105 protein-coding genes, 1 pseudogene and 1 riboswitch (1 of these 107 cut by a window edge) are annotated in these 114472 nt (G+C 72.3%); of the genes and pseudogenes, 69 read left to right on the forward strand and 37 right to left on the reverse strand.

What is annotated here, in order from left to right:
- Window positions 1-102 (reverse strand): annotated as a pseudogene (locus tag ABZ930_RS18160) (globin); the annotation flags it as partial.
- 153 nt (window positions 103-255) lie between these two features.
- On the opposite strand from ABZ930_RS18160, the gene hemC reads away from it, so the two are divergent.
- Complete coding sequence (hemC, locus tag ABZ930_RS18165; protein ID WP_361548810.1) at window positions 256-1188, forward strand: hydroxymethylbilane synthase; 933 nt, start codon at window positions 256-258, stop codon at window positions 1186-1188.
- A 5-nt stretch (window positions 1189-1193) separates the two neighbouring features.
- Here the strand turns inward: hemC and ABZ930_RS18170 are convergent, their stop codons facing one another.
- Both ABZ930_RS18170 and ABZ930_RS18175 read right to left on the reverse strand, forming a co-directional pair.
- A complete protein-coding gene (locus ABZ930_RS18170; protein WP_361548812.1) occupies window positions 1194-2555 on the reverse strand; it encodes an MFS transporter in 1362 nt (453 codons plus the stop codon).
- Complete coding sequence (locus ABZ930_RS18175; RefSeq protein WP_361548814.1) at window positions 2552-3166, reverse strand: TetR/AcrR family transcriptional regulator; 615 nt, start codon at window positions 3164-3166, stop codon at window positions 2552-2554. The genes ABZ930_RS18170 and ABZ930_RS18175 overlap by 4 nt, the downstream gene beginning before the upstream one ends.
- A gap of 126 nt (window positions 3167-3292) precedes the next feature.
- Between ABZ930_RS18175 and ABZ930_RS18180 the strand changes: the two genes are divergently transcribed.
- Window positions 3293-4132 carry an enoyl-CoA hydratase/isomerase family protein gene (locus ABZ930_RS18180; RefSeq protein ID WP_361548816.1) on the forward strand — a complete coding sequence of 280 codons (840 nt, stop codon included), beginning with the start codon at window positions 3293-3295 and terminating at the stop codon, window positions 4130-4132.
- 19 nt (window positions 4133-4151) lie between these two features.
- On the opposite strand, the gene ABZ930_RS18185 is transcribed toward ABZ930_RS18180, so the two are convergent.
- The 3 genes from ABZ930_RS18185 to ABZ930_RS18195 all read right to left on the reverse strand — a co-directional run bounded on the left by ABZ930_RS18185 (window position 4152) and on the right by ABZ930_RS18195 (window position 7045).
- Window positions 4152-5009, reverse strand: a complete 858-nt coding sequence (locus ABZ930_RS18185) for a hypothetical protein (protein WP_361548818.1) — start codon at window positions 5007-5009, stop codon at window positions 4152-4154.
- A 76-nt stretch (window positions 5010-5085) separates the two neighbouring features.
- Entirely contained in the window at window positions 5086-5982 is an 897-nt protein-coding gene (locus ABZ930_RS18190) for an SDR family oxidoreductase (RefSeq protein ID WP_361548820.1), read from the reverse strand.
- 25 nt (window positions 5983-6007) lie between these two features.
- Entirely contained in the window at window positions 6008-7045 is a 1038-nt protein-coding gene (locus tag ABZ930_RS18195; protein ID WP_361548822.1) for an NAD(P)/FAD-dependent oxidoreductase, read from the reverse strand.
- 101 nt (window positions 7046-7146) lie between these two features.
- Between ABZ930_RS18195 and ABZ930_RS18200 the strand changes: the two genes are divergently transcribed.
- From ABZ930_RS18200 to ABZ930_RS18235, 8 genes are all read left to right on the forward strand, one after another.
- Window positions 7147-7770 (forward strand): XRE family transcriptional regulator, encoded by a 624-nt coding sequence (locus tag ABZ930_RS18200; protein ID WP_361548824.1) that lies wholly within the window; start codon window positions 7147-7149, stop codon window positions 7768-7770.
- Between the two features lie 88 nt (window positions 7771-7858).
- Window positions 7859-8845, forward strand: coding sequence for an NADPH:quinone oxidoreductase family protein (locus ABZ930_RS18205; protein ID WP_361548826.1), 987 nt, complete (start codon window positions 7859-7861; stop codon window positions 8843-8845).
- Window positions 8842-10026: an acyl-CoA dehydrogenase family protein gene (locus tag ABZ930_RS18210; RefSeq protein WP_361548827.1), complete on the forward strand. Its 1185-nt coding sequence runs from the start codon at window positions 8842-8844 to the stop codon at window positions 10024-10026. The genes ABZ930_RS18205 and ABZ930_RS18210 overlap by 4 nt, the downstream gene beginning before the upstream one ends.
- Window positions 10023-11123, forward strand: a complete 1101-nt coding sequence (locus ABZ930_RS18215) for an acyl-CoA dehydrogenase family protein (protein ID WP_361548829.1) — start codon at window positions 10023-10025, stop codon at window positions 11121-11123. The genes ABZ930_RS18210 and ABZ930_RS18215 overlap by 4 nt, the downstream gene beginning before the upstream one ends.
- Before the next feature lie 58 nt (window positions 11124-11181).
- The gene (locus ABZ930_RS18220) at window positions 11182-11556 is read left to right on the forward strand and encodes a VOC family protein (protein ID WP_361548831.1); all 375 of its coding nucleotides are present in this window, start codon (window positions 11182-11184) and stop codon (window positions 11554-11556) included.
- 138 nt (window positions 11557-11694) lie between these two features.
- Entirely contained in the window at window positions 11695-12552 is an 858-nt protein-coding gene (locus tag ABZ930_RS18225; RefSeq protein ID WP_361548833.1) for a phosphatidylinositol-specific phospholipase C/glycerophosphodiester phosphodiesterase family protein, read from the forward strand.
- A 111-nt stretch (window positions 12553-12663) separates the two neighbouring features.
- A complete protein-coding gene (locus tag ABZ930_RS18230; RefSeq protein ID WP_361548835.1) occupies window positions 12664-12858 on the forward strand; it encodes a hypothetical protein in 195 nt (64 codons plus the stop codon).
- Window positions 12859-12941: 83 nt separating this feature from the next.
- Window positions 12942-14519, forward strand: coding sequence for a hypothetical protein (locus tag ABZ930_RS18235; protein WP_361548837.1), 1578 nt, complete (start codon window positions 12942-12944; stop codon window positions 14517-14519).
- Between the two features lie 12 nt (window positions 14520-14531).
- On the opposite strand, the gene ABZ930_RS18240 is transcribed toward ABZ930_RS18235, so the two are convergent.
- Both ABZ930_RS18240 and ABZ930_RS18245 read right to left on the reverse strand, forming a co-directional pair.
- The gene (locus ABZ930_RS18240; protein ID WP_361548839.1) at window positions 14532-15743 is read right to left on the reverse strand and encodes a phosphodiester glycosidase family protein; all 1212 of its coding nucleotides are present in this window, start codon (window positions 15741-15743) and stop codon (window positions 14532-14534) included.
- A 68-nt stretch (window positions 15744-15811) separates the two neighbouring features.
- A complete protein-coding gene (locus ABZ930_RS18245) occupies window positions 15812-16168 on the reverse strand; it encodes a DUF779 domain-containing protein (RefSeq protein WP_361548841.1) in 357 nt (118 codons plus the stop codon).
- Window positions 16169-16242: 74 nt separating this feature from the next.
- On the opposite strand from ABZ930_RS18245, the gene ABZ930_RS18250 reads away from it, so the two are divergent.
- Window positions 16243-16599, forward strand: a complete 357-nt coding sequence (locus ABZ930_RS18250) for a hypothetical protein (RefSeq protein ID WP_361548843.1) — start codon at window positions 16243-16245, stop codon at window positions 16597-16599.
- Between the two features lie 29 nt (window positions 16600-16628).
- On the opposite strand, the gene ABZ930_RS18255 is transcribed toward ABZ930_RS18250, so the two are convergent.
- A complete protein-coding gene (locus ABZ930_RS18255; protein WP_361548845.1) occupies window positions 16629-17792 on the reverse strand; it encodes a hypothetical protein in 1164 nt (387 codons plus the stop codon).
- A 336-nt stretch (window positions 17793-18128) separates the two neighbouring features.
- Here ABZ930_RS18255 and ABZ930_RS18260 point away from each other — a divergent pair, with 336 nt between their 5' ends.
- Window positions 18129-18749: an L-threonylcarbamoyladenylate synthase gene (locus tag ABZ930_RS18260; RefSeq protein ID WP_361548846.1), complete on the forward strand. Its 621-nt coding sequence runs from the start codon at window positions 18129-18131 to the stop codon at window positions 18747-18749.
- Between the two features lie 22 nt (window positions 18750-18771).
- On the opposite strand, the gene ABZ930_RS18265 is transcribed toward ABZ930_RS18260, so the two are convergent.
- The 5 genes from ABZ930_RS18265 to ABZ930_RS18285 form a co-directional block, all read right to left on the reverse strand.
- Window positions 18772-20400 carry a helix-turn-helix domain-containing protein gene (locus tag ABZ930_RS18265; RefSeq protein WP_361548848.1) on the reverse strand — a complete coding sequence of 543 codons (1629 nt, stop codon included), beginning with the start codon at window positions 20398-20400 and terminating at the stop codon, window positions 18772-18774.
- A gap of 22 nt (window positions 20401-20422) precedes the next feature.
- Window positions 20423-21208, reverse strand: coding sequence for an ABC transporter ATP-binding protein (locus tag ABZ930_RS18270; RefSeq protein WP_361548850.1), 786 nt, complete (start codon window positions 21206-21208; stop codon window positions 20423-20425).
- The gene (locus tag ABZ930_RS18275; RefSeq protein ID WP_361549023.1) at window positions 21205-22212 is read right to left on the reverse strand and encodes an iron chelate uptake ABC transporter family permease subunit; all 1008 of its coding nucleotides are present in this window, start codon (window positions 22210-22212) and stop codon (window positions 21205-21207) included. Before ABZ930_RS18275 ends, ABZ930_RS18270 begins: the two co-directional genes overlap by 4 nt.
- 11 nt (window positions 22213-22223) lie before the next feature.
- The gene (locus tag ABZ930_RS18280; protein ID WP_361549025.1) at window positions 22224-23252 is read right to left on the reverse strand and encodes an ABC transporter substrate-binding protein; all 1029 of its coding nucleotides are present in this window, start codon (window positions 23250-23252) and stop codon (window positions 22224-22226) included.
- A 66-nt stretch (window positions 23253-23318) separates the two neighbouring features.
- Window positions 23319-23520: riboswitch (cobalamin riboswitch) on the reverse strand.
- Window positions 23521-23596: 76 nt separating this feature from the next.
- Window positions 23597-24280, reverse strand: a complete 684-nt coding sequence (locus ABZ930_RS18285; protein ID WP_361548852.1) for an alpha/beta hydrolase — start codon at window positions 24278-24280, stop codon at window positions 23597-23599.
- Window positions 24281-24467: 187 nt separating this feature from the next.
- Between ABZ930_RS18285 and ABZ930_RS18290 the strand changes: the two genes are divergently transcribed.
- The 3 genes from ABZ930_RS18290 to ABZ930_RS18300 all read left to right on the forward strand — a co-directional run bounded on the left by ABZ930_RS18290 (window position 24468) and on the right by ABZ930_RS18300 (window position 27430).
- The gene (locus ABZ930_RS18290; RefSeq protein ID WP_361548854.1) at window positions 24468-25448 is read left to right on the forward strand and encodes a lytic polysaccharide monooxygenase; all 981 of its coding nucleotides are present in this window, start codon (window positions 24468-24470) and stop codon (window positions 25446-25448) included.
- A gap of 49 nt (window positions 25449-25497) precedes the next feature.
- Entirely contained in the window at window positions 25498-26028 is a 531-nt protein-coding gene (locus ABZ930_RS18295; RefSeq protein ID WP_361548856.1) for a helix-turn-helix domain-containing protein, read from the forward strand.
- Between the two features lie 181 nt (window positions 26029-26209).
- A complete protein-coding gene (locus ABZ930_RS18300; protein ID WP_361548858.1) occupies window positions 26210-27430 on the forward strand; it encodes an MFS transporter in 1221 nt (406 codons plus the stop codon).
- Between the two features lie 3 nt (window positions 27431-27433).
- Here ABZ930_RS18300 and ABZ930_RS18305 read toward each other — a convergent pair whose 3' ends face one another.
- Complete coding sequence (locus tag ABZ930_RS18305; protein ID WP_361548860.1) at window positions 27434-28012, reverse strand: dihydrofolate reductase family protein; 579 nt, start codon at window positions 28010-28012, stop codon at window positions 27434-27436.
- 173 nt (window positions 28013-28185) lie between these two features.
- On the opposite strand from ABZ930_RS18305, the gene ABZ930_RS18310 reads away from it, so the two are divergent.
- Window positions 28186-28980, forward strand: a complete 795-nt coding sequence (locus ABZ930_RS18310; RefSeq protein WP_361548862.1) for a GAF domain-containing protein — start codon at window positions 28186-28188, stop codon at window positions 28978-28980.
- 160 nt (window positions 28981-29140) lie between these two features.
- Entirely contained in the window at window positions 29141-30358 is a 1218-nt protein-coding gene (locus tag ABZ930_RS18315) for a chitinase (protein WP_361548864.1), read from the forward strand.
- A gap of 54 nt (window positions 30359-30412) precedes the next feature.
- Here the strand turns inward: ABZ930_RS18315 and ABZ930_RS18320 are convergent, their stop codons facing one another.
- The 3 genes from ABZ930_RS18320 to ABZ930_RS18330 are packed head-to-tail and all read right to left on the reverse strand — an operon-like array spanning window position 30413 to window position 34731.
- The gene (locus ABZ930_RS18320) at window positions 30413-31426 is read right to left on the reverse strand and encodes an adenosine deaminase (protein ID WP_361548866.1); all 1014 of its coding nucleotides are present in this window, start codon (window positions 31424-31426) and stop codon (window positions 30413-30415) included.
- A gap of 26 nt (window positions 31427-31452) precedes the next feature.
- Window positions 31453-33234 (reverse strand): adenine deaminase C-terminal domain-containing protein, encoded by a 1782-nt coding sequence (locus ABZ930_RS18325; protein WP_361548868.1) that lies wholly within the window; start codon window positions 33232-33234, stop codon window positions 31453-31455.
- A 48-nt stretch (window positions 33235-33282) separates the two neighbouring features.
- Window positions 33283-34731, reverse strand: a complete 1449-nt coding sequence (locus tag ABZ930_RS18330) for a cytosine permease (protein ID WP_361548870.1) — start codon at window positions 34729-34731, stop codon at window positions 33283-33285.
- Window positions 34732-34941: 210 nt separating this feature from the next.
- On the opposite strand from ABZ930_RS18330, the gene ABZ930_RS18335 reads away from it, so the two are divergent.
- From ABZ930_RS18335 to ABZ930_RS18360, 6 genes are all read left to right on the forward strand, one after another.
- On the forward strand, window positions 34942-35997 hold the full coding sequence (locus ABZ930_RS18335; RefSeq protein WP_361548872.1) for a LacI family DNA-binding transcriptional regulator: 1056 nt from the start codon (window positions 34942-34944) through the stop codon (window positions 35995-35997).
- 86 nt (window positions 35998-36083) lie between these two features.
- Window positions 36084-36590: a MarR family transcriptional regulator gene (locus tag ABZ930_RS18340; protein ID WP_361548874.1), complete on the forward strand. Its 507-nt coding sequence runs from the start codon at window positions 36084-36086 to the stop codon at window positions 36588-36590.
- Window positions 36591-36885: 295 nt separating this feature from the next.
- Entirely contained in the window at window positions 36886-38061 is a 1176-nt protein-coding gene (locus tag ABZ930_RS18345; protein WP_361548876.1) for a PP2C family protein-serine/threonine phosphatase, read from the forward strand.
- 231 nt (window positions 38062-38292) lie between these two features.
- A complete protein-coding gene (locus ABZ930_RS18350; protein WP_361548878.1) occupies window positions 38293-39927 on the forward strand; it encodes a PP2C family protein-serine/threonine phosphatase in 1635 nt (544 codons plus the stop codon).
- Window positions 39924-41027: a cobalamin-dependent protein gene (locus tag ABZ930_RS18355; RefSeq protein WP_361548880.1), complete on the forward strand. Its 1104-nt coding sequence runs from the start codon at window positions 39924-39926 to the stop codon at window positions 41025-41027. Before ABZ930_RS18350 ends, ABZ930_RS18355 begins: the two co-directional genes overlap by 4 nt.
- Window positions 41024-41425 (forward strand): STAS domain-containing protein, encoded by a 402-nt coding sequence (locus tag ABZ930_RS18360; protein ID WP_361548882.1) that lies wholly within the window; start codon window positions 41024-41026, stop codon window positions 41423-41425. Before ABZ930_RS18355 ends, ABZ930_RS18360 begins: the two co-directional genes overlap by 4 nt.
- 10 nt (window positions 41426-41435) lie before the next feature.
- Here ABZ930_RS18360 and ABZ930_RS18365 read toward each other — a convergent pair whose 3' ends face one another.
- Window positions 41436-41699 (reverse strand): hypothetical protein, encoded by a 264-nt coding sequence (locus ABZ930_RS18365; protein ID WP_361548884.1) that lies wholly within the window; start codon window positions 41697-41699, stop codon window positions 41436-41438.
- 132 nt (window positions 41700-41831) lie between these two features.
- Complete coding sequence (locus tag ABZ930_RS18370; protein ID WP_361548886.1) at window positions 41832-42893, reverse strand: cation diffusion facilitator family transporter; 1062 nt, start codon at window positions 42891-42893, stop codon at window positions 41832-41834.
- Window positions 42894-43205: 312 nt separating this feature from the next.
- Between ABZ930_RS18370 and ABZ930_RS18375 the strand changes: the two genes are divergently transcribed.
- Window positions 43206-44774: an MFS transporter gene (locus ABZ930_RS18375; RefSeq protein ID WP_361548888.1), complete on the forward strand. Its 1569-nt coding sequence runs from the start codon at window positions 43206-43208 to the stop codon at window positions 44772-44774.
- Between the two features lie 63 nt (window positions 44775-44837).
- On the opposite strand, the gene ABZ930_RS18380 is transcribed toward ABZ930_RS18375, so the two are convergent.
- The 5 genes from ABZ930_RS18380 to ABZ930_RS18400 all read right to left on the reverse strand — a co-directional run bounded on the left by ABZ930_RS18380 (window position 44838) and on the right by ABZ930_RS18400 (window position 51421).
- Window positions 44838-45740, reverse strand: a complete 903-nt coding sequence (locus ABZ930_RS18380) for an NADP-dependent oxidoreductase (protein WP_361548890.1) — start codon at window positions 45738-45740, stop codon at window positions 44838-44840.
- Between the two features lie 109 nt (window positions 45741-45849).
- Window positions 45850-46806, reverse strand: a complete 957-nt coding sequence (locus ABZ930_RS18385) for an ABC transporter ATP-binding protein (protein WP_361549027.1) — start codon at window positions 46804-46806, stop codon at window positions 45850-45852.
- Window positions 46807-46856: 50 nt separating this feature from the next.
- On the reverse strand, window positions 46857-48833 hold the full coding sequence (locus tag ABZ930_RS18390) for a dipeptide/oligopeptide/nickel ABC transporter permease/ATP-binding protein (protein WP_361548892.1): 1977 nt from the start codon (window positions 48831-48833) through the stop codon (window positions 46857-46859).
- On the reverse strand, window positions 48833-49783 hold the full coding sequence (locus tag ABZ930_RS18395) for an ABC transporter permease (protein WP_361548894.1): 951 nt from the start codon (window positions 49781-49783) through the stop codon (window positions 48833-48835). Before ABZ930_RS18395 ends, ABZ930_RS18390 begins: the two co-directional genes overlap by 1 nt.
- Before the next feature lie 81 nt (window positions 49784-49864).
- A complete protein-coding gene (locus tag ABZ930_RS18400) occupies window positions 49865-51421 on the reverse strand; it encodes an ABC transporter substrate-binding protein (RefSeq protein ID WP_361548896.1) in 1557 nt (518 codons plus the stop codon).
- Window positions 51422-51657: 236 nt separating this feature from the next.
- Here ABZ930_RS18400 and ABZ930_RS18405 point away from each other — a divergent pair, with 236 nt between their 5' ends.
- The 27 genes from ABZ930_RS18405 to ABZ930_RS18535 all read left to right on the forward strand — a co-directional run bounded on the left by ABZ930_RS18405 (window position 51658) and on the right by ABZ930_RS18535 (window position 85848).
- Window positions 51658-52377, forward strand: coding sequence for a FadR/GntR family transcriptional regulator (locus tag ABZ930_RS18405; RefSeq protein WP_361549029.1), 720 nt, complete (start codon window positions 51658-51660; stop codon window positions 52375-52377).
- Window positions 52378-52605: 228 nt separating this feature from the next.
- On the forward strand, window positions 52606-53619 hold the full coding sequence (locus tag ABZ930_RS18410) for an acetylxylan esterase (RefSeq protein WP_361548898.1): 1014 nt from the start codon (window positions 52606-52608) through the stop codon (window positions 53617-53619).
- Between the two features lie 25 nt (window positions 53620-53644).
- Window positions 53645-55105 (forward strand): exo-alpha-sialidase, encoded by a 1461-nt coding sequence (locus ABZ930_RS18415; protein WP_361548900.1) that lies wholly within the window; start codon window positions 53645-53647, stop codon window positions 55103-55105.
- A gap of 71 nt (window positions 55106-55176) precedes the next feature.
- Window positions 55177-56136, forward strand: coding sequence for a dihydrodipicolinate synthase family protein (locus ABZ930_RS18420; RefSeq protein WP_361548901.1), 960 nt, complete (start codon window positions 55177-55179; stop codon window positions 56134-56136).
- Window positions 56133-57083 carry an ROK family protein gene (locus ABZ930_RS18425; protein WP_361548903.1) on the forward strand — a complete coding sequence of 317 codons (951 nt, stop codon included), beginning with the start codon at window positions 56133-56135 and terminating at the stop codon, window positions 57081-57083. The genes ABZ930_RS18420 and ABZ930_RS18425 overlap by 4 nt, the downstream gene beginning before the upstream one ends.
- Window positions 57080-57754 (forward strand): putative N-acetylmannosamine-6-phosphate 2-epimerase, encoded by a 675-nt coding sequence (locus ABZ930_RS18430; protein ID WP_361548905.1) that lies wholly within the window; start codon window positions 57080-57082, stop codon window positions 57752-57754. The genes ABZ930_RS18425 and ABZ930_RS18430 overlap by 4 nt, the downstream gene beginning before the upstream one ends.
- A 579-nt stretch (window positions 57755-58333) precedes the next feature.
- Entirely contained in the window at window positions 58334-59812 is a 1479-nt protein-coding gene (locus ABZ930_RS18435) for a sugar transferase (protein ID WP_361548907.1), read from the forward strand.
- A 73-nt stretch (window positions 59813-59885) separates the two neighbouring features.
- A complete protein-coding gene (locus ABZ930_RS18440; RefSeq protein WP_361548909.1) occupies window positions 59886-61202 on the forward strand; it encodes a nucleotide sugar dehydrogenase in 1317 nt (438 codons plus the stop codon).
- Window positions 61192-62433: a glycosyltransferase family 4 protein gene (locus tag ABZ930_RS18445; protein WP_361548911.1), complete on the forward strand. Its 1242-nt coding sequence runs from the start codon at window positions 61192-61194 to the stop codon at window positions 62431-62433. The genes ABZ930_RS18440 and ABZ930_RS18445 overlap by 11 nt, the downstream gene beginning before the upstream one ends.
- Complete coding sequence (locus ABZ930_RS18450) at window positions 62430-63827, forward strand: Wzz/FepE/Etk N-terminal domain-containing protein (RefSeq protein ID WP_361548913.1); 1398 nt, start codon at window positions 62430-62432, stop codon at window positions 63825-63827. Before ABZ930_RS18445 ends, ABZ930_RS18450 begins: the two co-directional genes overlap by 4 nt.
- On the forward strand, window positions 63824-65341 hold the full coding sequence (locus ABZ930_RS18455; protein ID WP_361548915.1) for a Wzz/FepE/Etk N-terminal domain-containing protein: 1518 nt from the start codon (window positions 63824-63826) through the stop codon (window positions 65339-65341). The genes ABZ930_RS18450 and ABZ930_RS18455 overlap by 4 nt, the downstream gene beginning before the upstream one ends.
- Before the next feature lie 3 nt (window positions 65342-65344).
- Entirely contained in the window at window positions 65345-67279 is a 1935-nt protein-coding gene (gene asnB, locus ABZ930_RS18460; protein WP_361548917.1) for an asparagine synthase (glutamine-hydrolyzing), read from the forward strand.
- A gap of 17 nt (window positions 67280-67296) precedes the next feature.
- Window positions 67297-69480 (forward strand): bi-domain-containing oxidoreductase, encoded by a 2184-nt coding sequence (locus ABZ930_RS18465; protein ID WP_361548919.1) that lies wholly within the window; start codon window positions 67297-67299, stop codon window positions 69478-69480.
- Complete coding sequence (locus ABZ930_RS18470) at window positions 69477-71417, forward strand: alginate lyase family protein (protein WP_361548921.1); 1941 nt, start codon at window positions 69477-69479, stop codon at window positions 71415-71417. The genes ABZ930_RS18465 and ABZ930_RS18470 overlap by 4 nt, the downstream gene beginning before the upstream one ends.
- Window positions 71418-71425: 8 nt before the next feature.
- Window positions 71426-72970, forward strand: coding sequence for a right-handed parallel beta-helix repeat-containing protein (locus tag ABZ930_RS18475; RefSeq protein ID WP_361548923.1), 1545 nt, complete (start codon window positions 71426-71428; stop codon window positions 72968-72970).
- A gap of 1 nt (window position 72971) precedes the next feature.
- Complete coding sequence (locus ABZ930_RS18480; protein WP_361548925.1) at window positions 72972-74267, forward strand: O-antigen ligase domain-containing protein; 1296 nt, start codon at window positions 72972-72974, stop codon at window positions 74265-74267.
- 2 nt (window positions 74268-74269) lie between these two features.
- A complete protein-coding gene (locus tag ABZ930_RS18485; protein WP_361548927.1) occupies window positions 74270-75511 on the forward strand; it encodes a glycosyltransferase family 4 protein in 1242 nt (413 codons plus the stop codon).
- Window positions 75508-76761, forward strand: a complete 1254-nt coding sequence (locus tag ABZ930_RS18490) for a class I SAM-dependent methyltransferase (protein ID WP_361548929.1) — start codon at window positions 75508-75510, stop codon at window positions 76759-76761. Before ABZ930_RS18485 ends, ABZ930_RS18490 begins: the two co-directional genes overlap by 4 nt.
- Window positions 76758-77552 (forward strand): glucose-1-phosphate cytidylyltransferase, encoded by a 795-nt coding sequence (locus tag ABZ930_RS18495; RefSeq protein ID WP_361548930.1) that lies wholly within the window; start codon window positions 76758-76760, stop codon window positions 77550-77552. The genes ABZ930_RS18490 and ABZ930_RS18495 overlap by 4 nt, the downstream gene beginning before the upstream one ends.
- Window positions 77549-78196, forward strand: a complete 648-nt coding sequence (locus ABZ930_RS18500) for a PIG-L deacetylase family protein (RefSeq protein ID WP_361548932.1) — start codon at window positions 77549-77551, stop codon at window positions 78194-78196. The genes ABZ930_RS18495 and ABZ930_RS18500 overlap by 4 nt, the downstream gene beginning before the upstream one ends.
- A gap of 3 nt (window positions 78197-78199) precedes the next feature.
- On the forward strand, window positions 78200-79225 hold the full coding sequence (locus ABZ930_RS18505) for an SDR family oxidoreductase (RefSeq protein WP_361548934.1): 1026 nt from the start codon (window positions 78200-78202) through the stop codon (window positions 79223-79225).
- A complete protein-coding gene (locus ABZ930_RS18510; RefSeq protein ID WP_361548936.1) occupies window positions 79213-80496 on the forward strand; it encodes a DUF4910 domain-containing protein in 1284 nt (427 codons plus the stop codon). Before ABZ930_RS18505 ends, ABZ930_RS18510 begins: the two co-directional genes overlap by 13 nt.
- The gene (locus ABZ930_RS18515; RefSeq protein ID WP_361548938.1) at window positions 80493-81794 is read left to right on the forward strand and encodes a hypothetical protein; all 1302 of its coding nucleotides are present in this window, start codon (window positions 80493-80495) and stop codon (window positions 81792-81794) included. The genes ABZ930_RS18510 and ABZ930_RS18515 overlap by 4 nt, the downstream gene beginning before the upstream one ends.
- Entirely contained in the window at window positions 81791-82738 is a 948-nt protein-coding gene (locus ABZ930_RS18520; RefSeq protein ID WP_361548940.1) for a glycosyltransferase family 2 protein, read from the forward strand. Before ABZ930_RS18515 ends, ABZ930_RS18520 begins: the two co-directional genes overlap by 4 nt.
- Window positions 82735-83967, forward strand: coding sequence for a polysaccharide pyruvyl transferase family protein (locus ABZ930_RS18525; protein ID WP_361548942.1), 1233 nt, complete (start codon window positions 82735-82737; stop codon window positions 83965-83967). The genes ABZ930_RS18520 and ABZ930_RS18525 overlap by 4 nt, the downstream gene beginning before the upstream one ends.
- Entirely contained in the window at window positions 83964-84515 is a 552-nt protein-coding gene (gene rfbC, locus ABZ930_RS18530; protein WP_361548944.1) for a dTDP-4-dehydrorhamnose 3,5-epimerase, read from the forward strand. Before ABZ930_RS18525 ends, rfbC begins: the two co-directional genes overlap by 4 nt.
- A gap of 7 nt (window positions 84516-84522) precedes the next feature.
- The gene (locus tag ABZ930_RS18535) at window positions 84523-85848 is read left to right on the forward strand and encodes a glutamate-1-semialdehyde 2,1-aminomutase (protein ID WP_361548946.1); all 1326 of its coding nucleotides are present in this window, start codon (window positions 84523-84525) and stop codon (window positions 85846-85848) included.
- A 7-nt stretch (window positions 85849-85855) separates the two neighbouring features.
- On the opposite strand, the gene ABZ930_RS18540 is transcribed toward ABZ930_RS18535, so the two are convergent.
- Window positions 85856-86503, reverse strand: coding sequence for a phosphatase PAP2 family protein (locus tag ABZ930_RS18540; protein ID WP_361549031.1), 648 nt, complete (start codon window positions 86501-86503; stop codon window positions 85856-85858).
- A 342-nt stretch (window positions 86504-86845) separates the two neighbouring features.
- Between ABZ930_RS18540 and ABZ930_RS18545 the strand changes: the two genes are divergently transcribed.
- Window positions 86846-88552 carry a serine/threonine-protein kinase gene (locus tag ABZ930_RS18545; RefSeq protein ID WP_361548948.1) on the forward strand — a complete coding sequence of 569 codons (1707 nt, stop codon included), beginning with the start codon at window positions 86846-86848 and terminating at the stop codon, window positions 88550-88552.
- A gap of 85 nt (window positions 88553-88637) precedes the next feature.
- Window positions 88638-89000 carry a hypothetical protein gene (locus ABZ930_RS18550; protein ID WP_361548950.1) on the forward strand — a complete coding sequence of 121 codons (363 nt, stop codon included), beginning with the start codon at window positions 88638-88640 and terminating at the stop codon, window positions 88998-89000.
- A 74-nt stretch (window positions 89001-89074) separates the two neighbouring features.
- Here ABZ930_RS18550 and ABZ930_RS18555 read toward each other — a convergent pair whose 3' ends face one another.
- Window positions 89075-89278: a cold-shock protein gene (locus ABZ930_RS18555; protein ID WP_361548952.1), complete on the reverse strand. Its 204-nt coding sequence runs from the start codon at window positions 89276-89278 to the stop codon at window positions 89075-89077.
- Window positions 89279-89582: 304 nt separating this feature from the next.
- On the opposite strand from ABZ930_RS18555, the gene ABZ930_RS18560 reads away from it, so the two are divergent.
- The 7 genes from ABZ930_RS18560 (at window position 89583) to ABZ930_RS18590 (ending at window position 95353) form a co-directional block, all read left to right on the forward strand.
- Window positions 89583-89915, forward strand: coding sequence for a hypothetical protein (locus ABZ930_RS18560; protein WP_361548954.1), 333 nt, complete (start codon window positions 89583-89585; stop codon window positions 89913-89915).
- Entirely contained in the window at window positions 89912-91120 is a 1209-nt protein-coding gene (locus ABZ930_RS18565; RefSeq protein ID WP_361548956.1) for a cupin domain-containing protein, read from the forward strand. The genes ABZ930_RS18560 and ABZ930_RS18565 overlap by 4 nt, the downstream gene beginning before the upstream one ends.
- A 10-nt stretch (window positions 91121-91130) precedes the next feature.
- On the forward strand, window positions 91131-92021 hold the full coding sequence (locus ABZ930_RS18570; RefSeq protein ID WP_361548958.1) for a sucrase ferredoxin: 891 nt from the start codon (window positions 91131-91133) through the stop codon (window positions 92019-92021).
- Window positions 92022-92088: 67 nt separating this feature from the next.
- Window positions 92089-92439 (forward strand): PRC-barrel domain-containing protein, encoded by a 351-nt coding sequence (locus tag ABZ930_RS18575; protein WP_361548960.1) that lies wholly within the window; start codon window positions 92089-92091, stop codon window positions 92437-92439.
- Window positions 92440-92491: 52 nt separating this feature from the next.
- A complete protein-coding gene (locus tag ABZ930_RS18580) occupies window positions 92492-93181 on the forward strand; it encodes a GAF and ANTAR domain-containing protein (RefSeq protein WP_361548962.1) in 690 nt (229 codons plus the stop codon).
- Window positions 93182-93608: 427 nt separating this feature from the next.
- Window positions 93609-94166: a transglycosylase SLT domain-containing protein gene (locus tag ABZ930_RS18585; RefSeq protein ID WP_361548964.1), complete on the forward strand. Its 558-nt coding sequence runs from the start codon at window positions 93609-93611 to the stop codon at window positions 94164-94166.
- Between the two features lie 50 nt (window positions 94167-94216).
- Window positions 94217-95353: an LCP family protein gene (locus ABZ930_RS18590; protein ID WP_361548966.1), complete on the forward strand. Its 1137-nt coding sequence runs from the start codon at window positions 94217-94219 to the stop codon at window positions 95351-95353.
- Window positions 95354-95409: 56 nt separating this feature from the next.
- On the opposite strand, the gene ABZ930_RS18595 is transcribed toward ABZ930_RS18590, so the two are convergent.
- From ABZ930_RS18595 to ABZ930_RS18605, 3 genes are all read right to left on the reverse strand, one after another.
- Window positions 95410-97761 carry a GH92 family glycosyl hydrolase gene (locus ABZ930_RS18595; protein WP_361548968.1) on the reverse strand — a complete coding sequence of 784 codons (2352 nt, stop codon included), beginning with the start codon at window positions 97759-97761 and terminating at the stop codon, window positions 95410-95412.
- A gap of 140 nt (window positions 97762-97901) precedes the next feature.
- A complete protein-coding gene (locus tag ABZ930_RS18600) occupies window positions 97902-99128 on the reverse strand; it encodes a metallophosphoesterase (protein ID WP_361548970.1) in 1227 nt (408 codons plus the stop codon).
- A 106-nt stretch (window positions 99129-99234) separates the two neighbouring features.
- Window positions 99235-99825 (reverse strand): SMI1/KNR4 family protein, encoded by a 591-nt coding sequence (locus ABZ930_RS18605; protein WP_361548972.1) that lies wholly within the window; start codon window positions 99823-99825, stop codon window positions 99235-99237.
- A 51-nt stretch (window positions 99826-99876) separates the two neighbouring features.
- Between ABZ930_RS18605 and ABZ930_RS18610 the strand changes: the two genes are divergently transcribed.
- Together ABZ930_RS18610 and ABZ930_RS18615 are read left to right on the forward strand one after the other, a co-directional pair.
- The gene (locus tag ABZ930_RS18610) at window positions 99877-100146 is read left to right on the forward strand and encodes a substrate-binding domain-containing protein (protein WP_361549033.1); all 270 of its coding nucleotides are present in this window, start codon (window positions 99877-99879) and stop codon (window positions 100144-100146) included.
- Window positions 100147-100294: 148 nt separating this feature from the next.
- Window positions 100295-101041: an alpha/beta hydrolase gene (locus ABZ930_RS18615; protein WP_361548974.1), complete on the forward strand. Its 747-nt coding sequence runs from the start codon at window positions 100295-100297 to the stop codon at window positions 101039-101041.
- A 36-nt stretch (window positions 101042-101077) separates the two neighbouring features.
- Here ABZ930_RS18615 and ABZ930_RS18620 read toward each other — a convergent pair whose 3' ends face one another.
- The 3 genes from ABZ930_RS18620 to ABZ930_RS18630 all read right to left on the reverse strand — a co-directional run bounded on the left by ABZ930_RS18620 (window position 101078) and on the right by ABZ930_RS18630 (window position 103253).
- Window positions 101078-101653, reverse strand: a complete 576-nt coding sequence (locus tag ABZ930_RS18620; RefSeq protein ID WP_361548975.1) for a hypothetical protein — start codon at window positions 101651-101653, stop codon at window positions 101078-101080.
- Window positions 101654-101678: 25 nt separating this feature from the next.
- The gene (locus ABZ930_RS18625; protein ID WP_361548977.1) at window positions 101679-102290 is read right to left on the reverse strand and encodes a TetR/AcrR family transcriptional regulator; all 612 of its coding nucleotides are present in this window, start codon (window positions 102288-102290) and stop codon (window positions 101679-101681) included.
- Between the two features lie 90 nt (window positions 102291-102380).
- Complete coding sequence (locus tag ABZ930_RS18630) at window positions 102381-103253, reverse strand: 3-hydroxyacyl-CoA dehydrogenase family protein (protein ID WP_361548979.1); 873 nt, start codon at window positions 103251-103253, stop codon at window positions 102381-102383.
- A gap of 184 nt (window positions 103254-103437) precedes the next feature.
- Here ABZ930_RS18630 and ABZ930_RS18635 point away from each other — a divergent pair, with 184 nt between their 5' ends.
- From ABZ930_RS18635 to ABZ930_RS18645, 3 genes are all read left to right on the forward strand, one after another.
- Window positions 103438-104175, forward strand: a complete 738-nt coding sequence (locus ABZ930_RS18635; protein WP_361548981.1) for an acetoacetate decarboxylase — start codon at window positions 103438-103440, stop codon at window positions 104173-104175.
- 64 nt (window positions 104176-104239) lie between these two features.
- A complete protein-coding gene (locus ABZ930_RS18640; RefSeq protein WP_361548983.1) occupies window positions 104240-105418 on the forward strand; it encodes a helix-turn-helix domain-containing protein in 1179 nt (392 codons plus the stop codon).
- Between the two features lie 155 nt (window positions 105419-105573).
- Window positions 105574-106563 carry a PHB depolymerase family esterase gene (locus ABZ930_RS18645; RefSeq protein ID WP_361548985.1) on the forward strand — a complete coding sequence of 330 codons (990 nt, stop codon included), beginning with the start codon at window positions 105574-105576 and terminating at the stop codon, window positions 106561-106563.
- Here the strand turns inward: ABZ930_RS18645 and ABZ930_RS18650 are convergent.
- From ABZ930_RS18650 to ABZ930_RS18665, 4 genes are all read right to left on the reverse strand, one after another.
- The gene (locus ABZ930_RS18650) at window positions 106529-107389 is read right to left on the reverse strand and encodes an ion transporter (RefSeq protein WP_361548987.1); all 861 of its coding nucleotides are present in this window, start codon (window positions 107387-107389) and stop codon (window positions 106529-106531) included. The genes ABZ930_RS18645 and ABZ930_RS18650 overlap by 35 nt on opposite strands.
- Before the next feature lie 60 nt (window positions 107390-107449).
- Window positions 107450-108469, reverse strand: a complete 1020-nt coding sequence (locus ABZ930_RS18655) for a hemolysin family protein (RefSeq protein WP_361548989.1) — start codon at window positions 108467-108469, stop codon at window positions 107450-107452.
- A complete protein-coding gene (locus tag ABZ930_RS18660; RefSeq protein ID WP_361549035.1) occupies window positions 108466-109830 on the reverse strand; it encodes a hemolysin family protein in 1365 nt (454 codons plus the stop codon). The genes ABZ930_RS18655 and ABZ930_RS18660 overlap by 4 nt, the downstream gene beginning before the upstream one ends.
- 164 nt (window positions 109831-109994) lie before the next feature.
- Window positions 109995-110645 (reverse strand): TetR/AcrR family transcriptional regulator, encoded by a 651-nt coding sequence (locus ABZ930_RS18665; protein WP_361548991.1) that lies wholly within the window; start codon window positions 110643-110645, stop codon window positions 109995-109997.
- Window positions 110646-110741: 96 nt separating this feature from the next.
- Between ABZ930_RS18665 and ABZ930_RS18670 the strand changes: the two genes are divergently transcribed.
- From ABZ930_RS18670 to ABZ930_RS18685, 4 genes are all read left to right on the forward strand, one after another.
- On the forward strand, window positions 110742-111395 hold the full coding sequence (locus ABZ930_RS18670) for a CatB-related O-acetyltransferase (protein ID WP_361548993.1): 654 nt from the start codon (window positions 110742-110744) through the stop codon (window positions 111393-111395).
- Between the two features lie 54 nt (window positions 111396-111449).
- Entirely contained in the window at window positions 111450-112628 is a 1179-nt protein-coding gene (locus ABZ930_RS18675) for a macrolide family glycosyltransferase (protein WP_361548995.1), read from the forward strand.
- Between the two features lie 55 nt (window positions 112629-112683).
- Complete coding sequence (locus tag ABZ930_RS18680) at window positions 112684-113247, forward strand: NAD(P)H-dependent oxidoreductase (RefSeq protein WP_361548997.1); 564 nt, start codon at window positions 112684-112686, stop codon at window positions 113245-113247.
- Between the two features lie 180 nt (window positions 113248-113427).
- A protein-coding gene (locus tag ABZ930_RS18685; RefSeq protein WP_361548999.1) for an ATP-binding SpoIIE family protein phosphatase crosses the window boundary here: on the forward strand, window positions 113428-114472 show its 5' portion. The gene runs 740 nt beyond the window's last position; only the first 1045 of its 1785 coding nucleotides appear in the window; it begins with the start codon at window positions 113428-113430; its stop codon lies off the right edge, out of view.

Genomic DNA, 114472 nt, shown 5'->3' on the forward strand with positions numbered 1-114472 from the left:
GTACGTGCGCGGGCCGCCCCAGTACTGCATCAGGAACAGGACGAGGCGCTCCTCGGCCGGGCCCAGGTCCTCCTCCGGGTACATGGGGCGGAGCACCAGGGGCGCGGGGAACTGCGCGAGAAGCGGCCACCGGGCCGCGCACGAAGAACGACCCAGGGGCGCGGGGAACTGCGCGACCAACCCCCACGCACCCGCACACGCCCCACCTTCCGAGGATTGAACCGGCGATGGAGCGGAGGCGACTATCGTGGCGGGATGGCTCCTGAGTTGATCCGTATCGTCTCCCGCTCGTCGCCCATGGCCCTCGCCCAGGTGGAGCGCGTCCGCGCCGAGCTTGCCGCACTCCACCCGGGCATCCGCACCGAGGTCGTGCCCGTCACGACCAGCGGTGACAAGTGGATGGGCGACCTGGCGCAGCTGGGCGGGAAGGGCGCCTTCACCAAGGAGGTCGACCAGGCGCTGCTCGACGGACGCGCCGACCTCGCCGTGCACTGCCTGAAGGACATCCCGGCGGACCGGCCGCTGCCGGAGGGGTGCACGTTCGGCGCGTACCTGAAGCGGGACGACGTCCGGGACGCGCTGATCGACCCGGGCGGCCGCCGCCTCGACGAGCTCCCGGACGGAACACGCGTCGGCACCTCGTCCGTCCGGCGCGTCGCCCAACTCGCCGCCAGCCACCCGCATCTGGAGTGCGTCCCGATGCGCGGCAACGCCAACCGGCGCATGGAGAAGATGGCCGCCGGCGACGCGGACGTCCTGCTCCTCGCCCTGTCCGGGCTCGAGCGGATCGGACGCCTGGACGTGGTCACCGACGTGCTCGCGCCCGAGGCGATGTGCCCGCCGATCGGCGCCGGGATTCTCGCCCTGCAGTGCCGCGCCGACGACGAGAGCACGCTGGACGCGGTCAGCGGCCTCGGGCACCACGAGACCTGGCGGGAGGCGACCGCCGAGCGGATGTTCCTGCACGTGCTCCAGGGACACTGCAACTCGCCCGTGGCGGGCTACGCGCGCTCCGAGCGCAACGGCGATCTGTCCCTGCGGGCCTGCGTGTTCACCCCCGACGGCAAGCGGGTGCTCAACGCCCAGGAGTGGGCGGGACCCCTGGACCCCACGACGCTCGGCATGTCGGTCGCGGTGGCCCTGCTGCGCCAGGGCGCCCGCGAACTGATCGACGGCATCCCGCACTGAGGGCTTCAGGCAGACGTTCGTACCGCTGACGGGAGTCTCTGCGCGGCAAGGACCGCCAGGCACACGAGCCCCGCGAGCGCCGTCAGCGCCGTACCCATCGACGCCACGAAGTCGCCGCCCGTCGCCAGCAACGGCGTGGCCGTCGCCACGCCGAGCGTCGGGCCAATGTTCATCGCGGTCTGCTGCAGACCGCCGGCCACTCCGGCGTCCACGAGGCGGGCCCGGCGCACCAGCACCTCGGTCGCCGTGACCATGACCGTGCCGAAGCCCGCGCCCATCGCGAACGCGCACCCCGCGACGGCCCACCTGTCCGCCCCGGTGTCCAGACGGCCGAAACCGAAGACCCCGGCCGCGAGCAGCAGCAACCCGCCGGACGTCGTGGGCCGGGCGCCGTGGCGGCGCAGCAGCACCGCGCCGAGCGGCGCCGCGAGCACCATGCACAGCGCGGTGGGCAGCATCCGCAGCGCCGTGCCGAGCGCGTCGAGCCCGAGCACGTTCTGAAGGAAGTACGTCGCCGTGAACAGCGTGCCGAACAGCGCCGCCGACGCGCACAGCAGCACCCCGAGCGCCGCGGCGACCACCGGAGAGGCGAGCAGCGCGGGGGAGAGGAGCGGATCCCGGGCGCGCCGCTCGTGGCGGACGAAGGCCGCCGTGGCCGCGCAGGTTCCGGCCAGCGCCCCCACCGTGACCGCCGACCAGCCCGAGCCGGGCAGCGTGACCAGACCCGTCACCAGACAGGCGAGGGCCGCGCCCAGGAGGAGCGTGCCACCCGCGTCGAGGCCGGCCCGGTCGCGACCCGCGGGCTCCTCCGCACCCCGCACGCCGAGGACGAGCAGCGCGATCGCCACCGCCGGCAGCACGCCGAGGAAGAACACCGAGCGCCAGCCCAGATGCGCCGTGAGCACCCCGCCGACCAGGGGGCCCGCGGCCGCCGCGACGCCGATGGCGCTGGTGCGCAGGGCGATCGGCATGGCCAGCTCGTCCGGCGGATACGCGGCGCGCAGCATGCCGAGCGTCGCCGGTTGCAGGAGTGCCCCGCACGCACCCTGGAGGACGCGCAGCGCGATCACCGCGCCGATGCCGGGCGCGCACCCGATGCCCGCCGACGCCGCCGCGAAGCCGAGCATCCCGTACCCGAACAGCCGCCGGTGCCCGTACCGGTCGCCGAGCCGGCCCGCGAGGACCAGCAGGCTCGCCACCGCGATCAGATAGCCCGTGCTCGTCCACTGCACCTGGGTCAACGAGGCGCCCAGATCGCGCTGGAGCGCAGGCTGCGCGATGGTCAGCACGGTGCCGTCGAGGGCGACGAGGACCGCGCCGACGACACTGCCCGCGAGGGCGACGCGGCGCGGAGCGCGGCCGGTCACCGGGGCTCCGGACCCAGATGCGCGTCGAGCACCGAGGCCAGCAGCGGCGCCATGTCGTCGACGCCCGCCGCCAGTTGCAGGCTGCCCCAGCCCCACAGCTGGGCGACACCGTGCAGGTTCGCCCACAACGCGCCCGCCACCACGGAGGCATCGGCCTCCGGACGCACCCGCGCCACCAGCTCCGTCAGCAGCCCGAACAGCGGCAGACTGGTCTCGCGCAGCCCCAGTTCGCCGCTCTCCAGCAGATCGTGACGGAACATCAGCTCGTACATGCCCCGATGGTCCGCGGCGAAGGTGAGATAGGTGCCGGCCAGGACGGTGAGCCGGGCACGCGGCCCCTGCCCGGCCCCGGCGGCACCGTCGAGGGCGCGCGCCGCCTCCGCGCCGAGGTGCCCGAAGCCCCGGCGGGCGATCGCCGAGAGCAGTTCCAGGTGCGTGGGGAAGTAGCGGCGGGGCGCGCCGTGCGAGACCCCGGCCCTGCGGGCGATCTCCCGCAGCGACAGCGCCGCCACGCCCTCCGCGTCCACGAGGGCCACCCCGGTGTCGATGAGCCGGTCCCGCAGGCCGCCTCCGCTGCCGTCCGCTCCCGGACGCTCTTCGTCTGTCTGCATAGATACTGTCTACTCGATCTCGGTAGACAGTGTCTACCCTCTGGTGGGCGCGCGGCCCTTCAAGGTGCGGGACGGGGCCGCTACGCTGCGCGCCGCCAGGGACGCCGACGACCGGCAGGGGGCCGCATGATCGACACGACCGACACCTCGATCCCCGAGGGCGACGAACAGCGACTGCGCCTGGACGTCGAGAAGGACGGCGTCGGCGTGCTCACCCTGTGCCGCCCGGCCAAGCTGAACGCCTGGAGCTGGGAGTCGAGCCGTCAGCTCGGCGTCCTGGCCGACCGGATCCGGTTCGACGACCGCATCCGTGTCGTCCTGCTGCGCGCCGAAGGGCGCGCCTTCTGCGCCGGCATCGACGTCACCGCGCCCGGCGGCGGGATCGAGGGGGAGAGCGGATCGGCCCGCAGCCGCGCCTACTACGAGGGCATCCGGTGGGCGCACGAGCGGTTCGCCGCGTTCGCCCGGCTGCCGCAGCCCGTCGTCGCGGCCGTGCGGGGGTACTGCCTCGGCTTCGGCTTCGAGCTCGCGCTCATGGCCGACGTCCGGATCGCCGCCGACGACGCGGTGTTCGCCCTGCCGGAGGCGCAGTTGGGGGTGGCGGTCGACGCGGGCGGCGATCTGCGCATCGCCCGCGAGGCCGGGGCCGGCTGGGCCAAGTTCCTCGCGCTGACCGGACGGCGCGTCGACGCGGACACGGCGTGGCGGCTCGGACTGCTCCAACAGATCGTGCCCGGCGACGCGTTGGAGCACGCGGCCCGCGACGTGGCACGGGAGATCGCGGCGAACGCGCCCCTCGCCGTCCAGTCCGTCAAACGGGACATCGACGCCTACGCCGACGCGGGCCTCGACGCCGCCCTCGACCGGGTGGCGATGAGCGCGGCCCTCACCCTCACCTCCGACGACGCGGCCGAAGGGTTCGCGGCGAAGGCACGGCGCAGACCCCCGGACTTCCGGGGAGCGTGACCCGCCCCGGCCGCCCCGGTCAGTGGGTCTCCGGCGCCACCGGGCCGGTGGCGCCGGGACCGTGCGGATCCTCCGGGTCCTCTGGGCCCTCGCCCAGGTCGAACACGCTCTGCCGCAGCGCCTGGATCGCCTCGTCCAGCTCCGTCACGCAGCGCAGCAACCGGGTGCGCGCGGGTCCCTCGCCGATCATCGCCGCGGTGCCGTGCAGCTCGAGACCGGTGTCGAAGACCTTCCGCACCACGCCCTCCCGGAGCCCGGCGGCGATCCGCTCCCGCTCGCGGGCCAGGGAGAGCTCACGCACCTCCGCCTGGAGCGCCGCGTTGGCCACGAGCGAACTCCTGATCCGGTCCCGCAGGCCGTGGGTGGCGACCGCGATCAGGCCGCCGAGGGCGCTCCAGAGCACGATCCGGCGCGCGACGACGACATCCGGCGTCGCCTGGGCGACCGACGACACCGCCTGCACGACCACCACCGCCGCGACCACGCACACCGATTCCCACCGGTCGTGGAACAGCGCCGTCCAGATCAGCGGCATCAGCAGGACGAGCCCGATCCCGGACGCCGCCCCCGTCGCCAGGACCAGCGCCAGGACGGACGCGGTGTGCAGCAGCGGCACCAGCACCGGGGACCAGCGCGGCAGCCGCTCCCAGGGCAGCAGAAAACCTCCGGCACACGACACCAGGAGCGCCGTGCTGACGAGGTACGCGGGCCAGGACTCCACATGGCCGTCCGGCACCAGGGCCCCGGCCGCGGCAACGACGGCCACGAGGGCGAACGGTGCCGCGCGCGGGATCAGGTCGGGCTGCCGGAACTGCCCTCCGACGCTCGGTCCTTCGGCGCCGGTGAGTGCGCGCCAGTGCGTGGCCGGAGTCTTCATGATCACCCCCATCGGCCGGAGCCGTCCACGGTCCCGCCGAGGGATTGCGCGACCCTCCGCATCGTAGCGACACGGCCTACGGCGTGAACGGCCCCCGCCCCAACTGCTCGCGCACCGTCGTCACCGGTGCGTTCACCAGGTCGCGCCGCTGCCAGTTCGCCCCGTCCACCACCAGTGTGTGCCCGCTGATGAACCGGGCGTAGGGGGAGGCGAGGAAGGTGGCCGCCCAGCCCAGCTCGCGCGGCGCGCCCACCCGCAGCGCGGGCTGGCGGGCGCCGGGGTCGTCGGCCCGGTCCAGATTGGCGCGGATCGCCGGCGTCATGTCCTCGTGCGGCATGAGCCCCGGCACCAGACCGTTGACCTGGATGCCGTACGGACCCCACTCCACGGCCAGCGTCTCCACCAGGTTCTTCACGCCCGCCTTCGCCGCCGCGCTGTGCGCGAAGCCGGGTCCACCGGTCCACGCGTACGACGCGCCCACCGCGAGCACCGACCCGGCGGTGCCCGCCGCCAGATGCCGGCGGCCGAACTCGCGGGTCGTGAGGAACGTGCCGTTGAGCGTGATGTCGACGACCGAGCGCCAGCCGTTGGGGCTCAACTCCTCGGCCGGGACCGGGAAGTTCGCCGCCGCGTTGTTCACCAGGACGTCCGGGACGCGGCCGTGCGCCGCCCACGCCGCGTCGAAGACTTCAGCGATCCGGCCCGCGTCCCGGATGTCGCAGGTCGCCGCGGTGATCCGGCCCGCGCCCTCGACCGCCGCCAACTCCTCGCGGGCCGGGGCCAGATGCTCTCCCTTGCGGCTCGCGATCATCACGTCCGCGCCGAGCCGGGCGAACTCCGCCGCGATCGCCCGGCCCAGCCCGGTGCCACCCCCGGTCACCAGGACCAGCCGGCCGTCGTACGTGCCCGGGGGCAGCGCCGACACGCCGAGCGGGGGAGGAGCGGGCAGTCCGGGTGCGGCAGGCGTCGTCATGCGGGCATGGATACTCTCTGATCCGTCAACTTGCCACCGCCACGCCCGGCTTGGTCCGCGCCTGGGCCACCGCCCGCTCGCCCTCGGGCGAGAACACCCCGGCCCGCCGCCGCTCGGCGTCCCGCGTCGCGTCGGACATCACCAGCTGCGCGTTGATGAAGGCGCCCGCCCGGTAGCCCGCGCTCGCCGCGTTGACGACCTGCTCCGCGGGGCCCGCCGCGTTCCCCACGGCCCAGACGCCCGGCACACTCGTCTGCCCCGTCGGGTCGACGTCGACGAACGGCCCAGCCGGAGTCTCCTTCGTGGCCGCGCCGAGCGCGGACAGCAGACCGTCGCGCGGCACCGTGCGGGTCGGCACCACGAACACCGACCGCGGGAACTCCCGGCCGCCCACGAGCCGCACCCCGGTCAGCCGGTCGTCCGTCACCACGAGCCGCTCGATCGCGCCGACGACCACGCTCACCCCGGCGGCGGCCAGCAGCTGCCAGTCCTCGTCCGGGAGCTCGTCCGCGTCCGTCCCGTCGAGGAAGAGCGTCACGTCGTCGGAGAGCTGGCTGAACAGCAGCGCCTGGTGGATGCCGTTCGCCGGGCGGTGGAGCACGCCGATCGCCCGGTCCCGCACCTCCCAGCCGTGGCAGTACGGGCAGTGCAGGACGTCCCGGCCCCAGCGCTCGGCGACACCGGGCACCTCCGGCAGCTCGTCCACCAGGCCCGTCGCGATCACCAGCCGGCGCGCGTGCACCCGGCCGCCGGACGTGAGCGCCACATCGAACTCGCCGTTCCCGTCCGGCTCTGCCGCCGTCACCCGGTCCGACACCAGCTCCACGCCGTAGCCGGTGACCTCCCGGCGCACCTCGGCCAGGAACTCGCCGGGCGGCATGCCGTCGCGCGACGGGTAGCCCTGCATGTGCGCGGCCGGAGCGTTGCGCGGCTCGCCCGCGTCGACGACCAGGACCGAGCGGCGCGAGCGCCCCAGGATCAGCGCCGCCGAGAGCCCGGCCGTGGCGCCCCCGACGACCACGACCTCGTACCTGTCCTTCTTGGTGCTGTTCACGCCGTTCATGGAGTCCACCTCGTCTGAGTACCGGCTGATCCCGTCACTGTCGAAGGTGCACGCCCGCTCCCTGGATTGACAAACGGCTTTGCCGAAACTGCAATGGATTCATGAACGCACACAAGGAAGAACCCGCCGCCGAGCCGGAGGCGAGCATGGACGACGTGCTCTCCGGGGTCGGCCCGCGCCTGCGCGCCCTGCGCAAGGAGCGCGGCGCCACCCTCTCCGGCCTCTCCGAGACCACGGGCATCTCCGTCAGCACGCTCTCCCGGCTGGAGTCCGGGCTGCGCAAGCCGAGCCTGGAGCTGCTGCTGCCCATCGCCCGCGCCCACCAGGTCCCGCTGGACGAGCTGGTCGGCGCACCGCCGGTCGGTGATCCGCGGGTGCGGGGGGCGAAGCCCGTCGTGCGGCACGGCCGGACGATGATCCCGCTCACCCGGCAGCCGGGCGGCCTCCAGGCGTACAAGATCATCGAGCTGAACCGGGTGACGGAACCCGACCCCCAGACCCACGAGGGGTACGAGTGGATCTACATGCTCTCCGGGAAGCTGCGGATCGTCCTCGGCGAGCACGACGTGGTGCTCGGCCCCGGCGAGGCCGCCGAGTTCGACACCCGGGTGCCGCACTGGTTCGGCTCGACGGGGGAGGGGCCCGCCGAGTTCCTGAGCCTCTTCGGACCGCAGGGCGAGCGCATGCACGTGCGGGCGCGGCCCGCGCGGGCCAAGGAGGAGTGAGGGCGGCCCGGGCATTCACAGACCGGCAAGCGACCGCTTAGTATGCAGCCGAACCCGGTTTGACGAAGCAGTCCCGTGGAGGCCCCGCATGCAGGCATGGCAAGTGCACGAGAACGGCGAGCCGAGCGAGGTGATGCGCCTGGAGGAGATCGCGCGTCCCGAGCCCGGCGAGGGGCAGGTCCTGCTCAAGGTGCGCGCCGCCAACATCAACTTCCCGGACGCGCTCCTCTGCCGCGGCCAGTACCAGGTCAGGCCGCCGCTGCCGTTCACCCCCGGCGTGGAGATCTGCGGCGAGACCGAGGACGGCCGCCGCGTCATCGCCAACCCGGCACTGCCGTACGGCGGCTTCGCCGAGTACGCCGTCGCCGACGCCCGCGCGCTGCTGCCCGCCCCGGACGCCCTCGACGACGCCGAGACCGCCGCGCTGCACATCGGCTACCAGACCGGCTGGTTCGGCCTGCACCAGCGCGCCCGCCTCCAGGAGGGCGAGACGCTGCTCGTGCACGCCGCCGCGGGCGGGGTCGGCAGCGCCGCCGTCCAGCTCGGCAAGGCCGCCGGAGCCCGGGTCATCGGCGTCGTCGGCGGCCCCGACAAGGCCAAGGTCGCCCAGGAGCTGGGCTGCGACGTCGTCATCGACCGGCGCTCCGACGACGTCATCGCCGCCGTCAAGGAGGCGACCGGCGGCCACGGCGCCGACGTGATCTACGACCCGGTCGGCGGCGACGCCTACAAGCAGTCGGCGAAGACCGTCGCCTTCGAGGGCCGGATCGTCGTGGTCGGCTTCGCCTCGGGCTCCATCCCGAGCCCCGCCCTCAACCACGCTCTCGTCAAGAACTACTCGATCATGGGCCTGCACTGGGGCCTGTACGCGCAGAAGAACCCCAAGCTGATCCCGCACTGCCACGAGCGGCTCACCGAGCTGGCCGCACGCGGCGCCATCAAGCCCCTCGTCAGCGACCGCGTCGACCTCGCCGACGCGCCGGCCGCCGTCCAGCGCGTCGCGGACGGCGTCACCACCGGCCGCGTCGTCGTCGTGCCGGGCCTGAACGCCCGTACGGAAGGAGCCGCCGCATGAGCGTCGACGCCGCGCGACTGCGCACCCTGACCCAGGAGTTCCTGGCCGAGCACCCGGTCGCGACCACCTCGCGCGAGGACTTCCTCAGCGCCCGCTTCGACGCCGGTCTCGCCTGGGTGCACTACCCCGAGGGCCTCGGCGGGCTCGACGCGCCGCGCGCCCTGCAGGCCGTCGTGGACGCCGAGCTGGAGGCCGCGGGCGCCCCGGACAACGACCCCCGGCGCAACGGGATCGGCCTCGGCATGGCCGCCCCCACCATCCTGCGCTACGGCACCGAGGAGCAGAAGCAGCGGTTCCTCAAGCCGCTGTGGACCGGCCAGGAGATCTGGTGCCAGCTCTTCAGCGAGCCCGGCGCGGGCTCCGACCTCGCCGCGCTCGGCACCCGCGCCGTACGCGAGGGCGACGACTGGACCGTCAACGGACAGAAGGTGTGGACGTCCGGAGCGCACAACGCCCGGTTCGCCATCCTCATCGCCCGCACCGACCCGGACGTCCCCAAGCACCGGGGCATCACCTACTTCGTGTGCGACATGACCGACCCCGGCGTCGAGGTGCGGCCGCTGCGCCAGATCACCGGCGAGGCCGAGTTCAACGAGGTCTTCCTCACCGACGTCCGGATCCCCGACGCCCACCGGCTCGGCGAGACCGGCGACGGCTGGAAGGTCGCCCAGACCACCCTCAACAACGAGCGCGTCGCCATCGGCGGCATGCGCATCCCGCGCGAGGGCGGCCTCATCGGCATCGTCGCCGACACCTGGCGCGAGCGGCCCGAGCTGCGCACGCACGACCTGCACCAGCGCCTCATGACCCTGTGGGTCGAGGCCGAGGTCGCCCGCCTCACCGGCGAGCGGCTGCGCCAGCAGCTCGTCGCGGGACACCCCGGCCCCGAGGGCGCCGGCATGAAGCTCGGCTTCGCCCGCCTCAACCAGCTGATCAGCGGTCTGGAGCTGGAACTCCTCGGTGAGGAGGGCCTGTTGTACGACGACTGGACGATGCGCCGCCCGGAGATCGTCGACTTCGCGGGCCGCGACGCCGGGTACCGCTACCTGCGCGCCAAGGGCAACAGCATCGAGGGTGGGACGAGCGAGGTCCTGCTGAACATCGTCGCCGAGCGCGTACTGGGTCTGCCGCCCGAGCCGCGCACCGACAAGGACGTCGCCTGGAAGGACCTCACCCGATGAGCACACAGCCCGACCTCCTCTACTCCGAGGACGAGGAAGCGCTCCGCTCGGCGGTCCGCGACCTGCTCACCGACCACTGCGGAGCCGCCGCCGTGCTCGCGCGGATCGAGGGCGACGAGCCGCACGACCGCGCCCTGTGGAAGAACCTCGCCGACAGCATGGGCCTGGCCGGCCTGCTCGTGCCCGAGGAGCGCGGCGGGCAGGGCGCCTCGCACCGCGAGGCCGCCGTCGTCCTGGAGGAGCTGGGACGCGCCGTCGCCCCCGTCCCGTACCTGACGAGCGCCGTCATCGCCACCGAGGCGCTGCTCGCCTGCGCCGGTTCCGAGGCCGAGACCCTGCTGTCCGCGCTCGCCTCGGGCCGCACCGTCGGCGCGCTCGCGGTGCCGCTGTCGGCGACGCCCGGCCGGGAGTTCACGGACGTACGCGCCACGGACGGCGCCCTCACCGGGCGGGTCACCGGCGTCGCGGACGCGGCCTTCGCCGACGTGTTCCTGGTGCCCACGCCCGGCGGCCTGTTCGCCGTGGACGCCTCGGCCGACGGGGTCACGGTCGCACCGCAGACCTCCTTCGACCCGACGCGACCGCAGGCCACCGTCACCTTCGAGGCCGCCGCCGGACGGCTCCTCGCCGACACCGCCGCGCCCGCCGTGCGCCGCGCCCTGCGCGCCGGAGCCGGACTGCTCGCCTCCGAACAGGTCGGCGTCGCGGACTGGCTGCTGACGGAGACCGTGCGCTACACGCGCGAGCGCCACCAGTTCAACCGGCCCGTCGGCTCCTTCCAGGCACTCAAGCACCGGCTCGCCCAGCTGTGGCTGGAAGTCGTCAACGCCCGCGCCGCGGCCCGCAACGCGGCGGACGCGCTCGCCACCGACGGCGACGACACCGACGTGGCCGTCGCCGTCGCCCAGGCGTACACGGCGCCCGTCGCCGTGCACGTGGCCGAGGAGGCGCTCCAACTGCACGGCGGCATCGGCATGACCTGGGAGCACCCGATCCACCTCTACCTCAAGCGCGCCAAGTCCTCCGCGATCGCCCTCGGCACGGCGGGCCGTCACCGGGAGGAACTGGCCGAACTGGTCGATCTCCGCGCGCCCTGACCGCCGACGGGCGCAATTCGATGGACAGCGAGGTCATGCCCGTGATCCCTTCACGGGCATGACCTCACTCGTTCGCCACCTCACCATCGACTGCGCCGACCCCTACACCCTGGCGGGTTTCTGGGCCCAGGCGCTGGGCGGCGCCATCACCGACGAGGACCATCCAGGCGACCCCGAGGCACTGGTGGAGAGCGCGTCCGTGGGTGTCCTGTTCATCTGCGTCCCCGAGGGCAAGGCCGCCAAGAACCGCCTCCACATCGACCTCCAGCCGCAGGACCGCACCCGGGACGAGGAGGTCGACCGGCTGTTCGCCCTGGGCGCCACCCTCCAGGGCGACCACCGCCGGCCGGACGGCACCGGCTGGGTCACCCTCCACGACCCGGAGGGCAACGAGTTCTGTGTCGAGCGCAGCGCGGGGGAGCGGTCGGCCTAGGGACGCCCTCCGGACGTCTCCCCGGGCCGGATGAACCACAGGCGGCGGTCCGGCCAACTCCCGCTCCAGGGCTGCCCATCAGCGCCAGGTGCCCCGCATACTCACCCGTGTCCCACCGGCCCACCACGGGAGGCACACATGGCCCTGACCACCCGCCGCAGAGCCCTCGGCGCGTTCGCCGCCGCACTGGCCACCGGTGTCGCCGCACCGCAAGTCGCCCACGCGGGCGGGCGGCCGCGCGGCCCGCGCCCGCTGCCACGAGCCCACGCCCACAACGACTACGACCACCCGCGCCCGCTGTTCGACGCCCTCGACCACCGCTTCAACAGCGTCGAGGCCGACATCTACCTCGTCGACGGCGACCTCCTCGTCGCCCACGACCCCGTCGACCTCGACCCGGCACGCACCCTCGAATCCCTCTACCTTGCACCCCTCGCCGCCCGCGTCCGCGCCCAGCACGGCTCGGTGTACCGGGGCTGGCGGCTGCCGCTCCAGCTCCTCATCGACATCAAGACCGAGGGCGACGCCACCTACCGCGAACTCGACCGCCAACTGCGCCGATATCGCGTCCTGTTCACGACCTACGCGCACGGCAAGGTGCACACCGGGCCCGTCACCGCCGTCGTCTCCGGCGACCGCGCCGCGGGCCCGGTCATCGCGGCCCAGCGCACCCGCAGCGCCTTCTACGACGGCCGTCTCACCGACCTCGGCACCGCGGACCCCGCCTCCTTCATCCCGCTCATCAGCGACAACTGGGCGAACAACTTCGCCTGGCTCGGCAGCGGCCCGATGCCCGCCGCCGAACGCGAAAGGCTGCGCGGCATCGTCTCCACCGCCCACGCCCGCGGACAGCGCGTCCGCTTCTGGGCCACACCCGATCTCTCGGGGCCCGAACGGGACGCGGTGTGGGGCGAGTTGATCGCCGCCGATGTGGACCACCTGAACACCGACGACCTCGCGGGCCTCGAGGCGTTCCTCGACGCCCACGACCGGTGACCCGCAGTTAGCACTCTTTCGGGGGACGGGTCGTGCCCCGCCGGGCGCCCTCCGCTGCGTCACACTTGCGGCCGAAAGCCACGGTGTTGACGTGGCGGAGGAGGTTCGGCGATGTCTCTGTCCATTTCCCTCGTGGTGCTGCTCCTGGTCGTCGCGGTGATCATTCTGCGCAACGGCGCCATGAAGTTCTCCCACGCCCTCGTCTGCGTACTGCTCGGCTTCCTGCTCGCCGGTACGGCCGCGGCCCCCACCATCCATCACGGCATCAGCGCCACCGCGGGCCTGGTCGCCGACCTCACGCCGTGACCGGCACCGGTGGTCGTTGCGGCTTCGTGAACAACTCCCGTATCGGCATGGACACTTCAGGTGACGGCGCCTAGCTTCGCGGCATGCCGCTTCGCAGACAGCTCGCCCGCGCCCTCGCCGTCACGCTGACCGTGGCCGGGCTCGGCCTCGTCGGCCCGGCCGGCGCCGGGGCCGACGAGATCCCCAAGGCCCCGGGCCACCGCCTCGTCCCGCAGTACGAGGGCGCCCCGACCCTGCCGCAGGCCGTCCCCGGCCCGGCCCCCGACCAGCACCCCCACCTCGCGGCGAACGGCCGCAGCGGCATGCACGCGGACGCCTGGGGCAGCGGCACCTACCCCTGGAGCGGCCCGAACGGCAACGCCCCGCAGGTCACCAGCGAGCAGATGGCCGCGCTCGGCGGCGAGTGCGCCACCGTCACCTTCGACAAGGAGGGCCGCATCGTCACCGTGTGCGGCACCTTCACCGGCTTCCTGGTCAAGCTCCTCGACCCGCACAGCCTGAAGACCCTCGCCGAGTACAAGCTCCCGCAGCGTCCCTCCACCGTCGAGGCCCTCACCACGCTCGACTTCTCCAAGATATTCAAGGACACCTCCGGCGGCGCCTACTCCTACCTCGACGACCAGGACCGACTCGTCCTCGCCGACTCCCGCCAGCACATCCAGCGGATCGCCCACACCCTTGCGGCGGACGGCAGTTGGCGGTTCGAGGTCACCGACGACTGGGACCTGACCGGCGTCGTCCCGCACGACTGCGCGTCGTGGACGAACCTCTACCCCAGCGGCGAGTGCGACCCCGTCACCTCCGTGATGCCGGACTGGCAGGGCCGTGTGTGGTGGGTGACCCGGCAGGGCCGTATCGGCACCGTCGACCCCGCCACCGGCACCGTCAGGTCGATCCGGCTGGAGGGGGAGGAGATCCAGAACTCCTTCTCCGTGGCGAAGGACGGCGTCTCGATCGTCACCGACCATGCGCTCTACAGCTTCGACGCCACCGCCGACGGCACCCCGAAGGCCGTGTGGCGCCAGACGTACGACCGCGGCACGGGCACCAAACCCGGCTCCGTGAACCAGGGTTCGGGCACCACCCCCGACCTGTTCGGCATCGAGGACGACTACGTCGCCATCACCGACAACGCGGACGACCGCATGAACGTCCTCGTCTACCGGCGCGACGCCGGCGTCCCCGCCGACGAACGGCTGGTCTGCAAGGTGCCGGTCTTCGGCTCCGGCGCGTCCACGACCGACAACTCCCTGATCTCCCACGGCGACAGCCTCGTCGTCGAGAACAACTACGGCTACGAGAACATCACCTCCCTCACCTTCGGGCGCAGCGTCGTCGGCGGCGTCACCCGCATCGACGTACGCGCCGACGGCAGCGGCTGCGACACGGTGTGGGAGAGCGGTGTGCGCTCCCCCTCCACCGTGCCGAAGCTGTCCACCGCCAACGGGCTGCTGTACTTCTACACCAAGGAGCCCAACTCCCTCGGCGTGGACGCCTGGTACCTCACCGCCGTCGACTTCCGCACCGGCGACACCCGCTTCAAGCGGCTCGTCGGGACCGGTGTCGCCTACGACAACAACTGGGCGCCCGTGACCCTCGGCCCCGACGGCACGGCGTACGTGGGGGTGTTCAACGGACTGGTGGCGGTACGCGACAGCTGACGCGCCCCGGGCTCAGCGCGAGAACACCCCGATCCCGTTGGCCACGGCCCGCTCGGGGGAGTCCGTAGGGTGGTTGAGGACCGCGACCGACGCCGCCCCCGGCTCCCGCGCCACGAGCGTCGACGAGCCGCCGCCGTCGAGACTGAAGGCGTCGACCGACCCCAACGAGGCCATGGCGGCGGCCACTTCGGCCATCGAGAGCCCCGTGCGGTAGGCGGGCGCGCCGTCCAGCGCGAGCAGGACGAGGGTACGGCCGTGGTCGGCGATGCCCGCGGCCGTCCGCACCGCCGAGGTGTTCGCGTCGAGCCCGGCCAGCGGCGTGCCGTCCCGCAGTACCGGATAGCCGCCGACGGCGAACCGCAGCGGGACCCGGGAGTCCGTCGCGACCAGACGGTGGCGCACGGACACCGAGTCGCCCGGCGACAGCTTGCGCAGCCACTGCGCGCCCGCCTCCCGCCCGACCAGCACGGTGGTGCCGGCCGGTATCGCGCCGCTGCCCGGAGTGTCCGCCGCGGCCACGACCCGGCCGCGCCGCACCGACACCTCGTACGTGTCCGTACTGCACGGCGCGGCCCGCACCGTGTCCGTGCCGCACGTCGCCCGCAGCCGGGACACGCTGCCCCAGTCCGCGGTGAACGCGCCCACCGAACCGACGGGCAGCGCGTACTGGTTCAGCCCGCCGAGCGCCACCGAGTCGGCCCGGGCGCGGACCGTGCCGTCCAGGGCGAGGCTGTCGAGGCGGGCCCGGCGGTCGACGCCGACCCCGAGCACGTCCCGGGTGGAGGTGCCCGGCGGCAGGGCGGGCCCGAACCGCTGGCCGTCCGGCACCGCGGCCTTCAGGGTGTGCCCGCCCCCGATCGCCGGGCCGACCGCGGCGCCCGTCGCCTCGACGCCCGGATGCTGGGTCTCGGTGATGTTGAAGAAGTCGCCGTTGACGCCGCCCACGGCGCCCCGCGCGTCGGCCATCGCCGAAACGGTCGCCCGCGCCCCCACCGCGCCCGGGTGCAGCAGATCGACACGTACCTTCGGATCGCGCAGATCGACGGTCAGGACATGGGCGTGCGCCGTGCCCTTGGCGGCCGGGATGTCGAACTCGGCGTAGGTGACGCCGGACGCCACCCGCCTCTCCCCGGACGCGGCACCGGCCGGAGCGGCTCCCGTCAGCGCCGCTCCGGCCAGCATTCCCGCCACCGCGAAAGCCGAGAGGAACCTTCTGCGTCTCATGCTGAATGTGCCGTCAACTCTCCTCTGCATCAGGGGATTTCAGCAGAAGAGAGGGTCCCCGTCGATGGCTAGGCGTCGACCAGCCGGGAACGGATCAGGAAACGAACCCCCTCCGGCGCCTCCAGCGAGAAGCCGCTGCCCCGGCCCTCGACGACATCGACGATGAGGCGGGTGTGACTCCACACGTCGTACTGGCTTCTGGACATCCAGAACGACACCGGCTCCGCCACCCCCTCCACCGTCAGGTCCTGGAGCAGGACGTCCGAGCCGCCGGTGCGGAACTCGCCCGCCGGATAGCACATCGGGGCGCTGCCGTCGCAGCAGCCGCCGGACTGGTGGAACATCAGCGGGCCGTGGACCGCGCGCAGCCGCCGCAGCAGGTCGGCGGCCGCGGACGTCAGCTCCACGCGGGGTACGTCGGTCATGCGGGCGAGTATCCGGGGCGGGACGTTGCGACGACGTTGCACGCGTGGGCGCCGCGCCCGCATAGGCTCCCCGCATGGAACAGAGGGAGATCATCCTGCGGGCCATCGGTGTGCTCACCGAGACGCAGGAGATGGTACGCAGGCTCAGCGACGGAGAGGAACTGGACACCGATCTGTCCCAGCTGGGGCAGCTGGTGTCGGAGGTGTTCCCGACGGTGGAGATCCCGGCCGGGGCCACCGCGGAACAGGCGGCGGAACTGACCATCGCCGCGCTCATGCCGGCCAGTGTGTCGCTCGTCGAGGCGTTCGCGTTCCTCTTCACGCAGCTCGCCAAGGTGCACGACGAGGGACGCGCCGACGTCAACTCCATCGAACTGCTCAGAGAGATCGCGCTGCGGATGTCCGACCCGGGCGAGACCGGGTCGGACTGACCTCAGGGAGCCGAGGTGTTCCGCGCGCCCTACTTGTTCGGGTCGCGGAACCGGCCGAAGGCCTTCGTCAGCGCGCTCAGCGGCGAGCCGTCCGGCTTCGTGCCGGGCGGCGTCAACGGCAGGCTCGACGGCACACCGCCCTCGCTCCTGCGGGCCTCGTTCAGCGCGGACTGCGCCGCCTCGGCCGCCTCCTTGTACGCGTCACGGGACTTGGTCATCGCCTCCAGCGCCTCCGCGTAGCGGCCGACCATGTCCTGCGCGTGCGCCAGCTCCTCGTCCGGCGTCAGCAGGTGCCAGCCCTTGCGCAGCCGGGCGAGCGCCTGCTCCGCGTCCTCGGGCAGCGGCCTCGGCAGCGTCGCGAACTCGATGATCCTGGCGATGAGTTCGGAGGGCTCACTGCCGTTCAGGAACACGTTCGGCACCGCGGCGCGCTCCGCGTCGTAGCCCGGCAGCGGCGGCTGCGTCGGCAGCACGACGGCGCCGCCGCGCGGCATCCGCACACCCAGCTCCCGCTTCAGCGCGGCATCCGCGATCTGCGACTGCTCGGGCGACGCCCGGTGCTCTATCACCCGGTGCCGCAGGCTCGGCGGCAGGAACCGTGTGACCGGCCGCTCGCCGCGCGCGTCCGGCGTCATCGCCTCGTGCACCACGACGTGCGTGTACCAGCTGCGCCGCGTCCAGTCCCTGACCTGGTGGCGCAGCTCGTCGGGATCCTTGGGCAGATGGTTCGTGGCCCGCAGCCGCAGCCCCGAGACCGTGTCGTGGTCCCAGCCGACCCGGTCGCTGTCCGGCCAGAACATCGTCGCGGGCGACGTCCAGCCCAGGTCCCAGGGCCGCTCGGCCTCGGCGGCGAGCACCCAGACGATGCCGTCGCCCTCCCTGCGGCGCGCCTCGATGTCGTACGTCGTCAGCTGTGCGCGCACCGTGACGTCGTCGGCGACCCGCCACCGTGCCTCGAACTGCCGGCGGGCGAGCGGGCCCGGGTCGGCGTCCTCGTCACGCGGATGCAGCACGGAGGAGCGCGCCGCCTCGACCGGATCGAGGTCGAGGAAGTCGTCGAGCACCCCGGCCGCCTTGAGGGCGATCAGGTTGCGCCGGACGTCCTGCTCGGGCTCGTGCCCGAGGTGCCGCCCACGGGACAGCCACACGGTGTCGGGGGCGGGAGTGAAGGAAGAGTTCTTCTTGGAGGTCATGGAGTCGTTCTGTGGGCGGTCGGGGCGCAGACAGTATGGTCCGAGAACCTGTCGCCGCGCTCGGTCGGGGTGGGTCGGTGTCGGGATTGTCGCGCGTGGGCGCGGAATCCGTCGGACGGCGAATGCCGGGTGTGTCGTGTTCCGCCGTACGCCGCAGCGCGCGTGCGCGCCGACCGGTGTCTGTGCCGGTGCCCGCGCCCCTGTGGGGAGCGGGGCGCCGTCCGTCGCCGTGCGGGAGTTCCGCGCATGTCCCGATCCGCCTTTCCCTCTGCCGTTCCCGTCCGCCGCGCCCGTCCGCGCCGCCGTCTGCCGTTCCTGATCCCGTAGGCTCGGCGGATGGCCAGGTACTTCGACGTCCACCCCGCGAACCCGCAGGCACGCATCATCGGAGCGGTTGCCGACGGCATCCGAGACAGTGCACTCGTCGCCTACCCCACGGACTCCTGTTATGCACTCGGCTGCCGCCTCGGCAACCGGGAAGGTGTCGACCGGATCCGCTCGATCCGGCACCTCGACGACAAACACCACTTCACGCTCGTCTGCCAGGACTTCGCGCAACTGGGCAGATTCGTGATGATCGACAACGACGTGTTCCGTGCGATCAAGGCGGCCACCCCGGGCAGCTACACCTTCATCCTGCCCGCGACCCGGGAGGTGCCGCGGCAGCTCCAGCACCCGAAGAAGAAGACGGTGGGTGTCCGCATCCCCGACCATGTCGTCACCCAGGCGCTCCTCGCCGAGCTCGGTGAGCCCTTGCTGTCCAGCACCCTGCTGCTGCCCGGCGAGGACGAGCCGCTCACCCAGGGCTGGGAGATCAAGGAGCGGCTCGACCACGTCGTGGACGCCGTGCTCGACTCCGGCGACTGCGGCACCGAACCCACCACCGTGGTCGACTTCTCGTCCGGCGAGGCCGAGATCGTGCGGCGCGGCGCAGGGGATCCCGACCGCTTCGAGTGAGTCCCGCAGGCGGACCCGCCCGTCAGCGCGTCGGGAACGGGCGGTCCGGCGCCGTCGGCGTGTCGAGCGCGAGCCGCAGGTGCAGTACGGCCGCCAGCCGGTGCTCGGCGTCGTCCAGATCGATCCCGGTCAGGGCGACGGCACGCCGGATGCGGTAGCGCAGCGTGTTCGGATGGACGTTCAGCTCCTTGGCGACCGAGGCCACGTCACCGAACGCGTCGAGGTAGCGCAAAAGCGAGCGGGCCGTGTCACCACCGTGGGTGCGGTCGTGCTCGACGAGCGCGGCGACGGCGGGCCAGCGCACCTGCGGGGCCTCGCGCAACAGATCGATCGTGTCGCGCACCAGCAGCGCCGGAGTCAGCCGGGTGTGCGTGGTGACCGGATCGTCCGGGGTGCGGGCCATCAGCTGCAGGCCGCGGAAGCCGCGCATCTTCACCGTGGGCACGTCGTTGAGCCGGGTCGCCCGGCCCGCGAGGACGGCCTGCACCGCGCTGCCGGTGAGACGCCGCAGCGTGACGACCAGATCGGCGGCCCAGCGTTCCAGGGGAGCCTCGTCCGCGGGCGCCCCGGCCGGGCACGGCAGGATCGCGTAGATCTGGCCGCAGGCCTGGGCGATCAGCGCGTGCTCCCGGTGGGCCGCGGCGTGCACCGAGACGACCCCGGCCGCCTCGGCGCGCTGCGCGTCGGTGCCGTCGGACCCCAGCCGCAGATCGACCGCGACGACATCGGCCGACGCCGCCGGGTCCACCCCCAGATGGGCGGCGAGCGCGCCCGCGTCGAACCGCCCGGTGAGCAGCCCGTGACTCAGCTCCTCGCGCGAGCCGAGACGGGCCCGCGCGTCTCCCCGGAAGTAGTGGTCGACCAGCTGGAACGAGGCGAGCCGCGCCGCGCCGCGCAGCACCTCGGCCGCGTTCGCGGCCAGCGGACCCGCACCCTCCTGCACCCAGATCGTGCCGAGCGGACGGCGGCCCGCGTTCATCCCGATCACCAGCCGCGCGCGGGCGCCCAGTTGAGGCTGCGCGGCGACCGCGATCACCTCGTCGCTCTCCCGGACCCGCCGGTAGACGCCCTGCTCGCGCAGCAGTTCCAGATAGGGGGCGGGGCAGTCGCGGCCGAGCACCGAGCGGCGGCGCAGGTCGTCGGCCTCCTCGCCGGGGCCCGCGTACGCGACGACACGGTGCGCGCCGTCCTCGACGCTGACCACACCCCGGGTCAGGGTCGCCACGGTCTGGGCCAGCGAGAACAGGTCCCGGCCGCTGTCGGCGCCGGGCCGGCCGCCGTACGCGAGCACCGCCCGCAGCTCGGATTCGGCCCGGTCCCAGCGCAGCCCGGCCGGCACACCGAGCAGGGGAACACCCGCCCGTTCCGCCGCGTCCTTCGTGGTCGGCGGGAGCAGGCCGTCGCCGACCTTGAACGCCACGGCGGCCGCGCCCGCCACCGCCGCCGCGCCGAGGAAGGCGGCGGCCTCGTCGGCGCGTACCCCCACCCCCAGCACCAGCGCCCCCGCGACATCGTCCAGCGGCTCGTCGGGGCCCGCCACGACGACGTCGGCGACCGGCGTGTCCACCTGTCCCGACCAGGCCGCGCCCGGGCCGAGGGCGTCGGCGAGCTGGCGTACGGACGGCAGGGCGGCGGCGAGTGCGTCGGGCATCGGCACAGAGTAGTGAGCGTTCCTAGGAATCGCGCGCGAGGGTCCCCAGAAACCGGATGTGCGGACGCATCCCCGGCTCCGGGACGCTCACCCGGGCGCGGACCCCGTACACGTCCGCGATCAACTCCTCGGTGAGGACCTTCTCCGGGGCGCCCGCCGCGACGACCCGGCCCCGGCACACCACGACGACCTGCGCGCAGTACGTGGCGGCCAGATTCAGGTCGTGCAGCGCGACGACGCTCGTCAGGCCGAGGCCCGTGATCAGGTCGAGCAGTTCCAACTGGTGCTGGATGTCGAGGTGGTTGGTCGGCTCGTCGAGCAGCAGCTCGCGCGGTTCCTGGGCCAGGGCGCGCGCGATCTGCACCCGCTGGCGTTCGCCGCCCGACAGGGTGTGCCACAGCCGGTGCGCCTTGTCGGCCAGGCCGCTGCGCTCCAGCGCGGAGCGGACCGCGGTCTCGTCGGCCGCGGACGCCGGAGCCCAGGCGCGGCGGTGCGGGATCCGGCCGAGCCGCACCACGTCGGCGACCGTCAACTCGACCTGGGTGTCGGTCTGTTGCTCGACCACGGCGATCCGCCGCGCGACCGTGCGGCGCGATACGTCCGCGAGCGGCACGCCGTCGAGGGTGACGACACCCGAGTCCGGGGCGAGCACCCCGGCGAGCAGCCTCAGCAGGGTCGACTTGCCCGAGCCGTTCGGGCCGAGCAGGCCCGTCACGGTGCCGGGGCGCGGCGCGAGCGCCACCCCGTCGAGGATCAGTGCGCCGCCGGCCGACCGGGACACGCGCTCCGCGCGCAGCCCGCCCGTCACCGGACGGCCCTGCGCCGGTACAGCACCAGCACGAACGCGGGCACACCGATCAAGGACGTCACCACTCCCACCGGAACCTCCTGCGGCGCGAGGACCGTGCGCGCCGCCGTGTCCACCCACACCAGGAACACCGCGCCGGCGAGCGCCGTCACCGGCAGCAGCCGGGTGTGCCCGGGCCCGACCAGGGCCCGCGCCGCGTGCGGCAGCACCAGACCGACGAAGCCGATCGCACCCGCCGCACTCACCAGGACCGCCGTCAGCAGCGCCGTCACACACAGCAGGATCAGCCGGGTCCGGGCCACCCGGACGCCCAGCGCGGCCGCCGCCTCCGGGCCGAAGGCGAACGCGTCGAGCGTGCGCCCGTACCCGAGACACACCACCAGCGCGAGAAACAGGACCGCGCAGCACAGCCACACCTCGGTCCAGCCGACGCCGCCGAGCGAGCCGAGCAGCCAGAACAGCACGCCGCGCGTGGTCTCCGCATCGGCGGCCGTCAGCACCACGACCGAGGTCAGCGCGGAGAACAACTGCATCGCGGCCACCCCGCTGAGCACCACCCGGTCCGTCGTGCCGCCCAGGGTGTGACTGAGCACCAGCACCAGCGCGAACGAGACGACCGCGCCGATGAACGCGCCGCCGGACACCGACAGGGCGCCGCCGCCCACTCCGAGGACCACGACGAGCACGGCGCCCGTCGACGCCCCCGAGGACACCCCCAGCACGAACGGATCGGCGAGCGGATTGCGCAGCAGCGCCTGCAGCACCGTGCCGCACACGGCGAGCCCGGCCCCGCACACGGCCGCGAGCAGCGTCCGCGGCAGCCGCAGATTCCATACGATGCCGTCGCGGATCGGCGACAGGTCCGAGCTGCCCCAGCCGAGCCGCGCGCCCACCGCCGACCACACGTCGCCGACCCCGATCCGCGCGGGCCCGAAGGTGATCGCCACGGCGACGGACGCCAACAGCGCGAACACCCCCGCCGCCCAGTAGAGACCGGAGCGCAGCGTCGCGGCACTCACCGGCCGAGACCGAACGCGCCGACCGCGGCGGCCACCTTCTCCAGCCCGTCCACGGTGCGGATCGTCGGATTCATGTCCTGCCCGCTCAGCCGCACGTACCGCTTCTCCCGCACCGCCGTCATGTTCTTCGTGACGGGGTCCGACTCCAGAAACCTGATCTTCTGGGCGGCGGACTCGGCCGACTGCGAGCGGCGGGTCAGATCACCGATGACGAGGACGTCCGGATCGCGGTCGGCGACGGTCTCCCAGCCGATCTGCGGCCACTCGTCGTGGGTGTCGTCGAAGACGTTGCGCAGCTTCAGCTCCTTGGTGATGACACCCGGAGCGCCGCAACAGCCCGCCATGTAGGGGGAGTCGGAGTTCGCGAACCAGTACAGCACGCTGACGCCCGACGTGTCGGCGGCCGAAGTCGCCTTCTCCACGCGGGCCGTGAGCGTGTCGATGAGCTTCTCGCCCCGCTTCTCCACGTGGAAGATCCGCGCCAGGTCACGTATCTCGCCGTAGACCGTGTCGAGGGTGAGCGCCTTGGTGCGCGCGCCGTCGCCGTCGCCGCTGTTGTCCTTGCCGGCGCAGTCGCCGGGGGAGAGATAGGTGGGGACGCCGAGTTCGGCGAACTTCTCGCGCGACGCCACCCCGCCCTTGCTGAGCGTGTACGTGAAAGAGGCCGCGGCGAAGTCGGGTTCGGTGGACAGGACCTTCTCGAAGGACGGATAGCGGTCCGCGAGCCGCGGCACCTTCGCGTTCGCCTTCTCGAGCCCCTTGAGGACCGGGTCCGTCCAGGTGCCGGTGCCCACCATCCGGTCGGCGAGACCGAGCGACAGCATGATCTCCGCCGAGCCCTGGTCGAGGGCCACGGCCCGCTTCGGCGCGTGGTCGACGCGTACCTTCGTACCGCAGTTGTCGACCGTGACCCCGCGTCCCGGCTTCGCGTCGGTGCCGGTCGATCCTCCGCACCCGGTCAGGAGCAGGGCAGCGGCCAACAGCGGTGCGGCACGGCGGACGTGACGGGTGAAACGGGCGGGCAGCACGGGGAATCCTCTGCGTCCAGGGCTCATACGCGGAGCCGGTCTACGGTCCACCCCCGGCCGCGGAACGCCCCGGAGGCCGCCAGCAGGTCTTCGGACTCGGGGTCGTCCGCGCGAAGCGCCTTCCCAGACCGTGTCACCGGCCCAGTGGCTGTGGCTCCGCCCGTCACCCTCACCGCTGCGCGTCAGTTCCGGATTTGCACCGGATTCCCTGACCCGTGCACGAGCAAGATCGTGCAAAGGTACGACTGGCCCGGCGAAAGTATCACGGGCCGGGCGAGGCTCCCGCCGCCGGGGTTTTCGGGAGCGCGGGCCGACGTCGGCCGCCCGCCGGTGACCCTGCGTCAGGCGCCGAGGAACGCGCGGACCTCCGTGACGAACTCCTCCGGAGCCTCCCGGTGGACCAGGTGGCCGACCGGGACGGTCAGCAGCCGCCCGCCGGGAATCCGCCGGGCCAGCTCCGCGACGCCGTCCTGCGGCACATGACTCAGCGGCCCGCCCGCCACCACCAAAGTCTCGGCGGTGATCGCGGCGAGCAGGTCCGCCCAGTGCGCGGGCGGTGTGTCGAGCTGCCGCCTGACCGCCACCACCATCTCCCAGTCGAAGGCCAGGTCCCCGTCGGGGCGGACCAGCGGGGGAGGCGTCCGCGGGCGGGGCAGCGGGACGTCCTCGAGAACCAGCCGCGTCACCCGCTCCGGCGCGGCCGCCGCCAGCAGACAGGCGACCACGCCGCCCATGGAGTGCGCGACGACCCGCACCCGGTCGAGCCCCAGAGCGTCCAGGAACGCGGTCACGTCGTCCCGCATCAGCTCCAGGGAGTACCGGTCCGGCCAGTCGCTCTGCCCGTGCCCGCGCAGGTCGAGGGCGTACACCCGGTGGTCGCGGGCGAACTCCGGTGCCACCTGCGCCCAGTCGGCCGCGCCCTCCCCGAGACCGTGCAGCAGCAGAAGCGGCACGGCGTCCGGCGGCCCCGACACCTCGTAGGACAGGGAGATCCCCGACACCCGCACCGTGCGCCGCTCCGGCATGCCTCCGCGCTCCCCGCCCCGGCCGGCCCACGCGCCGACCGTGAAGATCAGTTGATCCCGCGAGGCTACGTCATCGCGGACCGGCCGGAAACGGACCGTCGGCGCCCGCCGCGCGGCAACCGAATCCGTGGTGGCGCCGACTACGGGTCGTACCGCTCGTCGGAGCCCTCCCGAAGGAGACAGTCCCATGACGGTTCCCTCCCGCGCGGCCGCGCTGGCCGGAGCGGCAGGCATCGCAGTCGCCGCCGTACTGGCCGTGCCGTCCCCGGCCGCCGCGCACGGTGTCGCCCTGATGCCCGGCTCGCGCACCTACCTCTGCTACAAGGACCTGCTCGCCAACTCCTCCACCCAGATGCCCACCAACCCCGCCTGCAAGGCGGCCGTCCAGGAGGCGGGCACCGCACCGCTGTACAACTGGTTCGCGGTCCTCGACTCCCAAGCGGGCGGGCGCGGCGCGGGCTACGTCCCGGACGGCACCCTGTGCAGCGCCGGCGACCGCAGCCCGTACGACTTCTCGCCCTACAACGCGGCCCGCACCGACTGGCCGCTCACCCACCTCACGGCGGGCGCCACCCTTCAGGTCAAGTACAGCAACTGGGCCCAGCACCCCGGCAGGTTCGAGGTGTACGTCACCAAGGAGGGCTTCGATCCCCAGCAGCCACTGGGCTGGGCCGACCTGGAGCAGGTGCAGACCGTCCAGGACCCGCCGCACGAGGGCGGCCCGGGCACCGAGGACGGCCACTACTACTGGGACCTCCGGCTGCCCGAGCGCACCGGCCGCCAGATGCTGTTCGTCCAGTGGATCCGCTCCGACAGCCAGGAGAACTTCTTCTCCTGCTCGGACGTCGTCTTCGACGGCGGATCCGGCGAGGTGACCGGGCTGACCGGCGGCGAGCAGTCCGCCCGCGAGGCGGCCGCGCTCGGTGTCGGCTCCCAGGCCGCCGGTGGTGTGCACGCGGCCCACCACGCGGACACGGCCCGGGGGAACACGGAGGAGGGCCAGTCGCGGGGGCAGACCGCATCGGCCCGGGCCGAGACCGGCCCGAGCCCGGTCGCCGCGCTCGTCGGAGCCGCGGCCGGAGCGGTGGCCCTGGCCGGGGTCGCGCTCGCCGCGCTGCGCCATCGCGGGCGGACGGCCGGGGTGCCGGTCAGAGCAGCGCGGCGGTGAACGTCCGCAGCAGGGCAGCCGTCCCCGCCGGATCCTCCAGGATGGGCGTGTGCCCCGAGCCGGGCAGCCAGGCGACCCGCGCGCCCGGTACCTAGGCTCCGTCGTCACCGGGCCCGGCTTCGGCAGCGGGGGCACCGTCCGGGTGCGCGAACAGCTCGCCGAGGCCGCCTCCTGGGAGGAACGCTTCACCCGGGTCGGCGCGGTCCTCGCCCGGCGCCGCGCGCAGCGCCCGCCGGTGGACCCGGAGGTGGCCCGGGCCTGGCGGCGGATCGCCGCACAGCCCGGGCTCATCCGCGTCGACCTCGGCTGGAGCCGGCGGCGCCTGTGGGCCCGCTTCGGCGCCCAACTCGGCATGCCGCCCAAGCACGCAGCGAAACTGATCCGTTTCGACCGTGCCGTCCACCGCCTGGTCGCGGGCGAGTCCACGGCCCAAGTCGCCGTGGACACCGGCTACTTCGACCAGTCGCGTCTGCATCGCGACATCCGGTCCTTCACCGGCCTGACCCCGAGGGCCGTGGCGGGCGAGCCGTTCCTGACCGTCGACGACACGGTGTGGCCGGACGCTGCCCCGATGTCGTGACACACATCACCGAAGCGGGCTGCCGATCCTGGAATGCGCGGCCGGACCAGACGGCTGCACTGCAGGTCACGTACGTTTCGGGGCCGCCGATTTTGGCCCTGGGTGTCCGTGAATATCCTTGAACGTTCCGGCAAAAACCGCCTGCCCCGCCCCGCACGTCTTCGAAAGGTTCTCCCGCACCATGCCGCTGGCCCTGTTGGCCCTGGCCGTTGTCGCATTCGGCATCGGCACGACCGAGTTCGCCACGATGGGGCTGCTGCCCCAGATAGCCGACGGCGTCCATGTCTCCGTGCCGCACGCGGGCAACCTCGTCTCGGCCTACGCCCTCGGCGTCGTCGTCGGCGCCCCCCTGCTCACCGGCATCGGCGCGCGCATCCCGCACAAGCGGCTGCTGCTGCTCCTGACCGGCCTGTTCGTCCTCGGCAACGCCGCGTCCGCGCTCGCCCCCTCCTTCGGCACGCTCTTCGCCGCCCGCTTCCTGGCGGGCCTGCCGCACGGCGCGCTGTTCGGGGTGGGCGCCGTCGTGGCCTCCCGTCTCGTCGCCCCGGACCGGGCGGCCCGCGCCGTGTCGAAGATGTTCCTCGGACTCACCGTCGCGAACATCGTCGGCGTGCCCGCCGGCACCGCCCTCGGCCAGCAGCTCGGCTGGCGCGCCGCCTACTGGGCCGTCGCCGTCATCGGTGTCGTCGCCCTCGTCGCGCTCGCCGTCTTCGTCCCGCACCAGCCGCGCGGCGAGCAGTCCGGCATCCGGCACGAGCTGCGCGCCATGGGCAACAAGCAGGTCATGCTCGGCCTGGCCACGGCCGTCGTCGGCTTCGGCGGCTTCTTCGCCGTCTACAGCTACCTCGTCCCCATGCTGACGCACCTCACCGGCATCTCGGACTCCTCCACCACCCTGGTCCTCGCGCTGTACGGCGTCGGCATGACGGCCGGCACCCTCCTCGCGGGCCCGCTCACCGACCGCGCGCTGCGCCCGACCCTGTACGGCGGACTCGCCCTCCTCGCCGCGGCGCTGGTGACGTTCTACTTCACCGTCCACAGCACCGTGCCCGCCCTGCTGACGATCACCTTCATCGGGGCGATGGGCTCGCTCATCACCACGCCGGTCCAGATGCTCCTCATGGCCAAGGCGAAGAACGCCCCCACCATGGCCGCCGCCTCCAACCACTCCGCGTTCAACCTGGCCAACGCCGGTGGCGCGTGGATCGGCGGTCTGGTCATCTCCGCCGGCTGGGGCTGGGCCGCGCCCAACCTCGCCGGAGCGGTGCTCGCCGTCGCCGGCCTGGGGCTCGCGCTCGTGGCCGGTCTGACCGACCGGGGCGGCCGGCGCTCCGAGGTGGCCGCGGTGTCGCACGGCGAGAACGCCGGGCAGCCCGCACCGGTGGAGGCGCAGGGGCGCTGACGTTCAGGGGTGCAGGGTGGGCCGGTAGCTCAGCTCCAGGATGTCGCCGTCGAGCGTCCGGCTCTCGAGCAGTTCCAGGTCGAAGTCCTCCGCGCCCGCGAAGACCGGGCCGAGCCCGGTACGGCCGGTGATCACGGGGAAGACGGTCACCTGCACCCGGTCGACCAGACCGGCGGCCATCAGCGCCCGGTTCATCGCCAGGCTGCCGTGCGAGCGCAGCGGCACCGCCGACTCCTCCTTGAGCCGGGCGACGACCTCGACGGCGTCCCCCTTCTCCACGGTGGCGTCGGGCCAGTCGAGGGGGCCTTCCAGCGTCGACGACACCACCGTCGCCGGAAGGCTCCTCATCCGGGTGACCCAGGGGTCCCGCACGTCGGAGCCCTCGGTGCTCGCGGCCAGCATCTGCGCGAACAGCCGGTAGGTGTTCGCCCCGAGGACCATCCGCTGGTCGGTGTCGTACAGGGCGAGTCGGTGGTCGAGCAGCTCAGGCCCCTGCTTGCCCCAGTACCCGGTCCAGTCACCGCCGGCGGCGCCGAAGCCGTCGAGGCTGGAGAAGACGTCGAAGGTGTACGTGGTGGTCATGGCGCTCTCCTCGTCCGCGGGCGTTCCCGGGTGAACGCCCCGTCGGAGAGAGAGACCGTTCGACGCGGCGGGACTCATCGCCCGGGGAAGGATCGGCCCGGGATCCGCTCGGCCTGCCGGAAAGCTCTAGGCTTGAGGGGCGTCGTCAGCACGGTCAGGGGCGGGTGGAGCACATGGCGTGGTCCGTATCGGTGCCGGGCATCGAGGTGTCGGTCGCCGCGCAGCCCGAGCGGACGATCGTGCACGTCGCCGGACGCCTCGACCAGGATGCCGTGGTCGCGCTGCGACAGCAGTTGTCGGACCACGACCGCTGCCTGGTCCTCGACTTCAGCAAGGTGTCCTTCGTGGGGTTCGCCGGAGTGGCCCTCGTCGAAGCCGTCGCCGAGCAGGTGCGCGCCGCGGGCGGCGAGTTGGAGGTCTGGGGCGTGGACGACCCCTGGCTGCGCCATCTGCACGACAGCGGCAGGCTGCGCGCCCTGTGCCGGAGCGCCGGCAGCGGAGTGGAGACCACGGACCCGGCCCAGAGCCGCAACCGGCTGGTGATGCGGGAGGCGCTGGCGGCGGCGCTGCGCGTGACCGGGGCCCCGATGGGCAACGCCCAACTCCTGGACTCCGCCTCGCGGTCCCTGCGCATCACGACCCAGCGAGGCTTCCACCAGCCGTTCCTGGACTTCTTCCGCCGCGTCGAGACCACGGCGCACGGCAGCGCCTGCGGAGCGGCCGCCGAGCGGCGCGACGCCGTCTACGTGGAGGACGTCCGTGTCTGCGAGCTGTTCGTGGGCACCCCCGCGGCGGAGGTGCTGGAGGAGGCCGGGGTGCGGGCCGTCGCGTCGCTGCCCGTGCTGTCGGCGGCGGGCGACCTGGCGGGGATGTTCTCCACCCACTTCGCCCGGCCCACCGTGTGGACGCCCGAGGTGCGGCGCGAGCTGGCCTACGTGGCCGAGGCGGCCGGCCGCCTGATCCGCTGAGCGGACACTTCCTTCGTCCGCAGGCAAAGAGATCGTATGGTCTAGTCCAAAGCCTTCTCTGGTCCAGTCCAATGCGTTGACGTGCTCCCCTCACCCTCAAGAAGCTGTCCGCACTCGACCCCCATCGAGCGCCTCGATCCCCCCGTGCAGGAGGAACAGAGTGAGACGACTTCGCGCATGTCTGGGCGCTGCCACCGCCGTCACCACCGTCGCGCTGGCCGCGAGCGCGTTGGTGGCGACGAACGCCGAGGGCGCGTCAGCCGCCCTGAGCAACCGCTGGTACGCCGCCGCCCCCTATCTGATGCCGCTGGACAACGACCCGCCGGACGCGGGCGCCATCATGGACGCGAGCGGGCTCAAGGCCTTCCAGCTCGCGTTCATCCTGGCTCCCAGCGGCGGCGGCTGCTCGCCGACGTGGGACGGCACCGCGCCGGTGTCCTCCGACACGGCGGTCAAGGCCAAGATCGACGCGATCCGCGCCAAGGGCGGCGACGTGTCGGTCTCCATCGGCGGTTACAACGGCACGAAGCTCGGCCAGGCCTGCTCCGACGCGGCGTCCACCGCGGCCGCGTACCAGCAGGTCATCACCAAGTACGGGCTGAAGGCCATCGACTTCGACCTGGAGGAGCCGGAGTACGAGAACACGGCGGCCGTGAAGAACGAGATCGGCGCCGCGAAGATCCTCCAGCAGAACAATCCCGGCCTCTACGTCTCCGTGACGACGGCCGGTACGGCGGACGGCACCGGCTGGTTCGGCAAGCAGATGCTGCTCGAGGCGAAGTCGCAGGGCTTCACGCCGAACAACTTCTCCATCATGCCGTTCGACGGCGGGTTCAACGGCGCGGCCTCGCAGACCGCCGCGCTGACCAACTTCAACACGATCCTGCAGTCCACGTTCGGCTGGGACCAGGCCACCGCCTACGCCCACGAGGGCTTCTCCGGCATGAACGGCCGCAGCGACACGGGCGAGATGTTCACCCAGGCCGACTTCCAGACGGTCCTCGACTTCGCGACCGGCCACGGCATGGACCGCTTCACCTTCTGGTCCCTCAACCGCGACCGCCAGTGCACCCCGGCCGACAACGGCGGACGCACCTCAGGCACCTGCTCCAGCGTCGCGCAGAACTCCTGGGACTTCGCGAAGTACTCGGTGAAGTTCGCCGGTGCCACGCCGCCCACGACGACGCCGCCCACCTCGGGCGGCACCACGACACCGCCGGCCACCGGCTGCAAGACGGCGTGGAGTGCGGGCTCCGTGTACACCGCGGGCAACGAGGTGAGCTACAACAGCCACAACTGGAAGGCCAAGTGGTGGACGCAGAACGAGAAGCCGGCCACCGCCGACGGCAATCCCTGGCAGGACGAGGGAACCTGCTGATCCGTTCCTGAACAACCTGGCGGCGTCCCACGGGGGGACGCCGCCAGGTCCGTCTCAGCCCGCCGTCGTGGCGTACGCGGTCAGCTCCGCCAGGAACGCCTCGCGCACGGCGGGCGCCGCCCACGAGATGTCGATGGCGTTGCGCTGCAACCGGAGCAGGTCCTCGTCGGTGAGGGCGGCGGGCTCGCGCAGGGCCGCCAGGTTCTCGGCGACGTAGCCGGGGAAGTAGGCCGGGTCGTCGGAGTTGACCGTGACCTTCACGCCCTGGTCGAGCAGGGCGCGGATCTCGGCGGCCTTCATGCCGTCGGTGACATGGGCGTTGGAGATCGGGCACACCGTCAGGCCGAGGCCGCGGTCCTTGATCGCGGCGATCAGGGCCGGGTCCTCCAGGGCGTTGACGCCGTGGTCGATCCGGTCGACTCCGATCTCCTCGATGACCTGCCGGATGTGCTCGGTGGAGTTCTTCTGGTCGACGTCGCAGTGCATCGTCAGCCGGAAGCCCTCGGCTCGGGCCCGCGCGAACACGTCACGGAACTTCACCGGCGGGTTGCCCGCCTCGTCCGAGTCCAGGCCGACACCGACGATCCACTCCTTGTACGGGAGCGCCTGGACCAGCGTGGCCATCGCGAACTCGGCCTGGAAGTCGCGCAGGAAGCACATCACCAGGCGGCCCTTGAAGCCGGTGGCCCGCTCGGCGTCGTCCAGGGCCCGCGTCAGGCCGCGGATCACGGTGTCGAAGGCGACGCCGCGCGCGGTGTGCGCCTGGGGGTCGAAGAAGATCTCCGCGTAGCGCACGTTCTGCGAGTGCGCCTTGGCCGCGTAGGCCGCCGCGAGGTCGTAGAAGTCCTGCTCGGTACGGAGGACGGTCATGCCCTCGTAGTACACGGCGAGGAAGCCGGGCAGGTCGTCGAAGTCGTACGCGGCGCGCAGCGCGGCCTCGTCGGCGTACGGCAGCTCGATGCCGTTGCGGGCGGCCAGCGCGAACTTCAGCTCCGGCTCCAGGGTGCCCTCGATGTGCAGGTGCAGCTCGGCCTTGGGCAGGCCGGCGACAAAGGCGTCGACAGTCATGTGCGTGAACTCCTCAGTGAGCGGCGTCAGTTGGCGGCGGCGGTGGTGGGCCGGAGAATGTCGACGACGTCCTGGGTGTGGTAATTGACGACACCCAGGTCGGTGACGGCGTACTCGGGGATCGCGGTGATCTCCAGGAAGATCAAGTACCCGAAGGCGGAGGGCAGTTCGCAGCCGAGCGCGCGGGCCGCGGCCTCCAGCCGGTCCTCGGCCTCGGCCATCTTTTCGGGTACGAGGTCGGCGACGATGCCCGCGACCGGCAGCGGCAGGAACTCCTTGATCTCGCCGCCGTCGACGACGATCTGGCCGCCGCCGGCCGCCGAGAGGTGGTTGACGGCGAGGGCCATGTCGGCGCGGTCGGCGCCGACGCAGATGATGTTGTTGTCGTCGGGCGCGGCGGACGAGGCGATCGCGCCGGAGCGCAGCCCGAAGCCGTTGATCATCGCGGTGACCGTGGCGCCGTCGTTCTTGCCGTAGCGCTCGGAGACCGTGACGTAGAGCGCGTCCTGCGCGAGATCGGCGCGGACGGTCCCGTCCTCGACGGGCAGCGTCATCGGCACGCCCTTGCGGACGAACGGCACCGTGCGGTCCATCTCGACGACCAGCACCTCTGCGGCCGCGCCCTCGGCGGCGACACCGATGCCGTCGGCGCTCACGGGCGCGACCCGGAAGGCGGGGGAGAGGGCGGCGGTGCGCTCGGGCGCCTGCGGGGCCTTGACCGTACGACCGCCCTCGGCGACCAGCTCACCGCGCGAGAACACCCGCTCCACGACGAACGACTCGGGCGAGTCGACGATCAGGACGTCCGCGTAGCGGCCCGGCGTGATCGAGCCGACGAGGTGGTCGATGCGGTACATCTCGGCGCAGTTGAGCGTCGCCATCTGGATCGCCTCGACCGGCTTCACGCCCGCCTTGATCGCCATGCGGACCAGCTTGTCGAGGTGGCCCTCGCGCAGGATGTCGGCGACGTGCATGTCGTCGGTGCACAGGCCGACACGGCGCGACTGGGCGCCGAACTCGGTGATCGTGCGCACGTTCTCGTTCATGAAGTGCGCGACCGACGACTCGCGGATCAGCAGCGACATGCCGGCCCGCAGCTTCTCCAGCGCCTCCTCGGCGGTGTAGCTCTCGTGGTCGAGGCGGACACCGGCGGCGGACAGTGCGTTGATCGTGGTCTGCGCGGCCATGGGGGCGCAGCCGAAGATCGGCAGGCGGTTGCGGTGCGCGAGTTCGAGGGCCTGGAGCACCTTCTCGTCGCGGTTGAGGACGAACTCGGCGACGGTCTCCCACACGCCGAAGCAGTCCGCGCCGCCCTGCGCCTCGGCGTGGTCCTCCGGACCGAAGCGGAAGCCGACCGTCGTCTCGGGCAGGGTGTACGGCGTCTTGAACGGCGCACCCCAGAAGATCTTCATCGGCGACGCGTCGGCCTCCCGCAGCGCCTCGCGCACCCCCTCGGGCCCGGCGACCACGAGGAACTGGTCCAGCCCCGAGACGACCGACGTCGTACCGAAGCGGACGGCGGCGTCGGCGAACATCGTCACCGACAGCTTCGAGCACTCCAGGTGCAGGTGGCCGTCGATGAGGCCCGGCGTGAGGTACTTGCCGGTCGCGTCGACGAACTCGGTGTCCGGACCCTCGTACGCGCTGACGTCACCCGTGGCGGCGACGCGGTCGCCGGTGATGGCGACGTCGGCCGGGTAGATCTCGCCGGTGCAGACGTTGACGAGCTGTCCGCCCTTGATGATCCGGTCGGCCTTCACGACGCCCTCGGAGGCGTCGATCAGGGTGCGGAGGCTGGGGTGGTTCATGGGGTTCGCTCCAGAGCGCGTACTGAGAGAAGGAGGGGGAGGGAAGTCTCAGGCGGAGACGGTGAGTTCGGCCTCGGCGCGGACCGTGCGGCGGGCGAGCAGCCAGTAGACGACGCCCGCGACCAGGGCCCCGGCGAAGACGGAGAGGTCCAGGCCGCCGGCCGCGTCGGACAGCGGGCCGACGAACACCGTCGAGTCGACCCAGAGCACGGCCGCGACGAAGCCGAGCAGGACCGCGATCAGACCGGCCGGGCGGACGCCGCCCTTGTGCCAGTAGATGCCGTCGCGGCCGGTCTCGCGGGGGAAGAACGAGGGCACGTCGTACCGTCCGCGGCGCAGCCACCAGTCGGTCAGGTACACCGCGGCCCACGGGCCGAGCCACAGCACGATCAGGCTGAGGAAGTTCGACAGCAGGGTGTAGAAGTCGGCCGAGAAGACCGCCCACAGAGTGATCGCGGTGCACAGCGTCAGGTCGATGAAGACGACCATCCAGCGCTTGATCGGGATGCCGACGGCCAGCAGGTTCAGACCCGAGGAGTACATGTCGGTGGTGTTCACCGCGAGCAGCGAGACGATCGCGAGCAGCAGGTACGGGGTGATGAACCAGCCGGGCAGGATCTCCGGCAGACCGGAGATCGGGTCGGTCGCCTTCGTGGTGGCGGTGGCGACGGCCGCGCCGAGGATCTGCAGCAGGATGTTGGGCACCATGCCGCCGAGCGCGGCGCACGCGAAGACCTTGCGCGGCGCGGAGTCCTCGGGCAGGTAGCGCGAGTAGTCGCTGCCCATGTCGGCCCAGGACAGACCGCCCGACGCGGTGACCATCGCGAGCACCAGCGAGATCGTGACCAGGGACGGTGCGGCGCCGTGCGCCGAGAAGTCCGCCTTGGGCGCGACGAGGATCGCCATCAGCGCGAACATCGCGGCGAAGATCCAGGCGAAGTACTTCTGCACCTTCATGATCAGGTGGTAGCCGGACAGCGGCAGCAGCATCTGCAGCCCCGCCGCGACGGCGATGACCAGGAGCTTCACGGGCGTGCCGGTGGTGATCCCGGCCTGGTCGAGCAGCGCGAGCCCGGCGAGGACGATCAGCACCATGCCGCCGGCCTCGAAGCCGACCAGCATCACCCAGCTCAGCAGCGCGGGCAGCCGTCCGCCGCGCGGGCCGAACGCGGCGCGCGAGACGGAGTGCGTGGAGGTGCCGGTACGCGGGCCCTGGAGGCTCGTCAGTCCGGTGACGGTGAAGCCGAGCACGTTGCCGACGACGATCAGCGCGACCGCGTACCAGAACGACAGGCCGAAGGAGACGACGAGCGCGCCGTACACGACGGTGAACACGGTGGTGTTGGTGCCGGCCCACAGGCCGAACAGGCGGCCGGGACCGCCCTGGCGTTCCGCGGCGGGAACGGCGTCGATGCCGCGCTGCTCGACCGTGAAGACGGACGTCGGCGCGGCGGGCGTGGTGGATCCGGGCGGGGCGGTGGTGGTGGCCTCGGCCATGGGCGGCAGGAGTCCTTTGCGGACCGGCGCCCCGGCCTGGAGGGACGGGACGCGATGTACGGGGAGGGGTCCGCACGGCGGTGTGCGGGGAGCGACGGACGCCCGGGGCAGTCTCCGGTGCGGTCGTCGACGCCGTTGCCTAAACGTTTTGGCAACGGTCCGGAACGTACTGCCTAAACGTTTTGGCAGTCAACCTGTAAGCTCGCCGCCATGTCAGACGTCACACAGCCGAAGCGCGGTGGAACGCCCCGGGGGGCCTCGGCGAAGGGCGGCGGTCTGCGGGAGGTGGCCCGCCGCGCGGGGGTCTCGGTGACCACGGCCTCGCACGCGCTGAACGGGGTGGGCCGGGTCGGCGCCGAGACGCGCGAGCGGGTCCTGGCCGTCGCCACCGAGATCGGCTACCGCGCCAACCCCAACGCCCGGGGACTGCGCGGCGCCCGCACCGGACTGCTCGGGCTGACCCACCGCACCGCCGTCGAGGGCGGCATCACCGACATCGAGTACTTCGTCAAGATCGTGAACGCCGCGACCTGGACGGCGATGGCGCACGACTACTCCCTCGTGCTCGTCCCGCCGTCCCTCGACGGCCGCCCCTTCGACACCCTTCCGCTCGACGGCACGATCGTCATCGACCCGCTCACCGACGACCCGCTGCTGACCCGGCTGTCCGGCATGGGCGTCCCCGTCGTCACGACCGGACGCGACCTGTCCCGCAAGGACGCCTTCCCCTGGGTCGACAACGAGCTGTCCACCTGCGCGACAGCCGCCCTCGACCACCTCGCCGCCACCGGCGCCCGCCGCATCGGCCTGCTGACCGGCTCGACCGGCCAGTCCTACGACGAGGACGCGGCCCGCGCCTACCGCGACTGGTGCGAACGCACCGGTAACCCCGTCCTGATGGACCGCGCCGAGCCCGGCACCGACTCCACGGAGGCCGCGCAGCGGCTGCTGGCCCGCCCGGACCGCCCCGACGCCCTCTACGTGGTGATGGAGAAGTTCGGCTTCGCCACCCTCGCGGTCTGCCGCGAACTCGGGCTGCGCGTGCCCGAGGACGTGCAGATCATGGTGGGCGCCGACGGAGAGTTCGCCCGCAGCGCCCGGCCCGCGCTCACCGCGCTCGACCTGGCCCCCGAGGAGATCGGCAAGCAGGCCGCGGAACTGCTGATCGGCCTCGTCCAGGACCCGGCGCGGGCGGGCGCGGACCCGGGCCACCGACTGGTGCAGGCCACGCTGCTGCCCCGCGACTCGACACGGCGCGTCGGCTGACGCGCGGGCCCGGGTCGCAGGGGCGCGACGGGACGGCGGTAGGCTCGGGGACGGCCGACCTCACTTGCCGACGGGAGGGTGCTGGGATGCCCCAGAGTCTGCCCTTCCGCTCCCCTGAGCACGTGGCGCAGGTGGCATGCGGCGTCTCCGAGCTGCTGGAAGTGCTGTGGGGGCGCGGCCAGGCGGCCGCGCTGGCCGGGCCGCTGCCGCCCTCGCAGTTCCGGGCGCTGACCGTCATCGAGGGCCAGAAGCGGGTCAATCAGCGGACCCTGGGCGCGGCGCTTGGCTCGCGTCCTTCGTCGGTGAGCCGGCTCTGCGACCGGCTGGAAGCGGCCGGCCTGGTCGAGCGGGTGGCCAGTCCGACCAGCCGCCGGGAGGTCGATCTCCGGCTGAGCCGACGCGGTGCGGCCGTGCTCGACGAGTTCCGCGCCTCCCGCGCCCGGGAGCTGGAGGCGGTGCTGCGATCCATGGCGCCGGCCGAGCTGAGCACCCTCGTCGAGGGGCTCGAGCAGTTCCAGGAGGCCGCCGCCGCGCACATCGGTCTGCACGAGACCGGGCCCGACCCCGAAGAGGCGTCCGAAGCCACCGCCTGACGTGCGCGGACGCGCTCGCGGGCGCTCGCCGAAGACCGTCCGCGACCGGTCGGACGGATCGTGCGAGGACGGCCCGCCGGCGAGATAGAATCCTCAAATAGGTGCCGCATGGCAATATTTGTGATCTTTTGACGTCCCGCTCGGCTCACAGGCGCGGTGCTGGGATCGTGGCTGTTGTCGGGCCGGTGACGAACGTGCCGCCAGGAGCGTTCCGGGCCCGCGCGGGAAGCGGCGGTGCCGGGCGCCCCGTTCCCGGTTCTCCCTCGATGGCCGGCCCGCCCCATCGGAGAAGTCTGTGACGAAGTTCCTCACCGCCGAGCGGGCCATCCGCGCCGCCGCCCCGTTCGACCTGCTGGAGACCGTGCGCCGGGCGCTGACCGAGCAGTACGGGGCCATCGGCGTCGACCTGCTGATGGCCGACTACAGCCTGACGCTCCTGCAGCCGGTGACGGAACTGCCGCACACCTCCGAGCCCGTCCCCGTACACGCCAGCCCCGCCGGCCGGGCCTTCGCCAGCCAGGACCCCCACACCCGGGAGGTGCTCGGCGAGGGATCCGTGGACCTCTTCCTGCCGGTCACCGTGCGCGGCGACAGACTCGGCATCCTCGCCGTGCGGGTGCCGGAGGAGAGATGCGGGCCCGAGGAGGTCGACGAGCTGACCGATCTCGCGGAGATCCTCGGGCACGAGATCGTCGTCGCCGACCGCGACACCGACGTCTATCTGCAGGCCCGCAGGGCGAGTCGGCTCACCCTGGCCGCCGAGATGCAGTGGCAGCTGCTGCCCGGACGCTCCTACACACGGACCGAGTACGCGATCGGCGCCCAGCTGGAACCCGCGTACGCCATCCACGGCGACAACTTCGACTGGGCCGCCACCGGCGACACCCTCACCCTCACCGTCACCAACGGCATGGGGGAGGGGATCGAGGCCTCGCTCCTGACCAACCTCGCCGTCAACGCCCTGCGCAACGCCCGGCGGGCCGGCATCGGCATCGCCGACCAGGCGGCCCTCGCCGACCAGGCGCTCTACGCACAGCACCGCGGCGAGCGGTACGTCTCGACGCTGCTGCTCTCCTTCGACCTGGCCACGGACCGGGTGCAGACGGTGGACGCCGGGTCGCCCCAGCTGTGGCGCCAGCGCGACCGGACCGTGGAGCAGGTCCCGTTCGAGGCGCAGCTGCCCCTCGGGATGTTCGAGGAGACCGACTACGTGGTGCAGGAATTCGAGGTCCGCCGCGGTGACCGGCTCCTCTTCGTGAGCGACGGTGTCTACTCGGCGCTGTCCACGACGGGCGAGAAGTACGGCGAGCGCAGGCTCACACGCGCCATCCAGGCCGCGAGCCTGCTGCCGGCGTCGGCCGTGCCGCGGGCGATCCTCCAGGAACTGGCGGGACATGTGAACGCCGACGCGGAGGATGATGCCCTCGTGGTGTGTCTCGACTGGTTCGGGCGCGAAAACCCTTCGGTCTGAGTCGGAATCTGTCCGTTCTCCCGCGAAGCCCGCGTCGGTAGGGGTGTCAGTTGCCTGAGGGACCCTTACCATGCAACTGTTGCCTCATGGAAAGCATGCAGGCGTGCCCTGACCGCGGAGCGGAACAAGTCCGTTGAGGCAGGCGTCGATTGCTCTCCGCGGACCTGCGGCGAAGGGTGGTGTGGGCTCGTCATTCCCGGGCCCTGCGTGATGGTTTCCCCCACGGAACCAATGAACCCGCGAGGCACGGACACGACAACGGGCCGACGGGCCGCCCACCCGACCGTCACGGTGGACGGCGCGGGCCGTGTGCTGTCCTGCGACGATCCGGCCGGCGGTCTCCTCAAGGACCTGCGGGTCGGCGCGCTGCTCGCCGACACCGCCCCCGGCTGGCTCTCGCGTGCCCACACCGAACTGCTGACGGGCGGCGACGAGGCGCAGCCCCAGGTGGCCTGGGGCCGGATCGGCGACGGTACGGTCGAGGCCTTCCCCAGCCGGCGCGCGGACGGCGCCGTGTCCTGGTGGCTGGTCGACGACAGCGCCCTGCGCTCGGCCCACGACCAGCTGGAGAGCGAGCGCGCCCGCTCACGCCTCCTCCAGGAGGTGTCCAGCGAACTCCTGGCGTCGCTGAACGTTGACCGCTGCATGGCGGCGACCGCGTCGCTGGCGGCGGCGCACCTCGCCGACGCGGCGGTCATCGTGGGCGTCGGCAACGGCCGGACCCACCCGGTGACCTGGGCGTGCGGGGATCGCGTGACCCAGGACAACATCGTCATCGACCCCGGCGAGCTGCCCGGCCTGACCGAGGCGCTCCTGGGCTTTCCCCCGGTGCCCTCCCGCTGGATCGACCCCGCGGCCACACCGGCCTGGGCGCAGCCCGAGGGCTTCGCCCGGCCGGTCTCCGAGATCGGCTCGGTCGTCGTGGTCCCGCTGCCCGGACACGGCTTCCCGGCCGGCGCCATCGTCCTGCTGCGCCGCTGCGAGGAAGCCGCCTTCAGCGAGGCCGAGGAAACCTTCGCGCGGCTGTTCGCCGCCCGCGCCGGAGCGGCACTGTCGGCCGCCCGGATATACGCACAGCAGACGCGGATCACCGATGTCCTGATGCGCGAACTGCTGCCGCCGACGCTCCGCAGGACCCAGGGCATCGACTTCTCGGGCCGCTACCGCCCCTCCGCGGCGAGCGAGCGCATCGGCGGCGACTTCTACGACGTGTACCCCGCGGACGATCCGGACGGCGAGGCGTTCGCGGTCCTCGGCGACGTCTGCGGCAAGGGGCTCGAGGCGGCGGTGCTCACCGGCAAGATCCGCAACACCGTCGAGGCCCTGCTGCCGTTCGCCTCGGACCACGCCCGCCTGCTGTCGCTGCTCAACAGCGCCCTGCTCTCCTCCCACCACGCCCGCTTCGCCACGATGGTGCTCGCCTCCGCGGTGCGCGAGCGCGACCGGGTCCGGGTGCGCGTCACGAGCGCCGGGCACCCCGCGCCCCTCGTCGTGCGCGCCGACGGCCGCGTCGAGGAGGCCAGCACGCGCGGCACGCTGGTCGGCGTGCTCCCCGAGATGACGGTCACCGGCGCGACCGTGATCCTGCACCCCGGCGAGACCTGCCTGTTGTACTCCGACGGCATCACCGAGGCGCACGGCGGCCCCCTGGGAGACCGGATGTTCGGCGAGGACCGGCTGCGCGCCGTGCTCGCCGAATGCGCCGGGATGCCCGCGGAGGCGGTCACCGAGCGCGTGCAGATGATCGCCTCGCAATGGGTCGGCGACGGCTCCCACGACGACATGGCGCTCCTGGCCATCACGGCTCCGCGCGCCGCTCATCTCACCGCTGTGGACGGACACACCCGGGGAAGGTTCACGTCATGACATCGCAGAGCGTCGTCACGGACGAGACGCTGTCGCTCGACGTGCTGCGCGAGCAGCTGTGGAGAGCTGTGATCGACTGCGACGACACACACGCCGTGGCACTGACACGATGCGCCGTGGGAGAGCCCGGGCCGGCACGGCTGCCGGCGGCGGCCGAGCGGATCCTGCTCGAACTGATCGCGCCGGTCCAGCGACGCGTCGGGAGGGAATGGGCGGCGAACAGGCTCACGGTCGCCCAGGAACACGCGGCCACCGCCATCAGCGCCCGATGCGTCACCGCCGTCGCCGATCTCGCCGCCCCGGCCCTGACCGCACCGTCCCGCGGCCGGGTGACCGTGGCGTGCGTGGAGGGCGAATGGCACGCCCTGCCCGCCCGCCTGGTCGCCGAGACACTGCGCCTGCGCGGCTGGACCGTCGACCACCTGGGAGCGCACCTCCCCACCGAGCACCTGGTCGCCCACCTCCATCAACGGGTCGCCGACGCGGTGCTGCTGTCCTGCTCGACACCACCCCAACTGCCCGCGGCCCACGCGGCGATCAGCGCCTGCCAGGCCGGCGGAACCCCGGTGCTGGCCGGCGGCGCCGGCTTCGGGCCGCGGGGGCGCCACGCCCTGCGGATGGGCGCCGTCTGGGCCGCCGACGCCGATGCGGCGCACACCCTGCTGGCCGCGGGGCTCGACCGGCCCGGCGCGTCGGCCGCGCGACTCGCGAACCACGATCTGCCCCACCTCGACGACCAGGAATACACCTCGGTGAAGCGGTCGAAGCGGCAACTGGTCAAGCAGACCTTCGTCGACCTCGAGGAGGCCTACCCGCCGATGGCCGCCTACGGCGAGGCCCAGCGGGACCGCACCGCCGAGGACCTCGACCACATCGTCACGTACCTCGCCACGGCCCTCTACGTCGACGACGCCGAGCTGTTCACGTCCTTCGTCGCCTGGACCGCCGGCATCCTCGGCGCCCGCGGCGTCCCGCCCGGCAGCCTGCTGCCCGCCCTCGACTCGCTGCTGCGCCAGCTCACCGAATTCCCGCGCGCCGTGCGGATCCTCGCCACGGCCCGCGGGACCCTGACCGTTCCCCGACCCGGACAGCCCGCATGACCACGTACCCCGCCCTGAGCGTGACCGCCGACGAGCCGCGCGACGGCGTACTGACCCTGCGGGTCGCCGGTGAGCTCGACTACGACACCGACGGCACCTTCACCCGGCTGACGGACGCCGCGCTCTCCGCGCGCCCGGGCGTCGGCACCGTCCTGCTGGACTGTGCCGAGCTGCTCGGCATCGACTCCATGGGACTCTCCGCCCTCCTCACGCTGCACCGCCGGCTCGACCGGGACGGAGTGACCCTCCGGATCACCGGGCGCTCGCCGCGTCTGGACCGGCTGCTGACGGTCACCGGCACCTTCGAGCACCTCGTCGGTGAGGGCGAAGCGAGTGAGGACGAGCGGGAACAGGCCGTCGCCGACGCCGAGGACGCGCCCCGGGGGCCCACCGGCTGACCGGCGGGTCTCAGCCGTGCCGGGCGGCGCCGCTGTCCGTCAGGTCGGCGTACCGCAGCAGCATGCGGGCCAGGTCACGGGCCTCGGCGCTGGTGAGCGACGCCCACACGCCCGGCTCGCCGCCCCGGTCCGCGCCCACGTCCAGGGTGACCCGGCCGATGGGCCGGCCCGCGGGCGCCAACTCGATGCGATGCACGGCGATCCTGCGACCGCACGTCGTCACGACACAGCTGTCCTCGTCGCTCAGCGCCCCGTCGGGTCCTGACCTCGCCATGACTCTCACACTCCTTCGACCCCGAGGGGGTCCTGCCGCCGGTGTTGTCCACGCAACTGATACCTGGCCAGGTATCAGGGACAGCGCTGCGAGCGGCCGCATTGTTCCGCCGGAGTGGGGGAGATGTCGCCGTCAGTGTGCGTGCGGCTCTTCCCGGTGGACCGGACCGTGGGAGTCCGCGCAGTGCGCGTCGGCCCCGCCCGCGCCGGACCGCGCGACCTGGAGGACGGGCTCCGGGGCGTGATCGACCTGAAGGGTGGTGTGCGTGATGCCGTAGTCCTCGCGCAGCAGTTCGCCCAGCGTGCGGCGCACGGCGTGGCAGTCGCCGCCACGCTCGACCAGCACGTGCGCGGACAGGGCCGCCTGCCCGGAGGTGATCTGCCAGACGTGCAGATCGTGCACCTCGACGACCTGCTTCTGCGCGACGAGCCGGTCGCCGAGGGCATCGGGGTCCAGGCCCGCGGGGGCGGCCTCCAGGAAGATGCGCCCGGAGTCCCGCAGCAGCCCGTACCCCGCCTTCACCATCAGGACGACCACCACGAGCGTGGCGATGGCGTCGGCCCGGGCGAAACCGGTGAGGACGACGATCAGGGCGGCCACGGCGGTGCCGATGAACGCGAACAGGTCGTTGAGGATGTGCTGGTAGGCGCCCTCCACATTGAGCGAGGAGCGGTTCGCCCGGGACAGGCACCAGGTCGCCGCCACGTTCACGACGATGCCGGCGAGCGCGGTCGCGAGCATCAGCCCGCCCGCGACCTCCGGCGGCGCGAGGAGCCGGCGCACCGCCTCGTACGCGAGCCAGACCCCGAGGAGGAGCAGGGTCAGCCCGTTGGCCTGCGCGGACAGGATCTCCACGCGCTTGAGTCCGTAGGTGAAGCGGCCCTTCGCCGGGCGGGCCGCCAGCCGCATCGCGATCAGCGCCAGCACGATGGACGCGGCGTCGGTGAGCATGTGCGCCGCGTCCGAGATCAGGGCGAGGGAGCGGGCGACGACGCCGATGACGACCTCGACGGCCATGAAGCCCGTGATCAGCGTCAGCGCGATGGCGAGCCAACGGCGGTCGGCGTCCGCCGAGACACCGTGGGCGTGACCGGCGTGACCGGCGTGACCCGCGTGCCCGCTGTCGCCGTGGTCGTGCTCGTCCCCGGGGCCTTCGGTGGGCCCCGGAGTCGGCCCGTGGTCGTGCCGGCTCATGTGCGCGTCCTCCCCCGTCGATGGATGCCTCTCCGGCAGTCAAACGCATGCCGCGCCCCTCGGCAAAGGCTGCACCGGTGACCGTTGTCATGTCGGATAGGAAGCCGCTGACCTGCACCTCTTCGCAGCCCCGGCCGGGACGGGTGTGATGTTCCTCGCGGAGTCCCTGGGTTTTCGACCTGCATGGAACCGCCGATCAGGGGGCAGGTGGGGTTGCCTGAAGGAGTTTGCCTTCTTGTCCGGAGGCGGCGCGCAGCGGGAGAGCCGGCCCGCGCCCCGTCCGGAGGGAAGCCGGAGGAAGGAAATCCGTCAGTGAGCGCGGAGACGACGCAGGCGGCGAGTGAGGCCGAGTCGGAGTGGAACCCGGAGGCGGTACGCCGTCACCGAGGACTGTTCCGGGTGATCGAGCGACGGCGCAGCCCCAAGCTGCGGCGCAGCGACATCACCGTGACCGAGGAGTCGGCGGTCAAGCGCGCGGTGAAGGCCGCGATGCTCGGCAACGCCATGGAGTGGTTCGACTTCGGCATCTACTCCTACATGGCCGTCACCCTCGGCAAGGTGTTCTTCCCGTCGGGAAACCCGACGGCCCAGACCCTCGCCTCGTTCGGCGCGTTCGCCGCGGCCTTCCTGCTGCGGCCGATCGGCGGATTCGTCTTCGGGCCGCTCGGCGACCGGATCGGCCGCAAGAAGGTCCTGTCGCTGACCATGATCATGATGGCGCTCGGCACCTTCGGTATCGGCCTGGTGCCCTCCTACGCCGCCATCGGCATCTGGGCACCGGTCCTGCTGCTGCTCTTCCGGGTCATCCAGGGCTTCTCGACCGGCGGTGAGTACGGCGGCGCGGCCACCTTCATCGCCGAGTACGCGCCCGACAAGCGCCGCGGCTTCTTCGGCAGCTACCTCGAGTTCGGCACGCTCGCCGGGTACGTCGGCGCGGCCGGTCTCGTCACCGTCCTGACCACCGCCCTGGACGACGGCGCCATGCTCTCCTGGGGCTGGCGCGTACCGTTCCTCGTCGCCGGACCGCTCGGCCTGATCGGCATGTACATGCGGCTCAAGCTGGAGGACACCCCGGCCTTCCAGGAGCTGGAGCGCGAGCAGGAGCGCGGCGCCGAGCGCCCGAAGTTCAAGTTCGGCCCGTTCTTCCGCGACCACTGGCGCGCGCTGCTGCTGTGCATGGTGCTCGTCGCCGCCTACGACATCGCCGACTACGGCCTGCTGTCGTACATGCCGACCTACCTGACCGACGAGCTGAAGTACGGCTCCACCGCCGGACTGGTCGCTCTCGTCGTCGTCATGGTCGTGCTGATGTGCCTGGTGCACCCGCTCGGCGCCCTCTCCGACCGGGTCGGCCGCAAGCCCGTCCTGCTGACCGGCATGCTCGGCTTCGTCGTCCTGACCGTGCCCGCGTTCCTGCTGCTGCGCGCCGGGGGCCACGTGGCGATCTACGCCGGTCTGCTGCTGCTCGGCCTGTGCCTGCTGACGTTCCTCGCGACGATGTCGGCCGTGCTGCCGGCGCTCTTCCCCACGGAGGTGCGCTACTCGGCGCTCGCGATCTCGTTCAACGTCGCCGGCTCCCTCTTCGGCGGCACCACGCCGCTGGTCATGGAGGGCCTGACGAGCGCCACCGGCAACAACCTCATGCCGGCCTTCTACATGATGTTCGCGGCCGTCGTCGGCGCGGTCGCCGTCCTGTTCATGAAGGAGACGGCGCGGCAGCCGCTGGCCGGCTCCCCGCCGTCGGTCTCCACCGCCGAGGAGGCCTCGGAGCTGGTCACCGCCCAGTACCCGCGCGGACCGCTGTCGCACCTCCCGGCCGACCTGCCGGACACCCCGGCCGCACCGGAGACCCCCGGCGCGCGGGAGCCCGCCGCCGTCTGAGCCGTCGGACGACATGGGTGTGCCCGGAGAGACACGTCTCTCCGGGCACACCCATGTCGCGGGTCAGCCGACGAGCAGGACGATCTTTCCGCGCACCCGGCCGCTCTCGCCGGCCCGGTGCGCCTCCGCGATCCCGGCGAGCGGGAAGGTGCTCACGGCGGGCGGCGCGAACCGCCCGGCCTCGATCAGCGGACCGACCTCGGCCAGCGCGTGGACCGCGCGTCCGTCCTCCCCGCGGCTGAACCGCACCCCGTGCTCGCGCGCACCGGCGAAGTCGGCGACGGTCAGGACGTGCTCCGGACCACCTGCGAGCCCGATCAGCTCGGGCAGCACCCCGCTCCCCGCGACATCGAGCGCCAGGTCGACACCGCCGGGCGCCAACTCCCGCACCCGCTCGACCAGCCCCTCGCCGTAGGCCACCGGCTCCGCGCCCAGCGAGCGCAGAAGGGCGTGGTTGGCCGGGCCCGCGGTGCCGATCACCCGGGCCCCGCGCCCCACCGCGAACTGCACCGCCGCGCTGCCCACGCTCCCGGAGGCGCCGTTGACGAGCACCGTGTCCCCGCTCGAGACGCCGAGCCGGTCGAGTGCCCGCATCGCCGTCTCGACGGAGCTGGGGAGCGCGGCGGCCGCCGCGAAGCCGAGCGACGGCGGGACCGGCGCGTAGACCGCCAGGACCGCCAGCTCGGCCTGGGCCGCGCCGTCGGGGCAGAGACCGAAGACCCGGTCGCCGATGCTCACATCCGTGACGCCGTCGCCCACCTCGTCGACGATGCCCGCCGCCTCGTAGCCCAGCGTCTGCGGAAGCTCCTGGTCCATCAGGCCGCGCCGCTTCTTCCAGTCACTGGCGTTGACCCCGGCCGCGCGTACCGCGATCCGCACCCGGCTGGGGCCCGGATGCGGATCGGGCAGGTCGACGATGCCGAGGACGTCGGGTTCCCCGAACTCCTGGAAGCGGGCGGCCTTCATCCTCGGCTCCGATCTCACCGGGGGCCGGACGCGCGGTCGGGCCCGGGGCACTGTTCCTCCGGTCGTTGTCGCGACCGTACGGGACGGATCACGCCCGCGCGCACCGGTGTCACCGCTCCTGCGGGTGCACGCAGTGCCACCGCCGGCCGTCGTCGCTCGTCCGCGCGGCCGGGAACGCGGTGGCGCACACGTCGTCCGCCTTCCAGCAGCGCGTACGGAACGGGCAGCCCGTCGGCGGACGGGTGGCCGACGGCACCGGGCCGTGCAGCACGATCCGGTCCGGCCGCTCCAGGAGGCTGGGTGTCGCGGACAGCAGCGCCTCCGTATAGGGATGCCGGGGCCGGCCGGTGACCTGGTCGGCCGGTCCCTCCTCGACCACGCGCCCCAGGTAGAGCACGGCGATCCGGTCGGCGAGATAGCGCACGGTCTGGACGTCGTGGGAGATGAAGACCATGCCGAGCCCGAGGCGTGCCCGCAGGTCCGTGAGGAGGTTCAGGATCTGCGCGCGCACCGACACGTCCAGCGCGCTGGTCGGCTCGTCGGCGACGATGAGCTCGGGCTCCAGCGCGAGCGCGCGGGCGATCGCCACGCGCTGGCGCTGTCCGCCCGAGAGCTGACCGGGCGTCGCGTCCAGGGTGTGCCCGGGCAGGCCGACCAGATCGAGGAGTTCCAGGACGCGGGCCTCGCGGGCCTCCCGGGTGCCCCGGCGGTGCACGTCCAGGGGGTCGCGCAGGATGCGGCGGACCGGCAGCCGCGGGTTGAGCGCCGTGGACGGGTCCTGGAAGACGACGCCGACCGCGGGCCCGAAGTCGTCGCGCCGTTCGGCCGCGGACATCGACCACAGGTCACGGCCGCGGAACCGCACCTCGCCCTCGGTGGGCCGCTGGAGCCCCGTGACCACCCGCGCCAGTGTCGACTTGCCGCAGCCCGACTCGCCGACGAGGCCCAGGATCTCGCCGCGCCGCACCTCCAGCGAGGCGTCGGTGAGCGCGTACACGGAGTCGCGGCGCAGGATCCCGCCGCTGCGCGCCTTGTGCCGTACGTGGATGCCGTCGAGCCGGATCAGCGGGTCCGTGGCGGATTCCCCGGAGCGGTCCGGGGCGTGCTGCAGCGCGGTCATCGGGTCTTCTCCAGGGACGGTACGGGCTGTGCTGCGGGCGCCGGGTGGTGGCAGGCGAACCGGTGGTCGTCCGTGCCCCCGCGCTCGGCGGCGGCCGGGGGAGTGGCGGCGCACAGATCGGTGGCGGCGGCGCACCGCGAGGCGAACCGGCAGCCCGCGCCGAACGACCGGGGCGCGGGCACCACCCCGCGGATCTGGTGGAGCCGGTCCGCGCCCGCCTCCAGGGAGACGACGGAGCCGAGCAGACCGCGGCTGTAGTGGTGCGCCGGATCGGTCAGCAGGGAGCGGGTCGTCCCGGCCTCCGCGACCTGACCCGCGTACATGACGGCCACCCGGTGGGCGAGGTCGCCGACGAGGGCGAGATCGTGCGAGACGAGGACCATGGCGAAGCCGAGCTCGTCCCGCAACTGGGTGAGCAGTTCGACGACCTGGGCCTGCACGGTGACGTCCAGCGCGGTCGTCGGCTCGTCCGCGATGAGCAGCCGGGGGCTGCGCGAGAGGGCCATGGCGATCAGGACGCGCTGGCGCTGGCCGCCGGAGAGTTCGTGCGGATAGCTGCGCAGGGTGCGGTCGGGGGAGAGGCCGACCAGGTCGAGGAGTTCGGCGGGGGTGCGGGTGCCGCCCCGGGAGGTGAGCCGCTTGAGCTGGGTGCCGATCAGCACGGACGGGTTCAGGGACGACATGGCGTCCTGGTAGACCATGGCGATCTCCGGGCCCATCAGGGCGCGGCGCTCCCTCGGCGTCAGGGTGAGCAGATCGCGGCCGCGGTAGCGGATCTCGCCCTCGACCTCGGCGTTGCGGGCCAGTAGCCCCATGATCGCGAGGCTGGTGATGGACTTGCCGCAGCCGGACTCGCCGACCAGACCCAGCGTCTCGCCCTCGCGCACGGTGAAGGAGATGCCGTCGACGACGCGCGTGTCGCCGTACCGGTCGGGGAAGCGGATCGCGAGGTCGCGGACGACGAGCAGGTCGGCCGCGTCGGCGGGCAGCGCCGGGACCGCGGGCTCGATGTGCGAGAGGCGCTCGGCGAGTTCGGCGAGTGCGGTGTCCACGTCGCCCTGCGGCACGGCGGTGTCGCCCGGCACCACGGGGTGCGCCTCGTCGTCGCCCCCGGTGCGGGACCTGTCCGGTGCCGCCGCCGCGTCCGTCAGCCCCTCCGACAGGATGTTCAGCGCGAGCACGGTCACCAGCAGGCACAGACCGGGGAAGAAGGTGGCCCACCAGCCGCCGGACAGCAGGATCTGCCGGCCGTACGCGAGGACGCTGCCCCAGCTCGGGTCGGGGTCCTGCACACCGGCGCCGATGAACGACAGGCTCGCCTCGAAGATGATCGAGTCGGCGACCATGACGGTGGCGAACACCAGCACCGGGGCCGCGCAGTTCACGGCGACGTGCCGCGCGACGATGTAGCCGCGCCGGGCGCCGATGACCTGCTCGGCGGCGACGTAGTCCTCGCCGTACTGCTCCAGGACGTTGGCGCGGACGACGCGGGCCAGCGAGGGCGCGTAGACGAACGCGATGGTGAAGATGATGACCGGGACGCTCGGTCCGAACACGGCGACGAGCACGGCGGCGAGGGCGATCGGCGGGAACGACATCACGACGTCGAGCGTGCGCATCACGCTCTCGTCGGCGAGCTTGCGCGAGGTGGCCGCCAGCGCGCCGAGCACGGAGCCGATGGCCAGGGCCAGCAACGTGGCGCCGAAACCGATGACGAGCGAGTAGCGCGCTCCGTGCACCACACGGGCGAAGACGTCGCGGCCGGCCCGGTCGGTGCCGAACCAGTGGGCGCCGCTCGGCGCCTGGGCCGGGGTGCCGGTGGCGAGTGGGTCCTGGGTGAGCAGAGGGGCGAGGGCCGCGCCGAGCACGACGACCAGGAGCACACCGAGCGCGACGCGGGCGGTGGGGGAGAGGCGGCGCAGCCGGGCGCCGGGCCGGGCGAGGCGCCCGGCGAGAGAGCGTGGGGCGAGCATCACACCGTCCTGATACGCGGGTTGACGAGCAGGTAGAGCAGGTCGACGACGACGTTGACCACGAGGAACGCGATGGCGATCGTGAGCACGGTGCCCTGGACGAGCGCGACGTCCCCGCCGGAGACGCCTTCGAGGATCAGCTTGCCCATGCCGGGCAGGTCGAAGATCGCCTCGATGACGACGGCGCCGCTGAGCAGATAGCCGACCTTGACACCGAGGACGGTGAGTGGGGTGACCAGGGCGTTGCGCAGCACCGAGCGGATGATGAGGAACGGCGGCAGGCCGCTGCCCCGGGCGGTGCGCACGTAGTCCCGGTCGAGTTCGGTCACCATCGAGGTGCGGATGAGGCGGGCCAGCGACGCGGCGACGGGCAGCGCCAGCGAGATCGCGGGCAGGGCGAGCGAGCGCAGCCAGCCGGTGAAGGAGTCGGCCGGGTTCACATAGCCGCCGGTCGGGAACAGCGGGGTGTTCAGCGCGAACTGCTGGATGAGCAGCACGCCGAGCCAGAACGACGGCAGGGCGATCCCCGCCATCGACAGGACGCGGAAGACCTGGTCGGGCCAGCGGTCGCGGTACATGGCGCTGGTCACGCCGAGGACCAGCGCGAGCACGATGGCCAGCGCCAGGCCGAGCAGGGTCAGCTGCAGGGTGAGCGGGAAGGCCGTCAGAATGCGGTCGACGACGGGCTGGCTGGGCGGCACGGTGACCCCGAGGTCGCCTCGCAGGAGTTGGCCCAGGAAGGAGAAGTACCGCACGGGCAGGGGGTCGTTGAGCCCGTGCGCCTCGGCGAACGCGGCCCGCGCCGCGGGGCTCGCGCTGTCGCCGAGCGCGTTGTACGCGGGATCGGCCGGCGAGAACTGCATGACGACGAAGACCAGCAGCGCGATGCCGAGGATCATCACCGGCATCATCGCGACGCGGCGCAGCGCGAGCCGGAGGAATGCAACCATCGTGAGGTTCCTAGAGGTTGGGGGCCGGGCCCGCCCCGCGGATCAGGTGCGGGCGGGCCCGGCGGCCTTGCGGTGCGACGGTCAGGCGCGGCCGACGTCGACGAAGGACAGGCCGGTCGTCGGCAGCGGCTGGAAGCCGGTGAGCGCGTCGGTGGTCCAGGCGGTGGGCAGCTTGCGGTGCAGCACCGGGTAGAGCGCGGCCTCCTCGGCGACGAGGTCGGTGACCTGCCCCCACAGCTCCTTGCGCTTGCTCTCGTCGGCGGCGCCCGCGGCCTTGTCAAGGAGCGACTTCGTCTTCTTGTACGCGGCCGAGCCGGTCCAGCCGTAGCGCTTCTCGGGCCAGAATCCGTAGTAGAACCAGCGCAGCAGCAGGTCGGCGTCGTTGCCGAAGACCGACGGGTCGCCCGGCGCCGCCAGCACGTCGAAGCTCCCCTTGTCGACCTTGGCGTACTGCGCCGGGGACTGGGCGATGTCCAGCTTGGCGTCGATGCCGGCCGCAGCCCAGCTCTCCTTGATCAGCGGGGCGATGTCCTTGACCCAGCCGGTGTCGGTGAGCATCAGGGTGAACGACAGCTTGCCGACGCCGGCCTCGGAGAGCAGCTTCTTCGCCTTGGCGACATCGTGCCCGTAGACGGTCGCGGCCTTGTGGTAGTCCGGGTGCGTCGCGGGCACGTACCCGGAGGCGGGCTCGGCGTTGCCGAGCAGCGCCGTCTCGATGATCTTCTCGGTGTCCAGGGCGTAGTGCAGCGCCTGGCGCACCCGCTTGTCCGCGAACCGCTTGTCCTTGCAGTTGAACATGAGGAACAGCAGTCCGAACGACTGCACCGACTCGACCTTGTTCTTGCCGGTGAAGCCCTTCATGTCGATGTAGGGCACGTCCTCGATGGCCTGCACGCGCCCGGACCGCAGGGCGCTGACCCGGGCCGACGCGTCCGACATCAGGTGCCAGACCATCTTCTCGGCCTTGGCCGGGTGGGGGCCGTTGTACTGGTCGTAGGCCTCCATCACGATCTTGTCCTCGCGCGTCGCGGAGACGAACCGGTACGGGCCCGAGCCGACCGGCTTCGCGTCGAACGCCTTGGCGTCCGCGCCCGCGATCTTCTTCGGGACGATCCGCACCACGGACACCCGCGAGGGGAAGAGGGCGAAGGGGTACTTCAACTTGAACTCGACCGTGCTGTCGTCGACCGCCGTGACCTCGTCGATGAACGGCACGAACTGCGCCATCAGCGAGGCGTTCTTCTCGTCGAGCACCCGCTCGAAGCTGAAGACCACGTCCTCGGTGGTGACGGCGGAGCCGTCGTGGAAGGTGGCGCCCTTGCGGAGCGTGGCCCGGTAGGTCGTCCCGTTGATCTTCTTCGGCAGGGCCGTGGCCAGCGCGGGGCGGGCGACGAGCGTGGCCGGGTCGAGATCGACCAGGCCCTCGAAGATGTGCATGTTCGCCGCGTACGGCGTGGCCCCCGACGTGATCATCGGGTCGAAGCCCGTGGACAGCGGGTAGGACAGCCCGGCCTCGATGGTGCCGGTGTCACCGGCCGCTGAATTCTCCGCCCCGTCCCCGCTGGAGGCCGGGCCGCCGCAGCCCGTCGACCCGACGGTGATCGCGGTCGTCACACCGATGGCGCTTGTGTATCTCATGAAGGTGCGGCGATCGACGCCGGCTGCGCTGCGCGAGGGCAAGGAGTCCTCCAGGCGGAAGAGAGGGTGACTAAGAATGACCAGAGACGTGGTCGTTCCGGCAGCGAGTGTGGTGAGAACCTCACAGACTGCGCATCAGACGTATGATGTCTGACGCCTTGATAGTGTGGGAAGGTAGTCCGGTCAAGGAGAGGGGTCAAGAGGTGGCGGTGGAACAGGGGTCCGCGCGGCCGGTGATGCCGGCGCCCAAGTCGGCGCGGCAGCCGCTCAGACAAGAGGTCGTCGACGGCATCAAGACGTACATCCTGCACAACAAGCTCCGCCCCGGCGACCCGCTGCCGACCGAACCGGCCCTGTGCGAGGCCCTGGGCGCGAGCCGCTCCAGCGTGCGGGAGGCGATCAGGATCCTCACCGCGCTCGACATCGTCGAGGTGCGCCACGGACACGGCACGTACGTGGGCCGGCTCAGCCTGTCCGCCCTGGTCGAGAGCCTCACCTTCCGCGGTCTGCTCAGCCCCGACGACGACTTCCAGGTCATGTGGGATCTGGTCGAGGTGCGCGAGCTCTTCGAGCGGGGCATGGCCGAGCAGCTCGTCGCCGCGCTGGACGAGGAGCAGGTCGACCGGCTCCAGGGATACGTGGACACGATGCGCAGGACCGGCGCGGGCAAGGGCAACGGCTTCGTCGACGCGGACCGCTCCTTCCACACGCTGCTCGTCGCGCCGCTCGGCAACAACCTGATCGGCCAGCTGTCCGCGGCCTTCTGGGACGTCTACGTGATCGTCGCTCCGCATCTCGACGTGTTCACGCACGAGTACGGGGCCGCCACCATCGCCAACCACCAGCGCATCGTGGACGCCGTGCGCGCCCGTGACGCCGCTGAGTTCGAGGCGGCGCTGGTCGACCACTACGAGCCGGTGCGCCGCCGGATCATGGAGGCACGGGCCCGCCGCTGACCCGGCCGTCCGCGCCCGAGGTACCGCTCCGCACGAGCGGTACCTCGTCGTGTCCTCCACCGGGCCCGATTCCGGCCCGTGCTTCTTGACGGGTGTCACGGAGGCTCCTAGAGTCCCCTGACAGCAGACATCTGACGTCTGGTGTTTCGAGGTGACCGGCCTCCGTGCCGACCCCACGTTCCCTTCCGCCGTGCCGCACGCACGCCACACCCATCGGGGCCCCTTCTCATGCCGCTGACGGACCTGACCCTCGCCCAGTGCCTGGCACTGCGGCCCGAACTCGACGAACCCGCGGACCTCGACCGGTTCTGGACCGGCACCCTCGACCGGGCGCGCGACACCGACACCCGCCCGCACTTCGCACCCGTCGACACCGGCCTGACCCAGGTCACGACCTTCGACGCGACCGTGCCGGGCTTCGACGGCGAACCCGTCCGGGGATGGCTGCACCTGCCGGCCGGCGCACGCGAACCGCTGGGCTGCGTCGTCGAGTTCCTCGGATACGGGCGGGGCCGGGGCCTCCCGCACGAGCAACTGCTCTGGGCGAGCGCCGGATACGCGTACTTCATCATGGACACCCGCGGCCAGGGCTGGTCCACCGCCGTCGGCGCCACCCCGGACGCCGCCGCGACCGGCGGCTCGGTCCCCGGCTTCCTCACCCGAGGGGTCGAACGCCCCGAAGACCACTACTACCGAAGGGTGTTCACCGACGCCGTCCGCTGCGTCGACGCCCTGCGCGACCACCCCGCCGTCGACCCGGCCCGCATCGTGGTGACCGGCGTCAGCCAGGGCGGCGGCATCGCCCTCGCGGTGGCGGGACTCGTGCCGGGGCTCGCGGGCGTGCTGCCGGACGTCCCGTTCCTGTGCGACATCCGGCGCGCCGCACGGATTTCCGCCACGAGCCCGTACACCGAGATCGCCGCCTACTTGAGCCTGTACCGCGAGCGCACGGACAGCGTGTTCCGCACGCTGTCCTACGTCGACGCGGCCCACCTCGCGGCCCGGGCCACCGCCCCGGCCCTGTTCTCCATCGCGATGATGGACGACATCTGCCCACCCTCCACCTGCTTCGCCGCCTACCACCGCTACGCCGGCCCCAAGGACGTCCGCGTCTACGAGTTCAACGGCCACGAGGGCGGCGGCGGTCATCACCGGCGCGAACAGCTCGGATGGGTGCGCACACTCCTCGCCCCCGGTCACCCCACGGATGCCCGGCCCCTGCACGACCCCCAACTCGTCTGACCCCCACCCGAGAAGAGGTCCGTTCATGCAGCGAAGAGTCACCCTGGCCACCCTCGCCGCGGCACTCACCGTCGTGGCCGCGACGACGACCGTCGCCCACGGCGCCACGGCGGGAACCCTCACCTCGCAGGACCTGGCCACCGCGGGAACCGGCTCCCCGTACTACCGCATCCCCGCGCTGACCCGGACCGGCGCGGGCACCCTGATCGCCGCCTACGACGCCCGCCCCACCCTCGCCGACCTGCCGTCCGACATCGGGGTGGTGGTGCGCCGCAGCACCGACGGCGGCGCCACCTGGCAGGCCCAGCAGGTCGTCCGCAAGGACGCCGCGCCCAAGGGGTACGGCGACCCCAGCCTGCTCGTCGACCACGACACCGGCCGCATCTTCCTCTTCTACGCGGCCTCCGTGAACCAGGGCTTCCTCGGCTCCGCCACCGGCAACGACGAGAGCGACCCGAACGTCCTCCAGGCCGACTACAGCTACTCCGACGACGACGGCGCGACCTGGAGCCACGAGCGCATCACCGCCGACATCAAGGACCCGTCCTGGGGAGGCATGTTCGCCGCGTCCGGCGAGGGCATCCAACTGCGTCACGGCACGTACAAGGGGCGCCTGATCCAGCAGTACGCGATCCGCAAGAACGGCGCGAACTACGCGGTCAGCGCCTACAGCGACGACCACGGCGCCACCTGGAGAACGGGCACTCCCGTGGGCCCGGGCGGCGACGAGAACAAGACGGTCGAGCTGTCCGACGGGCGGATCATGCTCAACAACCGCTCGGCGCCCTACCGGACGGTGGCCTACTCGAGCGACGGCGGCGTCACCTACACCGCCTTCCAGCAGGACACCGAACTGCCCGACCCCGCCAACAACGGCTCGATCACCCGCTTCGCGCCCGGCGTCGCCGCCTCCCACGCGCGGGCGCCCTGGCTGATGTTCAGCAACACCGCGACCACCAGTGGCCGCACCAACCTCACCGTCCGGCTGTCCTGCGACAACGGCCGGAATTGGCCGGTGCGCAAGACCGTCGAGGCCGGCTCGGCCGCGTACTCGACGCTCACCCCGCTCAGCGACGGCACCGGCGCCAACGCCCGCATGGGCCTGCTCTGGGAACGCGACAACTACCAGCACATCACGTACTCGTCGTTCGACCTCCAGTGGCTCGGCGGGGTCTGCGCCCCGGTCACCGTCACCCCGCCCGCGAGCCTGAAGGCGGGTGCCACCACCGAGGTCTCCGTCCGCGTCGTCAGCCAGAACGACGTGGCGCTGCCCGCCGGTTCGGTCACGCTCACCCTGCCGTCGGGCTACAGCGCGCCCGGCGTGACCGTGCCCGCGCTCGATCCGGGCCAGGGCGCCACCGTGAAGGTGCCCGTCACCGTGCCCGCGACCGCCACGGCCGGAACCGTCAAGGCCACCGCCGACTACCAGGTCCGCGGCCGCCAACACGCCTACGGCGACGGCACCTTGACCATCGCAGCCCAGTGACCCCGCGGGGCCGCCCGCGCGGGCGGCCCCGCCCGTTTCCGATCCACCCACGCACCATCTCTGGAGTTCCCATGTCCTGGTCCCAGCCTCTTCGCGGCGTCGTCCCGCCCCTGTGCACCCCGCTCGACAGTGCGGGCGAGGTCGACACGGCGTCCCTCGCCCGGCTCGTCGAGCACCTCATCGGCGGGGGAGTGCACGGTCTGTTCGCGCTGGGCTCCAGCAGCGAGGTCGCCTTCCTCACCGACCGGCAGCGCGCCGTGGCCCTGGACACCGTCGTCGAGGCCGCCGCCGGACGCGTCCCGGTCCTGGCCGGTGTCATCGACATGACCACCCCGCGCGTCGTCGAACACGCCCGCGCCGCCCACGCCGCGGGCGCCGAGGCCCTCGTGGCCACCGCCCCCTTCTACGCCCGCACCCACCCGGTCGAGATCGCCCGCCACTTCCGCACCCTGCGGGAGCGGGTCGACGTCCCCCTGTTCGCCTACGACGTGCCGGTCTCGGTGCACAGCAAACTCTCCGCCGGGCTGGTGCGGGAACTCGCCGAGGACGGCACGATCGTCGGCCTCAAGGACAGCAGCGGCGACGAGGGCTCGCTGCGCCGCCTCCTCGTCGAGCTCGGCGGGCGGCACGGCCGCGCCGACGGCCCTGCCCCCGACTTCAGCATCCTCACCGGCTCCGAACTGACCGTGGACGCCGTGCTGTTGGCGGGCGTCGACGGAGTCGTCCCCGGGCTCGGCAATGTGGACCCGGCCGGATACGTCCGCCTCTACGACGCCGTGCGCGGCGGCGACCTGGACACCGCCGTCAAGGAACAGGAGCGGCTGGTCGAGCTGTTCGGCCTCGTCGACGCGGGCCCGGAGAGCGAGATGGGCCGCAACTCCTCGGCCATCGGCGCGTTCAAGCACGCCCTGAGCCTGCTCGGCGTCTTCACCCAGGGCACGACCGCCGTGTCGCAGATCCAGCTGAGCGCGGACTCGATCGCCGTCGTCGAACGGCACCTGCGGGCGGCCGGCCTGCTGCCCGTCCGATGACTCCCACGACACGGCCCGCGCCGGTCATCGGCCTCGACCTGGGCGGCACGAAGATCGACGCCGCCCTCGTCGGGGCCGACGGCACCCTCCTCGCCCGCCACACCCGGCCCACCCCGGCGGCCGACGGCGCCGAGGCCGTCCTCGACGCCCTGGCCGGGGCCGCCGCCGCGGTGCGCGACGCGCGGGCCACCGCCATCGGCGTCGCCGCGGCCGGCGTCATCGACCCCGTGAGCGGAACCGTCACCAGCGCCACCGACACCATCCGCGGCTGGGCCGGTACCGCCCTCGCCGCCGGACTCGCCGCCCGTACGGGGCTGCCGGTGGCCTGTGACAACGACGTCCGCGCCGCCGCCGGCACCGAACTGGCCGCGCAGGGAGGCCCGTTCGGCTCCTTGATCTACGCGGCCGTGGGCACCGGTGTCGGCGGCGCCGTGGCCGTGTCCGGCCGCATGCTGCACGGCGCGCGCGGCATCGCCGGACACCTCGGGCACCTGCCCAGCCCCGAGGCCGCCGGGCTGCCCTGCACCTGCGGCGCCACCGGCCACCTCGAAGCCGTCGCCGCCGGGCCCGGCATCGCGGCGCGCTACGCCCGCGTCACCGGAACCCCGCCCGGGCCCCTCCAGCGGGTCGCCGCCCGCGCCGGACGCGGGGACCCGGACGCCGTCGCCGCCATCACCCTCGGCGCCCGGGCCGTCGGACGCGCCCTGGGCGGTCTCGCCAACGCCCTCGGCCCCGAGCGGGTCGTCGTCACCGGCGGAGTCACCCGGATCGGCGCGCTGTACCGAAACGCCCTGCACGAGGCGTTCAGCGCCGAACTCATGCCGCCGCTCGCGCAGTTGACGCCGGGCGAGCCCCGCGTCGGACACGACGCCGCGGTCCTGGGCGGCGCCGCGCTCACCCGCACCCTGCCCCTGCACACCCCGCGCACCACCGGAGCCAGCCGATGACCCACCCCCTCGCAGCGGCCCTCACCGGCCGCCTCGTCGTGTCCTGCCAGGCGCCGCCCGGCGACGCGATGCGCCACACCGACACCCTCGTCCGTATGACCCGCGCCGCCGAGGCGGGCGGCGCCGCGGCCGTGCGCGTCAACGGGCCCGAGGTCGTCGCGGCCGCCGTCGCCACCGTCGGCCTGCCCGTCATCGGCCTGTGGAAGGACGGCGACACCGGCGTTTACATCACCCCGACGGTCCGGCACGCCCGCGCCCTGGTCGAGGCGGGCGCCGCGGTCGTCGCCGCCGACGCCACGGCGCGCCCGCGCCCGGACGGCGGCACGTTCGCGGAGCTCGTCGCCGCCGTGCACGAGGCCGGTGCCCTCGTGATGGCCGATGTCTCGAACCTGACCGAAGGAATCGAGGCAGCGCGGCTGGGAGCCGACTTCGTCTCCACCACCCTGTCCGGGTACGTCCCGGGATCGCCGCGGCAGAGCGGCCCGGATCTGCGGCTGGTCGCCGAACTCGCCGCGGCCGTCTCCGTTCCCGTCGTCGCCGAGGGCCGGATCGCCACTCCCGCGCAGGCGGCCGAGGCGCTGGCCGCGGGGGCCGCGAGCGTGGTCGTGGGCACCGCCATCACCGCGCCGACGGCGCTGACCCGGCTCTTCGTGGAGGGGCTCGGCGGCTGATCGAATCCGGACGACTTTCTCCAAGAGGGGCCTGATCCAGGGGGTCCGGCCGCCGCTGCCGGGCCCCCTGGAATCGTCACGTCGGCACAGGTCACACGGTGTGTGCGGCTCATGAGGGCAACTGTGGGCGAACATCGGCCAGTTGAGCCGACTTCAAATATCAAGCACAAATTCCACACATCCCCCTCTTCAGGGGGGTCCCCATGGTCTAGATTGACCGTGCTTCACATGGTGGGACACGGGGCGACAAATGCTGATCTCTCGGTCACGAGTCGTGGCTGATCGGCAGGAGTCACTCCAGTCCCGGCAGTGAGGTGATCCATTTGTGGAGTCCAGCAGGGGCCCTGGGTGAGGGGAGCACTCATGGCGTCGACGGGTTCTCGTGTGCTGTCGCGGTTTGCGCGAGGCAGGCGTGGGGGTATTCGTCGTGACGGGCTCGAACAGCGCTGAACGGCCGTGAGGCCGAGCACGGAAGGCGGGGGCTTTCCGGCGGGAGAACGGCGCGGTGCGGGAGGCGGGGGCCTCCTGGGGGAATTGCATCACCGACCAAGCACCACCACTGGGGACCGGGGGGTTTCTGTGCGGCAGGGGGGATTAGTCGGCCCTTTTTCGTCGGCGCGCGGGCGTCTGACGGACGAGGCGATCAGCCAGCCGGCGAACGACTGGGAGCAGCGGTACCGCCGCTCCGTCATCACGAGCGACATGGTGGCCACCGCCTTGGTGGTGGCGGCCATAGGCAACTTCTTCGGGGCGCGCGACGCGGCCAACTGGCATGAGAAATGGGGGATCCTGGCCTTCGGCACCGAGCTGCTGGTGCTGGCCGCCCTCACGGTGAGCCGCGCCTGGGCCCCCGCCGTGCTCGGCCAGGGAGCCGAGGAGTTCCGCCGACTCGGGCGCTCGCTGTTCACGGCGACCGTCGTGCTCGCGCTCGGCGGCATAGCGCTCACCTCGCGGAACATCAAACTCTGGATCTTCGTCGCGATCCCCGCGATCGGGATCGTCACCATGACCGAGCGGTATCTGCTCCGGCTCTGGCTGCACAAGCAGCGCAAGGACGGCCAGTGCCTCAGACCGGTGCTCGCCGCCGGAAGCCCGGCCACGGTGCGCGACCTGATCACCCGGACCCGCAAGTTCCCGCACCTCGGCTGGCGCATCGAGGCCGTGTGCACGACGGACGGGCTCGGGCCCGACGGCGACCACCTGGACGGAGTGCCGGTCGTCGGCCGGCTCGCCGACCTGGCCAGCCATGTGCAGCGCGACGGTTATCGCGTCGTCGCCGTCACCCCGGACCCGCACTGGACCCCCGACCGACTGCAGCGGCTCGCCTGGAACCTCGAGGGCAGCGACGCCGAGATGGTCGTGGCCCCCGTGCTGATGGAGGTGGCCGGTCCGCGTCTGCACGTCGACGCGGTGCTCGGGATCCCGTTGCTGCGGGTCAGCATGCCGACCTTCACCGGCGCCCGCCGGGCCATCAAGGCGGTCGTCGACCGGCTGGGCGCGGCACTCCTTCTGGTGCTGTTCGCACCGCTGATGGCGCTGGTCGGGATCCTCGTGATGGGCGACAGCCGCGGCGGGGTGTTCTACCGCCAGCGCCGGGTCGGCAAGAACGGCGAGGAGTTCACCATCCTCAAGTTCCGCACCATGGTCGCCGGAGCCCACGCCGCGCGCGCCGAGCTGGCCGACCGCGACGAGGGCGCGGGACTGCTGTTCAAGATGCGCCGGGACCCTCGGGTGACCCGGGTGGGAACCGTGCTGCGCCGGTACTCGCTCGACGAGCTCCCGCAACTGTTCAACGTACTCACCGGGTCGATGTCGCTCGTCGGCCCGCGACCGCCGCTGCCGGAGGAGTCCGCCGCGTACGGCCCGGACATAAGGCGTCGGCTGCTGGTCAAGCCCGGACTGACCGGACTGTGGCAGATCAGCGGGCGCAGCGACCTGCCGTGGGAAGAGGCCGTCCGCCTCGACCTGCGGTACGTGGAGGACTGGTCACTCGCCCTGGACACGGTGATCTTGTGGAAGACGCTGCGAGCGGTGATCCATGGGCAGGGGGCGTACTGATGCGTGGGGACCGCCGGACCGGCGGTGCGCGGACCGCAGGCCACAAGGGCCTGCCTGGGGGGAGTAACACGTCATGAGAGTCAGCGTTTTCGGGCTCGGCTACGTGGGCTGCGTGTCGGCCGCGTGCCTGGCCAGCATGGGTCACGAGGTCATCGGGGTCGACGTCAACCAGGTGAAGGTCGACCTGGTCAACGACGGCAAGGCCCCGGTGGTCGAGGAGCGGATCGGCGAACTGATCGCCGACGTTGTGCGGACCGGAGCCCTGCGCGCCACCCGCGACGTCCGCGAGGCGATAGCCGACAGCGAGGTGTCGCTGATCTGCGTCGGCACACCCTCGGAGTCCAACGGCAGTCTGTGCACCACCTATCTGGAGCGGGTCACCGAGGAGATCGGCACGGCACTGGCCGAGCGCGGCGGACGGCACACCGTCGTCTTCCGCAGCACCATGCTCCCCGGCACCTGCCTCAACCTGCTCGTGCCCATCCTCGAGAAGAGCGTCGGCGGCACCGCGGGTGTGGAGCTGGGCGTCGCGGTCAACCCCGAGTTCCTCCGCGAGGGCACGAGCGTGCGGGACTTCTTCGACCCGCCCAAGACCGTCATCGGCGAACTCGACCCGGCCAGCGGCGACGCCGTCCTCGCGCTGTACAAGGATCTGCCCGGCGAGGTGTTCCGGGTGCCGATCCCGACCGCCGAGGCGATCAAGTACGCCGACAACTCCTTCCACGGCCTCAAGATCGGCTTCGCCAACGAACTGGGCGCGGTCTGCCAGGCGTTGGGCGTCGACTCCCACCAGGTGATGGACGTGTTCCTCGCCGACCGCAAGCTGAACATCAGCCCCGCCTATCTGCGGCCCGGCTTCGCCTTCGGCGGCTCCTGCCTGCCGAAGGACCTGCGCAGCCTCGTCTTCGCGGCGCAGCGGGCCGACGTCTCGGTGCCGATCCTGTCGCACGTGCTGTCGTCCAACGCCGACCATCTCCAGCGCGCGGTCGACCTGGTCGAGCGCTCCGGCAAGCGCCGCGTCGGCCTGTTCGGTCTGTCCTTCAAGCCCGGCACCGACGACCTGCGCGAGAGCCCGCTCGTCGAACTGGCGGAGCGGCTCTTCGGCAAGGGCTACGACCTGCGGATCCACGACGCGAACGTCAGCATGTCCCGGCTGCTCGGCGCCAACCGCGAGTACATCGAGAACCGGCTGCCGCACCTCGCACAGCTGCTCGCCGACTCCGTCGACGAGGTGCTCGACCACGCCGAGGTGTGCCTGGTCGGCACCAAGGACGAGGCCGTGCTCGCGGCCCTGCCCCACGGTGACGGACCCGACATCATCGACCTCGTCCGCCTCCCCGACGCCGACGCGCGCCGGACCGAACCGGGATACACGGGCCTTGTCTGGTAGCGCTGTCGGCGGTGACCGGCACGGCCGGCGCGCGCTGATTCTGGTGGAGAACCTGTCCGTGCCGTTCGACCGGCGGGTGTGGCAGGAGTGCCTGACCCTGCGCGACGCGGGCTGGGACGTGCACGTCATCTGTCCCCGCGGCGAGAAGCGGGACACGGAGCCGGAGGCGGTGATCGACGGGGTGCGGATCCACCGCTACCCGCTGCGCGCCGCCACCGGCGGCCCGGCCGGCTATCTGCGCGAGTACGGAACGGCGCTGTGGCACACGGCCCGGCTGATCCGCAAGGTCGGCCCGGTCCACGTGGTCCACGCCTGCAACCCGCCCGACCTGCTGTTCCTGGCGGCCCGGTGGCTCAAGCGGCGTGGCGCGCGGTTCGTCTTCGACCAGCACGACCTGGTGCCCGAGCTGTACCTGTCCCGGTTCGACCGCGGCAAGGACCTGCTCTACCGCGCCGTGTGCGCGCTGGAGCGGCGCACCTACCGGGCCGCGGACATCGTGCTCGCCACGAACGAGAGCTACCGGGACGTCGCGGTCAGTCGCGGCGGCAAGCGGCCGGAGGACGTCTTCGTGGTGCGCAGCGCACCCGCGGTCGAGCGGTTCCAACCGGTGCCGCCCGAGCCGGAGTTGAAGCGCGGCAAGCCCCATCTGCTCTGCTACCTCGGGGTGATGGGCCCCCAGGACGGCGTCGACTACGCGCTGCGCGCCCTCGCCAAGCTGCGCGACGAGTTCGGGCGGACCGACTGGCACGCCGTGTTCGTCGGTTCCGGTGACGCCTTCGACGCGATGGTGGAGCTGTCCCGGTCGCTCGGACTCGACGACCAGGTCCAGTTCACCGGACGCGTCCCGGACGCCGACCTGGTGCGCTACCTGTCCACGGCGGACGTCTGCCTCTCGCCGGACCCGCGCAACCCGCTCAACGACGTGTCGACCATGAACAAGGTCCTCGAGTACATGGCGATGGGCCGCCCGCTCGTCTCGTTCGAGCTCCGGGAGGCACGCGTCTCCGCCGGCGACGCGGCCGTCTACGCGCCGGCCAACGACGAGGCCGAGTTCGCCAAGCTCATCACCGTGCTGCTGGACGACCCGGAGAAGCGCGCCGAGATGGGCCGGATCGGTCAGGAGCGGATCAGCGGACCGCTCTCGTGGAGCAACTCGCAGGCCTCACTGCTCGCCGCCTACGCCGCGGCGTGCGGCCCGACGGTACGGACAAGGAAGAGGCCGCGTCGTTGAACGAAGACACGATCCGTCTGGTCGTCATCGGACGGATGCTCCGACGGCGGTGGCGGCTGCTGGCCGCCCTCGCCGTGGTGGGCGCGCTCGTCGGCTACGGCGCCTCGCTGGTGTTCCCGCCGCGCTACACGACCACGGCCTCGGTCCTGCTGCCCGGGCAGTGGGAGGAGCGTGAACTGCTCACGCAGGTCGACATCGCGACCAGTTCGACGGTGCTCGACCTCGTGGCCGACAAGCTGCGCTGGTCGGGCGTCAGCGGCACCGACCTCGAGGACCAGGTCGTCGCCAAGGCGGCGGACGGCAACATCATCAAGATCTCCGGCACGGCCGACACACCCCAGCACGCCCAGCGGCTCTCCGACCGCACGGCCCAGCAGTTCGTCGGCTTCGCCAAGCAGATCGCGGGCGGCAGCGCCGACAACGAGGCGGCCACCGAGCGCGCGGCGCTGCGCAAGCAGGTGGAGGCGGCCAACCGCCGCATCAGCGAGCTGGCCCGGGCCGCCGACCCCGGACAGACCGTGGAGGGCGTCGAGGCCCGCACCTCGCTGGAGAAGCTGCGCACCTCGCTGGAAGAGGCGATGACGAAGCTGGACCAGGCCGACCCCGCGAGCAACACGGCCGGCATGGTCGTCATGGGCCCGGCGGCCCGGCCCACCGGCGAAGCGGCCCCGACCCGGGTCCAGCTCATCGCCGCGGGCGCCGTGCTGTTCTTCCTCGTCGCGGTGATCGGCCACCTCGCCGCGGCCCGGATGAACCGGCGCCCGCGCACCGAGCGCGAGATCGCCGCGGCGCTGGGCGCGGACCTCATCGGCAGCGTCGACGTACCCGACGACGGGCACGCGCACCGCGCGGAGGGCGGCGGGACCAGGGCCCGGCTCGGCCGGCTCCTCGGCACCGACACCCGATGGGACACCCCGGACCCGCAGAGATCGGGCGACGAGGCCGGCAGACGCATCCGCTACCGGCGCGTGTGCGCCCGCCTGCGCGACCGCTCGCCGGCGCACCAGCGGCTCCTCGCGGTCGTACCGGAGGGCGATCGCGTGGCCCAGCGGGCGGCCGGGCAGCTCGTCGCCGAGGCCGCGAACGACCCGTCCACCGGCTCCGCGAGCGCGGGACACCCCCTGCTGCGGCTGGTCCCGGTGTCCGTGGACCGGCCGATGGTGCCGGACCGCGCGACCGAGTCCGGAGCCCTGATCGTGGTCAGCGCGGGCAACTGGACCAGCGCCGAACTCACCGGCATCGCCCGGGCGTGCGCGGACGGCGGGCACGAGGTCGTCGGCCTCGTCGTCGCCGACCCGGTCCTGGCCCGGCCGTCGTCGCCGGCCGATCACCCTCCGCACCACGCCGCTCCGGCGCCGGCGGTCCACAGCCACGCCCCGGGAGGCTCAGCGTGACGACGAGTACGACGTCGGAGTCGTCGGCGCCCACTCCGCTCATCGATCTTCAGGGACTGGTGGTGGCGGTGCGCAGGCGCCGTCGCCTCTGGTCCGCCATGGCCCTGTTCGGGCTGCTGGCCGGCGCCGCCATCGCGGTCGTGCTGCCGCCGCCCCCGAGCGCGGTCACCAAGGTGCTGGTCGCCCACGCCGACGACCAGCCGAACGACTCCGGGACCCTGATACGCACCGACGTCGAGGTCCTCGGGACCACCCGCATCGCCGAACTGGCCCTGCGCTCCCTGAACTCCTCGCAGAAGCCCGAGGACTTCCTGCGGGACTACCAGGGCACCGGCCTGACCAACAACCTGATGCAGATCGACGTCACGGGCGACACCGAGGCGCAGGCGGTCGACCGCGCCCAGGCGCTGGCCGACGCGTTCGTCGCCGACCACGTACGCCGGATGCGGGCCACCGCGAAGGCCGAATCGGACGCCCTGCTCGAACAGCGCGACCGAATGCGGAACGAACTCGCCGAGGTCAACAAGGAGATCGGCGACCGTTCGCCGGACACCGACCCGCAGGCGTCGGCGAGCCTGGAGACGCTCTTCGCCCGCCGCGCCGAACTCAACTCGCGGATCGCCGACTTCGACGAGCGGGCCGCGGACGCACGTACCGGCATGCCCCGGGTCACCGCCGGCACCCAGATCGTGGACGATCCGCGCCCAGTGCCCTACTCGATGCCCAAGTCCGCCGCCACCGACGCCGCGATCGGCCTCGTCCTCGGCCTCGTGCTCGGGCTCGCCCTGGCCGCGGTCGGCGTGGTGGTGAAGGACCGCCCGGTGCTGCGCCGGGACATCGCCGCCCACCTCGGCGCCTCGGTCATCACCGATCTGCCCCGCCGGTCCGCACTGCCCTGGCGGCGGCGCCGGGCCCGCGTGGCCCGCGAGCGGCTCACCACGAGCCTTGCCCGCACCGTGCGCGGTTCCGCGGAGGCGGTGTCCCTGCTCGAACTCGGCGCCGCGCGCACCACCGGCGTCCTCGCCCTGGACATCGGCCGGCAGCTCGCGGCCGAGGGACCCGTGGCCCTCATCGACGGACTGCCCGGCTCCCAGCTCTCCGGCCACCGCGCCAAGCCGGGCGACCCGGCCGTGATCGGCGGCGAGCGGGCCGCGGCCGAACCCCAGCAGGAACTCCGGCTCGGCGTCGGCTCGGTGGCGCCCGGCACGGCCTGGACCGACCTGCAGTACCTCGGCACCCAGACCGTTCTCGTCGTCCGGGCCGGACACGGCAGCGCCGCCTGGCTGCACACCGTGGCACGGCAGCTCGCGGACCAGCGCATACCGGTGATCGGAGTGGTGCTGACCGACCCCGACCCCAGGGACCGCACCGACGGCACGCTGTGGGACGGACTGCACACCGCGCTGCGCGGACGCAGCGAACGGCAGGAACGGCCGGGCGGGACCGCGCGACGCGCGGAGCGGCAGCCGATGTGGGCCGCACACGGCGTGGACAACGACCAGGAGGCGCGGTAATCCATGTGTGGCATCGCAGGCACGTACCGATGGCCGGACGGGAAGATCGTCACCGACCGGCTCACGGACATCCTCGCCCACCGCGGCCCCGACGGAGCCGGCCGGTACGGCCATCCCCTCGCCGACGGCGAGGTACAGCTCGGACACCGGCGACTGTCCATCATCGACCTGTCCGAGACCGGCGCCCAGCCGATGGTCTCGGACGGCCTCGCCCTGACGTACAACGGCGAGCTGTACAACGCGCCGGAGCTGCGGGCCGAACTGGAGTCCACCGGCGCCCGCTTCCGCGGCACCTCCGACACCGAGGTGGTCCTCGAGGCCTGGCGGCGCTGGGGCACGGACTGCCTGCCCCGGCTGCGCGGCATGTTCGCGTTCGGCATCTTCGACGAGCGCACCGGTGAACTGGTGCTCGCCCGCGACCAGTTGGGCATCAAGCCGCTGTTCCTGCTGCGGCGCGGCACGGGTCTGGTGTTCGCCTCCGAGCTGAAGGCGCTCGCCGCCGCGACCGGCGGCAGGCTGGAGGTCGACCACGCGGCGCTGGTCGCCTCGCTGCTCTACTACTGGGTGCCGGACTCCCGCTGCGCGTTCCGCGAGGCGGAGAAGCTGCCGCCCGGGAGCTGGCTGCGCGTCCGCCCCGACGGCCGGGTCGAGCGCGGCACGTACTGGAGCCTGAAGGAGGTCGCCGCCGAGGGCCAGGAGCGGGCCCGCAGCGGCGAACTGCCGGACCTCGCGGCCATCGTCGAGGAGTCCACCCGGCGCCATCTGCTCTCCGACGTCCCCGTGGCGACCTTCCTCTCCGGCGGACTCGACTCCAGCTACCTCACCGCGCTCGCCGCCCGCCACCAGCCCGGTATCTCGGCCTACACGATCGGATTCCGCGCCGAGGACGCCAAGTTCGAGGCGATGCCGGACGACCTGCGCTACGCCCGGCAGGTGGCCGAGCGGTTCGGCGTCGACCTGCACGAGATCGAGATCGCGCCCAATGTCCTCGACCTGCTGCCGCAGATGACGTACAGCCTGGACGAGCCGATCGGTGACCCCGCGGCGATCAACACCTTCCTGATCTGCTCGGCCGCCCGGGAGGCCGGGGTCAAGGTGATGCTGTCCGGGATGGGCGCCGACGAACTGTTCGCCGGCTACCGCAAGCACCTGGCCAACACGATCGCGCTGCGCTACCAGCGCGTGCCCCGGCCGCTGCGGCGCACCGTGTCCGCCGCCGTCGGCCGGCTGCCGGTGGCCACCTCCCGCAGGGGGCTGCGCTCGGTGCGCTTCGCGAAGCGGTTCCTGTCCTTCGCCGAGCTGCCGGAGGAGACCGCGTTCCGGCGCAGCTACACCATGTACGACCGGCCGGAGCTGCTCTCCCTGATCGACCCGGACCTGGCCGGGACGGTCGACGACGTCCTCACCGAACACGCGGACACCTACGAGGACAACGCCCTCGACGACTTCGTCAACCGCATGTGCCTGACCGACGCGCGGATGTTCCTGCCGGGCCTCAACCTCGCCTACACCGACCGCTCCAGCATGGCCGCGTCGACCGAGGTACGCGTGCCCTACGTGGACGTCGAGGTGGTGAAGGCCGCGTTCGCCTTCCCCGGTGACCGCAAGATCGCCGGAAAGCAGGGCAAGGCCGTCCTCAAGGAGGCGGCCACCTCGATCCTGCCCAAGGAGATCGTCTACCGGCCCAAGGGCCTCTTCAGCGCCCCGCTGCGGGCCTGGATGAGCCGGGACCTGGCACCGCTGGTGCGCGAGGTGGTCAACGACGGAGAGCTGGTCCGCTCCGGCTTCCTGCGCCGCGATGCGCTGCGCCGCCTCGTCGCCGAGGACGCCGCCGGACAGCAGGACTACTCCAAGCATCTGTGGCACGTACTGACGCTCGAGCACTGGTACCGCGACGCGACCTCCGGGTCCGGCCAGAGCGCTCGACCGACGGCTTAGGAAATAGAGGAGTTCGGGTGAAGCAGGTCGTACAGAACTACAAGAGCGGCGAGCTGGCGGTGCTCGACGTGCCGGTACCGGGGTGCAAGCCGGGTGGGGTGCTGGTCCGCAGCGCCTACTCGCTGATCTCCACCGGGACCGAGCTGATGAAGGTCTCCGAGGCCGGCATGTCGATGCTGGGCAAGGCCCGTTCCCGCCCCGACCAGGTGGCCAAGGTCATGCAGAGCGTGGCCACCAACGGGGTGCCCGCCACCTATCGCAAGGTGATGGGCAAGCTGGACTCCTACACGCCGCTCGGCTACTCCCTGTGCGGGATCGTCGAGCAGGTCGGCGCCGGCGTCGACGACGTGAAGGTCGGCGACCTCGTGGCCTGCGCGGGCAACGAGCACGCGCTGCACGCCGAGCTGAACTGGGTGCCGAAGAACCTCTACAGCCCGGTGCCCGAGGGCCTCGCGCCCCGGCACGCGGCCTTCGGCACCGTCGGGTCGATCGCGCTCCAGGGCGTCCGCCAGGGCGAGCCGCAGCTCGGCGAGGTGGCCCTGGTCATCGGCCTCGGCCTGATCGGGCAGCTGGTGGCGCAGCTCCTCACCGCCGCCGGTGTCCGCGTCGTCGGCGTCGACCCCGACCCGGCCCGCTGCGAACTCGCCGAGAGCCTGGGCGCCGCGGCCACCGGCGACCCCGCATCCGCCGCCGTGGAGGCCGCCGTCGCCGAACTCACCGGCGGCCACGGCGTCGACCAGGTGTATCTGGCCGCGGGCGGCGCCAGCAACCAGCCCGTCGAGCTGGCCGCCCGGCTCTGCCGCGACCGCGGCCGGGTCGTCGACATCGGCAAGTGCCGCCTCGACCTGCCCTGGAACGCGTACTACGAGAAGGAACTCGACGTCCGCTTCTCGCGCAGCTACGGCCCCGGGCGCTACGACCCGGAGTACGAGCTGGAGGGGCGCGACTACCCGATCGGCTATGTGCGCTGGACCGAGCGCCGCAACCTCGCGTGCTTCCTCGACCTCGTCGCCCGCGGCCGCGTCGACGTGGACCCGCTGATCTCCCACATCGCCGACTTCGACGACGCCGTGGACACCTACCAGCGCCTCAAGGACGGCGAACTCAAGGCCGTGGCCGTGCTGTTCCGCTACGCCGAGCAGGAGGCCGAGGACGGGACGGAGCGGCCCGCCCCCGAGGTGGCCGTGCCCGCGGTGACCGTGCGGCCGGGACCGGCCCGCGCCGTCTCGTCCCCGGTGCGGGTCGCGTTCGTCGGCGCCGGCAACTACGCGACCTCGATGCTGCTGCCGCACCTCGCGCAGCGCGACGGCATCGAGCTGTCCACCGTCGTCACCACGACCGCGCTGTCGGCGGCCAACGCGCAACGCAAGTTCGGCTTCGCCGAGGCGACCACCGACCTCGACGCCGTACTCGGCGACAAGTCGATCGACGCGGTCTTCGTCGTGACCCGGCACAGCTCGCACGCCGAACTGACCCGCCAGGCGCTCCTCGCGGGCAAGACCGTGTTCGTGGAGAAGCCCCTGGCACTCACCGAGGACGAACTCGCCGGTGTGCTCGCGGCGGTCGAGGAGTCCGGCAACGACCGGCTCCAGGTGGGCTTCAACCGCCGCTTCGCCCCGCTGCTGCACGAGTCCAAGTGGCGGTTCGGCGTCCGCACCGGACCGGCGAGCCTGCGCTACCTGGTCAACGCCGGACGGCTCCAGCAGGGCAGCTGGTACCTCCAGCAGGGCACCGAGGGCTCGCGGTTCGCCGGTGAGGGCGGACACTTCATCGACACGGCGAGCTGGCTGCTCGACGCCGACCCGGTCTCGGTCTACGCGACCGCCACGGCCGGCAACGAGGACCTCCAGGTCGTCCTGCGCTACCCGGACGGCTCCACGGCCACCATCAGCTACGTCACCACCGGCGCCCCCGGCTACCCCAAGGAGACGCTGGACCTCGTCGCCGACGGCAAGGTGCTGCGCTTCGACGACTTCGTGCGGGCCTCGGTCTACGGCCGCAAGCGCTGGGTCAGCTCCCGGCTGCCCAAGGCCCGGGACAAGGGCCAGAACGCCGAACTCGCCGCGTTCTTCAAGGCCGTGCGCACCGGCGGTCCCATGCCGGTGCCGCTGGAATCGCTGGTCGCCACCACCGCGGCCACCCTCGCCGTGCAGACCGGCCTGGCCGGTGGCGCGCCGGTGACGTTGGCGGGGCCGCGATGACCATGAGCGCGGGCTGGTACCTGCGGCGCCTTTCCCGGATGGGGCCGCAGGAGATCGCGGGCCGGGCCGGCGACGCGGCGCGCCGCCGCCGGTGGCGGTCGGCGCGGCCCGAGGCCCCCGGCGTGACCGGCGCCCGGTTCACGGCGGTGCTGCCCGCCGGGGCGATCGCCGCGATCCCGCCGGACGCCGCCAAGCGGCTCGTCGCCGAGGCGGACCGGCTGATGTACGGGCACGCCGAGTACTTCGGCGTGGTCCGCGACGACCTGGCCGACCCGGACTGGTGGTGCGACCCGAAGACCGGCCGCCGTGCCCCGTGGGGCTACGCCTTCGACGTGCCGTACCGCGACGAGGACGCGGTCGGCGACATCAAGCAGATCTGGGAGCTGTCCCGGCACCAGTACCTCACCCGGCTCGCCGCCGCCTACGCGATCACCGGCGACGAGCGGTACGCCGAGCGGACCGCCGACCACCTGCGCTCGTGGTGGACGGCCAACCCGCCGCTGCGCGGCGTGCACTGGATCAGCGGCATCGAGCTGGGCATCCGGCTGCTCTCCTGGGTGTGGGTGCGGCGGCTGCTCGACGGCTGGTCCGGCGTCTCGGGCCTCTTCGAGGACAACCCGGTCGCGGTGAACCAGATCTGGCACCACCAGCGCTGGCTGGCCGCGTTCCCCAGCCGCGGCTCCTCGGCGAACAACCACGTCATCGCGGAGACCGCGGGACAGTACGCCGCGGCCTGCGCGTTCGACTGGTTCCCCCAGTCGGCGCGCTGGCGGGACGGCGCGCTGCGGTCCCTCGACCGGAACCTGCGCGCCAACACCTTCCACTCGGGGCTCAACCGCGAGCTGGCCTCCGAGTACCACGGACTCGTCCTCGAACTCGGCCTGGCCGCGCTGGCCGAGGCCGACGCGGCGGGCCGGCCGGTCCCCGCGACGCTGCGGATCGTCCTGCTGCGGATGACCGACGCGCTCGCCGCCGTCGTGGACAACCGGCTCAGACCGCCGCGCCAGGGCGACGCCGACGACGGCCACGGCCTGGTCGTGGACGGCGCCGGCACCGACCGCTGGGGCTCGCTGCTCGCCACCGGTGACGCCGTGTTCGGCCGCCTCGACTGGTGGCCCGAGGTGACCGGCACCGACGTGCGCACCCCGCTCCTCGCCGCGCTCATCAAGCCCGTACCACCGTCCGTGACCCGCCCGAAGACCCGCCCGGCGCACTTCGCGGACGCCGGGATGACCGTCCTGCGCGGCCCGGAGAAGATCTGGTGCCGCTGCGACGGCGGCCCGCACGGCTTCCTGTCCATCGCCGCGCACGCCCACGCCGACGCGCTGTCCGTGGAGGTCCGGCACGACGGGGTCGACGTGCTCGCCGACCCCGGCACGTTCTGCTACCACGGGCAGCCCGAGTGGCGGCAGTACTTCCGCTCCACCCTCGGCCACAACACCCTCGAGCTGGACGGCACCGACCAGTCCGTCTCCGGCGGCCCGTTCCTGTGGACCCGGCACGCCCGCACCCGCGTGCTGGCCGTGGAGACGTCCGGGGGCGTGGCCCGCTGGAGCGCCGAGCACGACGGCTACCAGCCGTCCACGCACCGCCGCCGGGTGGAACTGGCCGCCGACAGCGAGGAACTGCGCCTGGTCGACGAGGTGCGCGGACCGCGCCGTGACGTCCGGCTGGCCTTCCACCTCGGCCCCACGGTCGCCGCCGACCTGGTGGGCAACCGCGCCGTCCTCACCTGGATCCACGAGGGCGAGGGCCGTTCCGCGGTGCTCGACCTGCCCGGGCAGCTGAGCTGGCGGGCGCACCGCGGGGAGAGCGAACCGCCGCTGGGCTGGTACTCCCCGGGATTCGGGCGCAAGGAAGCCGCCACCACGCTGGTCGGAACCGGCAGCGCCGAAGGCGCCGCCGAGTTCACGACCGTGCTCGGGTTCCGCGGGTAGGGGGGCACGTGGGCTACAAGAGACGGCACTGGGCGCTGGCGGTGGCACCGCTGGCGCTGGCCCTGCTGGCGACGGCCGGCTGCGACAGCACGTCGACGTCGGACACCGGGGCGAAGCCGAAGAGCACACCGTCGTCCGCCGCACCGTCGAAGACACCGGTCGCCCGGGTGTGCGCCGCGCCGCCCGCCGGGCCGGAGAAGGCACCGGCCGGCGCGGTCACGATCGACCCCAAGAAGGTCGGCGACCTGGCGGCGAAGACCAAGAGCAGCCCCGCGCACACCACGTTCTGGCTGCGCCCGGGCAAGCACCGCCTCGACCCGGACCGGTACGCCCAGGTCATCCCGAAGAAGGGCGACCGCTACCTCGGGGCGCCCGACGCGGTGCTCGACGGCCGCGGGAAGAACCAGTACGCGTTCGGCGGCACGGCCCGCGACGTCACCATCAGCCACCTGACCGTGCAGCGTTTCGTGGCCCCGCCCGACGAGGGTGTCGTTAACCACGACTCGGCCGACGGCTGGGTGATCGAGCACAGCACGATCCAGGACAACTCCGGCGCCGCACTGATGGCCGGCGCCCGCCAGCAGGTCCGCTCCAACTGCCTGCGCGACAACGGCCAGTACGGCATGAACGCGTACAAGTCCGCCGGGCGGATCACCGGCCTGGTCGTCGAGGGCAACGAGATCGTCGGCAACAACACCGGCGACTGGGAGCGCAGGCGCAAGGGCTGCGGCTGCACCGGAGGCATCAAGTTCTGGGCCGTCGACGGCGCCGACGTGCGCGGCAACTGGGTGCACGACAACCGCGGAACGGGTCTGTGGGCGGACACCAACAACAACGACTTCCGCATCGAGGACAACGTCCTGGAAGAGAACGACGGTGCCGCGCTGATCTACGAGACCAGCTACAACGCGGTCATCCGGAACAACGTCGTCCGGCGCAACAACTGGGTGGAGGGCCGCAAGGCGGCGAAGAGCGGCGACACCTTCCCGTTCGCCACGGTCTATCTGTCGGAGTCCGGGGGCGAACCACGGATCAAGGCCCGGACCGACAAGATCGACATCTACGGGAACCTGCTGGAGGACAACTGGTCCGGGATCACCCTCTGGGAGAACGCCGACCGGTTCTGCAACAGCCCCGCCAACACCTCCTCCGGCGACTGCACCCTGCTGGTGAAGAAGACCGAGCAGTGCGCCGAACCGGCCATAGGGAAGGCGCCGCTCTACGCCGACTGCCGGTGGAAGACCCAGCGGGTGGACATCCACGACAACCGCTTCGTGCTCCACAAGTCCATCGTCAAGTGCACGGTGAAGTGCGACCGGATGGCGGTCCTCGCCAACTACGGCACCTATCCCGACTGGTCGCCCTACCAGGGCGAGAAGGTCGCCGAGGCGATCACTCACAAGCAGGACAACCGCTGGCACGACAACGTCTACAGCGGACCGTGGAAGTTCGTCGTCCAGGACCAGAGCAAGGTGATCGACTTCTCCCAGTGGAAGAGCCGCAGCTTCCGGCAGGACAAGGGAAGCACCCTCGACCCGCGGTCGGGTGGTTGAGATGACGGCACTCCAGGCCCCGGCGCCCGACACCGAGCGGCGCCCCGTGGGCACCCCGAGGCTCGCCGGCGTCGCCTGGGGGCTGCTGATCCTCAACACGCTCGGCTCCGCCGGCGCGAAGACGATCATCCCGCTGCCCCGCTCCCTCATCCAGATGGCCACCATGGGCGCCCTGGTCGCCGCGTTCGCCCTCGCGCTCGCGGTCAACCTCAAGCTGCGGTTCCGGCCCAGCGCCTACGTGCTCCTGCTCAGCCTGCTGCTGGTCCCGAGCGTGCTCTCCAGCGTGCACCTGGAGTCCGGGCTCGGCGCCCTGTTCCGCTGCACCCGGCTCGCCCTCTTCGTCGGCACACTGTGGCTGCTCACCCGCTGGTGGGACGGCGGCCTGACGTTCGTCCGGCACCACATCCGGGTCTACTTCGCCGTGCTCGGAACGGTGGCCGCGGGCCTGGTGATCTCACCCGGAGCGGCGCTGCCCGAGATCTACGGCGGACGGCTCGTCGGCGCGCTGTGGCCGCTCACCCCGCCGCAGATCGGCCAGTACGCGGCAGTGATCATCGGGCTCACCGTGCTGCTGCTCCTGGGCCGGCGGACCGACCGCAGGAGCGCGGCGGTGATCATCGTCCCGTCGCTCGTCCTGCTCCTGCTGACCCACACCAGGACGGCCACGCTCGGCCTGCTCATCGGACTGGTCCTCGCGATCGGCTCGCTGCTGCTGACCAGCGCCGCCGCCCGCCGGTTCTTCACCTGGACGGTGGTCGTCGTCACGATCGGCGCCGTGGTCTTCGCGGGCGCGCTCCAGGCGTGGTTCCTGCGCGGGCAGAGCCAGGAGAACTTCTCCAACCTCACCGGGCGCGCCAAGGTCTGGGACGCCCTGCTCGCCGCGCCCAGGTCGGTCTCGCAGGAACTGTTCGGCGTGGGCCTGGGCGACAAGTCGTTCGGCGGACTGCCCATCGACAACAGCTGGCTGGCCGTCTACAACGAACAGGGCCTGGTCGGCGTGACCATCGTCGCGGTGATCATCGTGGTCCTGGCCGGGGTCGCGCTGCTGCGGCCACCGTCGCTGCAGCGGGCCTGCGCGATCTTCCTCATCAGCTACTGCTCGATCGCCTCGTACACCGAGGCCGGACTCGGGGACGCCTCGCCGTACCTGCTCCATCTCGCCCTGGCCGCGGCCCTGTTGGCCGCACCGGTTCAGCAGCCGCCGCTCCAGCCGCCCGTGCTGCCGGCGCAGCAGCAGGCGCGCACCAAGGACCGCCCCTACATCCCGCGCTGGGCCCGTCGACCGGAGGTGACCTGAGCATGCACGTCCTCGTGGTGCACAACCGCTATGCCTCGGCGCAGCCGAGCGGGGAGAACAAGGTCGTCGACCAGGAGGTGGAGCTGCTGCGCTCCGCCGGTCACCGGGTCGAGCTGTACGAGCGGCGCAGTGACGACATCGCCGCCAAGTCCCTGCCGGGCAAGGCCGCGCTGCCGTTCCTCGTGCCGTGGAACCCTGCCGTCCGCGCGGACCTCACCCGCAGGCTGCGCGCCGACCGGCCGGACGTCGTCCACGTCCACAACGTCTTCCCGCTGCTGTCGCCCGCGGTCCTCGCGGCCTGCGCCGACGCCGGTGTGCCCGCCGTCGCCACGCTGCACAACTACACACAGGTCTGCCCGCCCGGCACGCTCCAGCGCGACGGCGCCGCGTGCACCGAGTGCGTGGGGGGCTCGGCGCTGCCCGCCGTCCGGCACGGCTGCTACCGCAACTCCCGGCTCGCGACCGTCCCGCTCGCGGTCAGCCTGTCGGTCAACCGGCGCCGCTGGTGGTCCGGGGTGGAGCGCTTCCTGTGCATCTCCGCGGCGCAGCGCGACGTGCTGGCCGCGGCGGGGATGCCGGCCGAACGCCTGGCGGTGAAGCACAACTTCGTTCCCGAGCCGGGCAGTCACCGGACGGGGGAGGGCGAGCACCTGCTCTTCCTCGGCCGGCTCGCCGAGGCCAAGGGGCTCCGGCTGCTGATGGCCGCCTGGGACGAACTCGCGGCCGACGGCGGTCCTGGCGTGCCGCTCGTCATCGCCGGCACCGGTCCGCTGGAGCGCGAGGTGAGCGACTGGGCGGCGGGCCGTGACGACGTGCGCTACGCCGGTCTGCTGGACACGGCGGAGTGCCGCAAGGCGGTCGCCCGGGCGGTCGCCGTGGTGGCTCCCTCGACGTGGCTGGAGGCCTTCGGCCTGGTGGCCGTCGAGGCGATGGCGGCCGGGGTGCCGGTCGTCGCCGCCGGGCACGGCGCCTTCGTCGAACTCGTCGAGGACGGCGTCACCGGGGTGCTGCACCGGCCCGGCGACGCCGCCTCGCTCGCTTCCGGCCTAAGGCGGATCGCGGCCGACCCGGTCCGCAACCAGGAGATGGGCCGGGCCGCCCGGGACCGCTACGAGCGGGGCTTCAGCCCGGCCGTCGGCCTGGAGCGCCTGGAGGAGGAGTACCGCACCGCGATCGCGGGGCGGTCAGCACAGACTCGCGGCGGGGACACCCGCGCGAGCAGGGGGGATGGGGAAAGTACATGACACGATGCCGACTCTGCGGCTCGGAAGCCATGGCGAGCGTCGTCGACCTTGGGGCGACACCGCCGTGCGAGAGCTTCCTCGCCGCTGACCGACTGGACCAGCCGGAGCCGGCGTACCCGCTCCATCTGCGGGTCTGCACCGACTGCTGGCTGGCGCAGATCCCGCCGCTCATCACGCCCGAGGAGACGTTCAAGGAGTACGCGTACTTCTCCTCGTTCTCCACCTCCTGGGTGGAGCACGCGCGTACCTTCGTCGCCGACGCCGTGGAGCGGGCGGGTCTCGGCGCCGACGCCTTCGTCGTCGAGGTGGCGAGCAACGACGGCTACCTGCTGAAGCACGTCGTGGACCGCGACATCCGCTGCCTCGGCATCGAGCCGTCGGTCAACGTCGGCGCCGCGGCCCGGGACGCGGGCGTGCCCACGCTCACCGAGTTCCTGAGCCCGGAGACCGGCGCCGCGGTGCGTGCCGAACACGGCCCGGCGAACCTGGTCGTGGCCAACAACGTGTACGCGCACATCCCCGACGTCATCGGATTCACCCAGGGCCTGCGCGCGCTGGTCGCCGACGACGGCTGGGTCTCCATTGAGGTGCAGCACCTGCTGACCCTGATCGAGGAGAACCAGTACGACACGATCTACCACGAGCACTTCCAGTACTACACGGTCGCGTCCGCGATCCGGGCCCTGGCCAGCGGCGGACTCACCCTCGTCGACGTCGAGCTGCTGCCCACCCACGGCGGCTCCATCCGGCTGTGGGCCCGCCCCGCCGAGGCGGCCGGCGAGCCGTCGCAGCGGGTGACCGACGTCCTGGCCCGCGAGAAGGCCGCCGGACTCCAGGAGCTCTCCGGGTACACCGAGTTCTCGGCCCGCGTCGCCAAGGTCCGCCGGGACCTGCTGCGGTTCCTCATCGACGCGGCCGACCGCGGCGAGACCGTCGTCGGCTACGGCGCCCCCGGCAAGGGCAACACCCTGCTCAACCACTGCGGCATCCGGCCCGACCTGCTCGCGTACACGGTCGACCGCAACCCGTACAAGCACGGCCGGTACACCCCGGGCACCCGCATCCCGATCCTCGAGCCCGAGCAGATCGCCGCCGACAAGCCGGACTACGTCCTCGTCCTGCCCTGGAACCTGCGGGCCGAACTGGTCGAGCAGCTCTCCTTCGTCCACGACTGGGGCGGCCGGCTCGTCTTCCCCATCCCGGAACTCAGCGTCGTCGAGGGCGCGTCCTCGAAGGAGGTCACAGCATGAAGGTCGTTCTCTTCTGCGGCGGCTACGGGATGCGGATGCGCAGCGGTGCCACCGACGACGTCCCCAAGCCGATGGCGATGGTCGGCCCCCGGCCGCTGATCTGGCACGTCATGCGCTACTACGCGCACTTCGGGCACACCGAGTTCATCCTGTGCCTGGGCTACGGCGCGCACCACATCAAGGAGTTCTTCCTCAACTACGAGGAGACGACGTCCAACGACTTCGTGCTCCGCGGCGGCCGCACCGAGCTGCTCTCCACCGACATCTCCGACTGGACGATCACCTTCGCCCAGACCGGCATCGAGTCCCCGATCGGCGAGCGGCTGCGCCGGGTGCGCCACCACCTGGACGGCGACGAGATGTTCCTCGCCAACTACGCAGACGTGCTCACCGACGCCCCGCTGCCGGAGATGATCGACCGGTTCGCCGAGCGCGACGCGGGCGCCTCGATGATGGTGGTCCCGCCCCAGTCCTCCTTCCACTGTGTGGAGCTCGCCGAGGACGGCCTGGTGGGCGGCATCACCGCGGTGAGCGACATGCCCCTGTGGGAGAACGGTGGCTACTTCGTGCTCCGCCAGGAGGTCTTCGACCACATACCGGAGAACGGCGACCTCGTCGCCGACGGCTGCGGCCAACTGGCCAAACAGGGACGGCTTGTGGCGCACCGGCACCGCGGCTTCTGGAAGCCGACCGACACGGTCAAGGAGCGCGCCGCCCTCGACGCCTCCTACGCGCGGGGCGACCGCCCGTGGGCCGTGTGGGAGCACGACACCGCCGGGGTACGCGCGTGATCCGGCTCGGGGCCGGACCCCTCGACCGCATCGTCGCCGTGGGCGCCCACTGCGACGACATCACCATCGGGGCAGGCGGCACCCTGCTGTCGATGTGCCGTGCGCGGCCCGGCCTGCGGGTCGACGCGCTGGTGCTCTCCGGCGGCGGCACCGACCGCGAGCAGGAGGAGCGGGCCGCGCTCGCCGCCTTCTGCCCGGGCGCCGATCTGCGGCTGACCGTCGACAAGATGCCGGACGGCCGCTTCCCGGCGCACTGGGCGGACGCCAAGGCCGCGGTCGAGGAACTGCGCGAGCGGACCGACCCCGACCTGATCCTCGCCCCGCGCACCGACGACGCCCACCAGGACCACAGCGGTCTGGCCCGGCTGATGACCACGGCCTTCCGCGACCACCTCGTGCTGGGCTACGAGATCGTCAAGTGGGACGGCGATCTCGGCCGGCCGTCCGCGTACCAGCCGCTGTCGCCGGAGACCGCCGAACAGAAGATCGCGCTGCTGCAGGAGCACTACCCCTCGCAGCGGCACCGGCCCTGGTACGACCGCGAGGCCTTCCTCGGCCTCGCCCGCATTCGCGGTATCGAATGCCACGAGCGCTACGCCGAGGCGTTCACCGTCACCAAACTCACGCTCGACCTGGGGGATTGAACCTTGCGCGTACTGCTGACCGGACACCAGGGCTACCTGGGCACCGTCATGGCCCCGGTCCTCTCCGCCGCCGGACACGACGTCGTCGGCCTCGACGCCGGACTGTTCGCCGACTGCGTCCTCGGACCCGTGCCCGACGACCCGCAGGGGCACCGGGTGGACCTGCGCGACGTCACCGCCGAGCACCTGGCCGGTGTCGACGCCGTCATCCACCTGGCCGCGCTGTCCAACGACCCGCTCGGCTCCCTGGCACCCGAACTCACCTACGACATCAACCACCACGCGTCCGTGCGGCTGGCCCGGCTCGCCCGCGAGGCGGGAGTACGCCGCTTCCTCTACGCGTCGACCTGCTCCGTCTACGGCGCCGCCGGCGGCGACGACCTGGTCGCCGAGGACGCCCCGCTGCGCCCGGTGACGCCGTACGCGGAGTCCAAGGTGCGGGTGGAGGACGACCTGCACGCGCTTGCCGACGACGACTTCACCCCCGTCTACATGCGCAACGCCACCGCGTTCGGCTACTCGCCCCGGCTGCGCGCCGACATCGTCCTCAACAACCTGGTCGGGCACGCGCTGCTGTCCGGCGAGGTCCTCGTCCTCTCCGACGGCTCGCCCTGGCGCCCGCTGGTGCACGCCGCCGACATCGCGCGGGCCTTCACCGCTGCGCTGACCGCGCCGCGCGAGGCGGTGCACGACCGGGCGTTCAACATCGGCACCGAGGCCAACAACGTCACCGTCGCCGAGATCGCCGAGCAGGTCGCCCAGGCGGTCGCCGGCGTGAAGGTGCGGATCACCGGGGAGCACGGCGCCGACCCGCGCTCGTACCGCGTGGACTTCGCCCGCTTCCGCGCCGCGATCCCCGGCTTCGACTGCGAGTGGACGGTGGAGCGCGGCGCCCTCGAACTCGCCGACAAGTACCGCGAGCACAAGCTGACCCGGGAGGACTTCGAGCAGCGCTTCACCCGGCTCGCCGTGCTGCGCGCGGCGTCCGCGGCCGGCTCCGTCGACGACACCCTGCGGTGGCGCCGATGACCTCGGCCGGCGAGGAGATGCATGCTCTGGTGGAGCGGATGTACCCGCTCTGCCGGAGCATCACCGGCGACGGCGTGCGCGCCACCCTGGACATCGTCGGGGAGTACGTCCCGCTCCAGGTGCACGAGGTGCCGACCGGGACGCAGGTGCTCGACTGGACGGTGCCGCAGGAGTGGAACATCCGGGACGCGTACATCGCCGACGGCACCGGCCGGAGGGTCGTCGACTTCGCGGCGTCCAGCCTGCACGTGCTCGGCTACAGCGTCCCGGTGCACCGGACCATGCCGCTCGCCGAACTCCGCGAACACCTGCACACCCTGCCCGACCGGCCGAAGTGGGTTCCCTACCGGACCAGTTACTACAAGCCGGAGTGGGGATTCTGCCTCGCCCAGGAGACGCTGGACGCACTGCCCGACGGCGACTACGAGGTGCGGATCGACTCCACGCTCGCCGACGGGCACCTCACCTACGCCGAGCACGTGGTCCCCGGCCAGGTGCCCGACGAGGTGATCGTCTCCTGCCACGTCTGCCACCCGTCGCTGGCCAACGACAACCTGGCCGGCATCGCCGTGGCGACGTTCCTGGCCCGGGAACTGGCGGAGCGGAACCCGTACTACACCTACCGGTTCATCTACGCGCCCGGCACCGTCGGAGCCATCACCTGGCTCGCCCGCAATGCCGAGCGGGTCGAGCGGGTCAAGCACGGACTCGTGCTGGCCTGCGCGGGGGACAGGGGCCAGCTCACGTACAAGCAGAGCCGACGCGGCGACGCCGAGATCGACCGCGTCCTGCGGCACGTGCTGCGCACGTCCGAACGCCCGCACCAGGTCAACGAGTTCACGCCGTACGGATACGACGAGCGGCAGTACTGCTCGCCCGGTTTCGACCTCGGCGTGGGCTCGCTCACCCGCACCCCGTACGCCGGCTATCCGGAGTACCACACCTCCGCGGACGACCTGGACTTCGTCTCCCCGGAGGCGATGACGGACACCCTCGCCGTGATCCGCGAGGCGTTCGCCGTCCTCGACCGCAACCGCAGCTACGTCAACCTCAGCCCGTACGGCGAACCGCAGTTGGGGCGGCGCGGACTGTACGACGCGCTCGGCGGCCGCAGCGACACCAAGCAGGCGCAGATGGCCATGCTCTGGGTGCTCAACCTCTCGGACGGCGAGCACAGCCTGCTCGACGTCGCCGAGCGCTCCGGACTGCCCTTCGACACCGTCGCCGCCGCGGCCGACGCCCTGCACGGCGCCGGACTGGTCAAAGCATGACGCCGATGACCACCGAGGGGGAGAACGCGAAGAGCACACCGAAACCGGCGGGTTCGGCGAAGAAGGCCCTGCTCGGACGGCTGTCCTGGGGCCTCGCCGACCAGGCGGCCTCCAGCATCTCCAACTTCGTGGTGGGCATCTACGTGGCGCGCTCGCTCGGGGTCACCGCGTTCGGCGTGTTCAGCCTCGCCTGGGTCACCTACGGCGTGGTGCTCAACATCTCGCGCGGCCTCGCCACCGACCCGCTCGTCGTCCGCTTCAGCGGCGTCTCGGACACCTCCTGGCGCGGGGCGGTGGCCCGCTCCACGGGCACCGCGGTCGTCGTCGGCTCCGCCATCGGCGTGGTCTGCCTGGTCGCCGGGCTCGGTCTCGGCGGCCGGGTGGGGCCCGCGTTCGCCTGCCTCGGCGTCATGCTCCCCGGACTGCTGCTCCAGGACGCCTGGCGGTACTCGTTCTTCGCCGCGGGCGTCGGACGCAAGGCGTTCCTGAACGACGTCGTGTGGGGCGTGGCCCTCGTCCCGGCCATGGTCGTGGCGGCCCGCGTCGACACCGTGGCCGCCTTCGTCCTGGCCTGGGGCGCGTCCGCCACCGTGGCGGGCGCCTACGGCTACCTCCAGTCCGGCATCCTGCCCCGGGTCACCCGGGCCCGCGGCTGGCTGCGCGAACAGCGCGACCTCGGCTACCGCTACCTCGTCGAGAACACCTGCCTGAGCGGCGCCAGCCAGGTGCGGGCCTACGGGCTCGGCGCGATCGTCGGGGTCAGCGCGGTCGGCGCGGTGCGCGGCGCGGAACTCCTGATGGGTCCGTTCCTCGCCGTCCTGATGGGCCTCTCGCTCGTCACCGTCCCCGAAGCGGCCCGGGTACTGCGGCAGGCCCCGCGGCGCCTCGGCAGGTTCTGCCTCCTCCTCGGCGGCGGCCAGGCCGTCGGGGCGCTGCTGTGGGGCACGGCGCTGCTCCTGATGCCGGACCGGGCCGGCGAACTCGTCCTCGGCGACGTCTGGACCTCCGCCTCCCGGCTCATCGTGCCGATCACTCTCGGCGTCGCCGGCGCCGGGCTCGGCACCGGCGCGGCGGCCGGACTCCGCGCGCTCGGCGCCGCCCGGCTGAGCCTGCGCTCCCAGCTGTTCGCCTCCGCCTGCTACGTCGGCGGCGGCCTCGGCGGAGCCGTCGCCGGCGGCACGGTCGGCTCGGCCTGGGGCGTCGCCGTCGCGACGCTGATCGGCTCCGCCGTGTGGTGGCTGTCCCTGCGCTCGGGCCTGCGCCACCACCACCCCATTCCCGAAGTGAGGACCACATGACCCCCCACCCCAGGCTGAGCGTCGGCCTGCCCGTCTACAACGGCGAGGAGTATCTGGCCGAGTCCCTCGACGCCCTGCTCGGCCAGACCTACGAGGACTTCGAGCTGATCATCTCGGACAACGCCTCCACCGACGGCACCCAGGACATCTGCCGCCTGTACGCGGCCAAGGACTCCCGGATCCGCTACCAGCGGCTGCCCCGCAACATCGGCGCCACCCCGAACCACAACCGGCTGCTCGACGAGGCGCGCGGCGAACTGTTCAAGTGGGCCTCCCACGACGACCTGTACGGCCGCGACCTGCTGCGCCTGTGCGTGGAGGCGCTCGACGAACGGCCCGACGTGATCCTCGCCCACACCGACCAGGCGGTCATCGACGGCGACGGCAAGGTGACGGTCCCCTACGAGTACACGCTCGCCACCGGCTCGCCGCACGCGCCGGAGCGCTTCCGCAGCCTGCTCTTCGAGCCGGGCGGCGACGACTTCTACGGCGTCCTGCGCACCGACGTGCTGCGCCGGGTCAAGGCCATGGACAGCTACCACCACGCGGACCGCACCTACGTCGCCGAGATCACCCTGCACGGCCGCTTCCACCAGGTGCCCGAACTGCTGTACTTCCGCCGCGACCACCCGGGCCGCGCCGAGCGGGCCAACCCCTCCAAGCGCTCCCGGTGCGTCAACCTCGACCCGCGCCGGGCCGGCCCGCTGCACCCGACGCCCCGGCTGCTCGCCGAATACCTCTGGGGCTTCGCCTCGTCGATCCGCCGCGCACCGCTGTCCCCGGCCGACCGGCGCGCCTGCTACCGCCATCTGACCGCCTGGATGACCAGCCGCGTGCGGCCCGGCGCCGGTGAACGCGTCGAGGACCGCGCCCCCGTCGACCCCGCACACCTCACGGTCTCCGTCGACGACCTCGTCGCGGGACGCGAGGGGAAGCGGCCATGACCAGAACACCCCAGCAGCCCCCGCGCGTAGGGGTGTTCGGGCTGCTCGGCTCCGGCAACCTCGGCAACGACGGATCGCTCGAAGCCGTCCTCGGCTACCTCCGCACCGACCACCCGGACGCCGAGGTGGACGCGCTGTGCGGCGGACCCGAGGCCGTGACGGCCCGCTTCGGCATCCCCGCGACACGGCTGCACTGGAACCGCGCGGAGTACCGCACCGCCTCCCGCGCGGGCGCCGTCGTGTCGAAGGGGCTCGGCAAACTCGTCGACGTCTTCCGCACCGCGGCCTGGGTGCGTCGGCACGATGTCGTGATCGTCCCGGGCATGGGCGTCCTGGAGGCCACCCTCCCGCTGCGGCCGTGGGGATTCCCGTACTCACTGTTCCTGCTCTGCGCGAGCGGCCGGCTGCTGCGCACCCCGGTCGCGCTGGTCAGCGTCGGCGCCGGCGAGATCCGCAGCCGCCCCACCCGCGCCCTGGTGCGCTGGTCCGCACGGTGCGCCGCCTACCGCTCGTACCGGGACGCCCCCTCCCGCGACGCGATGCGGGCCATGGGCGTGGACACCGGCCGCGACGAGGTCTACCCGGACCTCGCGTTCTCCCTGCCCGCGCCGCGCGCGGGCACGCCCGCCGGGTCGCCCGGCACGGTCTGTCTCGGCGTCATGGACTTCCACGGCGGCAACGACGACCGGGCACAGGCCGACGAGATCCACCGCCGCTACCTCGACGGCACCGTCCGCTTCGTGCGCACCCTGACCGACGAGGGCCGGCCGGTCCGCCTCCTCACCGGCGACCAGTGCGACACGGCGGTGGTCACCGCGATCCTCGACGCCGTCGACTCACCCCTGGTCACCGCCGCCGAACCGGCCTCGCTGACCGACCTCATGGACGAGATGGCAGCCGCCGACACGGTCGTCGCGGTCCGCTACCACAACCTGATCTGCGCCCTGAAGACCGCGACACCCGTCCTCGCCCTCTGCTACGCCACGAAGAGCGAGGCGCTCATGGAGCGGATGGGCCTCGGCGCGTACTGCCACCCGGCGCGCGAGGTCGACGCCGACCGGCTGCTCGAACAGTTCCGCGCGCTGGAGAAGCACTCGGCCGAACTGCGGCGGACGCTCATCGAGAGCAACCGCACCGCGGCGGAGCAACTCCGCGACCAGTTCACCGCGTTGACCACCACCCTCTTCCCGGCGAAAACCCACGCCCAGGCCCTGCGGGAGACAGCATGAAGGCGACCGAAGTCCCCGAGATCGCGGGGGCGTTCCTGCTCGAACCGACACCGCACGCCGACGAACGCGGCTTCTTCTGCCGCACCTTCGACGCCGAGGTGATCCGCTCGGTGGGCCTCGACCCGAACGCCTTCGTCCAGGACAGCGTGTCCCGCACGGCGCGGGGCGTGGTGCGCGGCCTGCACCTGCGCTCGGGCGCCGGTGAGGCCAAGCTGGTGCGCTGCTCGCACGGAGCGATCTTCGACGTCGTCGTGGACCTGCGCCCCGAGTCGCCGACCTACCGCAACCGCGCCACCTTCGAGCTGTCCGGCGACACCCAGAAGACCCTGTACATCCCGGCGGGTTGCGCGCACGGCTTCCAGGCGCTCACCGAGACCGCCGACACCTCGTACCGCATCGACCGGCCCCACGACCCGTCCGAGGACGTGACGATCGCCTTCGACGACCCGGAGTTCGCCATCGCCTGGCCGCTGCCGGTCACGTCGATGTCTCCGCGCGACCGGGAGGCACCCCGTCTCGCCGAGATCCTGAAACTCCAGAGAGGATAAAGTCGGCTTGCACCAGAACGACATCTCGCTGCCCCTATCCCTGGCGGCGAACGAGCGACTGCACGCGCTGATCCCCGGAGGCGCACACACGTACGCCAAGGGCGACGACCAGTACCCCGAGGACCTGGCCCCGGTCATCAGTCACGGCCGGGGCGCGCAGGTCTGGGACGTCGACGGCAACCGCTACGTCGAGTACGGCTCCGGCCTGCGCTCGGTCAGCCTCGGCCACGCCCATCCGAAGGTGCTGGAGGCGGTCCGCCGCGAACTGGACCGGGGCAGCAACTTCGTCCGGCCGTCCATCCTGGAGGTCGAGGCCGCCGAGTGCTTCCTCGCCACCGTGCCGACCGCCGAGATGGTGAAGTTCGCGAAGAACGGCTCCGACGTGACCACCGCCGCGGTGCGGCTGGCCCGCGCCGTCACCGGGCGTCCGCGCGTGGCCATCTGCGCGGACCAGCCGTTCTTCTCCGTCGACGACTGGTTCATCGGCACCACACCGATGTCCTCCGGCATTCCGGAGGCGATCAACGAACTCACCGTGACGTTCCCGTACGGAGACCTGGCCGCCACCGAGGAACTGCTGACCCGGTACCGGGACGAGATCGCCTGCCTGATCCTCGAACCCGCGGGCCACACCGAGCCGCCGGACGGCTATCTCGCGGGCCTGCGCGAACTGGCCGACCGGCACGGCTGCCTCCTGGTCTTCGACGAGATGATCACCGGTCTGCGCTGGTCGGAGGCGGGCGCCCAGGGCCTCTACGGCGTGGTCCCCGACCTCTCCACGTTCGGCAAGGCGCTGGGCAACGGGTTCGCGGTCTCCGCGCTGGCCGGGCGCCGCGACCTGATGGAGCGCGGCGGCCTGCGGCACGCACAGGAGCGGGTGTTCCTGCTGTCCACCACCCATGGCGCGGAGACCCACTCGCTGGCGGCCGCGATGGCCGTCCTCACCACCTACGTGGAGGAGGGCATCACGGCCCGGCTGCACGCCCTCGGTGAGCGGCTGGCGGCCGGCGTGCGCGAGGCCGCGGCGACGGCGGGCGTCGGGGACCATGTCGTCGTCCGCGGCCGGGCCAGCAACCTCGTCTTCGGCACCCTCGACGAGAAGCTGCGGCCGTCACAGGAGTACCGCACGCTCTTCCTGCGGCAACTCCTCGCGGGCGGGGTGCTGGCGCCGTCGTTCGTGGTGAGCAGTGCGCTCACCGACGCCGACGTCGACCAGACCGTCGACGCGGTCGCCCAGGCGTGCACGGTCTACCGCAAGGCGCTGGACGCGGGGGACCCCGCTCCCTGGCTCGGCGGGCGGCCGGTCAAACCCGTCTTCCGGCGCCTGGCGTGACGGGAGGTCAGCGACGCACCGGGAGGCCGGCACCGGACATCCGGCCGGCCGTCCGGTCCACCAGCCAGCCCGTCGCGGGGACCACGGCGAGCGCGGTGCACCAGCCGCCCAGGACGTCCGTCGGATAGTGCGCGCCCAGGGCGACCTGGGCCCAGCCCATCGCGGCGCCGCAGACCAGCGCGGTGCCGAGCACCAGCGCGAGGCCCGCGCTCCTGCCGAGACCGAGCAGACCGGCCACGAGCAGCGCCACCGCGACCGCGAGCGCGGTGGCGAAGGCGGTGTGCCCGCTCGGGTACGACAGGTTCCCGGGCCCGTGAATGGTGCGTCCCACCACCTGCTTGAGCAGCGTCGTCACCACCACGGACGCCACCGTGCCCGTGACGACGAGGACTGCGGCGCGCGGCCTGCGCAGCAGCACACAGACCGCCATCACGGCCGAGACCAGCGCGATCGAGCCCACGGGCTCCCCGAAGAAGTCGAGGGCCAGGGCGACGCGCCGCCACGGCTGCCCCACACTGTCCGCCGTCGGATCGACGAACCACCTGTCCACGGTGCCGGGTTCGCTGTGCCCCGCGTACAGGACGGCGACACCGGCGACCACCAGCGCGGCGAGCACGGCGACGAGGCCGAGCCACGCGCGCGACGGCCGGTGCAGCGCCGGGGGCGCCGGGCGGCCGGGCCCGTCCTGTCCCGCACCGCCCGGATGGCCTTCGTGTCCGCCGTCCAGATCCGCTTCCGCCAGGCGATCCAACGCGAGCTCCCTGTCGTGTCCGGTCGTCCGGCGACCATCATCACCCCTCGGACGCCGATCCGGTGCCGGAAACCGGATGATTCGTCAGGTGATGTGCTCCGCCCGGGGACCAGCTTGTTTCAACACTGTGCAAGAGTTACGAGTCGGTGCGAGTCTGCGGCGAACAGACATCCACAAGCGCTTGCTGGGGTCATGATGTCTGCCCTGCGTGCACGGGGCGCGGGTGAACTTTGGGGGATGGGACCGGTGACAGGAATACAGGCGACCGGGGCGGGCGATCCGGAACACATCGGTCCTTATCGAGTGGTGGGCCGGCTGGGCGCGGGCGGCATGGGGCGGGTGTACCTGGCGCGCTCCAAGGGCGGCCGCGCCGTCGCGGTGAAGGTGGTCCGTCCCGAACTGGCGGAGGACGGTGAGTTCCGGGCGCGGTTCGCGCGCGAGGTCGCCGCGGCCCGCCGGGTGAACGGGGTGTTCACCGCGGGCGTGGTGGACGCGGACACCGAGGCGGACCCGCCCTGGCTGGCCACCGCCTATGTGCCGGGACTCTCGCTCGACACCGCGGTGGCCCGGCACGGAGCGTGGGGAGCCACCCAGGTGGCCACGCTCGCGGCGGGACTGGCGGAGGCGCTGGAGGCCATCCACGGCGCGGGGCTCGTGCACCGCGACCTGAAGCCGTCGAACGTCCTGCTGGCGGCCGACGGACCCCGGGTCATCGACTTCGGTATCTCGACGGCGTCCGAGGCGAGCGCGATCACCCGGACGGGAGTCGTGATCGGGACGCCCGGCTTCATGTCGCCCGAGCAGCTGACCGGCGAGCGGGTCGGACCGGCCAGCGACGTGTTCGCGCTGGGCGCGGTCCTCGCGTTCACCGCGTCCGGCTCGGGCCCCTTCGGCACGGGATCGGCGCAGGGACTCATGTACCGGGTCGTGCACGGCGAGCCCGGCCTCGACGCGGTCCCCGCCGAGCTGCGGCCGCTGCTCGCCCGGTGCCTGGCCAAGAACCCGCTGGCCCGGCCGCAGGTCGGGGAGCTGCTTGCGGAGCTGACCGACGTGGCGGGCGCGGCCCGCACGACGCTGCTGTTCACCGGCGCGGACTGGCTCCCGGCACCGGTCGCGGAAGGACTGCGGAAGGCGTCCGGCGGCGCCGTGGGCAGTCCCGTCCCCGACACGCCGGCCCCGCCCCGGACCCCGCCCCCGTACGGGGCCTCGACCCTCACCGGTCCCGGCCCGCACACCCCGCCGGTACCGCCGACGCCACCGCCCGCCTACACGCCCACGGCGTTCGCCGGGACGCCTCCGGGCGGCTTCGGGGCTCCCTCGGGGAACTTCGGGCCGCCGATGGCGACCCGTCCCGCGCCGCTGCCCGGTCCGCAGGGCACTCCGTCGGGGGGCCGCCGCGCGGGAGTGATCGCCGCGGTCGCCGCCGGGGTGCTGGTCCTCGGGCTGGTCGCCTGGAAGGCGGACGCCGTCTTCGGCGGGTCGTCGGACGCCGGTTCCGGTTCGAGCGCGTCGCCGAGCTACTCGTACTCGCCCGTATCGCCGGCGCCTTCGGTCTCCGTGCCCGCGGTGCCCGCGTCGGAGAGCCCGTCCTACCGCCCGTCCTACTCCAGCGGCACGCAGAACCTGTCCGGCAAGTGGAACGGCAGCTACATCTGCAACCAGGGCATCACGGGCCTGTCGCTCACCATCGAGCAGCACAGCGACGGCACCGCCGACGCGGTGTTCTCCTTCTACCCCGCCCCGTCGAACCCCGGGGTGCCCCGTGGCTCGTTCGCGATGAAGGGGACGCTGACGGGACGTGTGCTGACCCTGAAGGCCAGCCGCTGGATCGACCGGCCGTCCGACTTCGATCCGGTGGACCTGTCGGCCGTCTACGACTCCTCGACCCCGGATCATCTGGACGGGCTGATCCTCGGGGGGAACTGCTCGACGTTCTCGACCGAGCGGTCCTGACGGCACGGGCCCGCTCGGGCTGCGCCGCGCGCACTGTGCCGGACCGGGCTGCGCGCGGGCCCGGCGCTGCATAGAATCTGCGGCCATGTCCAAGCCTGACGCACTGCTCGTCGATCTCGCCGCCACGGTCGAGTCCGAGCAGACTCATCGCATGTCCTTGACCGTGGTCGTCGGCGGCGCCGTCATCACTGGTCTGCTGGCTCCCGAGGCCGTCTGGCGGGAGCGCGTGTCCGAGGTGTTGACGGACTCCGCGGAGCTCGGCCCGTTCGCGCGGGTGTTCCCGCTTCCCGAGCAGAAGCCCGCCGTGGATCCCACGCACCTGCACTTCCACCTCGCCCGCATCCTGCAAGGGAGCATGGGCATTCCGGAGACGGGCGGGATGTACCGCGTCGCCATCGACGACGTGACCGCCTGGACGGTGGGCGACTTCGCCTACTCCGAGCACTGATCGACGTACGGAAACGGAAATGAGGGGCTCCGCCGGTGGGTACCGGCGGAGCCCCTCATCCGTTCGGACGGTCGTCAGGCGGTGACGATGTTCTCCGCCGTCGGGCCCTTCTGGCCCTGCGCGATGTCGAAGTTCACCTTCTGGCCCTCGAGGAGCTCACGAAAGCCCTGCGCGGCGATGTTCGAGTAGTGGGCGAAGACGTCCGGGCCGCCGCCGTCCTGCTCGATGAAGCCGAATCCCTTTTCGGAGTTGAACCACTTCACGGTGCCAGTAGCCATGTCTCGATCTCCTTCGGAGCAGTGATCGGAGCGTGCACCGTGCACGCTCCGAGTCGCCGCGATGATTGCCCACCCGGAGAAAACACCGGAAAAACAAAGTTTCGGGAACCACAACTGCAACGCCGTCGACAGTAGCAGCCTGTGCCGAATTGGGCGGCTATTTCCTTTCTGTCGATGCGGGGTGGAGCCGGGGGCGCTCGGGTTGCCCGCCGGATCGGGGTGGGTGAGTTTGGTTGAGGAGTGGGGACACGGGGGTACGCAGAAGCGTCACCCCGCCCCGACCGCCACATCCCGAGGAGGACACATGACGAACCCCGGACAGGACCCGAACCAGGAAGAGGGCCCCGCGGACGGCGGTGCCGCCGGTACGCCGGGCGTGCACGACGGTGGAGCCGACGGTGGTGCGGAGGGTCCCGCGGACGGCGGCGCGGCCGGTACGCCGGGCGTGCACGACGGTGGAGCCGACGGTGGTGCGGAGGGTCCTGCCGACGGCGGCGCCGCGGGCACGCCCGGTGTGCACGACGGTGGAGCCGACGGCGGCGCGGAGGGTCCTGCCGACGGCGGCGCGTCCGGCACCCCGGGTGTCCACGACGGCGGGGCCGACGGCGCGGCCGACGAGTCCGGCAGTGGCGCTTGAGCATCACGTCCCTCACGTCCCAGGACGCCGACGCCCGCCAGGGCGCCGGCGTCCTGGACACCCGCCTCACGCGCATGAGCCGCCAGGACTTCGCCCGGGACCACTGGTCACGCAAGCCCCTGCTGACCCGCGCGGCCGGTGACTTCACCGACCTGTTCTCCGCCGACGCCGTCGACGAACTGGTCTCCCGGCGCGGCCTGCGGACGCCCTTCCTCCGCGTGGCCAAGGACGGGGCCACGCTGCCCGCCGCGTCGTTCACCTCACCGGCGGGGGTCGGCGCCACGATCGGGGACCAGCTCGACGACACGGCCCTGTGGCGCGGCTTCGCCGACGGCGCCACCCTCGTCCTCCAGGCCCTGCAGCGCACCTGGGAACCGGTGGCGGACCTCGTCGCCGCGCTCGGTACGGAGCTGGGCCATCCGGTGCAGGCCAACGCCTACGTCACGCCGCCGCAGAACCGCGGCTTCGACGACCACTACGACGTGCACGACGTCTTCGTGCTGCAGATCGAGGGCACCAAACGCTGGATCGTCCACGAGCCGGTCCACCCCGACCCGCTGCGGGACCAGCCCTGGACGGACCGCCGCGCCGAGGTCGAGGAGGCGGCGAAGGGCGAGGCGTACCTCGACACCGTCCTCGTACCGGGCGACGTCCTGTATCTGCCGAGGGGCTGGCTGCACGCCGCCCAGGCGCAGGGCGCCGTCTCGGTCCATCTGACCCTGGGCATCCACAACTGGACGCGCCACGCGCTGGCCGAGCAACTGGTCCGCTCCGCGCTGGACCTGCTGCGGGACGACCCCGAGATGCGCGGATCCCTGCCCCTGGGCACCGAAGGACCGGCCGACGGCCTCGCCCTCGTCCGCGACCGCCTCGTCGCGGCCCTCGCGGAGGCGGACCCCGTCCCCCTCTTCCACCGGACCCGGCGCGGCCAGGCCCGGCCGGCACCGCTCGGACCGCTGGCCCAACTGCGGGCCGTCGACCGCCTCGCCCCCGACACCCGGGTACGGCTCCGCGAGTCCTTGGAGGCACGCCTGGAGGGCGGCCGCCTGCACACCCGGGCCGGCTGGCTCGACCTCCCCGACGAGGACCTTCCGGCCGTGGTCCGCCTCCTGACCGGCGAGCGGACCCACACCGCTGACGACCTGGGCGTTCCACTCGTCGAACGGCTTCTGCGCGCGGGCGTCCTGGTGCCTGCCGGACGATGACGGGGCAGCGGTGACACCGACGTCCAGGTTCTTCTGCTCCGATGCCGCCCGCTCCCGCGACGACCCCCTGGCGGGCACGGCTCCGTACGGCTCGACCTGGATCCTCGTCGAGTACCGGGGCGGCTGGCCGCCGAACGGCTTCGACGGCCTGCCCCTGGAGCCCGACACCAAGCGCCTCGTGTTCTCCGCCGCCCAGGCGCTGCGGGCCCGCATCCTGCTGATCCGGCGCCACGGGCGCCGCCCGGCGGACGGGCCGCCGTGCTGGGCGGTCCTGCGCTACGGCGACGACGGCGCCCACCGGCAGACCTGGGGCACCTGGACGCGCGACGAGGATCTCGTGGGCATCGTCGACGCCCTGGCCGCCCCCGGCGCCCCCGGCGGCCCGCCGGTCGTCCTCGTCTGCGCCCATGGACTGCACGACGCCTGCTGCGCCGTCCGCGGACGGCCCGTGGGCCGCGCGCTGAGCGAGCGCTGGCCCGACCTGGTGTGGGAGTGCACGCACATCGGCGGGGACAGATTCGCCGCCAACGTCGTGGTCGCGCCCGACGGCGTGTACTACGGCAACCTCGACGCCGCGTCGTCCGTCGAGGTCGTCGGAGAACACCTGGCCGACCGCGTGCACGCCGCGCACCTGCGGGGCTTCACCAACCTCGTCCCGGCACAGCAGACGGCGGTCGCCGCCGTCCTCGGACGCTTCGGCCCGGCCGGCCGGCACCACTACGTGATCGAGGAGACGGTCCGCGACAGCGACCGCTGGCTCGTCCGCGTCACCGGCCGCACGCCCCGCTCGCCGGTGCACGACATCGAGGTGCGGTCCTACCGGACCCCCGCGCGACAGCTCACCTGCCGGGGTCTTTCCGTGAGTTCCGCCGTCGTCTACGAGGCCGTGTTCCGGCGCTGATGTTTGTGCGGCCGGGGGAGCGGTCAGGTGGAGGCGGAAGGACACTGATCGCCCACCGGAGGTTCACATGTTCGAGGCGGAGAACATCCGTGACTGGAGAGATCACGACGTCGTCGACGTGGAGGGACGCAAGATCGGCTCGCTGGAGTCGGTCTACGTGGACACAGCCACCGACCAGCCGGCCTTCGCGGCGGTGACGGTGGGCCTGCCGACACGGAAGCGGATCACCTTCGTACCGCTGGAGAAGGCGGTCGTGGCACCCGCCCACGTGAAGGTGGCCTGGTCCCGGCAGCAGGTGAAGGACGCGCCGTCCATCGACACCGACGGAGAACTCCTGGCCGAGCTGGAGCGAGAGGTCTTCGCCCACTACGGCCTCGACTACGGGGAGGGCGGTACCCGGCGGCTGGCGCGGCGCTGACCACGGCCGGCCGTGGGAGATTGGGAGCCGGCACGAAGGGCAGGGAGGACCCATGGACTGGCAGGACTTCGCCGTGCGGTTGGCATCGACGGCGCGGGAGCTGTTGGCGGAGGACTCCGTGGACGGCACGCTCGACAAGGTGACCCACGCCGCCCTGGACCTGATCGAGGGCTGCACCGCGGCGGGCATCCTGCTGCTGCGCCGGGGCACGGCGAAGACCCTCGCGCCCACGGAGCAGCTCGTCAACGACAGCGACGCGCTGCAGGCCGACCTGGGCGAGGGACCGTGCTTCGACGCGGCCCGCACGGGTCACCCGGTCTTCCGCATCAAGGACCTGACCGAGGAGCGCGTCCGGTGGCCGGCCTACGCGCCCCGGGCACAGGCCCTCGGCATCGGCAGCATGATGGGCTTCCTGCTCTACACCGAGGACGAGGACCTCGGCGCCCTCAACCTGTACTCCAGGGAGCCCGGCGCGTTCACCGAGGTCAGCGAGACGGCCGGCTGGGCGCTGGCCGCACACGCCGCCGTGGCGTTCGCCAGCGCCAGGGAACACGCGCAGCTGGAGCAGGCGGTCGCCAGCCGGCACACCATCGGCGAGGCCATGGGCATCCTCATGGCCGGCCACCAGCTCTCCGAGCGGGACGCCTTCGACGTGCTGCGCCGCTACTCCCAGGAGAAGAACGTCAAACTCCGTGAGGTCGCCGCCCTCGTCTGCGAGCGGGGCGACCTGCACGAGGACTGACCGCCCCGCCCGCAGCAGGGGTCGGTTCTCCTGGCTACAGCCTGAACCAGGAGAACCTCGGCGCGGCAGACCCCCGGAGGGATTTCACTGCTGCGCGCGCCGTCCTGCTGGAGTAACCCGGGACACGCGTTCCACACCTGACGGAAGCCCCCGACCGCCGACTGCCGGGAACGCCCGGATCACGGTGATTCGACCCCTCCCGCTGTGAGCTCACTTATATGAGCCACGGCACATGCGACCCGCGGTAGTAGCCGCGCCGCACCGGAAAACGACCGGTTCACGTCCGACTGCCCCGCCTCTTCTGCGTACCGGGGTAGTAGGTCACATCTTTGCCCCGCGCACCACGCGTCGCTAACTCTGACTGAAGTTCCGGGGCGGCCCGCATCGGCCCGCCCCGCTCCCCGTACCGCTTGGAGATTCAGTCAGCATGGCCATCACCTCGACGCTGCCGCGCACCGGCCGCACCGCCCCCTTCCGCCGGTTCTCCGCGGCCGGTGCCGCCACGCTGGGTGCCGCCGCCATGGCGCTGACGCTGGTCCCCGGCTCCGCCCAGGCCGCCGAGCCCGCTGCCAAGCCCGCCGCCAAGAGCGCCCCGGCCGCGAAGACCGCCGCGCCCGCCAAGGCCGCTGCGCCCGCGAAGGCGGCCGCGCCCGCCAAGACCTACGCCGACAACCTCGACGGCTGGATCCGCGAGTCGCTCGACATCATGAAGGCCAAGGGCATACCCGGCACGTACGACGGGCTGCACCGCAACATCATGCGCGAGTCCTCCGGCAACCCGAACGCCGTGAACGGCTGGGACGTCAACGCCCAGAACGGCATCCCGTCCAAGGGCCTGCTCCAGGTGATCCAGCCCACCTTCGAGGCGTACCACGTCGCCGGAACCGAGAACAACCTGACCGACCCGGTCGCCAACATCACCGCGGCCGCGAACTACGCCGCCGACAAGTACGGCTCGATCGACAACGTCGACTCCGCGTACTGAGCCGCCGGTCACCGATCCACAGGCCACCGGTCACCGAAGAAGGGCAGGACATGCCGCACGAGAGCGGGTACGAGCACCAGGCGCACCCGGCCGACCGGCCCGTCGAGCCCGCCTACGGGCCCGCACGGGTTCGCCGCTCCCGGCACCGCAAGCGCAAGAGCGCCCTGCGCTGGATCGCCTGGGGCACCCTGGGCGCGGCCCTGGTCGGCGGCGGAGGCGTGGCCTACGCCTGGCAGCACCTCAACGGCAACATCAAGGGCACCGACGTCGACGCCGCCCTCGGCGACGACCGGCCGAGCGAGCAGCGCGGCGGCGCCATGAACATCCTCCTGCTCGGCTCCGACTCCCGGGCCGGAACCCACGGTCGGTACGGCAGCGGCGTCCTCGGCGCCCGCGCCGACACCGCCATGGTCCTGCACGTCGACAAGACCCACCGGAAGGCCTCGGTCGTCAGCATCCCCCGCGACACCCTGGTCGAGCGCCCCGCCTGCGACAGGACCGGCGGCGGCACCGCCCCGGCGGCGCACGAGGCCATGTTCAACTCGTCCTACTCGCTCGGCGGCCCCGCCTGCGCGGTGAAGACGGTCGAGAAGATGTCGGACCTCCGCATGGACCACTACCTCGAAGTCGACTTCAAGGGGTTCCAGAAGCTCATCGACGAGCTCGGCGGTGTGGACATCACCACCAGCAGCGCCATCCGCGACCACAACAGCGGACTCTCCCTCGACGCCGGGAAGCACCGGCTCGAGGGCAAGGACGCCCTCGCGCTCGTCCGGACCCGGCACGGTGTCGGCGACGGCAGCGACCTGGGCCGCATCCAGCTCCAGCAGGCGTTCGTCAAGGCGCTGATCCACCGCGCCGACACCGTCGACCCGCTCGGCAGCCCCGCCAAGTCCTACGCCCTGGCGGACACCGCGACCAAGAGCATCAGCGCGGACTCCGACCTGGCCTCCGCGAACAAGCTGCTCGGACTCGCCGAGGAGCTGAAGGGCATCAGCCCCGACCGCACCAGCATGGTCACGATGCCGGTCACCTACGACCCGCAGGACGCGGGCCGGGTGCTGCCCCTCGACAAGGCGTCGCACCGCGTGTGGACGGCCCTGCGCCACGACCGGCCCGTCCCGAAGTCGGCGACCCACGGCTCGGTGGGCGACAGGACCGACTCACCGGTCGTCTCGGGAACGTAGGAGACGCAGGGGTCCTGTGGCCCCCATGGGGGCGGGGCCACAGGACCGCCGTCGGCTCAGTCCTTCGCCAGAGCGGGCGGCGCCGCGTTCACGCCCCAACTCGTCGGCTGGTCGGACAGCTTGACCTTGATCGTGCCCGCGCGCAGCAGGTCCTTGTGGGACAGCCAGCTCCGGCTCAGCGTGCCCTGCCGCGTGTGCACGGACGACACGTACTGGAGCTTCGACGCGCTCGCGCCCGGCGCCTGAACGGCGATCGTGCGGCCGTGCTCGGGCCGGATCTCGACCTTCTCGAACATGGGCGCCGAGACGATGTAGTTCGCGGACCCGGGCTGCGCCTCGAAGACGCCCGCCATGGCGAAGACGAGCAGCGACGAGGTGGCGCCGAGATCGTCGTTGCCGGGCATGCCGTACGCGTCGTCGGTGAACAGCGTGCGCAGCGCCCGCAGCACGGCCGAGGTCTTCCACGGCGCGCCGGTCCACGCGTACATCCACGGGGCGTGGAAGTCGGGCTCGTTGTTCGGATTGAACGCGAAGTTGTTGTGGTAGTCGTACGCGCCCGTCACCCATGAGTCCGAGGCGGCCTTCGCCGGATCGGTGAGCACGGTCGGCATGTCGAAGAACGTGTCGAGCCGCTGCTCGGCACCCTTCTGACCGCCCATCAGGCCGAAGAGGGCCTGCGGGTCCTGCTGGGCGAGCCACTGGTACTGCCAGGCCGTGCCCTCGTGGAACGCGCCGGACTGGGTGGGGTCGGGGTCGCCCGCGACGCTGCCGTCGGCGTTCTTGGTGACGGGGAACCCGGTGTAGCCCTGCGACGTGACGCCGGAGTCCCAGAGCTTGGTGAAGTTGTCGCACCGCGAGGCGAGCGTCGCCGCCTTGTCCCGGTGACCGAGACCGTCCGCCATCGTGGACAGCGAGCAGTCGGCGAGCGCGTACTCGAGCGTCGCCGAGCCCGCCTGCCGGCTGTCGCCGAACTTGTAGCCCGGCAGGTTCTGGTAGCCGACCCAGCCGTTCTTCACGTACGTCGGGTTGCCGTCACGACCACGGAAGGCCGACTGGTCCGCGGGGACCTCGTTGACGTTCTTCCAGAGCGCGTCGAACAGGCCGCGCGAGGTGCGGTCGTCGAGCAGGCCGCGGTTGTACAGGTCGACGATCCACGGAGTGACGGGGTCGCCGCTCATCACGTTCGTCTCGCCGCCCCCGAGCCCCCAGCGCGGCAGCCATCCGCCGTCCTCGTAGATCCGCAGCACCGACTTGGCCATGTCGGCGGCCTTGTCCGGGTGCAGCAGGGCCACCAGCTGGTTCTGCGAACGGTACGTGTCCCAGAGCGAGAACATCTGGTAGTACGTGGAGTCCGAGCGGTGCACCTTGTCGTCGAAGCCCCGGTAGCGGCGGTCGACGTCGGAGCCGATCGACGGGTGCAGCAGCGAGTGGTAGAGCGCGGTGTAGTACGTGCGCTGGTCGGCGCGGCTGCCACCGGCCACCCGCATCCGGTTCAACTCGCCCTTCCAGTCGGTGTGGACGGCGGCCCTGGCCGCGTCGAACGACTTCGGCTGCTCGGCCTTGCGGTTCAGACGGGCACCGTCGACCGAGGTGTACGACAGACCCACCGACGAACCGACCTGACGGCCGCCCGCCCGGTCGAACGTCAGCCAGGCACCGGCCCGCTTGCTGCCGCGCGACGCCTCCCGCTGACCCGCCGTCAGCGTGCCGTCGGTCCAGGTGCCGAACGACGAGAACGTCCGGTCGAACTTGGCGCTGAAGAAGACGCGGTAGCGCTCCTTGCCCGTCTCGCCGCAGAAGTTGCCGCCCTGGACCCAGCCCTCCACGGTGTCGTCGCCGACCACCTTGATGTCGCCCGCGTACGTGCTGCCGTTGCTCTCACCGGCCTCGATGAGCACGCTCTCGGGACCGGATCCGGCGGGATAGGTGTAGCGGTGCTGGCCGGTCCGCTGGGTCGCGGACAGTTCGGCCTTGATGCCGTTGTCGAACGTGACGCCGTAATAGCCGGGCGCGCGGGTCTCGTTGTCGTGGCTGAACTTCGCACCGTACTGCGCCGGATCCGACGAGGTGACCGCGCCGGTCGTCGGCATGAACCGGATGTTGCCCATCGTCTGGCAGCCGACACCCGACAGATGCGTGTGGCTGAAGCCGAGGATGGTGTCCTGGGCGTAGTCGTACGAGGCGTACTTGTTGAGCTGCGTGTCCGGGCTCAACTGCACCATGCCGAACGGAGCGGCCGCGCCGGGGAACGTGGTCCCGTCACCGTTGTTGCCGACCGAGGTGTCGACCAGCGTGGTCGGATCGCCGGCGAACGACGGTCCCTTCGCCGCGGCGTTCGCGACTCCCGCGGAGGCCGCGAGGGTGGTGACGGTCAACAAGGCGGTGAAGACGCGTCTCAGCGCTCTCATCGTGATCCTCTCGTGCGACAACGTTGTCAGCTTCGTGCCCGGTGATCCTTTCTCTCTTGATGGCCATCCGTCAATGCCGTCTCACGTGGGGCTTGTTGAGGCGGTGAAGTGTGTGGATCCGGTGCTGCGGGCGACGCGGGTCACGCCGACGCGCGCGACTCCTGCGGCGAGCGGAGCACGAGCAGGGTGATCTCGCTGGGGGCGAAGACACGGAAGGGCGGACCCCAGAAGCCGGTGCCGCGGCTGGTGTAGAGGAGGGTGCGGGCGCCGTGCCGGCTGAGTCCGGCGAGCGCGGGCTGGTCGATGCGGACCAGGTGGTGGAAGGGCCAGATCTGGCCGCCGTGGGTGTGCCCGGAGAGCTGGAGGTCGATGCCCGCGGCTGCCGCCCGGTCGATGAACTTGGGCTGGTGGGCGAGGAGCAGGACGGGCAGCTCGGGGTCGGCGCCGTCCAGCGCTCCGGCGAGATGGGCGCGGTGGCCGGCCAGGCCGGAGGACTCGGCGGTGACGTCGTCCACACCGGCGACCACGAGGGTGTCGCCGCCGCGTTCGAGCAGCAGATGCCGGTTGCGCAGCGGCTCCCAGCCCAGTTCGTCCATCAGGTCGACCCAGCCCTGGGCCTCGCTGTAGTACTCGTGGTTGCCGGTGACGTACACGCGGGCCTCGGTGGCCTTCACGGTGCCGAGCGGGGCGGCCTGGGCACGGCGGCGTTCGGCCGTGCCGTCCGCGATGTCGCCGGTGTGGCAGACCAGATCGGCCTCCAGGGTGTTCACCGTCTCGCACACCCGTGCCGACCAGCGGGCCCGGTCGAGCGGCCCGTAGTGGGTGTCGGTGATGAGCGCGACGCGGACCCCGTCGAGTCCGGCGCCCAGGCGGGGGAGTTCCACGTCGAGGCGGCGCACCCGAGGTACCCGGCGGGCCTCGACGTACCCCCAGGCGAGCAGGACGGCGGTCACGGCGAGGACCGCCCAGGTGACGATCCGCGCCCGGTCCTGCCCGTCGCCGACCCCGGCCACGACCAGGGCGAGCCGGAGCAGGACGCCGAGCAGCACGGACCAGGTGAACAGCACCCAGCTGGAGCCCAGGAGGGAGTCCCCGACGATGGCCGCCGCGTCCTGCTGCCGCCGGCCGTGGCCGCGCATCATCGCGAGCGGCATCCCGATCAGACCGGCGGCGAACACCACGGTCCCCGCCACCGTCACGGACGACGGCCAGTGCTGACCGGCGTACAGCAGGACCCAGCAGGGCACGGCCCACAGCAGGACGGGCGCGATCAGGGGGATGTAGCGCATTAGCCGGCGCACTCGGCTGTCGGACCGGGGCGGCTGCGCCGCACTGTCGGTGGGTCGGGTCTCGCTGGTGTCGGTCACGTTTCCCCTCCTCGGGCAACCGGGCTGCCGTCGCGCGCACTTTATCCGGTTGCCCGGAGGCGGTCGGAACGGGCGGGGGCGAGGAGGCGCCGTGTGCGGTTCCGGGTCACTCGTCCGCGAACCAGGAACGGCCTTCGGCCCAGTGCGTCACCCACCCCGTGAAACCGCTCGTGCCCGGCATCAGGGAGGTGCCCGGCCGGGTGCCGAAGGGCACGGCGCCGTTCTCGTCGATCAGCCAGACGTGCCCGCGCTGCGGGCCGGTGACGATCAGGTGCCAGTACATGCCGCAGCCGTCCGTGCCCAGCAGCAGTGAGCCGTGGTCGGTCACCAGGTCGGTGCGGGCCTCCAGTTCCTCTTCCGACCACGCCTGAGCGTCTTCGTCCTCCTCCCACAGCCACGGTGCCGTGAGCGGAAAGGGTTCGGCGAGCCGTCGTTCGGGGCGGTGCGAGCCCCAGTCCGAGGGCGTCTGCGCGAAGGGCAGCAGACCGTAGTAGGGCGGTCCGGCGCGCAGTCCGTCGCAGATCTCCGCGGTGAACGTGCGGTAGGGCTCCGGGAGCACGACGCCGTGCTCGGCCTCGAAGGACCGCACGGCCGCCCAGCCCGCGGGCGGCAGCGCCCCGGGACGGGACGCGAAGATCTCGCGGAGGGCAGCCCATTCGGCCGGTTCACAGCTTTCCGTGTTCATGCCCATCATCATGCAGGGTCCGCAAGGAGCCTCCCGCTACTCCTCGACCGGCCCCAGATCGAGATCCGGCACGAACCGCGCGACCCCGCCCGGCGCGGTGTCCAACTCCAGCACCACCAGGGTGTTCTCGTCGGCTACGACGACTCGCCCGTGCTCGACTTCATCGGCCCGCCGCTCACGACGGTCCGGCAGCCGATCGAGCGCATCGCGGAGAACGTCGGCCGCATCATCACCTCGCTGATCGGGCACCACACCGTCGCCCTCGACGAGATCCTCGTCGAGCCCGAACTCCGGCTGCGCAGGTCCACGGCACCGGCTCCCGACCGAGCCTGAAACCGTGCTAGCTTTCGGGAGGCCGTGCGAGAGAACGAGGAGGTGGTACCCGTGAACACATTCACTTGGGTGCTCTCCTCCGGAGCCACGGTCGGACGATAGGTCGTCCGGGAGCGCCGCTTTCCGCGCACTCCCGAAAGGCACGACCATGCACTTCACTTCTGAACGACGTCTCGACGACGGTGTCGTCGAGCGCGCCTTCACCCTCGACGGGATCCCCGGCATCCTGTGGACCCCCGCCTCCGCGCCGGCACCGACGCCGCTGATCCTGCTCGGACACCCCGGCGGTCTCGACACGATGTACCCCCGGCTGGCGGCCCGGGCCCGCCACTCCGCGGCGCAGGGCTTCGCCTCGGCCACCGTCGAACTCCCCGGAAGCGGCGACCGGCCCCGGTCGGCCGTCGTCGACGGGGCCCGCGCCGACCTGCGCCGGGCCCTGGCGGCGGGCGAACCGGTCACCGACGACATCGTGGACCGGCTCGTCCTTCCCCTGGTCGACCAGGCGGTCCCGGAATGGCGGGCCGTCCTGGACGCCCTCCTCGCCCTGCCCGAGATCGACGGCCCGGTCGGCTACTCGGGGGGAGTGATCGCCATCGGCACACGGCTGGCGGTGGCCGAACCGCGCATCGCGGCCGCCGTCCTCTTCGCCGGCAGCTTCGTCCCGCGCGCCATCCACGAAGAGGCCCGGCAGGTCACCGTGCCGCTCCACGTCCTGCTCCAGTGGGACGACAAGGGCAACGACCGACAGGCGGCCCTCGACCTGTTCGACGCCTTCGGCTCGCAGGAGAAGACACTGAACGCCAACATGGGCGGCCACACCGGCGTCCCCCAGCACGCGGGAGACGCCGCAGCCGCCTTCTTCGACCGCCATCTGAAGCAGGGAGGCGTTTCCTAGCCCCTGGCCGGTGGACCGGACGCGGTGGGCACGGGGTCAGTCCTGTCGGTAGGCGTCCCCGTGCTCGTTGAGGAGGACGTGAGAGGAGTCCAGCGCGGCGGCCTCGCGGGCCAGCACCAGCAGATCGGTGAGGGGCGGCGGGACCAGCCCGAGGCGGTCGAGGAACTCGGCCCTCCGCTCGGGCAGGTCCTCCATGCCGGCCGCCTCGCTGAGCTCGTCGTCCTCCTCCTGCCGCAGCGCCGCGAGCGCCGTCTCGTCCATGACGTGCCCCTGGCGCTCCAGGTTCACCGCCTGCCCCGCGCACGGCAGCGCGGCGATCAGCAGGAGCGCGGCACGGAGGTCGGCGCCGACGATTCCGGCGGAGCCCTCGGAGTCGGCGAACAGCACGGGCCGGTCCTCCCCGTCGCCGCTGCCGCAGAGGAAGTACGTGCCGCCCCCGCCGTCCTTGGCGATCGCCTCCAGAGGCTCGCCGGAGGCGAGGCGGACCGGCTCCACATGAGTGATCCGCCCGTCGCCGGCCGGCCCGGGCTCGAAGTCGAAGGGCCACGTGGCGAGTTCCGCCGCCCGCGGATCGTCGCGCAGCAGGCGGAGCAGGGAGGGTGAGGACGTCATGCGGCAACCGTAGGCGGCCGACAGGTCAGGAGGCGGTGGGGTCCGCGGGCGCGGTGAGGGCGCGCAGCAGCAGGGGAGTGAAGCTCTCCGTCAGGCGGGTTCTGCCGTGGATGACCTGGTGGGCGGTGACCCCTTCGAACAGGGCGATGAGCAGGCGCGCGAGTTCTGCCGCCGGGAGCGAGGGCTCTCTTCCGGCACCGTCGAGGGCCGAGGCGAGCACGTCCGTCAGCCCCTGGGCGAGACGGTCCTCGTGGGCGGCCAGCTGCTCGGCGACGGCGGGGGTGCGGGCCGCGTGCAGCGTGAACTCCATGGAGACCAGGAACCATCGGCGTTCCTCGGCCGTACGGCCCGCGATGCGCTCACCGAGCTGCGCGACAGGATCCTTGTCCGACGCCTCTCCGGTGCCGGAGGCCTCCAGGCCGGCCAGGAGCCGGTCGGTGTGCTCGTCGTACAGGGCGAGGAACAGCTCTTCCTTGTCCCGGTAGTTGGAATAGAAGGCGCCCCGGGTCAGCCCCGCCCGTTCCACGATGTCGCTGATGGTGGTGGCGTGGAACCCCTTCTCCCGGAACAGGGCCCAGGCGCTCTCCGAGAGGGCGGCGCGGGTCAGAGGCCGGCGTTTGGTCGGTGACTTCGGCACGTCGGGGCTCTTTCGGGAAGACTTCGCAGGCGGGGCGCCGTGCGTGGCCAGCGTAGGCGACGGCCGGTCACGCCCGGGAACCCGCCACGGTCAGCTCGCGCGGTCGTAGTCGTCGTAGAAGCCGCGTCCGCTCTTCACCCCGAGGTGCCCGGCCTCCACATAGCCGCGCAGCAGCTCGCGGGGCCCGCTCGGCAGGTTCGGGTTCTCGGCCGCGTAGTGGTTCTCGATGTCCAGGACGACGTCCAGGCCGACGTGGTCCATGGTGCGGAACGGTCCGGCGACGCCGCCCATGTTGATCATCCACATCGCGTCGACGTCCTGCGGTGTCGAGACGCCTTCGGCGACCACGCACAGGGCCTCGCGCTTGATGGCCGCCCAGACGCGGTTGAAGATGAAGCCCGTGCTCTCGCGGCGCGCCTCGAAGGGGAAGACGCCGTAGTGCGGCAGTTCGCGCAGGAGCAGATCGAGCACGCCCCGGTCGGTGTGGCCGCTCGACATCAGGTCGACGCCGCTCTGCGCGGGCGGCATGTAGAAGTGCATGTTGAGCACGCGCTCGGGGTGCGTGACGTGGTCGATGAACGCGCTCGTCGGGTACGACGACGAATTGCCCGCCAGGATCGCGTCGGCGTCCGCGCCCTTGTCCAGGTCGGCGAAGATCTGCTTCTTCAGCTCCAGGCGCTCGGGGACCGCCTCCACGACCAGCCAGGCACCGGCCAGCGCCGCGGCGAGGTCGGTGGTCGTGGACACGGTGCCGGGCGTGCCGTCCTCGATGCCCGCGGCGACCTCGGCCACGTGCTCCTCGACGTACGCGCACGCCGCCTGCCCGGCCTCGGGTACCGGGTCGTACACGCGGACCGAACCGCCACGGGTCGCGAACATCAGGGCGATACGGCGCCCGAGGGTCCCGGCGCCGATGACGGTGACCGGCCGGGACGCCGGGTCGGTGGGGAGGGTGAAAGGCATGACGATCTTCTTCCATTGGTGCGGGGGCGGTGCCGCGGGGCGCGTCGGTCCGGATTTGCGGAGAACCACCCATCGGATACATGATGTATCCGATACAGACTGTATCGCATGTGCCGCCGAAGCCGCCATGCCGACGTGTCCCAGCCGATGCAGTCAGCCCGACGAGTCGCCCAGGAGACCGCCCATGCGCGCCGAAGAGGTCCGCCGCCACGTCACCACCCCGCTGACCACCCCCGTCTATCCGCCCCGGGCCACCCGCTTCACGGACCGTGAGTACTTCAACGTCCTGTACCGGACCGACCCGGAGGCGCTGCGCGCCGTCGTCCCCGAACCACTGGAGATCGACGAACCCCTCGTGCGCTTCGAGATCATGAAGATGGGCGACGTCGAGGGCTACGGCCCCTATCTGGAGTGCGGTCAGGTCGTCCCCGTCCGCCTCGGCGCCGAGCACGGGGAATACCTGCACGTCATGCACCTGGACAATTTCGGCGCCACCGCGGCCGGCCGTGAGCTGAGCGCCTACCCGAAGACGATCGGATCCCCGGCCCTGTTCGCCGATCACGGCGCCCTCGTCGGCACCCTGGACTACGGGACCCAGCGGGTGGCCACCGCCACGATGCCCTACAAGTGGGAGCCCCTGGACAAGGACCTGGCCCGGGAGCAGATCACGGTGCCGACCTACGCCGTCAAGATCGTCCCGGGCCTCGACCGGCAGATCCGGTCAAGCAGCCTCGTCCGCACCCGGATCACCGACGTCACGGTCAAGGCGGCCTACCAGGGACCGGCCCGCCTCCAGCTGTCCGCCCACGTCATGGCACCGCTCGCGGACCTTCCCGTCCTGGAGGTCATCTCCGCGAGCCACATCCTCACGGACCTGACCCTGGCCCCGATGGAGCCGGTGCACGACTACCTCGCGGCGTAGGGCATTCTCGAACCCGGCGCCGGGGCCACCACGGCTGCCGCCGACCGGACCCGGAGGGACGCGCATGGCACAGGACGAGGCCCGACTGCGCCGCCATCTGGCGTCCGCCCTCCTGGACGACATCGACGGCATCACCGCGCGGCTGGTGTCCGACATCCGCGCGCACAGCCCGCTCTACGCCTCCGGGAGCCCGGTCTCCCTCGCCGACCTGAGCGCGATCTGCCGCGACAACCTCGTCCTCGTCGTCAAGGACTTCGGCCGGATGCCCGCGGGCGCCGACGACTTCACGGCCGCGGCCACGGAGACCGGACGGCGCCGGGCCGGACAGGGGATGCCGCTGGACACCGTGCTCATGGCGTACCGGCGCGGTGGCCGCGTCCTGTGGCAGGCCATGACGGAACCGCTCCGGGGCCGCCCCGCGAGCGAACAGGACCTCGCGCTCGAGGTCGCCGGAGCGCTCTGGGAGGCCATCGACCGGTTCTCGACCGTGATGTCGGACGCGTACCGCCTCGCGCAACTCGAACTCCAGCACCGCAGGGAGTCCCGCCGCGGCGCCTACTTCGAAGCGCTCCTCGAAGGGCGCGGCAACGACCCCGCCGTGGCCGCGGCGGCGTCCGCCGCGCTGGGGATCCCGGTCGCCGACGCCTACGTGGTCGTGGTGATCGACCAGAACCCCGCCGACCCCGCCGCCCCCGAACCCGTGCTGAAGGAGGCGGACTTGTGGTCGTTCTGGCGCACCCGAGCCGCACGCAGCACGGGCCTCGTGCGCCTGGCGTCGTTCGAATCGGCGAAGCTGGCCGCCGTGCTGCGCGGCGCACACCTGGGAGCTGTCGGCATGTCACCGCCGTTCCAGAGCCTCGCGGAAGCGGACACCGCGCTGCGCCTGGCGGAGCGCGCACTCGGCACGCTGTCCCCGCACAGCGGCGAGGTGGCGGAACTCGACGAACGTCTGGTCGAGGCGATGCTCACCCACGACGCCGAGATGGCCGACCGGATACTCGCCCGCTATCTGGGCGGCGTCCCGGAGTGCGGACCGGACGCCGTGCTGCTGATGGACACGCTGGCCACCTGGCTGGCCACCGGCTGCTCGGCCCCGCGCACGGCGGAACGGCTGTACTGCCATCGCAACACCATCCTCAACCGGCTGGAGCGGATCTCGGAGATCACCGGCTGGTCCATCGAGTCCGGTGAGGCGCGCCTGGGCTGGGCGCTGGCCCTGCGGGCGGCGCGCGTCCCGCGCTGACGGCCGGGCGGTCGGGCGGCCGGCCGGAGTGTTTTCCCGGACGCTGTGAGTCTGCACAGGAACCGCGTGCCCCGGTTGGGCCACTGCCTCTGGCTGGTACCGGAGCGGGTCGCTCAGGATGTGCGAGATCTGATCACATCCACGGGAGGTCTGTGATGGGAGAGAGGTTCCGGCGCGCGCTGGTCGTCGCCGCGACGATGGGCATGGCGCTGACGTTCCTGACGGACAGGGCGAGCGCCGCCGCGGGACACGACGAACGCGGCACGTTCGTCAACCTGGCGGGCAAGGTGGACTACGAAGTGCACCTGCCGCCCCAGTACAAGGACGGGGAGAAGCTGCCGGTGGTGGTGGCGCTGCACGGCTGCGGCATGACCGGCTTCACCGACAGCTCGATGAAGGATCTCACCCGGTTCAACCAGCTGGCCGACGCCAAGGGGTTCATCGTCGTCTATCCGTCACAGGATCCGTGGCGCAACCTGCTCCACTGCTGGAACGCGCTCCAGCCCGCGCACCAGCACCGGGACAAGGGCGAACCCTCGCTGATCGCGGGCGTCACCCGCGACGTGGTGAGGAACTACCACGCCGACGCCTCGCGGGTGCACGTCGCCGGAGCGTCTTCGGGCGCCGGTCTCGCGGTCATCATGGCGGTGACCTATCCGGACGTGTACGCGTCGGCGGCCTCGCTGGCCGGTGGGGAGTACGCGTTCGACAAGGTCAAGCCGAACCCGGACGCGGTCAGCCCGGTGGACACGGCGAAGCTGGCCCACGCCGAGATGGGGCCACGCGCCCGGCAGGTCCCGCTGCTGATCGAGCAGGGGAGCGCCGACACGACGGTGCCGCCGTGGATGGCCGACCGCCTCGCCTCGCAGTGGGCGGCCGTCGACGACCTCGCCCCGGACAGCACCCTCGACGGGGACGTGGACGACACACCCGACGCCACCCGGCGCTTCGACGCCCCGGGCGAACGCCCCTACACCCGCACCCGGTACACGGCCCGCGACGGCGGACAGCCGCTGATCGAGAAGTACGACGTGGAGGGCCTGGCGCACAAGTGGCCGGGCGGCGGCACCGGCCCGTACGCGGACCCGCTGGGCCCGGACATGACCTCGATCATGTGGGACTTCTTCGCCCCTCGGCACCGGTGAGCGACTGCCGCGGCGCGGGGAGGGCCGCCAGGCTCGCTTCCAGCTCGTCGAGGGCCCGGCGCGCCGTCGCGATACGGGCGCGCACGTCCTCCTCGCCGGCCGTCGCCGCGGCAGGCTCCCCGGCCCGGGGCTCCTCCATCGCGCGGGCCTCGTCCAGCGAGGTGATGACCACGCCGATGAGGACGTTGACCAGGACGAAGGAGGCGATGAGGACGTAGGAGGCGTAGTAGAGGATGCTCCAGCGCGAGATCTCGAGACCGCCGTGCACCGCGTCGCCGAGCCCGTCCAGGGTCATCAGCAGGAACAGGGTGAGGACCGCGCGGCCGATCGACCCGAAGTGCTCGGGGTTGTCATCGGCGAAGAAGACCCAGCCCACCATCGCGTACACGTACAGCAGCAGCCCTCCCACCAGCAGGAAGCTGACCGTGCCGGGCAGGCTGCGGCCGACCGCGACCAGCACGATGCGCAGTTGGGGCAGGAAGCGTGCGGTGCGCAGGACGCGGGCCAGGCGCAGCAGCCGCAGCACGGTGGCGTTCTCGCGGACGACGGGCAGGAACGCGCAGATCACGACGGCGAGGTCGAACACGTTCCACGGGTCGCGCCAGAAGTCGCGCGGCCGGTCGAGGTGGGCGGCGATCCGCAACGCGATCTCGGCGGTGAAGACGGCCAGGAAGGCGTGTTCGACCACCTTCAGCTCGTCGTCGAAGCGGTCGGTGACCCCGCTGTAGGTCTCGACGCCGAGGACGGCGGCGTTGCCGATGATCACCACGAAGACGGTGACGGCGAACCAGCGGGCCTCCGTGACGGCGCGACATCGGGCGGCCACGGAGGCACGGCGGGACGGTCCTGCTAAGCGGATCGGGTTGCTGCTCACAGGAGTTGGATCTTACGCGGCCCGGGGGTGGGTGAGGCGTGCCAGGAGGTCGTCCAGGGCGACGAGGCCGGTGAGCCGGCCCGTGTCGTCGCAGACGACCGCGAGGGAGGCGCGGCAGGCGCGCAGTTGCTCGATGGCGTGGCCGACGGTGTCGGTCTCCAGCAACTCGGGGACGGGCCGGGCCAGTTCACGGGCGGTCGCCGCCCGTCCGCGCGCCCGGGCGATCAGTGCGTCGCGGGCGTGCACGGAACCGGTGACCAGAGCTCCGTCCCGCACCAGGAGGCGGCTGCGGTCGGTGGCCGCGGCCGTGGCGAGGACGGTGTCGACGTCCGCGTCGGCCGGGACGGAGGTGATCCGCGCGCCCGGCACCTGGAGCTCGCCGACGGGAGTGAGCGGCTCGACCAGGGAGCTGGTGATCAGCTCCGAGTCGTTCTTGCTGATCAGGCCGAGTCGCTCCGACTCGGCGACGAGGTGGGTGAGTTGCTCCCGGTTGTGCACCTCGGTGAGCTCGTCGCGCGGGGTGACGCGGCACATGCGGACCAGCGCGTTGCTGATCCGGTTGAGGAGCCGGATCAGCGGCCGGACCGTCCTGACCACCGCGCGGAAGGGCGGCGCGAGGAGCATCGCCGAGCGCTCCGGGTGCGCGATGGCCCACGACTTCGGGGCCATCTCACCGACGACCATGTGCAGGAAGACCACCACGATCATGGCGACGGCGAAGGAGACGCCGTAGCTGAGTCCGCTGGGCAGGCCCCAGCCGTGCAGCAGCGGATCGAGGGCGTGCGAGACGGCGGGCTTGGAGATCGATCCGAGGCCCAGGGTGCAGATGGTGATGCCGAGTTGGGCTCCGGCGAGCATCAGGGACAGTTCCCGCATTCCGTCGAGCGCGGCCCGGGCGCCGCGCTGTCCGGCAGCGGCCGCCTTCTCCATCCGGTGGCGTTTCGCGGCGACGAGGGCGAACTCGGCGGCCACGAAGAAGCCGCTGCCGATCAGGAGCAGGACGGTGACGAAGAGGGCCATGGGGAAGCTCATGCGTGCGGCTCCTCGGCGGACGTGTCGGTGTCGTCGGCGGCCGGTCCCGGGGTCAGACGGACCTGGTCGGGGACGTGACGGTCGAGCCCGGTCACGTCGATGACCACGCTGTCGCCGTCGGCCAGGTCGAGGGTGAGCCGGTCGCCGATGGCGGGGAAGCGCCCCAGACGGTCCACGACCAGGCCCGCCACGGTGTCGTAGTCCTCGTCCCCGGGCAGCTCGATGCCGGTGGCCTCGGCGACCTCGTCGAGGCGGCGGCCGGCGTCGACCGTCCAGCCCGCGCCGTCCGGATCGGGGACGGCGAGCCGGGTCTCCCGGTCGCTCTCGTCGGCGATGTCGCCGACCAGTTCCTCGGCGATGTCCTCGTAGGTGACGATGCCGGCGACGCCGCCGTGCTCGTCGAGCACCACCGCGAACTCGTCGTCGGCCTCGCGCATCCGGTCCACGGCGTCCGGGAGCTGGAGCGTGTCGGGCAGCAGGAGAGGGCGCCGTGCGAGCGCGGCGGCCGTGTACGTCGCGTACGCGGACTGCGGCAGGGCCATCAGCTCCCTGACGCCCAGGACGCCGGTGACGTCGTCGGGGTGGTCGCCCATCACGGGGTAGGTGGAGTGGCCGTGCTTGGCGATCAGCTCGATCGTGTCGTTGGCCGTGGCGTCCTTGCGGACGAACACGGAGTCGGCGCGCGGCACCATCACCTCGTGCAGCGTCCGCTCGTTGAACTCCAGCGCGTGGTCGAGGAGCGCGGCGGCCTCGCGGGGCAGCTCGCCCTGCTGATGGGACTCGCCGATGAGGTGGCTCAGCTCCTCCAGGGTCGCGCCGTGGTGGAGTTCCTCGACCGGCTCGATGCCGATTCTGCGCAGCAGCCCGTTCGCCGCGCCGTCGAAGAGGCGCACCACCGGGCCGACCACCTTGAGGTAGACGACGGTGGAGCCGGCGAGGGATTTCGCCAAGCGCTCCGGGACGGCCAGTGCCAGGTTCTTCGGAGCCAGCTCACCGAGCACCATCTGGACCACGGTGGCCAGGACGAACGCCAGGATCACCGCGATCGTCGTGACGGCGGCGTCCGGGAGGCCGATCCCGGACAGGGCCGGTCGCAGCAGCGTGGAGACCGACGGTTCGGCGAGGAAGCCGACGACCAGGCCGGTGACCGTGATGCCGAGCTGGGCGCCGGACAGCATGAAGGACAGCCGCTCCAGGACCGTCAGCGCCTTGGCGGCCTTTTTGTCGCCCGCTTCCGCCTCACGGGCGAGGGCGAGCCGGTCGGCGGCGACGTAGGCGAACTCCTGGGCGACGAAGTAGCCGGTGCCCGCCGTCAGCACGAGGACCGCGAGCAGGCCGAGCACGGCGCTCAGCACGCACACCACCCGCCGTGGGCCGGGCTCGATCCGTGCCGAGCGGGGCGGGGTGGCCGGGGTCTGGGCCCCGCAGAGTCCGTCGATCTGGCGGACAACGGGCAACTCCTTCGCGCTTTACTTTCTCTTTGCTTTCATGTCGACAACGGCCGACGCGGTCCCGGTGTTCCCGATCACTGTCCGACGTCGCCGTGCGGCCCGCCACTCGGCCCGTCGGTACCCGTGAAGGCGCCCGCGACCGCCGCCGACACGGCCGCGGCGGCGAACCGTCGCGAGTTCCGCGGGTCGGGGTCGGCCCGGAGCAGCACCAACTGGTGGTAGACCGGCGCCGTGGCGGCGACCAGCAGGGCGTGCGCGTCGGTGTTCCGCGAGGGGAGTTCGCCCCGGTCGGCGGCGCGGTCGACGAGGACCGCGCACTGGGCGTAGCGGTCCGCCCAGAGCCTCGTCTGTGCCTGCGCGGCCTGCTCGGAGTGGAACGAGGCGGCCATCAGGGCGACGGCGAACGACGGCCGCACGGTCAGCGAGTCCTGGATCTCCTCGTTGAGGGCGGTCAGGTCGCCGAGCAGGGAACCGGTGTCCGGAGGCTGCCAGTCGATCTCCCCGGCGGCGTCGATGACGTCGGCGAGCAGGCCGCCCACGTCGCGCCAGCGGCGGTAGACCGTGGTGCGGTGCACCCCGGAGCGCGCCGCCACGCCCTCCATCGTGAGGCCTTCGTGGCCCCGCTCCGCGAGTTCCGCGCGCACCGCGTCGAGCACCTGGGCGCGGACGCGGGCCGTGCGGCCGCCCGGACGGCGGTCCGGTGCCGTGGCCGGTGTGTCTGTCATCAGGATCCCGTATCCGGTTGATCTGCGCGCCTGGGCCGTGCCAGCATCCTAACGCGACAGTTGTTGCAATAGTCCAGTGCGAGGAACCGCCTCACGATGCCGTCCCTTCCCGCCGACCCCGGCGTGCTCCACCCGATGCCCGAACACCCCCGCGTCGTCCTGCTCAAGCCGTTGGTGCGGTCACCGCTGATCGAGGTCGGCGACTTCTCGTACTACGACGACCCGGACGACCCGACCGCGTTCGAGACGCGCAACGTCCTCTACCACTACGGCCCCGAGCGGCTCGTCATCGGCAAGTACTGCGCGCTCGGCACGGGCACGCGGTTCATCATGAACGGCGCCAACCACCGCATGGACGGCCCGTCCACCTTCCCGTTCCCCACCATGGGCGGCTCCTGGGCCGAGCACTTCGACCTGATCACCGGCCTGCCCGGCCGGGGCGACACCGTCGTCGGCAACGACGTCTGGTTCGGCCACGGAGCCACGGTCATGCCGGGCGTCCGCATCGGCCACGGCGCGATCATCGCCGCAGGAGCCGTCGTCACCGCCGACGTACCCGACTACGGCATCGTCGGCGGCAACCCGGCCCGGCTCATCCGCACCCGCTACACCCCCGAGGACGTCGCCCGCCTCCTCGCCGTGGCCTGGTGGGACTGGCCCGTGCAGCACCTCACCGAGCACGTACGCACGATCATGTCGGGATCGATCGCGGAACTGGAGGCGGCGGCCGCGCGGACCGGCCGACCCTGACCCCACCTCCCCGCACGCACACCGCCCACTCCACACGGAATCGAGGGTTCGACCATGCCCCGTCGCCGCGCCCACATCGCGATGGTCGGCGTTCCCATCGTCAGCCATGTCCTCCCCAGCCTCGCGATCATCCGCGAGCTGGTGGCCCGGGGGCACCGGGTCACCTACGCCAACGACCCGTTCGTGGCCGACCTGATCGCGCCCACCGGCGCGGAACCGGTGCCCTGCACCTCCGAGTTGCCGGTGGCCGACAACAAGTGGCCCGACGACCCCATCGCCGCATCGAGCCTCTTCCTCGACGACGCCGTCCAGGCACTGCCGCAGCTGCGCGCCGCCTACGACGACGACCCGGCCGACCTGTACCTCTACGACATCGGCGCCTATGCCGCGCGCGCCCTCGCCGAGGCGCAGGGCCGCCCCCTCCTGCAACTGTCCCCGACGTTCGTGGGCTGGGACGGCTACGAGGAGGAAGTAGCCGTTCACCTGCGAAATCTGCCGGGAGCCGACGCGTACCGGGAGAGGTTCGCGCAGTGGCTCGCGGACTGCGGCGCCACCACCACGGACGTGGACGCCTTCTCCGGGCCGCCCGGCCGGGCCCTCGCCCTGATCCCGAGAGCGATGCAGCTGCACGTCGACCGGGTCGACACCGCTGTGGTGACCTTCACCGGCCCCTGCTTCGACGCCCGAGCGGACACGGACGGCTGGACCCGCCCGGCAGCCGCCGACAACGTGCTGCTGATCTCCCTCGGCTCCGCCTACACGCACCGCCCCGAGTTCTACCGCCAGTGCCTCGCCGCCTTCGGCGATCTCTCCGGCTGGCACGTCGTCCTCCAGATCGGCAAGTACACCGACCCCGCGGAACTCGGTGACGTCCCGTCCAACGTCGAGGTGCACTCCTGGGTCCCGCAACGAGCGATCCTCGAACAGGCCGACGCCTTCGTCACCCACGCCGGCATGGGCGGCTGCGGCGAGGGACTGCTCGCGGGCGTCCCCATGATCGCCGTGCCGCAGGGCGCCGAGCAGTTCATGAACGCCGACCGGCTCGTGGAACTCGGCGTCGCCCGCCGCGTGGACACGGCCGACGCCACCGCGGAGACCCTCCGCGCGGCACTGAACGACCTGGTCACCGATCCAGAACGCCGCGATCGGTCCGAGCGGTTGCAGGCCGCGGCCCGTGCCGAGGGTGGTACCTTGCGCGCCGCCGATCTCATCGAGAGCTTGCTGACGTCCTGAGTACCACCGCTTTCCTCGCCCGCCCCGAGCACCTCACGCGCACTGGGAGACCTCCATGCCCACGATAGGCATCATCCTCGGCACCACCCGTCCCGGTCGCGTCGGACCGCAGATCGCGCAGTGGGTCGAGAAGACCGCCGGGTCGCGGGACGACGCCACGTTCGAGCTCGTGGACATCGCCGACTACCACCTGCCCCTGTTCGACGAGCCGCGCTCACCGCGCCTCGGCGACTACGAGCACGACCACACCCGCGCGTGGGCCGCGAAGATCGACGCGCTGGACGGGTTCGTGTTCGTCACACCCGAGTACAACCGCTCGATCCCGGCCGCACTGAAGAACGCCATCGACTTCGTCTACAACGAATGGAACAACAAGGCGGCCGGGTTCGTCGGCTACGGCAGCAACGTCGGCGGAGCCCGCGCACTCGACCACCTGCGCCACATCGCCGGCGCGGTCCAGCTGACGGCCGTGCACACCCAGGTCCACCTGTCGCTGCAGAGCGACTTCGAGCAGTACACGACGTTCGCGCCCGCCGCACGCCACGAGAGCGCCCTGCACCACATGCTCACCGAGGTCGTCACCACGACCTCGGCACTCGCACCACTGCGCCGCCCCTGAAAGGGGCGGGGCTGCCCGGCGCCGCCGATGCCCGCGGTCAGCCGGGGCGTGCCCCTGGCCGTCCGACGGGCCCGCGCCCCCCCCAGGTGCCCGCCCGAGCAGGCGCGACCTGGCCGTTCGTCGGAACATGGGAGAACGCGGGAGAAGTCAGAACGGGCCGAGCAGACGGGAGTGCCGCAGGTGGCGGGTGGGCGCGAGCACGGCAGTTCCGACGAACGCGACGCCGAGGTGCGCCAGGTCGAGGCGCTCAACCGCCTGGCGGGCCCGGCCGACGACGGATCCGGCGACGCGCCGGAGCGCGGCAGGCATCGTGCGTCGGGCCTGCTCGTCGCGGGGCACTCCCTGGCGCGGGCCGACTCGCTCGCGGAGGCGCTCACCCTGATCTCCCGGCTGTCAGGACCCGAGCTGCCGCTGCGCGGCCAGGCGGTGTTCCGCGCGGACCGCGCGTTCCTGCACTGCGTCGGACACTTCGGCCTGTGCGGCGAGGAGGACGAGGCGTTCCGGCTGCCGCTGGACATCGACCATCCCGCCACACAGGTGACCCGCACCGGACGCCCCGTGTTCCTGGCCTCCCCGCAGGAGTACCGCGACCGGTTCCCGACCGCCTGGCCGCTCTCCGACCGGACGGGATCCGAGGCCTGGGCGTACCTTCCACTGGCCACGTACGGCCAGCTCACGGGCGTATGGCTGGCCGCGTTCGACGCCCCTGTGCCGATGACCGACGGCCTCGGCACCTTCCTGATGACCCTGTCCCGGCTGCTCGGCCAGACCATCGAGCAGACCTACAACGGCCGGGCCGACCACGCCCTCTCCCAGAACCTGCGCAGCAGCATGGACCGCGTCGGCCCCGGAGTCGAGGGCCTCACCGTCGCCGCCCGCTACGTGCCCACCGGCGGCGGACTGATGGTCGGCGGCGACTGGTTCGACAGCATCCCCCTGCCCGGCGGCCGCCTCGGCCTCGTGATCGGCGACGTCCAGGGCCATGACGTCCATGCCGCAGGGCTGATGTCCCAGTTGCGCACCGCGATCCACGCCTACGCCGTCGAGGGCCACGGCCCCGACGCCGTCATGGTGCGCGCGTCGCACTTCCTCGCGTCGCTGGACGAGGACCGCTTCGCCACCTGCATCTACCTGGAGGCGGACCCGGCCACCGGCATCCTGCGCATCGCCCGGGCCGGGCACCCGCACCCCGTACTGCGGCTCCCGGACGGAACCTGTCTCCTCA

Origin of the sequence: Streptomyces sp. NPDC046716, assembly GCF_040645755.1 — a bacterium.
Classification (GTDB): Bacteria; Actinomycetota; Actinomycetes; order Streptomycetales; family Streptomycetaceae; genus Streptomyces.

Coding starts and splice junctions, on each gene's coding strand:
- ABZ930_RS18415 (WP_361548900.1), top strand. CDS start 53,645: ATGCAGCGAAGAGTCACCCTGGCCACCCTCGCCGCGGCACTCACCGTC.
- ABZ930_RS18260 (WP_361548846.1), top strand. CDS start 18,129: ATGGCCAGGTACTTCGACGTCCACCCCGCGAACCCGCAGGCACGCATC.
- ABZ930_RS18190 (WP_361548820.1), bottom strand. CDS start 5,982: ATGACGACGCCTGCCGCACCCGGACTGCCCGCTCCTCCCCCGCTCGGC.
- ABZ930_RS18235 (WP_361548837.1), top strand. CDS start 12,942: ATGCCGCTTCGCAGACAGCTCGCCCGCGCCCTCGCCGTCACGCTGACC.
- ABZ930_RS18240 (WP_361548839.1), bottom strand. CDS start 15,743: ATGAGACGCAGAAGGTTCCTCTCGGCTTTCGCGGTGGCGGGAATGCTG.
- ABZ930_RS18405 (WP_361549029.1), top strand. CDS start 51,658: ATGCCGGCGCCCAAGTCGGCGCGGCAGCCGCTCAGACAAGAGGTCGTC.
- ABZ930_RS18590 (WP_361548966.1), top strand. CDS start 94,217: ATGCCGCACGAGAGCGGGTACGAGCACCAGGCGCACCCGGCCGACCGG.
- ABZ930_RS18285 (WP_361548852.1), bottom strand. CDS start 24,280: ATGCCGGAGCGGCGCACGGTGCGGGTGTCGGGGATCTCCCTGTCCTAC.
- ABZ930_RS18595 (WP_361548968.1), bottom strand. CDS start 97,761: ATGAGAGCGCTGAGACGCGTCTTCACCGCCTTGTTGACCGTCACCACC.
- ABZ930_RS18310 (WP_361548862.1), top strand. CDS start 28,186: ATGGCGTGGTCCGTATCGGTGCCGGGCATCGAGGTGTCGGTCGCCGCG.
- ABZ930_RS18380 (WP_361548890.1), bottom strand. CDS start 45,740: ATGAAGGCCGCCCGCTTCCAGGAGTTCGGGGAACCCGACGTCCTCGGC.
- ABZ930_RS18250 (WP_361548843.1), top strand. CDS start 16,243: ATGGAACAGAGGGAGATCATCCTGCGGGCCATCGGTGTGCTCACCGAG.
- ABZ930_RS18200 (WP_361548824.1), top strand. CDS start 7,147: ATGAACGCACACAAGGAAGAACCCGCCGCCGAGCCGGAGGCGAGCATG.
- ABZ930_RS18670 (WP_361548993.1), top strand. CDS start 110,742: ATGCCGTCCCTTCCCGCCGACCCCGGCGTGCTCCACCCGATGCCCGAA.
- ABZ930_RS18335 (WP_361548872.1), top strand. CDS start 34,942: ATGTCAGACGTCACACAGCCGAAGCGCGGTGGAACGCCCCGGGGGGCC.
- ABZ930_RS18555 (WP_361548952.1), bottom strand. CDS start 89,278: ATGGCTACTGGCACCGTGAAGTGGTTCAACTCCGAAAAGGGATTCGGC.
- ABZ930_RS18525 (WP_361548942.1), top strand. CDS start 82,735: ATGACCAGAACACCCCAGCAGCCCCCGCGCGTAGGGGTGTTCGGGCTG.
- ABZ930_RS18585 (WP_361548964.1), top strand. CDS start 93,609: ATGGCCATCACCTCGACGCTGCCGCGCACCGGCCGCACCGCCCCCTTC.
- ABZ930_RS18645 (WP_361548985.1), top strand. CDS start 105,574: ATGGGAGAGAGGTTCCGGCGCGCGCTGGTCGTCGCCGCGACGATGGGC.
- ABZ930_RS18195 (WP_361548822.1), bottom strand. CDS start 7,045: ATGAACGGCGTGAACAGCACCAAGAAGGACAGGTACGAGGTCGTGGTC.
- ABZ930_RS18400 (WP_361548896.1), bottom strand. CDS start 51,421: ATGAGATACACAAGCGCCATCGGTGTGACGACCGCGATCACCGTCGGG.
- ABZ930_RS18515 (WP_361548938.1), top strand. CDS start 80,493: ATGACGCCGATGACCACCGAGGGGGAGAACGCGAAGAGCACACCGAAA.
- ABZ930_RS18225 (WP_361548833.1), top strand. CDS start 11,695: ATGGCCCTGACCACCCGCCGCAGAGCCCTCGGCGCGTTCGCCGCCGCA.
- ABZ930_RS18550 (WP_361548950.1), top strand. CDS start 88,638: ATGTCCAAGCCTGACGCACTGCTCGTCGATCTCGCCGCCACGGTCGAG.
- ABZ930_RS18580 (WP_361548962.1), top strand. CDS start 92,492: ATGGACTGGCAGGACTTCGCCGTGCGGTTGGCATCGACGGCGCGGGAG.
- ABZ930_RS18675 (WP_361548995.1), top strand. CDS start 111,450: ATGCCCCGTCGCCGCGCCCACATCGCGATGGTCGGCGTTCCCATCGTC.
- ABZ930_RS18340 (WP_361548874.1), top strand. CDS start 36,084: ATGCCCCAGAGTCTGCCCTTCCGCTCCCCTGAGCACGTGGCGCAGGTG.
- ABZ930_RS18605 (WP_361548972.1), bottom strand. CDS start 99,825: ATGATGATGGGCATGAACACGGAAAGCTGTGAACCGGCCGAATGGGCT.
- asnB (WP_361548917.1), top strand. CDS start 65,345: ATGTGTGGCATCGCAGGCACGTACCGATGGCCGGACGGGAAGATCGTC.
- ABZ930_RS18575 (WP_361548960.1), top strand. CDS start 92,089: ATGTTCGAGGCGGAGAACATCCGTGACTGGAGAGATCACGACGTCGTC.
- ABZ930_RS18665 (WP_361548991.1), bottom strand. CDS start 110,645: ATGACAGACACACCGGCCACGGCACCGGACCGCCGTCCGGGCGGCCGC.
- ABZ930_RS18330 (WP_361548870.1), bottom strand. CDS start 34,731: ATGGCCGAGGCCACCACCACCGCCCCGCCCGGATCCACCACGCCCGCC.
- ABZ930_RS18480 (WP_361548925.1), top strand. CDS start 72,972: ATGACGGCACTCCAGGCCCCGGCGCCCGACACCGAGCGGCGCCCCGTG.
- ABZ930_RS18350 (WP_361548878.1), top strand. CDS start 38,293: ATGAACCCGCGAGGCACGGACACGACAACGGGCCGACGGGCCGCCCAC.
- hemC (WP_361548810.1), top strand. CDS start 256: ATGGCTCCTGAGTTGATCCGTATCGTCTCCCGCTCGTCGCCCATGGCC.
- ABZ930_RS18230 (WP_361548835.1), top strand. CDS start 12,664: ATGTCTCTGTCCATTTCCCTCGTGGTGCTGCTCCTGGTCGTCGCGGTG.
- ABZ930_RS18220 (WP_361548831.1), top strand. CDS start 11,182: ATGACCTCACTCGTTCGCCACCTCACCATCGACTGCGCCGACCCCTAC.
- ABZ930_RS18470 (WP_361548921.1), top strand. CDS start 69,477: ATGACCATGAGCGCGGGCTGGTACCTGCGGCGCCTTTCCCGGATGGGG.
- ABZ930_RS18520 (WP_361548940.1), top strand. CDS start 81,791: ATGACCCCCCACCCCAGGCTGAGCGTCGGCCTGCCCGTCTACAACGGC.
- ABZ930_RS18360 (WP_361548882.1), top strand. CDS start 41,024: ATGACCACGTACCCCGCCCTGAGCGTGACCGCCGACGAGCCGCGCGAC.
- ABZ930_RS18205 (WP_361548826.1), top strand. CDS start 7,859: ATGCAGGCATGGCAAGTGCACGAGAACGGCGAGCCGAGCGAGGTGATG.
- ABZ930_RS18175 (WP_361548814.1), bottom strand. CDS start 3,166: ATGCAGACAGACGAAGAGCGTCCGGGAGCGGACGGCAGCGGAGGCGGC.
- ABZ930_RS18290 (WP_361548854.1), top strand. CDS start 24,468: ATGACGGTTCCCTCCCGCGCGGCCGCGCTGGCCGGAGCGGCAGGCATC.
- ABZ930_RS18245 (WP_361548841.1), bottom strand. CDS start 16,168: ATGACCGACGTACCCCGCGTGGAGCTGACGTCCGCGGCCGCCGACCTG.
- ABZ930_RS18185 (WP_361548818.1), bottom strand. CDS start 5,009: ATGAAGACTCCGGCCACGCACTGGCGCGCACTCACCGGCGCCGAAGGA.
- ABZ930_RS18640 (WP_361548983.1), top strand. CDS start 104,240: ATGGCACAGGACGAGGCCCGACTGCGCCGCCATCTGGCGTCCGCCCTC.
- ABZ930_RS18325 (WP_361548868.1), bottom strand. CDS start 33,234: ATGAACCACCCCAGCCTCCGCACCCTGATCGACGCCTCCGAGGGCGTC.
- ABZ930_RS18305 (WP_361548860.1), bottom strand. CDS start 28,012: ATGACCACCACGTACACCTTCGACGTCTTCTCCAGCCTCGACGGCTTC.
- ABZ930_RS18495 (WP_361548930.1), top strand. CDS start 76,758: ATGAAGGTCGTTCTCTTCTGCGGCGGCTACGGGATGCGGATGCGCAGC.
- ABZ930_RS18420 (WP_361548901.1), top strand. CDS start 55,177: ATGTCCTGGTCCCAGCCTCTTCGCGGCGTCGTCCCGCCCCTGTGCACC.
- ABZ930_RS18490 (WP_361548929.1), top strand. CDS start 75,508: ATGACACGATGCCGACTCTGCGGCTCGGAAGCCATGGCGAGCGTCGTC.
- ABZ930_RS18210 (WP_361548827.1), top strand. CDS start 8,842: ATGAGCGTCGACGCCGCGCGACTGCGCACCCTGACCCAGGAGTTCCTG.
- ABZ930_RS18255 (WP_361548845.1), bottom strand. CDS start 17,792: ATGACCTCCAAGAAGAACTCTTCCTTCACTCCCGCCCCCGACACCGTG.
- ABZ930_RS18615 (WP_361548974.1), top strand. CDS start 100,295: ATGCACTTCACTTCTGAACGACGTCTCGACGACGGTGTCGTCGAGCGC.
- ABZ930_RS18655 (WP_361548989.1), bottom strand. CDS start 108,469: ATGAGCTTCCCCATGGCCCTCTTCGTCACCGTCCTGCTCCTGATCGGC.
- ABZ930_RS18395 (WP_361548894.1), bottom strand. CDS start 49,783: ATGGTTGCATTCCTCCGGCTCGCGCTGCGCCGCGTCGCGATGATGCCG.
- ABZ930_RS18620 (WP_361548975.1), bottom strand. CDS start 101,653: ATGACGTCCTCACCCTCCCTGCTCCGCCTGCTGCGCGACGATCCGCGG.
- ABZ930_RS18370 (WP_361548886.1), bottom strand. CDS start 42,893: ATGAGCCGGCACGACCACGGGCCGACTCCGGGGCCCACCGAAGGCCCC.
- ABZ930_RS18365 (WP_361548884.1), bottom strand. CDS start 41,699: ATGGCGAGGTCAGGACCCGACGGGGCGCTGAGCGACGAGGACAGCTGT.
- ABZ930_RS18410 (WP_361548898.1), top strand. CDS start 52,606: ATGCCGCTGACGGACCTGACCCTCGCCCAGTGCCTGGCACTGCGGCCC.
- ABZ930_RS18215 (WP_361548829.1), top strand. CDS start 10,023: ATGAGCACACAGCCCGACCTCCTCTACTCCGAGGACGAGGAAGCGCTC.
- ABZ930_RS18485 (WP_361548927.1), top strand. CDS start 74,270: ATGCACGTCCTCGTGGTGCACAACCGCTATGCCTCGGCGCAGCCGAGC.
- ABZ930_RS18430 (WP_361548905.1), top strand. CDS start 57,080: ATGACCCACCCCCTCGCAGCGGCCCTCACCGGCCGCCTCGTCGTGTCC.
- ABZ930_RS18680 (WP_361548997.1), top strand. CDS start 112,684: ATGCCCACGATAGGCATCATCCTCGGCACCACCCGTCCCGGTCGCGTC.
- ABZ930_RS18390 (WP_361548892.1), bottom strand. CDS start 48,833: ATGCTCGCCCCACGCTCTCTCGCCGGGCGCCTCGCCCGGCCCGGCGCC.
- rfbC (WP_361548944.1), top strand. CDS start 83,964: ATGAAGGCGACCGAAGTCCCCGAGATCGCGGGGGCGTTCCTGCTCGAA.
- ABZ930_RS18425 (WP_361548903.1), top strand. CDS start 56,133: ATGACTCCCACGACACGGCCCGCGCCGGTCATCGGCCTCGACCTGGGC.
- ABZ930_RS18300 (WP_361548858.1), top strand. CDS start 26,210: ATGCCGCTGGCCCTGTTGGCCCTGGCCGTTGTCGCATTCGGCATCGGC.
- ABZ930_RS18355 (WP_361548880.1), top strand. CDS start 39,924: ATGACATCGCAGAGCGTCGTCACGGACGAGACGCTGTCGCTCGACGTG.
- ABZ930_RS18440 (WP_361548909.1), top strand. CDS start 59,886: ATGAGAGTCAGCGTTTTCGGGCTCGGCTACGTGGGCTGCGTGTCGGCC.
- ABZ930_RS18630 (WP_361548979.1), bottom strand. CDS start 103,253: ATGCCTTTCACCCTCCCCACCGACCCGGCGTCCCGGCCGGTCACCGTC.
- ABZ930_RS18320 (WP_361548866.1), bottom strand. CDS start 31,426: ATGACTGTCGACGCCTTTGTCGCCGGCCTGCCCAAGGCCGAGCTGCAC.
- ABZ930_RS18560 (WP_361548954.1), top strand. CDS start 89,583: ATGACGAACCCCGGACAGGACCCGAACCAGGAAGAGGGCCCCGCGGAC.
- ABZ930_RS18265 (WP_361548848.1), bottom strand. CDS start 20,400: ATGCCCGACGCACTCGCCGCCGCCCTGCCGTCCGTACGCCAGCTCGCC.
- ABZ930_RS18180 (WP_361548816.1), top strand. CDS start 3,293: ATGATCGACACGACCGACACCTCGATCCCCGAGGGCGACGAACAGCGA.
- ABZ930_RS18635 (WP_361548981.1), top strand. CDS start 103,438: ATGCGCGCCGAAGAGGTCCGCCGCCACGTCACCACCCCGCTGACCACC.